The 115343-nt window shown below is 37.3% G+C and carries 98 protein-coding genes and 2 pseudogenes (2 of these 100 cut by a window edge); 76 read left to right on the plus strand and 24 right to left on the minus strand.

Annotation, left to right across the window (positions count from 1 at the left end; genetic code table 11):
- Positions 1-482: the 5' end (the start) of a CitMHS family transporter gene (locus ACZSMY_RS18620; protein WP_042528698.1), read on the minus strand. The gene continues 889 nt to the left of window position 1, outside the view; only the first 482 of its 1371 coding nucleotides appear in the window; its start codon is at positions 480-482; its stop codon lies beyond the left edge, outside the window.
- A 121-nt stretch (positions 483-603) separates the two neighbouring features.
- Positions 604-1089, minus strand: coding sequence for a DUF1189 family protein (locus ACZSMY_RS18625; protein WP_193063757.1), 486 nt, complete (start codon positions 1087-1089; stop codon positions 604-606).
- 539 nt (positions 1090-1628) lie between these two features.
- Here ACZSMY_RS18625 and ACZSMY_RS18630 point away from each other — a divergent pair.
- The 5 genes from ACZSMY_RS18630 to ACZSMY_RS18650 all read left to right on the plus strand — a co-directional run bounded on the left by ACZSMY_RS18630 (position 1629) and on the right by ACZSMY_RS18650 (position 8669).
- Complete coding sequence (locus ACZSMY_RS18630; RefSeq protein ID WP_465148134.1) at positions 1629-2561, plus strand: YybS family protein; 933 nt, start codon at positions 1629-1631, stop codon at positions 2559-2561.
- 126 nt (positions 2562-2687) lie between these two features.
- The gene (locus ACZSMY_RS18635; RefSeq protein WP_042528705.1) at positions 2688-4673 is read left to right on the plus strand and encodes a DHH family phosphoesterase; all 1986 of its coding nucleotides are present in this window, start codon (positions 2688-2690) and stop codon (positions 4671-4673) included.
- Entirely contained in the window at positions 4670-5116 is a 447-nt protein-coding gene (gene rplI / locus ACZSMY_RS18640) for a 50S ribosomal protein L9 (protein WP_042528708.1), read from the plus strand. Before ACZSMY_RS18635 ends, rplI begins: the two co-directional genes overlap by 4 nt.
- Positions 5117-5215: 99 nt before the next feature.
- Positions 5216-6580, plus strand: a complete 1365-nt coding sequence (gene dnaB, locus ACZSMY_RS18645) for a replicative DNA helicase (protein WP_042528710.1) — start codon at positions 5216-5218, stop codon at positions 6578-6580.
- A gap of 472 nt (positions 6581-7052) precedes the next feature.
- The gene (locus tag ACZSMY_RS18650) at positions 7053-8669 is read left to right on the plus strand and encodes a glutathione ABC transporter substrate-binding protein (protein WP_465148135.1); all 1617 of its coding nucleotides are present in this window, start codon (positions 7053-7055) and stop codon (positions 8667-8669) included.
- 100 nt (positions 8670-8769) lie between these two features.
- Here ACZSMY_RS18650 and ACZSMY_RS18655 read toward each other — a convergent pair whose 3' ends face one another.
- From ACZSMY_RS18655 to ACZSMY_RS18670, 4 genes are read right to left on the minus strand one after another with little or no spacing between them, the layout of a single operon-like run.
- The gene (locus tag ACZSMY_RS18655) at positions 8770-9792 is read right to left on the minus strand and encodes an ABC transporter ATP-binding protein (protein ID WP_042528714.1); all 1023 of its coding nucleotides are present in this window, start codon (positions 9790-9792) and stop codon (positions 8770-8772) included.
- A complete protein-coding gene (locus tag ACZSMY_RS18660) occupies positions 9767-10813 on the minus strand; it encodes an ABC transporter ATP-binding protein (protein ID WP_042528716.1) in 1047 nt (348 codons plus the stop codon). The genes ACZSMY_RS18655 and ACZSMY_RS18660 overlap by 26 nt, the downstream gene beginning before the upstream one ends.
- 39 nt (positions 10814-10852) lie before the next feature.
- Complete coding sequence (locus ACZSMY_RS18665; protein ID WP_332093979.1) at positions 10853-11809, minus strand: ABC transporter permease; 957 nt, start codon at positions 11807-11809, stop codon at positions 10853-10855.
- A gap of 16 nt (positions 11810-11825) precedes the next feature.
- Positions 11826-12731 (minus strand): ABC transporter permease, encoded by a 906-nt coding sequence (locus tag ACZSMY_RS18670; protein ID WP_042528720.1) that lies wholly within the window; start codon positions 12729-12731, stop codon positions 11826-11828.
- A gap of 359 nt (positions 12732-13090) precedes the next feature.
- Here ACZSMY_RS18670 and ACZSMY_RS18675 point away from each other — a divergent pair, with 359 nt between their 5' ends.
- The 11 genes from ACZSMY_RS18675 (at position 13091) to ACZSMY_RS18725 (ending at position 26185) form a co-directional block, all read left to right on the plus strand.
- Positions 13091-13618, plus strand: coding sequence for a DUF2812 domain-containing protein (locus tag ACZSMY_RS18675; RefSeq protein WP_042528723.1), 528 nt, complete (start codon positions 13091-13093; stop codon positions 13616-13618).
- Positions 13619-13992: 374 nt separating this feature from the next.
- The gene (locus ACZSMY_RS18680; RefSeq protein ID WP_332093981.1) at positions 13993-15192 is read left to right on the plus strand and encodes a quaternary amine ABC transporter ATP-binding protein; all 1200 of its coding nucleotides are present in this window, start codon (positions 13993-13995) and stop codon (positions 15190-15192) included.
- On the plus strand, positions 15185-16030 hold the full coding sequence (locus ACZSMY_RS18685) for an ABC transporter permease (protein ID WP_368901822.1): 846 nt from the start codon (positions 15185-15187) through the stop codon (positions 16028-16030). Before ACZSMY_RS18680 ends, ACZSMY_RS18685 begins: the two co-directional genes overlap by 8 nt.
- Before the next feature lie 102 nt (positions 16031-16132).
- Positions 16133-17029 (plus strand): glycine betaine ABC transporter substrate-binding protein, encoded by an 897-nt coding sequence (locus tag ACZSMY_RS18690; protein ID WP_465148136.1) that lies wholly within the window; start codon positions 16133-16135, stop codon positions 17027-17029.
- 333 nt (positions 17030-17362) lie between these two features.
- Positions 17363-18652 (plus strand): adenylosuccinate synthase, encoded by a 1290-nt coding sequence (locus tag ACZSMY_RS18695; RefSeq protein ID WP_465148137.1) that lies wholly within the window; start codon positions 17363-17365, stop codon positions 18650-18652.
- 431 nt (positions 18653-19083) lie between these two features.
- Complete coding sequence (gene yycF / locus ACZSMY_RS18700) at positions 19084-19788, plus strand: response regulator YycF (RefSeq protein ID WP_465148138.1); 705 nt, start codon at positions 19084-19086, stop codon at positions 19786-19788.
- A gap of 6 nt (positions 19789-19794) precedes the next feature.
- Positions 19795-21621, plus strand: a complete 1827-nt coding sequence (gene walK, locus ACZSMY_RS18705) for a cell wall metabolism sensor histidine kinase WalK (RefSeq protein WP_256705430.1) — start codon at positions 19795-19797, stop codon at positions 21619-21621.
- Positions 21618-22922, plus strand: coding sequence for a YycH family regulatory protein (locus ACZSMY_RS18710; RefSeq protein WP_042528737.1), 1305 nt, complete (start codon positions 21618-21620; stop codon positions 22920-22922). Before walK ends, ACZSMY_RS18710 begins: the two co-directional genes overlap by 4 nt.
- Positions 22923-22924: 2 nt before the next feature.
- Positions 22925-23872, plus strand: coding sequence for a two-component system regulatory protein YycI (locus ACZSMY_RS18715; protein WP_256705429.1), 948 nt, complete (start codon positions 22925-22927; stop codon positions 23870-23872).
- Positions 23869-24672 carry an MBL fold metallo-hydrolase gene (locus ACZSMY_RS18720; protein ID WP_042528741.1) on the plus strand — a complete coding sequence of 268 codons (804 nt, stop codon included), beginning with the start codon at positions 23869-23871 and terminating at the stop codon, positions 24670-24672. The genes ACZSMY_RS18715 and ACZSMY_RS18720 overlap by 4 nt, the downstream gene beginning before the upstream one ends.
- 295 nt (positions 24673-24967) lie before the next feature.
- Positions 24968-26185 (plus strand): S1C family serine protease, encoded by a 1218-nt coding sequence (locus tag ACZSMY_RS18725; protein WP_042528743.1) that lies wholly within the window; start codon positions 24968-24970, stop codon positions 26183-26185.
- Between the two features lie 257 nt (positions 26186-26442).
- Here the strand turns inward: ACZSMY_RS18725 and ACZSMY_RS18730 are convergent, their stop codons facing one another.
- The gene (locus ACZSMY_RS18730) at positions 26443-26814 is read right to left on the minus strand and encodes a DoxX family protein (protein WP_042528745.1); all 372 of its coding nucleotides are present in this window, start codon (positions 26812-26814) and stop codon (positions 26443-26445) included.
- A gap of 155 nt (positions 26815-26969) precedes the next feature.
- On the opposite strand from ACZSMY_RS18730, the gene ACZSMY_RS18735 reads away from it, so the two are divergent.
- Positions 26970-28685 carry an ABC transporter ATP-binding protein gene (locus ACZSMY_RS18735; protein ID WP_465148139.1) on the plus strand — a complete coding sequence of 572 codons (1716 nt, stop codon included), beginning with the start codon at positions 26970-26972 and terminating at the stop codon, positions 28683-28685.
- Positions 28686-28822: 137 nt separating this feature from the next.
- Positions 28823-29143: a DUF3889 domain-containing protein gene (locus tag ACZSMY_RS18740; protein ID WP_042528749.1), complete on the plus strand. Its 321-nt coding sequence runs from the start codon at positions 28823-28825 to the stop codon at positions 29141-29143.
- Positions 29144-29165: 22 nt separating this feature from the next.
- Here the strand turns inward: ACZSMY_RS18740 and ACZSMY_RS18745 are convergent, their stop codons facing one another.
- Positions 29166-29708, minus strand: a complete 543-nt coding sequence (locus tag ACZSMY_RS18745) for a GNAT family N-acetyltransferase (RefSeq protein ID WP_042528751.1) — start codon at positions 29706-29708, stop codon at positions 29166-29168.
- A gap of 167 nt (positions 29709-29875) precedes the next feature.
- Between ACZSMY_RS18745 and ACZSMY_RS18750 the strand changes: the two genes are divergently transcribed.
- The 4 genes from ACZSMY_RS18750 to ACZSMY_RS18765 all read left to right on the plus strand — a co-directional run bounded on the left by ACZSMY_RS18750 (position 29876) and on the right by ACZSMY_RS18765 (position 34628).
- On the plus strand, positions 29876-31048 hold the full coding sequence (locus tag ACZSMY_RS18750; RefSeq protein ID WP_465148140.1) for a TraB/GumN family protein: 1173 nt from the start codon (positions 29876-29878) through the stop codon (positions 31046-31048).
- Positions 31049-31178: 130 nt separating this feature from the next.
- On the plus strand, positions 31179-32399 hold the full coding sequence (locus ACZSMY_RS18755) for a hemolysin family protein (RefSeq protein WP_042528755.1): 1221 nt from the start codon (positions 31179-31181) through the stop codon (positions 32397-32399).
- 173 nt (positions 32400-32572) lie between these two features.
- Positions 32573-33493, plus strand: a complete 921-nt coding sequence (gene hprK, locus ACZSMY_RS18760) for an HPr(Ser) kinase/phosphatase (protein ID WP_042528756.1) — start codon at positions 32573-32575, stop codon at positions 33491-33493.
- A gap of 187 nt (positions 33494-33680) precedes the next feature.
- Positions 33681-34628 (plus strand): ATP-grasp domain-containing protein, encoded by a 948-nt coding sequence (locus ACZSMY_RS18765; RefSeq protein WP_465148141.1) that lies wholly within the window; start codon positions 33681-33683, stop codon positions 34626-34628.
- A 101-nt stretch (positions 34629-34729) separates the two neighbouring features.
- Here the strand turns inward: ACZSMY_RS18765 and ACZSMY_RS18770 are convergent, their stop codons facing one another.
- Positions 34730-36451 (minus strand): pyruvate oxidase, encoded by a 1722-nt coding sequence (locus ACZSMY_RS18770; protein WP_465148142.1) that lies wholly within the window; start codon positions 36449-36451, stop codon positions 34730-34732.
- Positions 36452-36701: 250 nt separating this feature from the next.
- Here ACZSMY_RS18770 and ACZSMY_RS18775 point away from each other — a divergent pair, with 250 nt between their 5' ends.
- The 9 genes from ACZSMY_RS18775 (at position 36702) to ACZSMY_RS18815 (ending at position 46292) form a co-directional block, all read left to right on the plus strand.
- Complete coding sequence (locus ACZSMY_RS18775; RefSeq protein WP_465148143.1) at positions 36702-37478, plus strand: Cof-type HAD-IIB family hydrolase; 777 nt, start codon at positions 36702-36704, stop codon at positions 37476-37478.
- Between the two features lie 233 nt (positions 37479-37711).
- A complete protein-coding gene (locus ACZSMY_RS18780; protein ID WP_465148144.1) occupies positions 37712-39667 on the plus strand; it encodes a BglG family transcription antiterminator in 1956 nt (651 codons plus the stop codon).
- Between the two features lie 30 nt (positions 39668-39697).
- The gene (locus ACZSMY_RS18785) at positions 39698-39967 is read left to right on the plus strand and encodes a PTS sugar transporter subunit IIB (RefSeq protein WP_042528766.1); all 270 of its coding nucleotides are present in this window, start codon (positions 39698-39700) and stop codon (positions 39965-39967) included.
- Between the two features lie 9 nt (positions 39968-39976).
- Positions 39977-41335 carry a PTS ascorbate transporter subunit IIC gene (locus ACZSMY_RS18790; RefSeq protein WP_465148209.1) on the plus strand — a complete coding sequence of 453 codons (1359 nt, stop codon included), beginning with the start codon at positions 39977-39979 and terminating at the stop codon, positions 41333-41335.
- A 23-nt stretch (positions 41336-41358) separates the two neighbouring features.
- Positions 41359-41994 carry a D-sedoheptulose-7-phosphate isomerase gene (locus tag ACZSMY_RS18795; RefSeq protein WP_465148145.1) on the plus strand — a complete coding sequence of 212 codons (636 nt, stop codon included), beginning with the start codon at positions 41359-41361 and terminating at the stop codon, positions 41992-41994.
- Between the two features lie 207 nt (positions 41995-42201).
- Positions 42202-42681 carry a 23S rRNA (pseudouridine(1915)-N(3))-methyltransferase RlmH gene (gene rlmH, locus ACZSMY_RS18800; protein ID WP_465148146.1) on the plus strand — a complete coding sequence of 160 codons (480 nt, stop codon included), beginning with the start codon at positions 42202-42204 and terminating at the stop codon, positions 42679-42681.
- A gap of 270 nt (positions 42682-42951) precedes the next feature.
- Positions 42952-43845, plus strand: a complete 894-nt coding sequence (locus ACZSMY_RS18805; RefSeq protein ID WP_465148147.1) for an AbiTii domain-containing protein — start codon at positions 42952-42954, stop codon at positions 43843-43845.
- A gap of 150 nt (positions 43846-43995) precedes the next feature.
- A complete protein-coding gene (locus ACZSMY_RS18810) occupies positions 43996-45303 on the plus strand; it encodes a hypothetical protein (RefSeq protein ID WP_465148148.1) in 1308 nt (435 codons plus the stop codon).
- A gap of 479 nt (positions 45304-45782) precedes the next feature.
- Complete coding sequence (locus tag ACZSMY_RS18815) at positions 45783-46292, plus strand: Pycsar system effector family protein (protein ID WP_465148149.1); 510 nt, start codon at positions 45783-45785, stop codon at positions 46290-46292.
- A 28-nt stretch (positions 46293-46320) separates the two neighbouring features.
- On the opposite strand, the gene ACZSMY_RS18820 is transcribed toward ACZSMY_RS18815, so the two are convergent.
- Positions 46321-47628, minus strand: a complete 1308-nt coding sequence (locus ACZSMY_RS18820) for a nucleotide-binding domain-containing protein (RefSeq protein ID WP_465148150.1) — start codon at positions 47626-47628, stop codon at positions 46321-46323.
- Positions 47629-47969: 341 nt separating this feature from the next.
- Between ACZSMY_RS18820 and ACZSMY_RS18825 the strand changes: the two genes are divergently transcribed.
- From ACZSMY_RS18825 to ACZSMY_RS18835, 3 genes are all read left to right on the plus strand, one after another.
- Positions 47970-48305 (plus strand): hypothetical protein, encoded by a 336-nt coding sequence (locus tag ACZSMY_RS18825; protein ID WP_465148151.1) that lies wholly within the window; start codon positions 47970-47972, stop codon positions 48303-48305.
- A 218-nt stretch (positions 48306-48523) separates the two neighbouring features.
- On the plus strand, positions 48524-49099 hold the full coding sequence (locus ACZSMY_RS18830; RefSeq protein WP_465148152.1) for a tyrosine-type recombinase/integrase: 576 nt from the start codon (positions 48524-48526) through the stop codon (positions 49097-49099).
- A gap of 29 nt (positions 49100-49128) precedes the next feature.
- Positions 49129-49485 (plus strand): GIY-YIG nuclease family protein, encoded by a 357-nt coding sequence (locus ACZSMY_RS18835; protein WP_465148153.1) that lies wholly within the window; start codon positions 49129-49131, stop codon positions 49483-49485.
- 42 nt (positions 49486-49527) lie between these two features.
- On the opposite strand, the gene ACZSMY_RS18840 is transcribed toward ACZSMY_RS18835, so the two are convergent.
- Positions 49528-49749, minus strand: a complete 222-nt coding sequence (locus ACZSMY_RS18840; RefSeq protein WP_465148154.1) for a helix-turn-helix domain-containing protein — start codon at positions 49747-49749, stop codon at positions 49528-49530.
- A 113-nt stretch (positions 49750-49862) separates the two neighbouring features.
- Here ACZSMY_RS18840 and ACZSMY_RS18845 point away from each other — a divergent pair, with 113 nt between their 5' ends.
- The 4 genes from ACZSMY_RS18845 (at position 49863) to ACZSMY_RS18860 (ending at position 55995) form a co-directional block, all read left to right on the plus strand.
- On the plus strand, positions 49863-50462 hold the full coding sequence (locus ACZSMY_RS18845) for a hypothetical protein (protein WP_465148155.1): 600 nt from the start codon (positions 49863-49865) through the stop codon (positions 50460-50462).
- Between the two features lie 362 nt (positions 50463-50824).
- Entirely contained in the window at positions 50825-51631 is an 807-nt protein-coding gene (locus tag ACZSMY_RS18850) for a replication initiation factor family protein (RefSeq protein WP_465148156.1), read from the plus strand.
- Between the two features lie 240 nt (positions 51632-51871).
- A complete protein-coding gene (locus tag ACZSMY_RS18855) occupies positions 51872-53413 on the plus strand; it encodes a recombinase family protein (protein ID WP_465148157.1) in 1542 nt (513 codons plus the stop codon).
- A 293-nt stretch (positions 53414-53706) separates the two neighbouring features.
- Entirely contained in the window at positions 53707-55995 is a 2289-nt protein-coding gene (locus tag ACZSMY_RS18860; RefSeq protein ID WP_465148158.1) for an nSTAND3 domain-containing NTPase, read from the plus strand.
- Between the two features lie 284 nt (positions 55996-56279).
- Here ACZSMY_RS18860 and ACZSMY_RS18865 read toward each other — a convergent pair whose 3' ends face one another.
- The gene (locus tag ACZSMY_RS18865; protein ID WP_368901813.1) at positions 56280-57470 is read right to left on the minus strand and encodes a coenzyme F420-0:L-glutamate ligase; all 1191 of its coding nucleotides are present in this window, start codon (positions 57468-57470) and stop codon (positions 56280-56282) included.
- A gap of 169 nt (positions 57471-57639) precedes the next feature.
- Here ACZSMY_RS18865 and ACZSMY_RS18870 point away from each other — a divergent pair, with 169 nt between their 5' ends.
- Positions 57640-58542 (plus strand): LysR family transcriptional regulator, encoded by a 903-nt coding sequence (locus tag ACZSMY_RS18870; RefSeq protein WP_465148159.1) that lies wholly within the window; start codon positions 57640-57642, stop codon positions 58540-58542.
- Positions 58543-58648: 106 nt separating this feature from the next.
- A complete protein-coding gene (locus ACZSMY_RS18875; protein WP_042528776.1) occupies positions 58649-59176 on the plus strand; it encodes an STM3941 family protein in 528 nt (175 codons plus the stop codon).
- Between the two features lie 125 nt (positions 59177-59301).
- Here the strand turns inward: ACZSMY_RS18875 and ACZSMY_RS18880 are convergent, their stop codons facing one another.
- Both ACZSMY_RS18880 and ACZSMY_RS18885 read right to left on the minus strand, forming a co-directional pair.
- Positions 59302-60534, minus strand: coding sequence for a dicarboxylate/amino acid:cation symporter (locus ACZSMY_RS18880; protein WP_256705416.1), 1233 nt, complete (start codon positions 60532-60534; stop codon positions 59302-59304).
- Entirely contained in the window at positions 60512-61381 is an 870-nt protein-coding gene (locus ACZSMY_RS18885) for a prephenate dehydratase (RefSeq protein WP_465148160.1), read from the minus strand. The genes ACZSMY_RS18880 and ACZSMY_RS18885 overlap by 23 nt, the downstream gene beginning before the upstream one ends.
- Positions 61382-61842: 461 nt before the next feature.
- Between ACZSMY_RS18885 and ACZSMY_RS18890 the strand changes: the two genes are divergently transcribed.
- The 6 genes from ACZSMY_RS18890 to ACZSMY_RS18915 all read left to right on the plus strand — a co-directional run bounded on the left by ACZSMY_RS18890 (position 61843) and on the right by ACZSMY_RS18915 (position 68112).
- Positions 61843-61974, plus strand: a complete 132-nt coding sequence (locus tag ACZSMY_RS18890; RefSeq protein ID WP_465148161.1) for a hypothetical protein — start codon at positions 61843-61845, stop codon at positions 61972-61974.
- Positions 61975-62186: 212 nt separating this feature from the next.
- Positions 62187-63071 carry a putative RNA methyltransferase gene (locus ACZSMY_RS18895; RefSeq protein WP_465148210.1) on the plus strand — a complete coding sequence of 295 codons (885 nt, stop codon included), beginning with the start codon at positions 62187-62189 and terminating at the stop codon, positions 63069-63071.
- Positions 63072-63402: 331 nt separating this feature from the next.
- Complete coding sequence (locus ACZSMY_RS18900) at positions 63403-64422, plus strand: LacI family DNA-binding transcriptional regulator (protein WP_289585471.1); 1020 nt, start codon at positions 63403-63405, stop codon at positions 64420-64422.
- 320 nt (positions 64423-64742) lie between these two features.
- Complete coding sequence (locus tag ACZSMY_RS18905) at positions 64743-65978, plus strand: MFS transporter (protein ID WP_465148162.1); 1236 nt, start codon at positions 64743-64745, stop codon at positions 65976-65978.
- 12 nt (positions 65979-65990) lie between these two features.
- Complete coding sequence (locus ACZSMY_RS18910; protein WP_465148163.1) at positions 65991-67178, plus strand: MFS transporter; 1188 nt, start codon at positions 65991-65993, stop codon at positions 67176-67178.
- Between the two features lie 31 nt (positions 67179-67209).
- The gene (locus tag ACZSMY_RS18915; RefSeq protein WP_465148211.1) at positions 67210-68112 is read left to right on the plus strand and encodes a quinate/shikimate dehydrogenase; all 903 of its coding nucleotides are present in this window, start codon (positions 67210-67212) and stop codon (positions 68110-68112) included.
- A gap of 198 nt (positions 68113-68310) precedes the next feature.
- Here ACZSMY_RS18915 and ACZSMY_RS18920 read toward each other — a convergent pair.
- Positions 68311-68745 (minus strand): annotated as a pseudogene (locus ACZSMY_RS18920) (family 1 glycosylhydrolase); the annotation flags it as partial.
- A gap of 661 nt (positions 68746-69406) precedes the next feature.
- On the opposite strand from ACZSMY_RS18920, the gene ACZSMY_RS18925 reads away from it, so the two are divergent.
- The 4 genes and pseudogenes from ACZSMY_RS18925 to ACZSMY_RS18940 all read left to right on the plus strand — a co-directional run bounded on the left by ACZSMY_RS18925 (position 69407) and on the right by ACZSMY_RS18940 (position 76406).
- Positions 69407-70882 carry a hypothetical protein gene (locus ACZSMY_RS18925; RefSeq protein ID WP_465148164.1) on the plus strand — a complete coding sequence of 492 codons (1476 nt, stop codon included), beginning with the start codon at positions 69407-69409 and terminating at the stop codon, positions 70880-70882.
- Positions 70883-71629: 747 nt separating this feature from the next.
- Positions 71630-73399, plus strand: a complete 1770-nt coding sequence (locus ACZSMY_RS18930) for a DUF262 domain-containing protein (RefSeq protein ID WP_455725755.1) — start codon at positions 71630-71632, stop codon at positions 73397-73399.
- Between the two features lie 199 nt (positions 73400-73598).
- Positions 73599-74358 (plus strand): annotated as a pseudogene (locus ACZSMY_RS18935) (IS5/IS1182 family transposase); the annotation flags it as partial.
- Between the two features lie 104 nt (positions 74359-74462).
- Complete coding sequence (locus ACZSMY_RS18940; protein ID WP_465148165.1) at positions 74463-76406, plus strand: DNA/RNA helicase domain-containing protein; 1944 nt, start codon at positions 74463-74465, stop codon at positions 76404-76406.
- A gap of 177 nt (positions 76407-76583) precedes the next feature.
- Here the strand turns inward: ACZSMY_RS18940 and ACZSMY_RS18945 are convergent, their stop codons facing one another.
- On the minus strand, positions 76584-79481 hold the full coding sequence (locus ACZSMY_RS18945; RefSeq protein WP_465148166.1) for a DEAD/DEAH box helicase: 2898 nt from the start codon (positions 79479-79481) through the stop codon (positions 76584-76586).
- A 28-nt stretch (positions 79482-79509) separates the two neighbouring features.
- Positions 79510-79902, minus strand: a complete 393-nt coding sequence (locus ACZSMY_RS18950) for a (deoxy)nucleoside triphosphate pyrophosphohydrolase (protein ID WP_465148167.1) — start codon at positions 79900-79902, stop codon at positions 79510-79512.
- Between the two features lie 332 nt (positions 79903-80234).
- On the opposite strand from ACZSMY_RS18950, the gene ACZSMY_RS18955 reads away from it, so the two are divergent.
- Genes ACZSMY_RS18955 through ACZSMY_RS18975 form a run of 5 tightly spaced genes read left to right on the plus strand, consistent with a single transcriptional unit; the run spans position 80235 to position 86702 of the window.
- Positions 80235-82163 carry a BglG family transcription antiterminator gene (locus ACZSMY_RS18955; RefSeq protein ID WP_289584541.1) on the plus strand — a complete coding sequence of 643 codons (1929 nt, stop codon included), beginning with the start codon at positions 80235-80237 and terminating at the stop codon, positions 82161-82163.
- Positions 82163-82609: a PTS sugar transporter subunit IIA gene (locus ACZSMY_RS18960; protein ID WP_289584539.1), complete on the plus strand. Its 447-nt coding sequence runs from the start codon at positions 82163-82165 to the stop codon at positions 82607-82609. Before ACZSMY_RS18955 ends, ACZSMY_RS18960 begins: the two co-directional genes overlap by 1 nt.
- Before the next feature lie 15 nt (positions 82610-82624).
- Entirely contained in the window at positions 82625-82945 is a 321-nt protein-coding gene (locus ACZSMY_RS18965; protein ID WP_212929519.1) for a PTS fructose transporter subunit IIB, read from the plus strand.
- Between the two features lie 17 nt (positions 82946-82962).
- Positions 82963-84078 (plus strand): PTS fructose transporter subunit IIC, encoded by a 1116-nt coding sequence (locus ACZSMY_RS18970; RefSeq protein WP_042528815.1) that lies wholly within the window; start codon positions 82963-82965, stop codon positions 84076-84078.
- Positions 84078-86702 (plus strand): glycoside hydrolase family 38 N-terminal domain-containing protein, encoded by a 2625-nt coding sequence (locus ACZSMY_RS18975; RefSeq protein WP_465148168.1) that lies wholly within the window; start codon positions 84078-84080, stop codon positions 86700-86702. Before ACZSMY_RS18970 ends, ACZSMY_RS18975 begins: the two co-directional genes overlap by 1 nt.
- Positions 86703-86994: 292 nt before the next feature.
- Here the strand turns inward: ACZSMY_RS18975 and ACZSMY_RS18980 are convergent, their stop codons facing one another.
- Complete coding sequence (locus ACZSMY_RS18980; protein WP_465148169.1) at positions 86995-87438, minus strand: helix-turn-helix domain-containing protein; 444 nt, start codon at positions 87436-87438, stop codon at positions 86995-86997.
- A 740-nt stretch (positions 87439-88178) separates the two neighbouring features.
- Between ACZSMY_RS18980 and ACZSMY_RS18985 the strand changes: the two genes are divergently transcribed.
- The 18 genes from ACZSMY_RS18985 (at position 88179) to dagF (ending at position 104978) form a co-directional block, all read left to right on the plus strand.
- The gene (locus ACZSMY_RS18985) at positions 88179-89873 is read left to right on the plus strand and encodes a methyl-accepting chemotaxis protein (RefSeq protein ID WP_465148170.1); all 1695 of its coding nucleotides are present in this window, start codon (positions 88179-88181) and stop codon (positions 89871-89873) included.
- A 262-nt stretch (positions 89874-90135) separates the two neighbouring features.
- A complete protein-coding gene (locus ACZSMY_RS18990; protein WP_212929523.1) occupies positions 90136-91017 on the plus strand; it encodes a LysR family transcriptional regulator in 882 nt (293 codons plus the stop codon).
- Between the two features lie 106 nt (positions 91018-91123).
- On the plus strand, positions 91124-91492 hold the full coding sequence (locus ACZSMY_RS18995) for a CidA/LrgA family protein (protein WP_042528825.1): 369 nt from the start codon (positions 91124-91126) through the stop codon (positions 91490-91492).
- 5 nt (positions 91493-91497) lie between these two features.
- A complete protein-coding gene (locus ACZSMY_RS19000) occupies positions 91498-92163 on the plus strand; it encodes an LrgB family protein (RefSeq protein WP_306432784.1) in 666 nt (221 codons plus the stop codon).
- 93 nt (positions 92164-92256) lie between these two features.
- The gene (locus ACZSMY_RS19005; RefSeq protein WP_042528829.1) at positions 92257-92631 is read left to right on the plus strand and encodes a DUF956 family protein; all 375 of its coding nucleotides are present in this window, start codon (positions 92257-92259) and stop codon (positions 92629-92631) included.
- A gap of 452 nt (positions 92632-93083) precedes the next feature.
- Complete coding sequence (locus ACZSMY_RS19010; protein WP_042528831.1) at positions 93084-94058, plus strand: mannose/fructose/sorbose PTS transporter subunit IIA; 975 nt, start codon at positions 93084-93086, stop codon at positions 94056-94058.
- A 36-nt stretch (positions 94059-94094) separates the two neighbouring features.
- A complete protein-coding gene (locus tag ACZSMY_RS19015) occupies positions 94095-94895 on the plus strand; it encodes a PTS mannose/fructose/sorbose transporter subunit IIC (RefSeq protein ID WP_042528833.1) in 801 nt (266 codons plus the stop codon).
- A gap of 18 nt (positions 94896-94913) precedes the next feature.
- A complete protein-coding gene (locus ACZSMY_RS19020) occupies positions 94914-95828 on the plus strand; it encodes a PTS system mannose/fructose/sorbose family transporter subunit IID (protein WP_042528835.1) in 915 nt (304 codons plus the stop codon).
- Positions 95829-95995: 167 nt separating this feature from the next.
- Positions 95996-97012, plus strand: coding sequence for an oxidoreductase (locus tag ACZSMY_RS19025; protein WP_465148171.1), 1017 nt, complete (start codon positions 95996-95998; stop codon positions 97010-97012).
- Between the two features lie 501 nt (positions 97013-97513).
- Complete coding sequence (locus ACZSMY_RS19030; RefSeq protein ID WP_465148172.1) at positions 97514-99370, plus strand: BglG family transcription antiterminator; 1857 nt, start codon at positions 97514-97516, stop codon at positions 99368-99370.
- On the plus strand, positions 99348-100472 hold the full coding sequence (locus ACZSMY_RS19035) for an amidohydrolase/deacetylase family metallohydrolase (RefSeq protein ID WP_465148173.1): 1125 nt from the start codon (positions 99348-99350) through the stop codon (positions 100470-100472). The genes ACZSMY_RS19030 and ACZSMY_RS19035 overlap by 23 nt, the downstream gene beginning before the upstream one ends.
- 4 nt (positions 100473-100476) lie before the next feature.
- A complete protein-coding gene (locus ACZSMY_RS19040; RefSeq protein ID WP_052484846.1) occupies positions 100477-100815 on the plus strand; it encodes a PRD domain-containing protein in 339 nt (112 codons plus the stop codon).
- 12 nt (positions 100816-100827) lie between these two features.
- Complete coding sequence (locus ACZSMY_RS19045; protein ID WP_042528842.1) at positions 100828-101184, plus strand: SFCGS family glycine-rich protein; 357 nt, start codon at positions 100828-100830, stop codon at positions 101182-101184.
- A gap of 5 nt (positions 101185-101189) precedes the next feature.
- Entirely contained in the window at positions 101190-101543 is a 354-nt protein-coding gene (locus tag ACZSMY_RS19050) for a DUF4312 family protein (protein ID WP_052484847.1), read from the plus strand.
- Positions 101515-102294 (plus strand): DUF4311 domain-containing protein, encoded by a 780-nt coding sequence (locus tag ACZSMY_RS19055; protein ID WP_212929293.1) that lies wholly within the window; start codon positions 101515-101517, stop codon positions 102292-102294. The genes ACZSMY_RS19050 and ACZSMY_RS19055 overlap by 29 nt, the downstream gene beginning before the upstream one ends.
- Before the next feature lie 15 nt (positions 102295-102309).
- Positions 102310-102969, plus strand: a complete 660-nt coding sequence (locus ACZSMY_RS19060) for a DUF4310 family protein (RefSeq protein ID WP_084612803.1) — start codon at positions 102310-102312, stop codon at positions 102967-102969.
- A gap of 147 nt (positions 102970-103116) precedes the next feature.
- The gene (locus tag ACZSMY_RS19065) at positions 103117-104226 is read left to right on the plus strand and encodes a DgaE family pyridoxal phosphate-dependent ammonia lyase (RefSeq protein WP_042528844.1); all 1110 of its coding nucleotides are present in this window, start codon (positions 103117-103119) and stop codon (positions 104224-104226) included.
- Positions 104223-104978, plus strand: coding sequence for a 2-dehydro-3-deoxy-phosphogluconate aldolase (gene dagF, locus ACZSMY_RS19070; RefSeq protein WP_332094002.1), 756 nt, complete (start codon positions 104223-104225; stop codon positions 104976-104978). The genes ACZSMY_RS19065 and dagF overlap by 4 nt, the downstream gene beginning before the upstream one ends.
- 366 nt (positions 104979-105344) lie before the next feature.
- Here dagF and ACZSMY_RS19075 read toward each other — a convergent pair whose 3' ends face one another.
- Genes ACZSMY_RS19075 through ACZSMY_RS19095 form a run of 5 tightly spaced genes read right to left on the minus strand, consistent with a single transcriptional unit; the run spans position 105345 to position 110343 of the window.
- On the minus strand, positions 105345-106400 hold the full coding sequence (locus ACZSMY_RS19075) for a YkvI family membrane protein (protein ID WP_465148174.1): 1056 nt from the start codon (positions 106398-106400) through the stop codon (positions 105345-105347).
- Positions 106401-106413: 13 nt separating this feature from the next.
- On the minus strand, positions 106414-107520 hold the full coding sequence (menC, locus tag ACZSMY_RS19080; protein ID WP_465148175.1) for an o-succinylbenzoate synthase: 1107 nt from the start codon (positions 107518-107520) through the stop codon (positions 106414-106416).
- A 2-nt stretch (positions 107521-107522) separates the two neighbouring features.
- Positions 107523-108335, minus strand: a complete 813-nt coding sequence (locus tag ACZSMY_RS19085) for a GNAT family N-acetyltransferase (protein ID WP_465148176.1) — start codon at positions 108333-108335, stop codon at positions 107523-107525.
- Entirely contained in the window at positions 108332-109483 is a 1152-nt protein-coding gene (locus ACZSMY_RS19090; protein WP_465148177.1) for an amidohydrolase, read from the minus strand. Before ACZSMY_RS19090 ends, ACZSMY_RS19085 begins: the two co-directional genes overlap by 4 nt.
- Entirely contained in the window at positions 109474-110343 is an 870-nt protein-coding gene (locus ACZSMY_RS19095) for a MurR/RpiR family transcriptional regulator (protein ID WP_455725743.1), read from the minus strand. The genes ACZSMY_RS19090 and ACZSMY_RS19095 overlap by 10 nt, the downstream gene beginning before the upstream one ends.
- Positions 110344-110737: 394 nt before the next feature.
- Here ACZSMY_RS19095 and ACZSMY_RS19100 point away from each other — a divergent pair, with 394 nt between their 5' ends.
- On the plus strand, positions 110738-111946 hold the full coding sequence (locus tag ACZSMY_RS19100; RefSeq protein WP_465148178.1) for a hypothetical protein: 1209 nt from the start codon (positions 110738-110740) through the stop codon (positions 111944-111946).
- 483 nt (positions 111947-112429) lie between these two features.
- On the opposite strand, the gene ACZSMY_RS19105 is transcribed toward ACZSMY_RS19100, so the two are convergent.
- On the minus strand, positions 112430-113305 hold the full coding sequence (locus ACZSMY_RS19105) for a LysR family transcriptional regulator (protein ID WP_465148179.1): 876 nt from the start codon (positions 113303-113305) through the stop codon (positions 112430-112432).
- 300 nt (positions 113306-113605) lie between these two features.
- Here ACZSMY_RS19105 and ACZSMY_RS19110 point away from each other — a divergent pair, with 300 nt between their 5' ends.
- Positions 113606-115000, plus strand: a complete 1395-nt coding sequence (locus ACZSMY_RS19110) for a Na+/H+ antiporter NhaC family protein (protein ID WP_465148180.1) — start codon at positions 113606-113608, stop codon at positions 114998-115000.
- Positions 114984-115343 carry the start of an aminotransferase class V-fold PLP-dependent enzyme gene (locus ACZSMY_RS19115; protein ID WP_465148181.1) on the plus strand. It continues 933 nt past the right edge of the window, so 360 of the gene's 1293 nt are visible here — the first part of the coding sequence; the start codon lies at positions 114984-114986; the stop codon falls past the right edge of the window. Before ACZSMY_RS19110 ends, ACZSMY_RS19115 begins: the two co-directional genes overlap by 17 nt.

Consider the following 115343-nt stretch of genomic DNA (forward strand, 5'->3'; position numbering starts at 1 on the left):
GGAATCATATTGATAACACTTGCACTTAAAGCAACTAATAATAATAATAAATAACGGCTCATATGTAGTTCTTTATATAAAGGAAGCAACGCTGGAATACAGAGAAGGAAGGTAGATGCTCCTGCCCCGTCAAGTTGTGCAATCATTCCGATAACCGCGGTTGCCATGGCTACGATGATTACGTTCCCCTTTGTCATTAAAATCATAAAGCGTATGAAAGGATTAAATAAACCACTATCCTGCATAATACCAAAATAGATAATGGCAAAAATAAACATGATTACAACGCCCATTACTTGATCAGAACCAGCTGCTAAAAATCCAGATAGTTCCTCAAAATTAAATCCGGCTATAAATGCTCCTATGATTGGAATGATCGTCATTCCGACAATAGGGCTGATTTTATTTGAGATAAGCAAACCTACAATTGAAAAGATAATAAGCAGTCCAACAATTGTAAGCCAAACAGAAATATCTTCCATAATAAACCCCTTTTCTTTGCAAACGCTTTACAAATTACTAAAAAAATGCATAATAACACTATAAAACGTTTACAGATTAATTTCAACAATTTATTTGTTTAAATATGTAGAAAAATGTCATTTAACGGAACCTTTTCTGTGGGTATAAAAATACCATCCGCACCAGCAAAACTACTGGATAAATAAAAAAGATGAATAAAAACCAATCTGGAATGGACCAAATAAACGAGAATAAGGTAAAAATCAGCATCGGAATCGTCAGTGAACAAGCAGTCAACTTCCAAAGTGTGCCGTAATAGAGCTTCCGGTTGGCCAGCCGGACAATCCCTCTGCCGAGATAAGCGATAAATGAAATGACGCCCAGCAGCAGAATAGATAGAATTAAGTAATAAAACATAAAGAAATAAATAAGCTGAAAGATAATATTCATTTCTCCTCCTAAACCGCTCCAGCTTGTTAAACGGGAAATTAGTTCAGGCAGGGATGTCACCATAAATAAAATGAAAAGGTAAATCATAATTTGATCCATCCCGATTCGGTTAATCTGAAACATAGCTTTTTTTTGTGGAAGAAAAAGACTTTCTTTGAGTATTTTTGTGAATTTCATTATTATCATCCTTTATATTGAAGTAGAAAAAGTCTTCTCCTCTAAAAATTATGAGCAAATAAAGAGCTTCATATTGGATTAAGAGAAAATATATAACGTTCAGAAACCAATGGAAAAGATATGATTTAATCTACTTTTAGTTGGCAACACTATTATTATATAGGAGTTAGCTTTTAGTTGGCTAAGAATACAGCGTTATTCGACAAATTTCCCGGGAAATAATATGAAAATTCATTTTCAGTGTAACTTACCCTCATTTAATTGCATACATAGAGCGGTGATACTCCCTGAGCATAGTGAACACCACCGTTACGCCCTCTTTTGAACAAGGTACTATACAAGCCTTTCTGCTAAATTCATGTTATCATAATAGAATATGTGTTGAATTATCATATTGCCATTTAAACCCATAAAAATGGATGTGATTAAACAGGAAAGGATACAGCTAATTGGATTAATTTTGATGTATTTTTTATAGAGGAGAAGAATTTAAAACATCCTCTACTATTATTTAATTTTGTTAGAACGAGGTGCAGTATATGAACCAATCGAGAAAAGTTACCGAAGGAGCATTAATGATTGCCATTGTTATGGTTTTGTTGGTGGCTTCTATCTTACCGATACTTAGTTTAATCAGCATGTTTGTACTGCCTGTTCCTTTTATATTCTATGTGAAACGGCATGGGGTGAAGGCAGGTCTTATAATGACAGTGGCTGTTGCGATTATATCTACATTGCTGATGTCTATGATGATACTGCCAGGTGTGCTTATTGCTGCAGCAGGCGGTATTTTTATCGGCTATGCCATGTATAAAAGGAATACAGCATATGAAACACTGGCCCAAGGAACATTCGGCTTTATTGTTGGGATGCTTTTGGCTTTTGTTTTTATTCAAATACTGTTGGATGTTAATATTGTATCTGAATACGAAAACATTGTGGAAGACTCTGTCAGTATGAGTGCATCCATGATAGAAAGTGTCAATCCTTCGCTGAACGAAGAAGATATCACCGCATTGCAAGAGACACAAATTAGCCTACTGAAGCAATTAATTCCTACCTTTATGGTTGTATTTGCTCTAGCTACGGCATTTATTACGCAATGGATCAGTTATAAGTTATTAAATCGGATAGAGAAAGAGAAATTTTCTTTTCCGCCATTCCGTGAATTACAATTTCCGGGTGCAATTATTTGGATTTATCTGTTAGCATTAATTTTATCTGTTATCGGTTTTGAAGAAGGAAGCACCATGGAATTTGGAGCGCAGAATTTATTGATGATTGTCGGGATTGCTTTGATGCTGCAAGGATTTTCATTTATTTTTTACTTTGCACATATCAAACGTATAGCCAAAGCAGTTCCTATTTTGATTGTTATTGCAACGATTCTTTTTCCAGGAATTCTTCTTTATTTCATCCGAATCTTAGGTATAATTGATATAGGTTTCCGGTTAAGAGGGCGGTTAAAATAAAAAAGAAGCAGGCTTATAGAGCAACCCGAGATTCCCGCACCGAAAGCCATAAAATAATTGTTCGGTCTAAGAATAAGTACAGGAAAAAAACAGAAAGACTGTTGGACTTTGAAGGAGCTGAATGCCGTGCCAGATTTACAGAATAGACCAACATTAAGCAAGCATGTATGGATTATTTATATCTTTACATTTCTATTGCTTTTATATGTTTGGTACTATCAATGGATAGTTGGCTTAATAATGACAGTTGTCTACGCTGCTTCATTTTACTATAGTATTCGAACGGAAAGAGTGCTTCTGGATGAAGCGGAAGAATATATATCGACGATTTCTCATCGAGTGAAAAAAGTTGGTTCGGAAGCTTTATTAGAGATGCCGTTTGGAATTGTTCTATACAATGATAACTTTCAAATAGAGTGGTCGAACCCATTCATGAATCAGTTTAAAGCAAGCAAGGATACCATTATCGGTGAATCTCTTAATCAGTTATCGGAAGACCTAATCCCGATGATTATAGAGAACCGAGATGAAATATGGGTGGAAATTGGAGATTACACCTTTCTATGTGTGATAAAAAAGGAAGAGAAACTGCTCTATTTCCTTGATCGTACAGAGCATCAAAAACTGAAGGACCGTTACTATAATGAACAAACCGTACTTGCTATTATCTTCTTAGACAATTATGAAGAAATCACTCAAAATATGGATGATACAGCTAAGAGTCAATTGAACTCACAGGTGACGGCTGTTTTGAATAACTGGTCCAGTCATTATGGACTCTACTTGAAACGAACATCACAGGAACGATTTTTAGCTGTTGGGAATCTGGAAATTCTCGAAGAGCTGGAAAAAGTTAAATTCTCTATTTTAGATGAAGTCCGGGAAATGAAAGGATCTGAAAGCAACCCAGTCACATTGAGCATCGGGGTCGGTGCTGGAAACATGACGCTGCCGGAGATTGGTGAAGTAGCCCAGTCCAGCTTAGATTTAGCCTTAGGCCGGGGCGGCGATCAGGTGGCTATTAAGGATGAGAATGGAAAAGTACGTTTTTACGGCGGAAAGACCAATCCGATGGAAAAACGTACCCGTGTACGGGCACGAGTGATATCCCATGCGTTAAAAGAGTTGGTTCGTGCCAGTGATAATGTTATTATTATGGGACATAAATCACCTGATATGGATGCCATTGGTGCAGCTATCGGTGTATTAAATATTGCTAAAACAAATGATGTACCCGGTTATATTGTGTTTGATGAGAATGATGTGGAGACTGGTGTTTCCCGCTTGATAGACCGTATTCGTGAGGATGGAGAGCTTTGGGATCAATTCATCTCACCGGAAGAAGCAGAGGATCTCATGATTGATCAGCAGAGTTTATTGATCATTGTGGATACCCACAAACCGAGCATGGTTGCAGTAGAAAGTTTATTGAACTATACCGATTATAAAATTGTTATCGACCATCATCGCCGGGCAGAGGAATTTGTTGATAATCCTACGCTTGTCTACATGGAGCCTTATGCATCCTCCACAGCAGAGCTTGTGACGGAGCTCCTGGAGTATCAGCCCAAAGGAGTGAAGCTGAAAGTACTGGAAGCTACAGCACTTTTAGCTGGGATTATCGTTGATACGAAAAGTTTTACGCTGCGTACCGGCTCAAGAACATTTGATGCGGCTTCGTATTTAAGGTCACAAGGCGCTGACACAGTATTAGTCCAGCATTTACTCAAAGATGACTTAGAGGTATTTATCGAACGCAGCAATATTATTGAAAGAACACAAATTTATAATGACTATATTGCGATTGCGACAGCGCCGAGCGGAAGAGCATATAACCCTGTGCTGATTGCGCAAGCAGCGGATACCTTACTATCTATGGTAGGTATCACGGCTTCCTTTGTTATTTCGGAAAGAGCAGACGGCAGAATCGGAGTCAGTGCACGGTCGCTGGGGGATGTCAATGTACAGGTCATCATGGAACAAATGAATGGCGGCGGACATTTAACCAATGCAGCAACGCAAATAGAAGACAAAACCATTGAGGAAGTCAAAGAAATGCTTGTTGAGATTATTGATGAGCTGGAGTATAAAAAAGGGAGAGATTCAGAATGAAAGTTATTTTCTTAAAAGATGTTAAAGGGAAAGCAAAAAAAGGCGAAGTGAAAAATGTTCCTGACGGCTATGCCCGTAACTTCCTGTTCAAAAATAAACTGGCAGAAGAAGCTACTTCCGGGAATCTGAAAGCACTTGATGCGAAAAAGAAAAAACAAGATCAATTAGAAATAGAAGAAAAAGAAAATGCCATTCAATTAAAAGACAAACTTGCTGATTTAACGGTTGAGCTGGAAGCAAAATCTGGAGAAAATGGACGCTTATTCGGTTCCATAACCAGTAAACAGATTTCAGAAGGATTAAATAAACAGCATGGCTATAAAATCGATAAGCGCAAGCTAGAATTAGATGAGCCAATCCGTGCGTTGGGTTACACAAATGTTCCCGTTAAATTACATCCGGAAGTATCTGGCTCTGTAAAGGTTCATGTAAAAGAAAAATAAATAGGATGACATTCGGAAATAAACAGAGGAAAAAGAAATTGGCAGAAAAATTGTGTGCCGATTTCTTTTTTCACTTAACTAGAATACGGAGGAGAGGTAATGAGTGCGTCTTTGAATGATCGTACACCACCGCATAATTTAGAAGCAGAGCAATCTGTTTTAGGCGCTGTTTTTTTGGAGCCGACCGCCTTTGTACAGGCTTCGGAAATTTTGATACCAGAAGATTTCTACCGTGCGAGCCATCAGCTTATTTTTACAGCGATGATGACCTTGTCTGAGCGCGGGGAACCGATTGATGTTGTAACAGTTACCACGTTTTTAAATGACCGGAAACAGCTGGAGGAAGCAGGCGGTGTCTCCTACTTAACAGAACTGGCAGAAAGTGTGCCGACTGCAGCTAACGTAGAGTATTACAGCAGAATTGTAGAAGAAAAATCAACCCTGCGCAGCTTGATTCGAAAAGCAACAGACATTGTGACGGCCTCTTTTGAAAAAGAAGATGAGGTTGAAGATGTTTTAAATGATGCAGAAAAAAGTATCCTGGAGGTTTCTGGACGAAAAAATTCAGGAGCTTTCAAAAATATAAAAGATGTCTTGATTGATGTATATGATAATATTGAACAGCTTCACCAGCAAAAAGGTGATGTAACAGGCGTTCCAACGGGTTTCTTGGACTTAGACCGCATTACATCAGGCTTTCAGCGGAACGATTTGATTATTATTGCGGCGCGTCCTTCCGTAGGGAAAACAGCCTTTGCATTAAACGTAGCGCAAAACGTTGCCGTAAAAACAGATGAAAATGTAGCTATTTTCAGTCTCGAGATGGGCGCGGATCAGCTCGTTCAGCGTATGCTTTGTGCGGAAGGAAATATTGACGCGCAGCGTTTAAGAAACGGACAGCTGCAAGCAGATGACTGGAGTAAGCTGACGATGTCGATGGGGTCCCTGTCGAATGCAGGAATTTATATTGATGATACGCCAGGCGTACGTGTCAATGAAATTCGTTCCAAGTGCCGGCGCCTGAAGCAGGAGCATGGGCTTGGGATGATTCTGATTGATTATCTGCAGCTTATCCAGGGAAGCGGCAGCTCGAAGGAAAACCGTCAGCAGGAGGTTTCCGAGATTTCCCGTGCGCTAAAAGCATTGGCCAGGGAGCTGGAAGTGCCATTGATTGCATTATCTCAGCTCTCCCGTGGTGTGGAGTCCAGGCAGGACAAGCGCCCAATGATGTCGGATATCCGTGAATCAGGAAGTATTGAGCAGGATGCGGATATTGTAGGTTTCTTATATCGTGATGATTATTATGATAAAGAGACAGAGAAAGAGAATATTATTGAGATTATTATTGCGAAGCAGCGTAATGGTCCAACAGGAACCGTAGAGCTAGCCTTTGTAAAAGAATATAATAAATTCGTGGACTTAGATCATCGTTATGGAGAGGGAGATATTCCGCCGGCGATGTAGATAATAGAGGTACTTTTGATTTTTCATATGAGAAAGTCTATTTCTGTGTCACTTAGATGAGACTGTTGAACGTATAATGGTCCAATAATGAATACTAGTGTGGGAAGAGGTGTCTTGTAAGATAGGCATCTCTTTTTTGTTTTATGAAAGGAAAATAGTAGTGCTTTCAGATGAATCGACAAAATAAGACAATGGAACTAGATTATTTTACAAGAAGTTAACAAATTAAAAAGAGTATAATGAGTGATTCTATGTTCTATGTAAAGCTATAAAAGACTGATATAGAGGGGAACAGACAGGTATTTCTTTTCTGCTGGTAAATAGAGTGTAAGTGCTGGGATACAAATAGATTACAGTTATATTAAGATATTTCAAAATTTTAGTAAATTAATACTATTATTGAATTTATCTGGGAGATAGATTAGAATAGAGTAGTAAGACAAATATATTCTAATTTGAGGGGAGTACGAATATGAAATTGTCAAAAAAGTCTTTATTATTGCTAATTTTCGGTCTTTTACTTAGCGTTGTTTTGGTAGCGTGTGCAAGCGAACCAGATGAAGGCGGTAACAGCGATTCGGATGGAGATGGAGAAGGCACTTCCGAAGAAGCTGCTGAGGGCGGCGAGCTTGTTATTGCCAGCCAATCAGATGCCGTTTCACTTGATCCGGCAGGTTCAAATGATGTACCGTCCAGTAACGTACAGGCAAATATTTTTGAAACACTGGTAACATTAGATGCAGATATGGAATTACAGCCTGGTCTTGCTACAGAGTGGGAGCAGGTAGAAGATAATGTATGGGAATTTACTTTAAGAGATGATGTAACTTTCCATGATGGATCGGAGTTTAATGCGGAAGTAGTAAAAGCAAATATTGAACGAATTTTAGATCCGGATGTGGCTTCTCCGCGTTTATTCCTTTATGAAATGGTAGAGGAAGTAGAAGTAGTAGATGATTATACAGTACGTTTTGTAACAGAATATCCATTTGCGCCATTCCCGGCACATATTGCACATAATGGCGGAGGAATGGTTTCTCAAGAAGTAATTGAGGCAGACTATGAAGCGATGGAAGATGGAGAAGATCCAGGAAGCTATATTAGCCAAAATCCAATTGGTACAGGCTTTTTTAAATTTGATTCATGGGATACGGGATCTCAAATTCGTTTAGTGAAAAACGAAGACTATTGGGGAGAGCCGGCTCACCTTGATTCCGTTGTATTTAAGGTTGTAAGTGAAGCGAATACGCGTGTAGCTGAGCTTGAAACTGGAGCATCGCACATTATTGATCCTCTAGGTCCAAGTAACATGGCTCAAGTAGAAAATTCTGAAGGAATTCATGTAGCACCGCAAGAAAGTGTCAGCGTATCTTATATTGGATTTAACGTAGAAAAAGAACCATTTGATGATCCAGATGTACGTAAAGCAATCAATATGGCAATTGATAAAAGCCAAATTATTGATGGTATCTATGAAGGTGCTGGAATTCCGGCAGTAGGTCCATTAGCACCTCCAGTATTTGGTTATGACGAGGATGCTCCTGGTTTAGAGTATGATTTAGAAGAAGCGAAACAATTATTAGCAGATGCAGGCTATGAAGATGGATTCTCAACAACGATCTGGACAAATGATACACAAGAACGTGTTGATGCTGCTACCAATGTTCAAGCTCAATTACAAGAATTGAATATTGATGCAGAAGTAGAGGTTCTTGAATGGGGTACGTATTTAGAAAGAACAGCTCAAGGAGACCATGATATGTTTGTTCTTGGCTGGTCTACTGTAACTGGGGACGCAGATTATGGATTATATCCTTTGTTCCATTCTGATAATATCGGAGATCCTGGTAACCGTTCTTTCCTTCAAGATGAGGAATTAGATGAAATGCTTGAAGCTGCACGCCGCGAAGGAGACGAAGAAGCTCGTTTGCAGCTTTACAGTGATATTCAGGCAGAGCTTACAGAGCTTGCACCAATGCTTTATCTTCACCATCAAGAACTCTTACTTGGTGTAAGTGATGATGTAGAAGGCTTAACACAGTTGCCAACACAAATTCTTCAATTACATGATGTATCTTTAAATCAATAATGAAATGAATAAACAGCTGCTTTTCTGATAGAGATAAGCAGCTGTTTTTTGTACATAAAAAAAGTCACATGATTCATATCATGTGACTTTTACGATATAATTACGCATTAACCGTCGGCTGATGTTCACCAGAACGGATAGCTTCCATATGGTGACAAGCTGCACGATGTCCGTCTTTCATACCTTCTGTGTTACGCAGTTCAGGCACCTTTGTACGGCAGATGTCCGTGGCAAAAGGACAGCGTGTGTGGAAGCGGCAGCCTTCAGGAGGATCAATCGGAGAAGGCACATCTCCTTTTAGCGTAATACGTTCTTTTTTGGCTTCCAAATCCGTACTAGGGATAGCAGAAAGAAGTGCTTTCGTGTACGGATGCATGTTATTGGTAAATAATGATTTTTTATCAGCTATTTCAACAACTTTTCCTAAATACATTACTATAATACGGTCAGAAATGTGACGTACAACACCTAAATCATGTGAAATGAAAAGATAAGTCAGTTTAAATTCACGCTGCAGCTTTTTCAGCAGATTGATAACCTGTGCCTGAATAGACACATCAAGTGCTGACACAGCCTCATCAGCAATAATTAATTTCGGATCAACAGACAGTGCTCGGGCAATCCCGATACGCTGTCGCTGCCCGCCGCTGAACTCGTGTGGATGCCGGTCAATCTGGTGGGCGCCAAGGCCTACTGTCTCCATCAACTCCTTCACACGATCATTTCTTTCATGTTTAGGAACCGCATTTTGAATTTCCATTGCTTCGGTTAAAATTTGCCGGACAGTGTGGCGGGGATTAATCGATGCATATGGATCCTGAAAAATAATCTGCATATCTTTACGAAATTTATTCATTTCTTTTTTATTTAGCTCAAGAATATTTGTACCATCAAATTCTACTTTTCCATCAGTAGGTTCATCTAATCGGAGAACAGCTCGTCCGGTTGTCGATTTTCCACAGCCAGATTCTCCTACGATACTTAGTGTTTCTCCTTCATACACTTCAAAGGAGATATCGTCTACTGCCTTTACGTGATTGACGGTGCGGCCAAAAAACCCGCCTTTAATCGGAAAATATTGTTTTAAGTCATCTACTTTAAGAAGTACTTTTTGATTGTTCATGAACGTTCACCTCCGGATCTCCGTCCCATTCATCAGAATAAATCCAGCAACGAATTTGATTACCCTCTTCATCCGTTTCTAAGTCAGGTAATTTATTTCGGCATAAATCGGTAGCAAATGGACATCTTGGCGCAAAACGGCAGCCCTGCGGCATATCAGCTGGACTTGGAACAGATCCTCTAATCACTGCTAAATCGCCATCTACGTCTTGGTCGTGTTGTGGAACAGATTGCATCAAACCAACGGTATATGGGTGTTTTGGTTCTGTAAATAAGGTCTTTTTATCGGTGAATTCGACCACTTTCCCGCAATACATAACGGCAACATAATCACAAGTTTCTGCCACAACGCCGAGGTCATGGGTAATTAATAAAATACCCATGTCCAATTTTTCTTGCAATTCTTTCATTAAATCTAAAATCTGTGCTTGAATTGTTACATCCAATGCGGTTGTTGGTTCATCAGCAATCAATAGATCTGGGTTACAGGCAAGCGCGATTGCGATCATCACACGCTGGCGCATCCCTCCAGATAACTCAAATGGATACTGATTGATACGTTTTTCTGGGGAAGGAATTCCTACCAGCTTTAACATCTCAATGGATTTCTTTTTTGCTTCCTTTTTGCCAAGACCTTCGTGAATGCGGAATGATTCACTGATCTGCTGGCCGACCGTAAAGGTAGGGTTCAAGGAAGTCATTGGTTCCTGGAAAATCATTGATATTTCATTGCCTCGAATTTTGCGCATCTGTGCTTCGCTCTTATCTAAGAGGTTTTCTCCTTTGAAGAGAATTTCTCCACCTTTAATCTTACCTGGTTCTTCGATAAGACGGAGAATAGATAAGGAAGTAATACTTTTTCCGGAACCAGACTCTCCAACGACACCAAGTACTTTTCCTTTTGGAATATTAAAGGAAACACCATCTACAGCCTTTACTTCTAAATCTTTTGTGAAGAAAGAAGTCTGTAAATTTTTAATTTCTAGTATATTATCATATGAAGGGTTTGGTGCACCTGTCATAGTAAGCAGCTCCTTTCGAAATCTTGTAATGCAAGAATACTAATCTAAATCAATCCGTTTGTTCAAGAATCTGTAAGCAACATCGACAATTAAGTTTACAAGAATGAAGAGAAGAGATGCGACTAAAACGGTTCCTTGAACAACCGGGAAATCACGGGCTTGGATAGAATCGATAATCAATTTTCCCATTCCATTAACGGCGAATACAGACTCTGTTAATACGGCTCCGCCAAGAAGTCCGCCAAATTGTAATCCAACTACGGTAACAATAGGGATTAATGCATTCTTTAATGCATGTCTATAAATAACGATTTGCTCTTTTACCCCTTTGGCACGGGCGGTTCGAATATAATCTGAGCCGATAACATCCAGCATGCTGGAACGTGTCATACGTGCAATAATGGCAGCACTTCCTGTACCTAATGTGATTACAGGTAAGACAATTTGGCTGAAGCTTCCCCAGCCGGAAGGACTGAACCATGCTGTGTTATTAAAGAAAGGTACCCAGGATGGCAAATCAAACCCAATTGCAAACCACTGAATTAACATTAAACCAAGCCAAAAGTTAGGCATCGATAAACCAAATAAAGCGACAATCATAATAGTAGTATCGATGGCTGTATATTTACGTGTAGCAGAAATAATACCTGCAATTAATCCTAAAAAAACAGCTAAGATGGTACTATAGATGGCAAGCTCAACGGTTACCCAGAATCGGGCCCCAATTTCGGCTGAAACATCTCTACCGCTTCGCATAGAGGTTCCTAAGTCGCCTTGGACTGCACTGGTTACATAATTAAGATACTGCGTGGGTAAAGGGTCATTTAAACCTAATCGTTCTCTGATATTTTCAATTTGTTCCTGTGGCGCACCTTCTCCAGCGATTACTTGTGCTGGATCACCTGGAACTAAATGCATCATGCTAAATACTAATATAGATACACCAATTAGGACGGGTATCGTTTGTAAAATACGTCGAATGATAAATTGAATCAAAATCGTTCACCTCTTTCTATTCTCTCGTTTTTGGATCAAATGCGTCACGTAATCCATCTCCAAGCATGTTAAATGCCAATACAGCTACGACAATAGCAAGCCCAGGAAATAACGCTACATGGGGTGCATTATATAAGTAATTTCGTCCATCACTTAACATGGCTCCCCATTCTGGTGTAGGAGGCTGTGCGCCCAGTCCTAAGAAGGAAAGCCCCGCAGCTGACAGAATCGCTGTAGCAATACTTAACGTAGCCTGAACGATAATTGGAGAGGTGATATTAGGTAAAATATGTTTAAAAATAATTCTGGAATCACTGGCGCCCAGCGCTCTCATCGCATCAATATACTCCAGCTTTTTCACAGATAAAGTAGATCCACGAACAATTCTGGCAAATATCGGTACAGAGGAAACAGCAACCGCGATAACAACATTAACCATGCTTCCTCCTAAAACCGTAACGATCGTTAATGCTAATAGAATACTAGGGAATGCTAATAAAATATCCATGAAACGCATGATAATACTATCTATCCGTTTGCCGTAATAGCCTGCGATAATACCGAGAAATACGCCGGCAGTTGCTCCCAGTAAGATAGAGAAAAAACCTATCATCAGTGTTAATCCGGTGCCTTGGATTACCCTGCTGAATATATCTCTCCCAAAGTTATCTGTCCCAAACCAATGATCAGATGAAGGGGTAGCTAATTTATTGGTTACATCTTGATCGTATAGAGGGTCGTAGGGGGTTAAGTATGGGCCGATAAGAGCGATAATGATAAGTAAAATAATTAAAATTCCGCCGACAACAGCCGACTTATTTTTCTTCAGTTTATTAAAGACGCTTTTCCAGCTTTTAAGACGGGGATTAGGCTGCTTGACAGCTATCTCCGGCTTTTCAATATGTTCGTTTGAACGACTCATCGGTTTATTTCATCCTTTCTCTCGTGTTATAGGTCAGTCTCGATTATATCATGAAAAGACTTAGAGAAATATAAGTCATTTGAAAATCCTTAGAAAATGCATGGTTTTGGAAACTATCAAAAAACGGGAAGCGTTGGTATAAAAGGGTTTACACAATTGGATAAAAAAGGAAACTATTTAAATTCGTAAAAATAGATTTAATATGAAAATTGTCATTAGTTAAAAAATGAAAGCGTTATCTTTTTTGTTAATAAAATCATTTTTCTGTCATATTTTATGATTACTAGGAAGAATCGCGGGAAATCTTGTATAATGATACTAATTTAAATTTAGATGTCATTATACAGAGGTGAAAAATCATGAAAAAGAAATTAATTTGGAACCCTGCTAGATTTTTCTTTCATTATATAGGAACAGAAAAATTAGAAGCTCTTGCAAAGGAAGGATGGGTAGTAGAAAGGTTACGATTAGGCGGTCTGCTTTTTCAATTAACAGAAGATAAACCGAAAGAAGTACAATATCATCTGGAGTTTCAGCCTATTCAAAAGGTGGAGGAAGATACGCCGCCATTAGAAGAAGGTTGGGAGCTTGTCGATACAGTAGATTATACTCAAGTTTATCAAGGCTCATCGGAAGCGCTGCCGAAAGAAACGTCGTATGAACTGCTGCTGGGACAGTTGCGCCAAGAAGGGTATTCCCTCGGAAAATATACAATTATCTCAATTTTGTTTTTAGTGTCTTTCTTTATTTTACATATGAGAGCGGACTGGGCTTTGGTACAAATGATTCTGCTTGGCGGAATAATGATGCTGTCCATCACGGCTATTTTGATGCTGACTTTATATATTGTAAATAAGTTCCGACAGCATAATTTAAAAAATATGTAATATTGTAGTTTCAATTGTAACAAAATGGTAATTTTTCAGAAATAAATGTTGCCAATTGTAAAATAAGTGAAGCATTTAAAAGTATACAGAAGGAAAAGGCAGAAAACGTCGATTTATATGGAATAGAAGCAATATATTGCTTAAAACTATTAGAATACCGTAATATAAGCGGTTTGAGGTTTAACAGGAACTTAACTATAATTAGTATTGTTGCCTTGAAACAGGTAAATACATCTATGTGGATGCCGTAAAATAAATGAGTCAATAGATTGGTTCATTTATTTTTAATTTCAGCATAAATGGTTCGGGAGTACCAAAGGTTGTTTTAATTTTTAGATGTACTACAAATCGAAATAAAATAGAGAGGTGATTATATGGCAGTAGTAGAAGCAAAAAACCTGTCTAAAATCTTTGGTAAAAATATCGGCCAATCTATCAAAATGTTAGATCAAGGTATGTCCAAAGAAGAGATACTGAAAAAGACAGGTAATACTGTCGGGGTAAATCGTGCCAGTTTTTCAGTTGAAGAAGGCGAAATATTCGTAATAATGGGGCTTTCCGGAAGCGGTAAGTCAACCCTGGTTCGATTAATAAATCGATTAATAGAACCGAGCGAAGGATCTATTCTAATTGATGGAAAAGAACTAGCAACATTAGATAAAAAAGCGTTAAGACAAGTACGTCGTGAAAAATTAGGAATGGTATTCCAGCAATTCGCACTTTTCCCGCATCGTACTATTTTACAGAACGCAGCGTTTGGATTAGAGGTACAAGGTGTTGATAAATCCGAACGGGAGAAAAAAGCAGGAGAATCCTTAAAGCTTGTTGGATTAGGCGATTATATGCATCAGAAGCCTGGCCAGTTATCAGGCGGTATGCAGCAGCGTGTAGGGCTGGCTCGTGCGCTAGCGAATGACCCAAAAGTATTATTAATGGATGAAGCTTTTTCTGCGCTTGATCCGCTTATCCGTAAAGAAATGCAGGATGAGCTGATTGATTTGCAATCCTCCATGAAGAAAACCATTGTCTTTATTACACATGACCTGGATGAAGCGCTTCGTTTAGGGGATCGTATTGCGTTAATGAAGGATGGAGCTATCGTTCAAATTGGAACTCCAGAAGAAATTCTGATGAATCCTGCGAATGATTACGTTGAGAAATTCGTAGAGGATGTGGACCGCTCGAAGATACTTACAGCAAGCCATATTATGAAGCGGCCGGAAACAATCAACATAGCGAAGCACGGTCCGCGCGCAGCATTAGAAAGAATGCGCAGGGAAGGTATTTCCAGCATTCTCGTAGTGGATGAAAACCGCCGTTTACAGGGCTATGTGACAGCAGATGACGCTTCTGAGGCACGTAAAAAAGAAATAACAGATATTAAAGAAATTTTACAAACAGATATTTTAAGAGTAACCCCAGACACACCAATGCAAGATATTTTCTCCATGATCTATGATACGCCGGTTCCCATTGCAGTTGTAGAAGATAACGGGCGGTTAAATGGAATTATTGTTCGCGGTGCTGTATTAGCCGCGCTTGCAAATGATGGTGAGGTGAACTTAAATGCTTGATTTTATTGATCAAATACCTTTATCCGAATGGACAGAGACTGCGACAGATTGGATTCAAGATACCTTTGCCTTTCTTTTTGAACCAATCAAAGATCATCTTGGTAATTTTATGGATTTTGTATCTTCAGATGTTCTAGCAGGTATTCCGCCAATTATATTTATCTTGATTGTTGCTGTAATTGCGTTCTTTGTTTCTGGTAAAAAACTTGGATTAGCTGTATTTTCTATCGTGGGTCTATGGTTTGTTTATAACCAGGGGTTATGGGACGCGCTGATGTCTACAGTAACATTGGTTATTTTAGCAAGTTTACTATCTGTCATTGTGGGTGTTCCTGTAGGAATATTAATGGCAAAAAGTAAAATTGCTAATACGGTTTTCACACCAATTCTGGACTTTATGCAAACCATGCCGGCATTCGTATATTTAATCCCGGCAGTAGCATTCTTCGGAATTGGGATGGTTCCTGGTGTATTCGCATCACTAATTTTCGCGACACCGCCGACGGTCCGTTTTACAAACTTAGGGATTCGTCAGGTTTCTAAGGATTTAATTGAAGCATCTGATGCATTCGGTACGACCGGATCACAGAAACTATTTAAGGTAGAATTGCCTATGGCTAAAGGAACCATCATGGCTGGAATTAACCAAACAGTTATGCTTGCGCTTTCTATGGTTGTTATTGCGTCAATGATTGGTGCGCCGGGACTTGGAAGTCAAGTGCTTTCTTCTCTTCAACGTGCATCTGTCGGTACCGGGTTTGTAGCTGGTGTCGGAATTGTTATTCTGGCGATTATTATTGACCGTATTACACAAAATATGAATAAAGCTAAAGACTAAATTTGTATGACAATCTTTTTATAAATGAGAGAAGATTTCATCTCATTTATAAAAAGTGTCAATATAGAAAGAATAAATTTTAAGAAAAGGGGCGTATTAATTATGTCAAAATGGAATCTTAAACGTGCCGGGCTTATTGGTTCATTAGCACTTGGACTAGTTGTTGCCGGCTGTGGAAGTGATGACAGCAATGGCGGAGATGATGATTCTGCAGAAGGTGGAGTAGAGGGTGACATAGATTTAGCCTATGTAGAATGGGATACGGAAGTAGCATCCACACATGTTGTAGCTAAAGTATTAGAGGATGTAGGCTATGATGTTACAACGACACCGCTTGATAATGCGGTTATGTGGGAAGCTGTTGCAACTGGTGAAGCAGATGGAATGGTAGCTGCATGGTTACCTGGAACACATGCGGAACAATTCGAAGCTTATGGCGATCAAGTAGAACAGCTTGGACCTAACTTAGAAGGAGCAGCAATTGGTCTTGTTGTACCTGAATACATGGATGTAGATTCGATTGAAGATCTTACAGATGAAGCTGGTCAAACAATTACTGGTATTGAACCAGGTGCAGGTGTTGTAAACGCTGCAGAAAATGCTGTAGAAGAATATGATAATCTGGAAGATTGGACTGTACAGACTTCGTCCAGCGGTGCAATGGCAACAGAATTAGGTAATGCAATTGATAATGAAGATGATATTGTTGTAACTGGCTGGTCTCCGCACTGGAAATTCCAAGCTTATGATTTAAAATATCTTGACGATCCAGATGGCGTATTCGGTGAAGCAGAAACGATTGAAACCATGGTTCGTGAAGGACTAGAAGAAGATGCTCCAGAAGCATTCCAAGTACTAGATAATTTCCATTGGGATACAGCTGATATGGAAGAGGTTATGTTAGATATTAATGAAGGAGCTTCTCCAGAAGATGCAGCAGCTGACTGGGTAGAAGCTAATCAGGATAAAGTAGATGAGTGGACAGAAGGTATTGAATAATTCATTTTGTCTATTCAGAAAGGCGGCTCCAAATTATGTTTGGGGCTGCTTTTTCTATGTTTATAGGTGAAAACCGAACTTTACTTTGCCTTTTACATTATTAAGTTCGTTTTTCTTTAACAAAAACGATAAAAAAGACGAATGAAGCGAATGATAAAGTCAAAATGAAGAAGTAATGTTCGTGTTTTACATTGACGTGTTTTTTTAAAACTGATAAAATACTAAAAGGTAAGTAAAAAGCAAATGATGATAAGGAATTGTGCTGTTATGATGAATAAAAAATTCATGCAGGGCAAGAATCTTCATATATAAAATCAATTTTGGAGGTGCACGATGTCCTCAGTAGTAGTTGTAGGTACGCAATGGGGAGATGAAGGGAAAGGTAAAATTACTGATTTCTTATCTCAAAATGCAGAAGTAGTTGCTCGTTATCAAGGCGGAAATAACGCTGGTCATACGATAAAATTTGATGATGTAACATACAAGTTACATTTGATTCCATCTGGGATTTTCTTTAGCGAGAAGACATGTGTTCTTGGAAACGGAATGGTTATCGATCCTAAAGCATTTGTAGAGGAAGTTGCTTATTTACATGAGCGCAATGTTTCTACAGAAAATCTTCGTATCAGTAATCGTGCGCATGTGATTCTTCCTTATCACTTGAAGCTGGATATTCTTCAAGAGGAAGAAAAAGGCGAAAATAAAATCGGTACGACGAAAAAAGGAATCGGCCCTGCTTATATGGATAAAGCAGCACGTGTCGGTATCCGCATTGCTGATTTAATGGACAAAGAAGTATTCCACGGGAAATTAGTGCAGAACTTAAAAGAAAAGAATCGTTTATTCGAAAAAGTATATGAGTCTGACCCCATGCTGGTAGAAGATATTCTCGATGAATATTTTGAATATGGACAGCAAATGGCTCCTTATGTTGTAGATACATCGGTTGTGTTAAACGATGCAATTGATCAAGGAAAACGTGTCCTGTTCGAAGGCGCACAAGGGGTTATGCTTGATATTGACCAAGGTACGTATCCATTTGTAACATCTTCTAACCCGATTGCCGGCGGTGTAACTATCGGTTCTGGTGTAGGGCCTTCCAAAATCAATCATGTCGTAGGTGTGTCAAAAGCATATACAACACGCGTTGGTGATGGTCCTTTCCCAACAGAATTACATGATGAAATAGGAAACCAAATTCGTGAAATTGGCCGTGAGTATGGTACAACAACAGGCCGTCCACGCCGTGTAGGCTGGTTTGATAGCGTCGTTGTCCGTCATGCCCGCCGTGTGAGCGGAATTACAGATTTATCTCTCAACTCAATTGATGTATTAACAGGTATTGAAACATTGAAAATCTGTGTTGCCTATCGCTACAAAGGGGAAGTCATCAAAGAATTCCCGGCAAGCTTAAAAGCATTAGCAGAATGTGAACCGGTATATGAAGAAATGCCAGGCTGGACAGAGGATATTACTGGAGTGAAGACATTGGATGAACTTCCAGCCAATGCGCGCCACTACCTAGAGCGGATTTCTCAGCTGACAGAAATTCCATTATCCATCTTCTCTGTAGGCCCAGATCGTTCGCAGACAAATGTCGTAAGAAGCGTGTACCGTCCATAATAAACTAAGAAATGTATTAAAAAAGAGCTGATGATGAAAATCAGCTCTTTTTTGCATGTGAAGAAACTGTAAAGAATTTAAGGAAAAATCATATCCAAATTCCCCCAATCTCTATCTTTCTGTTCTGCCTACAAGACATAAACGCGAATTTACGTTAAAATAGAAGGAAGCAGTTTGTCTAGAAAATCAGGTTGTATGAAGAATTGCAATTATAGGTTAACTGATTTCATGTTATACTTTCGTTATTTACAATAAAGAGAAAATGAGATTTTAAAATATAAACTGGCGGGAGAAAAAGCCGGGGACATCTAAGAAAAAATATTTTTAGGGGCAGTAAGCCTACCCCTATGAAATTATGGAAGCGCCTCTCACTTATCTGTCTCCCTGTATGGATAATAAAGAATTATAACTAAAAAAAGGATGTGCAAGCAATGAGTCAAAAAATATTAGTTGTCGATGATGAACAGCCAATTGCTGATATATTACAATTTAATTTAGAAAAAGAAGGATACCAGGTAGTGGTAGCGAATGATGGCGATACTGCAATTGAACTTGCAGAAACAGAGCGTCCTAATCTTATTCTATTGGATATTATGCTTCCTGGAAAAGACGGAAATGAAGTATTGCGTGAGGTACGTAAAACACAAAGTGTCCCTGTGATTATGCTGACTGCAAAAGATGCTGAAATCGATAAGGTGCTCGGATTAGAGCTTGGTGCAGACGATTATGTGACCAAACCATTCAGTAATCGTGAATTAATTGCGCGCGTGAAAGCAAATCTGCGTCGTGAAAATGTACCTGCAGAGGAGCCGGCAAAAACAACCAAGGATATTGTGATTGGCGATTTAGTCGTCCATCCCGATGCATATGTTGTTTCCCGCAAAGGCGTAGAGATTGAATTAACTCACCGTGAATTTGAATTATTACATTATTTAGCACGCCATATTGGACAAGTTATGACACGTGAACACTTATTGGAAACCGTATGGGGCTATGATTATTTTGGTGATGTGCGTACGGTTGATGTAACGGTTCGCCGTTTGCGTGAAAAAATTGAAGAAAATCCTAGCAACCCATTATGGATTGTCACAAGAAGAGGTGTCGGCTATTATTTGCGCAGTCCTGAACAGGAGTAAGGCAATATGAATAAAGTTGGTTTTTTTAGATCAATCCAGTTAAAGTTTATTATTATTTATATCCTTCTGTTGATTTTAGCTGTACAGGTTATCGGCTCTTTTTTTACACAACGGCTGGAACAAGATTTAACGGATACGTTTAAGGCATCGATCACGGAGCGTGTGGAGATGTTGAGCTATAATCTGGAACAAGCTTTTGCGAGAGAGCGTTCGGAAGACGAGCCGAGTTTGGAACAGGAAATTCAATCCATCATTGATGATGTGAATACCGAGAATGTAGCGACAACCATTTATGTTTATGATCGTCAGGGCAGGATTCTCGGGACAAACCAGATTGATGAGCAGGGAGAGGTCGGCAAGAAATCTACAGATATCGATGTACAGAATACGATCTTTTTTGAACAATCCCAGCGGAGTACGTATTTTGACCGGCAAACCGACAGCAGAGTGCATGTCCATGTGGAGCCGCTGATTGGAAATGGAGAGGCAGTTGGAGCGGTGCAGTTCACTGCTTCTTTGGAAGAGGTCTATGACCAAATCGAAGGAATCAATAATATCTTCCTGCAGGGTTCTGTTTTGGCGATAAGTATCTCTGCCATCCTCGGGGTACTCGTGGCGCGTACAATTACCAAGCCAATCAAGGAAATGCGTGAGCAAGCACTGATTATGTCGAATGGAGACTTCACACAAAAACTGGACGTCTATGGACGGGATGAAATTGGACAGCTTGCCGAAACCTTTAATGATTTAAATAGCAGGCTGAAGCATTCTTACGCTACAATTGAAGAAGAGCGAAGGAAGCTGAGCTCTGTTCTTTCGTATATGAGTGACGGGGTAATCGCAACCGATCAGACGGGAGCAGTCACATTGATGAATGATGCTGCGGCCAGAATGATTGGCTCCAATCCGGATGATATGATTGGAGATGATCTCATCGATGTGCTTAACCTGGAAGAGAAAATCGTCGATATTAGCAAGCTGTCCGACAGCGGTTCGATGATTATCGATTTCAGTGATGAAGAAACACCGTTTATCATACGTGCAAACTTTTCGACAGTTGTGGATGAGGAAGAAGAAGTGACAGGGTTTATTACTGTTATCAGCGATGTTACGGAGCAGGAGAAAATGGAACAAGAGCGAAGAGACTTTGTATCGAATGTATCTCATGAACTCCGCACGCCGCTGACGACCATGAAAAGCTACTTAGAAGCATTGTCTGACGGTGCTTGGGAAAATAAAGAAATTGCGCCGCGCTTTTTAGAGGTTACACAGAAGGAAACGGACCGGATGATCCGGATGGTAAATGATCTGCTGCAGCTGTCTAAAATGGATTCAGATGAATTGCCGATGCATAAGGAAAGAACAGAATTCATGGGTTATGTACATCAGGTCCTCGATCGTTATGAAATGAATTTGCCGGAAACGATTACGCTGGAGCGCCAGATACCAAAAGGAAAATCGTTTGTATGGATGGACCGGGATAAGGTAACACAGGTATTTGATAATATTATTACCAATGCTTTTAAATACTCGCCAGAAGGTGGAAAAGTGCGTGTGAATCTGGATGTAAGACGTCATATGGTCATTATCAGTATTCAGGATGAAGGAATGGGGATTCCATATGACAAGCTCGATAAAATATTTGATCGTTTCTACCGCGCCGACCGCGCTAGAACAAGAAAATTTGGCGGAACCGGTCTTGGTTTAGCAATTACAAAAGAACTTGTAGAGGCTCATCATGGAAAGATTTGGGCCCAAAGTAAAGAAGGACGCGGTACGACAATCCTATTTACCTTGCCACTCATGGGCTCGAAGCGGGGGAGAGGCAGATGAAATTAGAGACTGCAAAATCATTATTGCTGATTATTTTAATAGGAACGAGTCTGGTTCTCACGTTCGGGATGTGGAATTATCAGGCGGAATACAGGCCATTAAACGATGTCGAATCGATTGATGAAGTGGATCTGGGCGGTGAAGAACAGGAGATAAGTGATCTTGTAAAGCCGAATGATGTGGTTTTTAAAATGAACGGCGAATTCTCCAGCTATAAGGAACCAGAGGATAGTATGCAGTTTTTTGAAGATATCCGGCAATGGGAATTGACGGATATACAAAGGAATGATTTAGAAGAAGACACTGAATCTGGTGCAGAAGTAGAAATTATTTTCCCGACGGAGGTCCCGTTATCTTTGTTCGATACGATCTTAAATGTCGACAGTACATTGACGAATAACACGAATTTCTATGTGGATCGATTTTCTATCGAGCTGCAGGAAGAGGAAGAGGTTTTACACGTTCAATTTGTTTCAGCAGACAGGGAAGAAGTTGTGGAAGGTACGATCTACTCCAGAACGAGCTATGACGAGCTGCTGTCGATATTTGGGGAGCTGACGGAAGATGAGTATGAGGAAAAACAGTTATTGACCGATGCAGCCAGAGATATTTATATTCCAAAGGAAAAGAAAGCATTAACGTCTTATACGTATACCTTCGACTCCATTGAAGCGGTCGATATCAGAAATATTATGTTCAGCAACCCGAATGTAGTCAGTGTATCAGAGACAGCTCCTGGATCGATTATGTATCGGACAGATAATAGACAATTAAATATTGCCGGCTACGGGATGCGGTTTATTGATGTTGCGGAAAGAAATACGGAGCAGGTGGATAACAGCGTTTTACAGCAAAGCTTAAATAATATTAACGCACATCGAGGCTTTACAGGAGATTATCGCTTAGAAGGCTTTACAGAAGATAGTATTGCTTACCGGATGTATCAATTTGAATATCCTGTTGTGAATAATTCATATATGGATTTATCTACCATCTATCAGGAATGGCAAAATGATCAATTAAGCAAATATAATCGTTCTCTGGTATCGCTCAATACCGTGGTCAATACCTCGGAAAAAGAGTTGAGGAGCGGCGAAGAGATTATGAACAGCATTCAGCAAAATGAAAATACAGCAGATATCCAAGATGTTCAGATTGCCTACCGTTTAACGATTGAAACCGATGATAATGGAGATTATGTGCTTTTAGAGCCTAATTGGTATCAGAAAGTAAATAACAGCTGGTCAGTGGTACCAGAGCCAAATACAAACACACAGCAAAACTTAGAAGGAGGAAGTTGAGAATGCAATGGTCACATATTAAAACGCTGTTTATTCTCAGTTTCCTTGTCTTAAATATTTATTTGCTATTTCAATTTATTGATAAGCAGCAGGATATGGATATTCCAGAGCTGGAGGTTAATGATTTGAATCTGGACGAGCAGCTGGATCAAGAAAATATTACTGTTTCTGCAGACACTGATTTTGAAGTTCCTGAGCTGAGCTATATTTCATCCACTCAAAAGGAATTTACCCAAACGGAAATCAGGGAATTAAATGATATAGATGATATCGATGCGGCGAAGAGTGTGGATAATAAGTTATTAACCGTGGAATTTTCTTCACCATTGGAGATTCCGGAAAATTTGGAGCGGAACGAGCTGTCTGATTTGGTCAGCCCGTATGTTTTAGATGCTTCTGAATTCAGTTTTGGCACATGGAATCATGATTTAAATATTATCGTCTTCTATCAAAATAAAGAAGGATACCCGCTTTATTTAAATCAGCATGCAATGCTCACCTTCTATTTGAATGATGACAGAGAGATTACGCATTATACGCAAACGATGGTCGGTGACGCAAGTACACAGGGGAGCACCAGCTTAAATACACCTAAGATTGCCATTGGTACGCTTCTTCATAATCGCTTTTTAAATGCCGAAGAAGAAGTGACAAATGTCACGTACGGGTATTATTCCAGAATTGATGAAGAAGGAGAAGGGACGCAGGTGTTTGCACCCACATACAAAATCACGGTAGCTGAAGAAGATGAGGAAAATGATTATTTTGTCAATGCTGCAGAGTCCTTTACGTATCCGGGAAATTATACGGAATATTTTACAACAAAGATGTTTGAGGAAAATTATTTACAAAAGCTTTATTCCATGTCGGAGGATGATGAGGAAATAGCGGATGACCTAATTTCCATTATAGAGGATAAGATTGAGCCTTATAGGAGTGAGCCAGAATGAGTTTACGTTTTAGTGTGCTTGCCTCAGGCAGCACAGGCAACGCCTTTTATATCGAAACAGAACAACAGCGTTTACTAGTAGACGCCGGATTAAGCGGAAAAAAGATGGACGGGCTGTTTAAGGGAATTGATGTCGATCCGTCACGTCTTGACGGGATTCTGGTAACACATGAGCATAGCGACCACATTAAAGGTCTGGGCATTTTTGCGCGAAAGTATCAGCTGCCCATCTATGCAAATGAAAAAACATGGCAGGCAATGGAGTCTTCTCTCGGAAAGCTGACCATCGACCAAAAATTTCAGTTTGATATGGGATCCGTTCGAAGCTTTGGAGATATCGAGGTCGAATCATTCGGTGTGTCTCATGATGCGGCAGAGCCAATGTTTTACACCTTCCGCAATAATGGACAGAAAGTAGCGCTTGTGACGGATTTAGGATACGTATCCGAACGTATTAAAAAAACGGTCGAGGACGCAGACGCTTATATTTTTGAAGCAAATCATGATGTGGAGATGCTTAGGATGGGACGCTATCCATGGAATGTAAAACGACGCATCTTAGGAGACTCCGGACATATTTCCAATGAGGATTCCGGGCTTGCTTTAACCGATGTTATTTCTAACCGTACGAAGCGGATTTACCTGGCTCACCTGAGTCTGGATAATAATATGAAAGACCTGGCGCGTATGTCTGTCAATCAAGTTCTGACCGAGCGCGGAATCGATGTAGAGCTGCATGACACTGATCCGGAAGCGCCAACGCCATTATATGATGTCGGCGCTGTAACCGAGCGTGTATAAAGAAAATAAAGTAATGATCAAAGATACAGAGGTCTGTAATGGGATAAAAATTTCATTTGTGCATAAACTGAAATTAATTCCCTCTTGCAGACCTCTGTTTTGAATTCTGGAGGCTGAGCTCGGAGCCCATGGAAAGCGTAGTGTATTTCTGTAGCGGTCGCTTACAGCAAATTTATATCTAGTATGTTACCGATAGACTTTGGTGAAGAGCAGAATTAATAAAGAGCAATTTTGTGTTAGTAATAAATGTATTTAGGGAATATGTAGGTAGATGAATCGATAAGGAGAAGGATATATGGAATATAATGACCAACCGAATCAGCCGCAGCCAGGACCGGATAAAAAGAATAAAGGAAAATGGCTTATCCCCTTACTGCTAGGTATTATTATTGGCGGAATCCTCGTGTTGCTTATAAATCCTGATTTTCTTCGTAATGAGAATACAGCGCAAATCAGCCCTGCTGGTGAAGAAGAAAACAATGAGAACGCTGACAGTAACGGGATTTTGGAAGACCAGCCGATGCAGGTAGATGTTTCTACTCAGCTGACAGAGATTATTGAACAAGTAACCCCCGCAGTAGTTGGTATAACCAATATTCAGCAGAATGTTTCTTGGGGAGCCGAAGCGGATGGGATTGAGGCCGGAACAGGATCAGGCGTCATTTATAAGGTAGAAGACGGAGAAACCTATATTGTGACGAACCACCATGTTATTGAAGATGCGGACAGCGTAGAAGTGATTTTGCATGATGAGACACATATGGAAGCAGAAATCATCGGCAGTGATTTATTTACAGATTTAGCAGTACTTAAAATGGATAATGAGAATGAAGATACGCCAATGGAAATCGGAACCTCCGAGAGTTTGAAGGTAGGCGAACCGGCCATTGCTATCGGAAACCCGCTGGGAGCATACTTATCAAGCACTGTTACGCAGGGCGTCATCAGCGGGATGGAGCGCACCATTCCAATGGATTTTAACTTTGACGGGCAGCCCGATTGGCAGGCTGAAGTTATCCAGACAGACGCAGCGATTAACCCGGGAAATAGCGGTGGAGCATTGATAAATTTATACGGGCAATTGATTGGTATTAATTCCATGAAAATTAACGAGGAAGCAGTAGAAGGAATTGGTTTTGCCATTCCAATCGACAGTGCCATTCCTGTGATTCAGGAATTAGAGGAGAATGGAGAAGTCGTCCGTCCATTCTTAGGTGTAGAAATCTATTCGATTGAGGAGCTGCCTCAATATGAATGGAGAAACACATTGCAGCTGCCGGTGGAAGTTGAGGGCGGTGTGTATGTATGGAGCGTAGAAAACTTATCCCCAGCTGATGAAGCAGGTATTCAACAATATGATGTCATCGTCGCATTGGATGGTGTGCCTGTGCATAACACGATTGACCTGCGGAAAATCCTTTACGAAGAGAAAGAGGTTGGAGAAGTCGTAACCATTGATTATTACAGGGACGGCGAGTTAATGCAGACAGAGTTGGAATTAGAAATTCAATAAAAGCTAGAAAAGAATGGATGAAAGGGTATCCATTCTTTTTTAAGTTTTTATCCACAGAAATATAGAATTATGCACAAACAGTGGATAATAAAAGAATGAGATTCTATATTTGGTGTGGAAAATATGTTCCTATACTATATAACTGCGAACATTTGTGCATATGTGGATATAATTGTGGATAAATGCAGTTTGTCCATAAGCTATAAACAGGATTTTTGAATTACACAGATGTTGTCCACAATTTGGGTGTGGGAAAGTTACGTGAAGGCTTCTTTTTCATTTCGCTGAGACCAGAGAAAGATGAGCAGTATAAGTAACGTCAGATCTAATCGCGAAGCAAAAAGAAATGCGAATATCCCGTCCCCTGTCAGAATAGGAAGCTTGGTGAAAAAGAGTGCGCCAAGCATAATAAAAATCAGTGGAATAAGACTTATGTGGATAAATATTCTGCCGATTAATAACATCCCCGCCATCACTTCAAACAGAGCTACAAAGAAATAAACAAAATTGGATAAAGGCACGCCCATTTGTTCAAAACTGCTGACCATCGAAAGGTCCACAAATTTCATCAGCCCGGAAACTAGAAATACAAATCCCACTACATAGCAAATAAGCTTCATTGGTTTCATGTGAAACATCCTCCTTTTTTAAATGGTATGCAGGGGAAAGGACAAACTTTCCCAAGAATCTGGAGAAAAGCATATTGTTTTCATAAGCGATTAACTATATAATTCATTCATATGCGCTTTAGCTTTTTATAAAAAAGAAGAAGAGGAGGATAAGTATGCTGCGTCAATTTTTTTCATACTATAAACCGCATAAGCGGTTATTTATTATAGATTTTTCAGCTGCAGTGATTGTGGCGCTGATGGAATTAGCCTTTCCGGTAGCGGTTCAGTGGTTTATCGATCAATTATTACCTGGCCAAGACTGGAATGCCATTGTTGTTATATCGATTTTACTGCTGATTGTGTATATTATCAGTACGTATTTGCAATATGTGGTTTCCTATTTAGGGCATAAATTGGGAATCAATATCGAAACAGATATGCGCCGTGATTTATTTTATCAGGTTCAGAGACAATCCTTTCATTTCTTTGATAATACGAAAACAGGCCATATCATGAGCCGTATTACGAATGATTTATTTGATCTGGGAGAGCTTGCTCATCACGGCCCGGAGGATTTCTTTATTTCCATCATGACATTTTTAGGTGCTTTCTTTATTATGTTCACCATTAATCCAGTGTTAGCACTGATTGTTCTTATTACCGTACCTATCCTGATATTCCTTATTACATTTGGAAATATTCGTATGAATAAGGCGTGGAGAAAAATGTATGCAAATATTGCAGGAGTCAATGCAAGAATAGAGGATGCTGTTTCTGGTGTACGTGTCGTACAATCCTTTACAAATGAAGAATTCGAAAAGCAGCGTTTTCAGGAGAATAATGAAAAGTTTCGCCTTGTAAAGGTTGGAGCATATAAAGTAATGGGTATCGTCCATTCGAATATTTTTCTGCTGATGCGTTTAATGACACTGCTTGTACTTGTTGTAGGAGCCTGGTTCACTTATACAGATCGCCTCAGCTATGGAGAATTAGTCAGCTTTATCTTGTTCGTGAATGTATTAACGACACCAATCAATAAAATTACAGCACTCTTAGAGCTATATCCCAAAGGAATGGCCGGCTTTAAACGTTTCTCAGATATGATGGCAATTAATCCAGATGTCGAGGACAAGCCGGATGCCGAAGCAGTCAGTGAATTAAAAGGGGATATCCGTTTTGATCAAGTCAGCTTCAGCTATGATAAAACGAAAAAACCGGTATTGAACGATATTAGCTTTGATATTCATCGTGGAGAGACGGTTGCTTTTGTCGGACCGTCTGGAGCTGGAAAAACAACGATTTCCGCATTGATTCCAAGATTTTATGATGTGACAGATGGAGCAATCACGATTGATGGAATGGATATCCGTGACATGACGAAGGAATCTCTCCGTAGTAAAATCGGTGTCGTGCAGCAGGATGTATTTCTTTTTACCGGAACCCTGCGGGAGAATATTGCGTATGGAAACCTGGAAGCAACTGATGAAGAAATCGAACTTGCAGCTAAACGTGCACATATGGAGGATTTTATTAAGGAGCTTCCAGATGGCTATGAGACACAGGTTGGAGAAAGAGGCTTAAAGCTGTCAGGAGGACAAAAGCAGCGGATTGCAATAGCGCGGATGTTCTTGAAAAATCCGCCAATTCTTATTTTGGACGAAGCAACCTCGGCGCTGGATACAGAGACAGAAATGATTATTCAAAAAGCATTGAACGAGCTGGCCGCCAACCGGACGACAATTGTGATCGCCCATCGTCTTGCTACGATTAAAGAAGCAGACCGTATTATGGTGGTAACGAAAAATGGGATTGAAGAAGAAGGAACGCACGAAGAACTCCTGCAGAAAAAAGGTATCTTTGCTCATCTGCACGGTGTTCAAATGAAATAGCAGAACAGGCTGTGCCAAGCGCAGCCTGTTTTTTTAGCGTATTGTCTTCATTTCCCGGGAAATAAAGACATCTGTCTTCTGATTAGCATAAAAACATAAAAAATAACACAAGCTAAGACTAATTAGGAGGTGGCCTGATGAATCGAATATATCGCGCCCTTATCTTCGCCGGCATTATTATCATTCCATTGTTGATTGGAACATGGGTGAATGCAGAAGAGCCGGAATATGCCGAATGGGGTCAGATTGCCATGAAAGAAGTGAAAGCCAAGTACCCTCAAGAAAAAATTGTAGATTATTTGCATGTAGGCAGACAAACAGAATCTGAAAATACAGTCGAAACCTTTAAGCTATGGTTAGTGGGAAAAGAAAAGGAATTTGGTGTTATTATTGATATTTATTTTAAAACCGATACAAAAGAAATTGTCGAAATAAAAATGAGGGAAACAAAGAACTAGCACAATGAGCTGTGATTCTCCGTTAATGCGTCCATTCTCGTGCTAGCAGTCCGTAAACAACTAAATCTTCATAATGATCGTATAGCCATTCTCCCTGCCTGATCATACCTTCTTTTTGAAAACGGAGCCGTTCTGGAATGGCTCTGCTTTTTTTATTGTGGGTTGCAGCACGAATTTCAACCCGGTTTAACCGCAGTGTATAAAAGGCATAATCAATCATCACCTGAACTGCTGTGGTCATGACGCCCTTCCCTTGATAAGCCGGATCTAACCAGTAGCCAATCGATGTGCTGCCATTTTGCCAATCAATAAAATTATAATTGACACAGCCAATCAGCCTATCCCGATCAAAGATACCGATATTCAGCGACTGTCTGTGCCGGGCTCCTTGCAGGCATAAATCAATAAAGGCTAAACAATCGGCCGGTTTTTGTGTCGTTTCAATCCAGGGAAGCCACTCACGCAGCTCTTCTCTGGAGCTTTCTACCGTCCTGAACAGCGCATTTGCATCATTCATCTGCAGCTGGCGCAAGGTTAGACGGTCATCTATTTGATAGTGAAACATAGGTTAACCCCCATATTCATACTTCCTTTATTATCATCTTCCTATATCATACGTTATTTGTGCGTAGATGTTTAATTAATTGGTGAAAATGTATTACAATAGGATATACAAGTTTAAAAAAAGGAATTCCGTGTTGAATAACATAATGGAAGGAAGAAGGATGGTACATGAGTGAGGAGAACATCACAAGGCTCCATTTGAATGGAAAAGAATATATACTAATCGGAACAGCCCATGTTTCTAAAAATAGTGCCGAACAGGTCAAGGAAGTCATTGAAAGGGAACAGCCTGATGCGGTATGTATTGAGCTGGATGCCCAGCGTTTTCAATCGGTGAAGGATAATAATAAATGGAAAAACACCGATATCTTTCAAGTCATCCGCGATAAAAAAGCAGTCATGCTATTAATGAACCTGGCAGTTTCTTCCTTTCAGAAGCGGATGGCTAAGCAGTTTGGTATTCGTCCGGGAGAAGAGATGATACAAGGAATTGAATCTGCGGAAGAAACAGGAGCCGAGCTTGTTTTAGCCGATCGGGATATTCAAATTACTTTTGCCCGAATTTGGGGGAATATGGGCTTTAAAGGAAAATCAATGCTGCTCATGCAAGTGTTTGGAAGTATCTTCAGCAGAGAGGAAATTTCCGAAGAAGAATTAGAAAAAATGAAGCAGCAGGATACGATTAATGCCATGCTTCAAGAGTTTACCGCTTATTTTCCAGACCTGAAGAAACCATTGATTGATGAACGGGATCAATATTTATCTCAAAAGATTAAAGAGGCTCCCGGCGATAAGGTTGTCGCGATACTTGGGGCAGCACATGTGCCAGGCATAACCAAAGAAATTGAAAAAGAACAGGATTTGGAACAACTAAACACACGTCCGCCGAAATCAAAGTGGCCGAAAGTGGTTGGATGGGCGATACCTATTTTCATTATTGGCATCATTGCCTACACATTCATGACAAATCCAGCGGCAGGCTGGCAGCAAACGATAAGCTGGGCGCTCTGGAACGGCTCTCTCTCAGCTATTGGCGCCCTTGTTGCCTTCGCCCATCCATTAGCTGCCCTGACTGCATTCGTCGCAGCGCCATTTACTTCGCTGAATCCATTACTTGCAGCAGGCTGGTTTGCAGGGTTTGCTCAGGCTTATATTAAGCGGCCGAATGTAGGCGATTTTGATTCACTTGCAGATGATGTGCATTCTGTAAAAGGTTTTTGGAATAATAAAGTAACACGTATCTTGTTAGTAATCGTATTTGCCAATATAGGAAGTTCTTTAGGAACATTGATTGGCGGCGCGGATGTGGTTCGTGTGTTTATCCAGAATTTATTAAATTAAAGGTTTTAAAATTATTTCAGCGTGTATATGTTCAACAAAGATAGTTTTCAAATGAAAGAGAGCTATCTTTTCTGCTCTACATAGTGATGCAGCATATCTAACGAAAATGTCATTTAGGAGGAATTTACTCGTGATCATTGCGATCATTTTTTTATTATTTGTTTCTCTATTCTTCTCAGGAAGTGAAACAGCTTTAACAGCAACAAATAAGGTGAGACTGCAGGCAAAAGCAAATGATGGTGATATAAAATCAGAAAAACTGCTTCAGCTTGTCTCTACCCCAAGTGAATTTATTACAGCAATTTTAATCGGAAATAACGTGGCGAATATTCTGTTGCCTACACTGGTTACCATGATGGCGATAGATTATGGTTTAAATGTAGGAATTGCGTCAGCTGTACTGACCATTACGATTATTGTATTTTCGGAAGTGATACCAAAATCCGTAGCAGCCAGCTTCCCGGACCGGATTGCTGCTTTGATCTTCCCGGTTATTCGGGCTGTGGTATGGATTTTAAAACCAATCACCTTTTTATTAAATGGATTAACAGGCACGATTACCCGGGCACTTTCTAAAGGAGAAGTGCAGATGGAGTCTGTTTCCAAAGAAGAGCTGCGGGCAATAGTGGATATTGCTGATTCAGAAGGAGCTTTTCAAAAGGAAGAGTCTTCACGAATACGTGGTGTATTTGATTTTTATCATTTGAATGTAAAGGATGTTCTAAAAACACCGCGCGTTGAAATTGTCGGGTTAGATCATGAAGCAAGTTACCAAGAGGTGAAAGAATTGGCGCTGTCCAGTCCATTTACAAGGTATCCTATTTATGGAGAAGATGTGGATGATATTATCGGCATTTTTCACTCTAAGTATTTAATTGCGTGGAGCGATGAAAAAGAAAAAACACTTGCAGATTATAGTGATATGGATCCGCTGCGTGTGTATGAATTTAATAATATCGAATGGGTATTCCATAAAATGCTGGAGGAAAAGAAGCATATGGCTATCGTATTGGATGAGTATGGCGGCACAGAAGGAATTGTCACACAGGAAGATATTATTGAAGTGATGATTGGACAAGAGATAGAAGATGAGATGGATGTGGAAGAGGATGCGCTGATAGAAAAGCAGACAGAAACCGAAATTATCTGTGATGGAAAAATCACGCTTCACCAGCTGAATAATACCTTTGATACAGATATTCCAGAGGAAGATGATGTGCTTGCAGCTTATATTCTCAGAAACTTTACTACCTTTCCTGTAGAAGGAGATACGCTGGAAAAGGAAAATTTAACATTTCACATATTAGAAATAGACGGCCGATATATTAAGCGGGTTCAAATTATTAAATAGAAATAATGAAAAGGCGCTATATTTTGCACATTTCTCCAGTTCCTTTTTCAAATAGTTACAGGTTAATGTGACAAATTAGTGAAATAGCGATTTCTCATACATGATTCTGTCTCTTTGCGACATAATTCGTTATAATGTAGGGAAAAGGACAGGACGGAGAGGAGCGTGGTGCTTTGAAATCTATCAGTGTAAAGCAATTAGTGCAAGAATTTAAATTGGAAGTACTGGCTGGAGGCGATGAGTTAGATCGCACCATCAAGAAAGCCAGGACCCATCGCCCTGGCTTAGAATTCATTGGTTACTTTGACTTTTTCCCAATGGAACGTGTGCAGATTTTAGGGAAAAAAGAAATTAACTTTTTGAAGCAGCAGAATATTGAAGAACGTAAGGAACGGATAGACCATGTGGTAAGCTATCATCCGCCATGCTTTATTGTTACGTCGAATCAAGAGGGACTTACGTACTTAACAAAATTCTGTCAGGAAGAAAATATTCCGCTTCTGCGTACAGCAGATACAGCCGTTGATTTTATCGCTAAGGTAGATAATTATTTAACCCGCAAGCTTGCAACAGAAATTGCAGTTCATGGGGTCTGCCTGAATGTCTCCGGAATTGGCGTGTTAATTCGCGGAGAATCTGGTGTAGGGAAAAGTGAGCTGGCACATACCTTGATTGGACGTGGGCATCGGCTTGTTTCGGATGACATTGTTATCTTGAAAAAAGTGAGCCATAAAACGATTCTCGGTACACATAATGACATCAATCGCGAATTCCTCGCTCTCCGCAGTGTCGGACTTTTAAATGTTGTTCGGATGTATGGCAGAAAGGCATTCCAGGATGAATCACGTATTTCCTTGGATATTGAGCTGACAAAGTGGGAGAAGGATGCACTCAATAATGATTTGGAGCCGAAAACCGATTATGAAGAGTATATGGGCGTCCAGGTTCCAAGAATTGAGATTCAGCTCCAGCCAGGACGGGATGTAGCTGGATTAGTAGAAGCGGCTGCGAATAATTGGTACCTGCAGCAGCAGGGATATAAGGCTTCTACGGAATTTATGGAGCGTGTCCAGTGGGAAGAAGGAGACGATTGATGGTTTCCTTTTACATATAAAGAGGGGAGAATCTTGGGTTCTTCCTTCTTTTTTTGTTAAAATCAACAGTGTTTAGAATTTCTTTTTATAAAGAATGGAAGTTATGTCATGGCTGGAAATAGTGCATGGATGCTAAATAGAAGCTAAGCCATATGAAATAAAATTTTTTAATGAAGGGGTGTTATCATTGTCGAAAATATATATTTTACATGAAAACGATGATTGGACAGTACACTTAACCAATCGTCTGGAAGAATTAAATTTGCCTTATGAAACCTGGCATTTAGATAAGGGGATGGTTGATTTAACCGCAGAACCGCCTGAAGGGGTATTTTATAATCGGATGAGTGCCTCCTCACACACACGAGATCACCGCTTTGCACCCGAATTAGCTGGAGGCATTCTATCCTGGTTAGAGATGCATAATCGAACGGTCTTTAATGGTTCACAGGCGCTTCAGCTGGAAATTAGCAAGATTAACCAATATACCGCACTTGAAAAAAACGGCATAAAAACACCAAAGACAATTGGAGCAGTTGGACGTGACCAAATAATAGAAGCTGCAAAAAAAATAGGTGAATCTTCTTTCATTACAAAGCATAACAGAGCAGGGAAAGGGCTGGGAGTTCAGCTTTTCCATTCCATCGATGCCCTTGAAGCGTATGTAAATAGCCCGGAATTTGAAGAACCCGTTGATGGTATTACATTGATTCAGCAATACATCCAGTCGCCTGAGCCTTTTATAACACGAGCAGAATTTGTCGGCGGGAAATTGATTTACGCAGTGAAGGTAGATACTTCAGAAGGCTTTGAGTTGTGCCCTGCAGATGCGTGCCGGATTGGCGATGCATTTTGTCCGGTTGGGGAGGAAGAAGAAAGTCCGCCGATGTTTGAGATTATGGAAGAAGGAATGGACACGGAGCAAATTGCACGTTATGAGAATTTCTTGAAAAATAGCGGGATTGATGTAGCTGGTATTGAATTTATTCGTGATATCAATGGAGAGATTTACACGTATGATGTAAATACGAATACAAACTACAATTCAGAAGCGGAAGAAAAAGTTAATAAATATGGGATGTTGGAATTAGCTCGATTTTTAGGGAATGCTTTAGAAAAAAAACGTTTATCATAGGATAATAGATGGATAAAATGAAGAACTCCTCGAAAGTTTAAGAGAAATCCATAAAAAAAGAAGGAGTGCTTCGAAAAGAAACACTCCTTCTAAACGTCAGCTTACATCCGCTTTAACCCCTTGCGAATCGGCGGAAGCTCCAGCTTTCCTTTTTCAAATAATTTTTTAATGGTCTGCTTGGTGTAGCTGGTCACCTGATCATAAGAAAGCTTGCCTGGAATTGGCGGCTCATCCTCAATACAGACATCGATAATCGCGGGCTGATTAAACGACGCTGCAGCCTGCAGAGAAGGTCCAAGGTCTTCAAACTTTTCTACACGATACCCTTTACCGCCGCAGTTATCCGCAAATTGAGCAAAGTTAAAGCTTTCTAAGCCAGTTTTATAATCCAGGTGTCCGCCAGCCTCCTGCTCGTACTTAATCATGCCGATACGTTCATTATTAAAGATAACAACAATCATTGGCAGGTTATATTTCACAGCAGTTAAAAAATCCTGCATGTTCATGGAAAAACCGCCATCGCCGGCAAGGCTGATTACCTGCCGCTCAGGGAAAGCTATTTTACTTGCAATCGCTCCAGGAAGACTGCAACCCATCGTGCCTAGCCAGCTGGAAATCAAGAAATCCTGCGTTGTTTTCATCCGGAAATGCCGTGTCGCCCATACAGTCACATTGCCGACATCAACTGACAGGATAGCATCATCCGCTGCGATTTTCTGCACTTCATGAATGACCTGCTGCGGCTTAATTGGTGTAGAGGTTTGCTCTTCATCGTTCTTCATTTCCTCCCACCAGCTGGTCATTTTCTCCTGATATTTTTCTAAGAAATCACGTTTCTCGGAGCGAGGCAGCTGTTCATTGAACCACCCGAGCACCTTTTTCGCATCCCCGGCAACGCCAATATCCACGGGATACCTTTTGCCGATTTGTAAAGGATTCCTATCAATTTGGATGCAGGTAACATCCTCTGGCAGAAACTCGGTATAAGGGTAAGAGGTTCCAAGCAGGATTAAGAGGTCTGTCTCCTCCATTGCTTCATAAGCCGGCTTGGTGCCAATCATTCCAAGGTTACCAAGGAAATTTGGATGCTCATCCTCCATCACTCCTTTAGCAGGTAAGGAAATAACAACGGGTGCAGCAATCGTATCTGAAAATGCCGCCAGCTCTTCCTTCGCTTTCTTCACACCTGTTCCTGCTAAAATAATAGGTTTTTTCGCTTTTTCAATTGCAGCTGCAGCCTCCTGCATCGCAGTTACATCTGGAGTAAGTGCTGGTGACTCATACATCACTGCATTTTTTTGCACCTTATTTTTAATTTTTTCAGTTGGAATATCATCCGGCAAGGTTAACACAGCAACTCCTTTTTCCGCATACGCTGTGCGAATAGCCTGATTGACCATGGATGGGAGCTGTTCTTCTGAGGTAACCTCTTTATTATAAACCGCAACATCATCAAAAATGCGTTCCATATTGACTTCTTGAAAGCTATCTGTCCCAATTTGATCTGTGGGAACCTGCCCGGCAAGAACAAGGACAGGAGCGCTATCCTCCTTCGCATCATACAATCCATTTAATAAGTGAATCGCACCCGGCCCCGCAATGGATAAACAAACGCCAAGCTTTCCAGTTAATTTTGCGTAAGAAGCAGCAGCTAATGCGCCGGCCTCTTCATGACGAACCTGCACAAATTTTATTTTATCCTCTGCTTTTCGCAGTTCTTCCATTAAATTGTTGATGGAGTCCCCAGGCATTCCATAAATATGGTTTACACCCCAGTCCTCCAGTAAATCCACAAGTACTTTTCCTGCACGATCATCAAACATGCGGCATGTCTCCTTTTCGTGAGTATTTTATCTTATCTATCCATCGAATAGCTGATAAACAGCTTCATGTTCCTCTTTTTTTTTGCCTACTTTGTCTATTCCACAATACGGGGAACATGAAACCAGGAGGAATAGGAAAAAATGGAAATGAAAATAATTCAGAAAATGACAGAAAGCCTAGCTTTTCATCTCATTATCTTTTAGAATAGGGATACATTAACTCCAGCAAGATATGTGAGGGGGATAAAAAATGATGAAAAGACCCGTTGTATTTTTTGATTTAGACGGAACATTATTGACAAGTGATAATAAAGTAGCAAAAAGCAGTATTGAGGCAATTGAAAAACTAATTGAAAATGATGGAATACCTGTGCTTGCAACAGGCAGACCTCCATTTGAAACAAAGAAATTACGAGCAGAGACAGGAATCGGATCAGCTGTGTTGATGAATGGACAATTCATTGTACATGAAGGAGAAGTCGTTTCCCGGAACCGAATCAACCCGGTCCAATTAAAAAAATTGGGAGACTATGCAACACAAAGAGGGGTCACCCTTTCTTTCCACACTGCCGAGCAAATTTTTACAACGAACAATCAATGTGAGCTGTTAAAGAAGGACTGCCTGGAATGTGACAGAGAGATTCCGGAAGTGGATGATGATATTTATATGAACAAGCCGGTCTATCAGGTAGAAATATACCTGGAAGATGGGGAAGAAGAATATCAGGAAAAATTCCCAGAGCTTCACTTTGTCCGCAACTCTCCCTATAACTGTGATGTCTTCCCAAAAGACGTCTCCAAAGCAACAGGTATTAAGAAATTCTTAGAAGTCACCGGACTTTCTAAAGAGAATACATATGCTTTCGGCGATGGATTAAACGACCTGGAGATGTTTGGGTTTGTGAAAACATCGGTGGCGATGGAGAACTCTGTGGAGGAGATTAAGGAAGCAGCGACGTATATTACGAAGTCAGCGGATGATGATGGAATTGCTGATGGGTTGAAGATGTGCGGGTTGATTGAGTAAAAAAGTAATAGAGAAGGAAGCAATAAATCGGACTTTTTCTGCATTTTTAAAAGGATGCGGGAGAGTTCGATTTTTTATTCTGCTTATAAGAAAACTAGTGCATTTACTCGTCTTTTATGAGTAAATGCACTAGTTTTTAAGAATGTGTGTAAAACGCTTCCAAACTAAAGAAAATTTTTGAACTTTTTATTAGCATTGTTTTGTTAAATAATAAAACTATAAGGAGGATAAATATGCTGAACGAAAGGAGTAAATTAATCTTAAATCTACTGCTGGAGAAGAGAAAGGTTAACTTAGAGGAAACAGCAAAGCTGCTCGGAGTTACAGAAAGAACGATCCGAAATGATTTAGCAAAAATCGATGGGTTTTTAACCGAAAATAATTTAACAAATTTAAAAAAAGAAACCACGATAAACTATTCGATTGAAAACGAACAGTCGACAACTATTCATCGTGTTCTGAATAAGATACATGCTGATTCGGAAAAACAAATTGATTACTGGGAAGAGCCTATATATAGACTGGGATTTTTATATAACAAATTGTTTTGGAGCGAGCAGAGAATCACGATAGAAAGCTTGGAAAAAGAATTATTTGTAAGCAGAAGCACGATAAACAATGACTTGAAAAAACTCAAAAAGATGGCCAAGGAAATGAGCATAGATATCCTCTTTGAAAAAAATAAAGGGCTTTACTTATTGGGTAAAGAGGAGAAGCTCCGAATCTTATATTTTCATTTCATCGACTTGTTTGAGCAATATAACTATGATCTGGAAATATCTAATGATGATGAAGCGGCTATCCTGACCTATTGGATCAGGAAAGTGGAAGAAGAGCTGATGATTGAAATTTCTTACAGCAGTTTTCAAAGACTTATCCCAATTATGAAAACGGTTACCGGCAGGATTCAACAAGGGAAAAAAGTAACGATCAACTCGAAGAATTTAAATCCTAAATCCAGTTATGAAATGGATATTATTGATAATAACTGTGTCATCTTAGAAAAATATTTTAATATAATCATTCCACCTTCTGAGGTAGTGTTTATTTTCAAGCAAATTTACCGCAGTAACTTAATAAAAAATGAAGTAGTTTATCAAGGATATCAAGTAAATTTGGATATTATTGTAAATTCCTGCATCAAGGAAATAAGCAAGCTTCTAAAAATCGATCTTACGTTGGATAAAGAGCTGTTTAAACATCTTGCTCTGCATTTTCAGACAACAATAACAAAGGATGATTATGATATTGCTCATTTGATTACAAAAGAAACCTTTAAAGACATAAAGGCGGTTCATGAGCATATTTATACCGTTGTAAAACGTGTCATGCAGGATATTGGAAGAAGAGAGCATATTCCATTTAATAATGAAATGGAATGGCTCTTTATCACATTGCATATAGTTTCCTCCATTGAAAAAATCAAAGACAGAATTGCAGAGGAATTAAATGTCATATTGATTTGTCATATGGGAATCGGGACTTCGCAATTTTTAAAATATCAGCTCAATCATTACTTTAAATTTAAACCGAGAATCGTTACTAAAAAAATTCTATCAGAAGAAGCGAATAAAGCGGATATGATTATCTCCACGATTCATTTGCAGGATTTCAACATTCCATACATACAGGTAACGCCGTATGTAACAGAGGTTGATATAAAAAATATACAGCGTCTTGAAAAACAGATTATAGAGGAAAAGATAACATTCCAGGAAGAGGGAGTATGGAAAGGAAGAAGTGAACCTATGTTAAAAGACCTTCTGACAGAAGAAACAATTGAAACAAAGGTGTCTGTAAATGATTGGGAAGAAGCAATCATTTACAGCGGGAAAATTTTAGAAAAAACAGGTGTCATAACCAATGAATATACGCAGGCAATGGTCGAGGCTGTAAAGAATTTCGGCCCGTATATTGTGATTGCACCAAGGATTGCTTTGGCACACGCCAGTTCAAAGGACGGTGTCCATCAAATCGGTATGAGTCTGATTACCTTAGACGAGGGGGTAGAATTCGGCAATAAAGATAATGACCCGGTGAGGATTGTCATATGTCTGGCAGCCATTGATCATCACACCCATTTAAAAGCGTTGTCGGAATTAGTAGAGGAACTGAATAACGAAGAATTTGTAAATATGCTGCTTCATTCAGATAAAGAAGAAATTGTAAAAGTCATTAATCAAAAATAAATTTTATAAAAAATAAGGGAGTGCATCAATATGAAAATATTAACAGTTTGCGGTATGGGATCAGGATCATCATTAATTTTAAAAATGAATGTGGAAGAGGTTCTTTCTGGTTTAGGAAAAGATGCAGAGGTAGAAGCATGCGATATCGGCTCTGTGGCAGGACATCAAGTAGATTTACTTATATCTACGAAGGAATTTGGAGATCAGCTGGAGGAATTTACAGCAGACAAAATTTTAGTTAGTAATGTAGTCGATAAAAGCGATATCGAGCAGCAATTAAAGGATTATCTCGCCAAATAGGAGGAGACCATCATGAATTTTGTATACAGTTTTTTTAATCAACCAGCAATTATCATTGGGCTGATTGCTTTTATTGGCTTAGTTGCTTTACGAAAGCCCATTGATAAAATTTTATCCGGTACCTTTAAGACCGTAGTCGGCTTTGTGATTTTATCACAGGGTGGAGGCATTATTTCAAGTGCATTGGAAAAGCTGTCCCCAGCTTTTGAGAGCGCCTTTCAAGTGCAGGGAGTAATTCCCTCCAATGAAGCTGTTATCGGATTGGCAGAGACTTTATTCGGTGCTGAAATGGCATTGATTATGGCATTCGGATTTATTTGTAACATCTTAATCGCCCGCTTTACCAAGTTTAAATACATCTTTTTAACAGGTCACCATGTTTTATTCATGTCAGCATTGTTAGCGGCTGTTTTAAGTACAATCGGTTTCAGAGGAACCGAACTGGTCATAACCGGATCGTTAATCCTTGGAGCTGTGATGACACTGTCACCGGCGGTTGTACAGCCTTTCTATAGAAAAGCGACAGGTAACGATAACATAGCTATGGGTCATTTTAATGCAATTAGTTATTCCCTTTCTCCATTAATTAGTAAAGCAGTTGGGAACAAACAGCGTTCCACGGAGGATATAAAAGTTCCAAAGCAATTAAGCTTCTTCCGTGATAATACGATTACAACCGCAATCGTCATGATTATTTTATATGTAGTAACCTATTTATTTGCGGAAAGGTCTGTCGCAATGGAATTATCTGGCGGAGATAATATTGTCATGTACGCGGTGATGCAGGCAATGATTTTTACAGCAGGATTTGTAGTGGTTCTGCATGGTGTACGTATGATGCTTGCAGAAATTGTCCCTGCATTTAAAGGGATTTCTGAAAAAATTGTACCAGATGCTACACCTGCACTCGATGTACCAGTGCTGTTTCCGTACGCTCCAAATGCAGTATTAATTGGATTTATGTCTTCCGTTGTCGGTGGATTAATTGTCTTTCTTATTTTACCGTTTACACCATTGCCGGTAATTATCCCTGGTTTAATCAATTTATTCTTTGTAGGTGCAGGTGTTGGTGTGTTATCAAATGCAGTCGGAGGAATCCGGGGTACGATTGTCGGAGGCGTTTTTAACGGCGCGTTAATTACCTTCTTGCCAGCATTAATGCTCCCATTGTTAGGAGAGCTCGGATTTGCAAACTCCACTTTCGGAGACGCAGATTTTGCAGTAACGGGAATCCTTCTCGGACAATTAGGTGTGCTGTTTAGTAAAGCAGGAATCTATGGAATCCTATTTATTCTGGCACTTATTTTTATCGTTGGTTCAATCATCAAGGCAAGAAATAATAAAATGCCGGAAGCGGAAGCTAAATAGTTTAAGAGAGAGGAGCTTATCCAATGGCTATTCAAGAGCATGTTCAATTATTAGTAGAAAGATATCCAGTATTAGAAGTGAATCAGAGCCAAATTGAAGAAACCTATTATTTATTCATGAAGACGATTCAATCTGGCGGAACCATCTATATGTGTGGAAACGGCGGGAGCTATTCCGACGGTCAGCACATTGTAGGCGAACTGTTAAAATCCTTTGATAAGAAAAGAGAATTAAATAGCCGGATTACCGAAAAATTAGTTTCGGAGTATGCAGAAGAAGGTCGGTACTTAGCAGATAATTTAGAAGTGGGAATCGATTCTATGGTGCTGGGGAGCCAGGACGCATTTGCATATGCCTTCAGTAATGATGTAGATGCCAATTTAGTCTTTGCACAGGACCTCCTGACACGCGGTACAGAAAAGGATACTCTGTTATGCCTATCAAGCTCAGGTAACTCTAAAAATGTAAAGTATGCTGCGATGATAGGAAAAATGATCGGAATGAATGTTATTCTGTTAAGCGGCCAGCAGCAAGGAACAATTGGGGAGTATACGAATTGTAATATCCTTGTTCCAGAGACGGAAACGTATAAGATTCAGGAATTACATTTGCCGATTTATCATTGTTTGTGTCTTGCTGTAGAGGATAGTTTGTTTTAGTCTTTGTCAGTTGAGGTGTGTATTTTTATAGGAAAATAGAATAAGAGATTGTGATTTTAATAGAAGAGATGCCTGTATATTTATTAAGTATATTAGGGATCTCTTTTGATTTGTGGTTGGGGAAATAAGTGTTCAGGTGATGGGGATATGGTAAAATAGAAGGACATTCTAACGAAAAAAATCAATTTAACATAAAGGAAGATTTCAATGAATATAACCCTTGTCACTGTTGGAAAGCTAAAGGAAAAATACTTGAAGCAGGGTATCGATGAATATAAAAAGCGGTTAGGTGCTTATGCCAAAGTGAATATTGTCGAAGTAGCGGATGAAAAAGCGCCGGAAACGATGAGTGAAGCAGAAATGGAAGAAGTGAAGCGTAAAGAAGGCGAGCGTATTCTTGCACAGGTTCATCCGGATGCTTTTGTGATTACGCTGGAGATTGATGGGAAGATGCTAAGTTCGGAGCAGCTGGCGAAAAAGCTGGATGAGCTGGCGACTTATGGGAAGAGCAAGGTTGTGTTTGTGATTGGCGGTTCGCTTGGGATTAGTGAGGATGTGCGGAGGCGGAGTGATTTAGGGCTGTCGTTTTCTAAGATGACGTTTCCTCACCAGTTGATGCGGTTGGTGCTGTTGGAGCAGGTTTATCGGAGTTTTCGGATTATGAGGGGAGAACCGTATCACAAGTGATGGTAAACAAGAAAGTAGAATTAACGGTACAGATAGATAAGCTAAATGATTGAGTTTAGAAGCAAGAGGTTTGATTTGCTTGCTTCTAAAGATTTAACTCTAAGTGGAGAAATAAAAATGCTTAATGTGTTGAAAATATAAAAAACAAACTAGTTATTTAATAATTTATTGGATAAGTGTTTATAAAAAAGGTAAAATTAAAGTGCTAGGAGATTACCTTCTATATCCAATGAAGGGCGTTATGTTTATAGATAAACTGGTGGTGAACATATGAATTTAGAAGAGCTAATCAGTCAAGCTGAAAATACAAAAAATGTTGAATTAAGTGTAGTACTCAGAAAGGCACTTAGAATTGCCAAAAAACTGAATTTAGAAGAGTTTGCGACTTGGATAAACCAAGAACTTAAAGGATATGAGTCAATTCATTCAGTTCCCGATTACAGAAGATTAAATGGTAGGTTAGTTGTAAAAGATCCATTTTACCATACTCAATTTTTTGAACCTGAATTGGAAGTTCCCGAGGAAGTATATCTGAATCATCCAATTGCAAATCCCATTACTTATCTGGAAAATTTAAATTTAAAAGGGAATATCTATGTATATGCCAGTTTCCACCCTGATAAAGAAGGTATACTAAAGAGAAATATTAATTCAAATTATGAGTATGCTATCCGTATTCAATCAAATCAAATGTTAAATATTCTAGAATTAATTAGGGATATTGTTTTAAATTGGCTATACGAACTTGATGAACAAGAGATTGAAATCAACTCCAAATCCAATGAAAATTTAGAAAATGCTAATCAATTAACCAATCAATATATTGTTAATATACAGGGAGATATGGTAGGTTCTCAGATTATGAATGGTTCCCCTGGCTCTAATCAGCAGCTGTCCGATAACGAAATTAAAAATTACCGAGAAGTATTGGAAGAAATTCATCGAGGCATTGATAAAACAAATCTCCCGGAAAAAGATGCGAGAAAGGTCAAAACGCTGATTGAAGAAATGAAAGACGAGCTAAGTAAGACTAGTCCAGATAGGACTGTTCTGGGGAAGGCAAAGGCTAGTATTAAGAGGATTCTAGAAGGTGCAACTGCTGACATAGTTGCTAAAGGTGCTCTGTCAATGCTATCTGAGATAGACATCTCATCTATTATGTAGAATGCCCTTCCATTAATATTGAACGCATAAATAGAGTCTATTAATTAGTGAAAGCAAATTAGAACAACTAGAGAATATGATATCAGATGAACATATTGGCATACCAGGCCAAAAGACTTTTAAAAGATAGAGATAAGGAAGTGAACTCCCTTGAAAACTAGATTTGAAAAATGGTTTGAGGACTATGAATTTCCAGGTGATGCTAAAACTCTATTTAAAGAATCAGTATTATGTTATAAGATTTCTGCTTATAGAGCCTCCTTTATAATGTCATATTTAGGTATTCAAGCAGTATTACGGCATAGATTGCTTAACTCCCATAATAAGCCAAATAATATACAAGAAAATATGTGGAATAAGAAATTAGAAGAACTAAAAGACGATAATACTTGGGATAACACGGTTTATGATTTAGTAAATAGAACAAAACCAGATAACCCATTTTTAATTACAGATGATATAAGAGTACAGTATTCATATTGGAGAACTATAAGAAACGATTGTGCTCATGCAAAAAGTAATATTGTAAGCCATCCACATGTGGAATCTCTATGGTTATTTATTGAATCCAATTTAAACAAGTTTATTGTAAATGGTGGAAGTGATGGTTTATTTGAAAAGATAAAGATGCACTATGATGCTAAGTATACTCCTCCAAATACTGACGTATTACCAATTGTAAAAGAGATAACTCATACAATGTCTAAAGTAGAGATACCCCTATTTTTAAAAAAAGTAAATGATTTCTTTGAAAATACACTAGTTGATTTTGGAGACTTTGATGAAGAAAGTGAAACTTACGAATTTTGGAATTACATAGCGAACTCAGAAGAGCCTATTTTAAGGGAAGCATTTATAATCTTTATTAAAAGTGATTGGGATACTTTCAGAAAGTATATTGTAGCATTCTCAGAGAAATTATATGAGATTTCAAGTGACGAAATTTATATCAGGGAATTTTGGACAACAGAAATTTGGAAGCTCTTTAAATGGGGAGACATTGCTGGGTGGGAGGTATTAAAAATATTATTAGATAATAAAATCATACCTTCTAATGAATTAGATGAATTTATAAATATTCTATTTAAAAAAGTAAAGAAAAATCCACCAGATTTTATGATAGAATTTTTAAAGAGTACTGATTATTTTAAAATGCTTAAGAAGGATTTATTTGAAAAAAGGAGTATGTCAACACCACCAAACGGTATAGAATTTGCAAATAAAAAGTGGGAGAGTATCCATTTCTACCTTAAATATATAGAGTTAGATAAGGTAGCTGTTTCTGAATTAAATTCTGTATACTTAGCATCCTCTTATGGGAAATTCAATAGGGAAATAACAAAGCTTTTTCAAACTGATAAAACATTTAGAGAGCAGTATAAAAAGGTATTAATTGATGAAAAACTAAAACTTCCAAGTATTTTAGAAGAGCTCGATGATGCTACCCAGAAAGACTAAACTCGCAGTGTAAGATGAAGTTGAAATATAAAGATTTTAGGAAGAGTAGCTGTAAATGGACAGGTACCTTTTATTTAAGATGAATAGTTAATATTGAGATTTATAATCTTCAAGTTAGGATAAACACAGTGGAGTCCTCGTTTAGATAGCCAGATCACAGATGATGGTAAACAAGAAAAGCGAGTTTACAGTACATATGAATAATCTAAAGCATTTAATAGATAGGAATGAGCAGATGTTAGGAAAAAATTAAATACTTACTAATTACCACATTTGGAAGTCCTAAACATCTTGAATTAATTCAATTAGACATGCAGTAAATGTTGGACATAAGTTAGAAAAAATTGCTTTTTAGGAATGGATTCTGATTGTGCAGAAATAGGTAAGCAATTTTTCATACATCTATCATCTTCGTTAATGCCAGAGAGTTTAAAGAAACCTAATCTTAATTATGAATTTTGGTTTGGAGTGAAGTATTAATGAGTTCAATGGATACAAATAAACAAAAAGAACAATTATATGATTACCATAAACATAATTTAGTATATATTAGTGATTATATTAAGTTTACGGACGGAAAAGCTGGAGTGACATTGGGTGCCACTTTAGTTATGATTGGATTCTTTGGCCAAAAAGCAAAAGAGAATGGTTTTGATTGTCTATCCTTTTGGGATTATAGCTTACTGATTGGGCTTATACCGTTAATTGTATCTTGTTATTTTTTTATTTGGAAAGTTTTATGGCCACGATATACAACAAACACTGATCATTATATGTCTTGGAGTGGAATAGGGGCATTTAAGGATAGCGAGGCATACCTAAATCACCTTGAAGGTGTTTCAGACGATAAATTCCATGAAGATATGGTAAAACAAAATTACAGTCTTGCTGAGGTTTGTTTAAAAAAATATAAGAATTTAAAATATGGTTTTATAGCATTAACTTTTGGTGCTATTATTGAAACTTTAAGTTGGTTTTTTGGTAGTTAAAAGGACAAACCAGATGGTTTATCCTTTTTTATTTAGGAAGAAATTCACTTTCCTCGACTATCCCCAACTCTTTCATTTCAATCTTATCATCGTTAACATAAACACCAAACATATCTTTACCTGTTAATTTTCCTTGTGAATCAAAGATAGAACACTCCATGTAGTGGTGTCCATTATATGCAGTAGATTGCTCGCATATATATTTATCTTTGTAATCATCCATATAATAGGTTAAATCATTTTCAGATTCACTCGCTTCCTTCCCTCTGTTTATTACCCTCCATACAATACTACTAGGTTTTAACTGAGTTAATGTTCTTTTCAACTCTAATTTAAAAGCAATACTTGCCCCTTTTTTAATTGATCTTGTATTACTTTTTAGTGGGGCTATATTCTCTAGATCTTCTGAAACTTCGCAGATAATTTCAAAATCATCTGGTGACTTAAATCTTGTTACCTGTTCTTTTGGTAAAAATGAGAATTCACTTAAATATTTTTCCCAATGAAAGACCCTCATTTGATAATATGCTTTTAGATGACTGTCGTATAGAATATACTTATCCTCTTGTTTTACACCATCCTTTACAAATGTCTTGATTTTAAGAAATTCGCCCGGCAAATCCATATACGAAAAAACATTTTCACCTATCATTATACTATTTCTAGGCGCCTGCCCTTGAAGCTTCGCTGCTAAGTCTGTATGGATACTAGTGGAAGTTACTTCTGTAGTTTGGTCTAATCCATATTTGGACCACAATACTTGATGATCATCGCCAATATCAATACCTATTCGAATTCGCAAAGGTTCTAGGTCATTTTGAATAAAAAATTCACTCAAAGTATATTTGTTATATGACTGCATAACGGATGCAGCATTTAAGGCATTGATGATTGCATCTGATTTTTTCATATCTTTATGCCCAAAAAATGCAAAGACTGCATCACCTTGTAATCTATGGATATGCCCATCAAAAACTTGAAAAATTTCAATTGCGGAATTAAGTATTGCATTTTTGTATAAACGTACAGTTGATAGTGGAAACTTAATACCTAACTTGGTTGAACCTGATATATCTAAAAATAAAGAACATATATACTGATTTCTATAATCATCATCTTCTAAATCTTCAAAGTCAGGATGCACCCCAATAGAGTTTGAAAAAGGAGCATCATTTTTACCAAATAAATTTCTTAATTGTTCCTTAGCAGGTAAGACGACGTCAAAATTTTTAGCATTCGCCATCTTTTTAAATACTTCATACTGTGACTTTTCAAGAATTACTTGCGGAATTTTTTGTGCGAACAACTGGTCAAATATAGGTTTTAATCTTTCCATTTTTACCTCCCTGTAAAAAATCATTTAATACCATAAGTATAACATTTTTGATTCTTCTATAATCTATAAAATAGTTGAATTTAGCTACCTTTAAAGTATTAAGGAGAACCATATTACAAGTGATGGTAAACAAGATAAGTGAGTTTATAGTACATATGGATAATTTTAAACATTTAATAGATAAGCAAGAACTGATATTAGGAAAGAATTAATAAATAACTAGTAAAAATTCATAGTCCATGATGGCTTAACCATTATTAGTTTTTAAAATTTACTTCCTTAATTAAAAATAGATGGAGTTTTCATATATATATAATGTATTGAAAAAGGGAGGAAATAAAATGAATGATGTTTTAAAGGCCAGTAAGCTATACTTTGACCCATTTATCTATCAACAGTTGCTCGAGAATGCTTGGATTACGCAAAAAGAAAAGGAGATTCTATTTCCATGGAATTTTCCTTATAAACAAACTCTGCTTTTTCCAGAAATAAAAGAGCAAATTAGAGAAGTTGCAATTAAAAATCAGAGGTTTTCAGATTCGGTTGTAGAGGAAGAAATATCTGATCGACTAGAGGCAATATGGGAATATATAGGTATCACAGATAAAGATAGGCAAGCATGGCTCGATGAGATAAAAGAAGAGTTTAATTTACCCGATGATTATAAGTTTAGATAAATAAGGTTTGTAAAGCCATGGAAAACTTAGTTATTACAAAGCAGGAGATTTGATTCTCTTGCTTTTTTGTGTGCTCTTAAATATTACTATGTAATAAAACATATATTTTCGTACATATAAAATCTTGTCTTTACAAGGTTCTGGGTGAGGTATTAAATTTAATGTACGAAAACATGTTAAAAAATTATGTTTTCATACATTGTGGGGAGAGCAAAGAAATGGCAAAAGTGAAGAAGAAACGACAGAAAACGACATACAATGTCGAGCCTTTACGGACACCTGAAGAATTAAAGGAATTTAAAGACGCTTTATTATATGTTTGCACTAGAAGAGACTGGTTCATGTTTGTACTTGGTATCAATACAGGGTTACGAGTTAGTGACCTTGTGAAGCTAAAGGTAGGTCAGGTTAGATGTAGAACAACTACACAGATTATTGAAGAAAAAAATGGTAAGATTCGTAAGCTGTTTTTAGGCTCAATACAAAATGAAATTATTCAGTATTGTGAGGGTAAAGCTGACGAAGATTATTTATTCCCAAGTAAGAAAGGTGGTAACCCTATAAGCACCACGCAAGCGTACAGAGTGCTAGATAAGGTTGCCGACTGGCTAGAGCGTGACGATATTGGAACGCATACCATGCGTAAAACGTTTGGTTATCATTACTATAAGAAAACTAAAGATATTGCAACGCTTATGGAAATCTTTAATCATTCATCAGCACGTATTACCAAAAAGTATATAGGGATAAATGATGAGGAAATAGAAAATAGCCTAGCAGGCTTTAAACTATAAGGGGTATCAAGTTTTAGAGGAGACAGAAAATGAAAAGTATTAATTTCCCAGCTTTATTTGATGATTTTATCATAGCACCTAATTTAGACGCTTCTAACATTACAGAAGGGTTTAGGGGTAATGATAATAGAAAAGGGGTTTATACGGTATTTAATAGCCATTTTGAACCTCTTTATATTGGTTCGTCTAAAGATTTAAGGCGTCGATTATGGGAACATAGGTCAAAAAATATGTTGAAGGAGCATTTAAGCGATATTTTATTTATTGGTATCAAATATGTTGAAAGTGGTGACCCATCACCTACGGAACGCAAGTATATCAGAGAACTTAAACCATTAATAAATAAATATCGATACGGTGGGTCGTTAAGGGTAAATGAATATTAAGTGGATGTATCGGGATAACATAAAGGAATTAGTTTTAATTATCTAATCATTAGTATCAATAAAGTCAATTATTTCTCTTATATCATCTATATCTAAAGCATCGGCTATCTTCTCAATATGTTGAAAGTTGATGTTTTTTCTTTTTGCATTTGACAGTTCACTTAATGCAGCGTGACGTATATCGGTGAGTCTCGATAGTTCTCTTAATGATATATTATTGTATTCTAAAATATTATGGATTTTTACTACTACTCTTTTTCCCATAGGACCCCTCTTTAAATAAGCCGTTGACTAATAGCAAAAAACTATCATATAATAATTTTTATTGTGGTACGTTATAGCGTACCATTAAAGAGAAAAAGGGGGAGTAAAGGGTTATGGGAACTAAAAAATCTAAAAAGAAGATATCAGCAAAGCTGGGATGTCTCCTTATTTTTTTAATTCTTTTTTGTATTGGGCTTTGGGGTTATATTATCGTTACACTTGTTTCGGATAAGGGTAGCCAAGAAGGTAATTCACAAAACGAAGAAGTAAAAGAAGCCTCTGGAGAGGATATGCAATCACAAGTTGAAGCAATTATTTTAGATATCCTTGGGGATAAAACTAATTATGGAGAACAAACAATTTCAGATTTACAAGTTAATGACCACAAAGGGACAAGTGATGAGCAAGATAAAATTATTATTGCTACGATACGTGGCAATGAAAATTTAACAACAGATCTTACGAGAAAAGGAATGTTAGTAGATTCTGTAGAATTATTTAAGGAATTATTTGTATTAGAAAAATCACAAGAAGTGACTTTAATATGGCAATATCCATTAACTGATACTAACGGAAATACAAGCAACGATACAATTTTAAAGATTTCATTTGATAGAGATAGTGCTTCAAATATAAACTGGGATTCATTTGATAAAGAAAATCTAAAGAACGTTGCAAATGAATATTGGGAGCATGCTGCTATGCAAAAGTAAATAAATATTATTAAGAGGACCGAGCGAATTTAACAGCTTGGTCTTTTTATATGTAAATTTTTTTTTCAAGGACTTAAAAAAAATAACCAATAAACTATATATTCTTATGTACAGGATGAGACGTACGAGATTGGTTGCTATGAAATTTAATGGTAAGTCACCACATTTGCCCTTTGATTTAACCAAATGTAAGAGAGCGAAAGTATATCGTGGTAATAACAGATAATTATTTATGAAATAATTTAACTATCCGAGAGATTAAACATCCTCTTGTAATTAAATAGTTAATCTGTCAACCAATCACCACTTTAAATCTTAAAAACACTGTACTGTTACAAAATAAATTTGAGGAGAGGGTTGGAATGATGACAAAGGTTATGTTAGACAAAATTAAGCTAGAGTATGTAGGTGTACCTTTTACTTACAATAATTTATTAGAGGATGAGGGAGAAATTCGCGATATAAAAGGTAGAGAAGGTTTTCATTATCATCAATGTTTAATGGTTACAAAAACAAATGGGGCATGTATTAAGCTATATTATCAACCTAAAAATGAAGTATGGAAACCAGTAGGAAAACTTCATATAGAAGTCCATCCAAGATATTTAGCGGTATTTTCAACTTTATTAAATAGACTAAGAGAAATTAGTAAGGGAACCTACTTCATCGCTACAGATGTAGCATTTGATATCCCTGTACCATTAAATCATATATTTGTAACATCTAATACAGGAAGAAAAATGAATTTATTTAATGGAACAAGGTACTTTGGCGGGAAAGGTCAGAGAAGAAAAAATGGATATTGTCGAATTTATGATAAAAAACAAGAAATGTTAAAAAGAAATGTAATCAAAGGGGAATTAACTAGAATAGAGATAGTTTATAAGCCCGATGAAAAAGTTGAACTGAGAGAACTCACTCAGCATCCACCATGCTTTAATAAGTATTACTCTGGATGGGTTATTAACACAAACATTAAGGTTTCACCAGTCTACAAAGCTATGCTTATTTGTTTACAGAAAGGCGACATGACTTTAAATGAGTTTTCAGGACATTATAGAAGGGTTTTAAAACAACAGTTGCACAACCAAGAATTTATAGACTTTGACCAACTAATTCAAAATAAATGGGTTGAACAAGTGTCACAGATAAATAAATTTTTATTGTAATAGTTTTGACTTAGATCTTATACTAATCGCTATTCGTAAACTAAGAATTTACTGGATTTATAAACTATAGGGGTGAATAAAATGGGTGAAAATGATAGATTGATTTGCACAAAACAAAATGAATCGGAACTTAAAAAAGCAGAAGCTATTAAAGCACTGGCATATTTAATAAAAAAATATGCTGGTGAGCTATCAAAATAAAAAAGGAATAGTGATTTTTAATCTTATAGGGGGATAATGATGGCAGAAAGAGCAGCAATTTATACAAGGGTATCAACAAAAGAGCAAAAGAAAGGACAGTCATTGGAAGCGCAGGAAAGTGCGTTACGAGATTTTGCTGAAAAAAAGGGATATGAAATTTTTGATGTATATAGTGATGGAGGTTATTCAGGAAAGAATTTTGATAGACCAGAAATTCAAAGATTATTTAGTGATATAGCTAATGATAGGGTAGATGTAATTTTAGTTTGGAAAGTTGACCGTCTTTCACGAAATAATGCAGATGTTATATCACTTATAGATATAGATTTAACACCAAGAAATAAAAAATTAATAGTAACTTCTGTTGATAAGGATTCATCAACGTCAGAGGGGCATATGTTTATTTCTTTACTTAGTACATTTGCACGATATGAAAGAGAAACTATTATAGATCGTGTGAATGTAGGTATGCAAAAAAGAGCTGAAAAAGGTTATTGGAACGGTGGCTCAATTTTAGGTTATGATTCAGTAGATAAGAAATTAATTATTAATGAGCAAGAGAGTGAAATTGTGCAGGAGATTTTTAAATTTAGGGCTGAAGGGAAAGGGTATAAATTTATAGCTCATACTTTAAATAATAGAGGATTAAAGACTAAAAAAGGCAAAAGTTTCAGTATTCCAGGAATTAAACTTATTGTTAATAACCCTATATATACTGGTAAAATGGTATGGAAGAAGCATCAGGAATGGAATACAAAGAGAAGAGCAGGGAAAGTACAGCCTATAGTCGTTGACGGTATTCATAGAGCTATTATAGACCAAGAATTATGGACAAAGGTACAGGAAATAAATGAGTTACAAAAGAAATCATTTACATCTAATAGAAACTTTAACGGTAACTTTTTTCTAACAGGTTTATTAAAATGTCCTAAATGCGGTGCCGGAATGGTAATGAGCAAATCTAAGAAGAAAAATAGTGATGATTACTATCTTTATTATATGTGTCAAGCTTATCATAGCAAGGGAAAATCAGTATGCGGTGCAAATTTAATGAAAAAGGAAGAAATTGAAAAAAAGGTGTTAAATCAAATATCGTTTTTAATGGATAATGGGGGTATCTTAGCAGAGCTGCTAAAAGAACTTAATAGCGATAACGAAAGAGAAAATGATATAATTAAAATAAATTTGAACAGTTTTAATAAACAGCTAAAAAAGGCAACGGATAAGAGAACAAAGCTCGATAATGACTACTTTGAAGGAATTTTAGAAAGCCGTAATTATAATCGTCTAATGCGTGATGTACAAAAGGAAATTGAACAGCTAGAAAGGAATATTAGAAAAGCAGAAAGCGAAATTAGTGGGAATAAGCCTTTAATTGGTACAGAGCAAATAATTAATGCACTGAGGAACTTTAATGACTTTTTTATGAAAGTAAGCGATGAGGAAAAAAAGTTACTTGTAAGGTCATTAATAAAAGAAATACACGTGAAGGAGAACCGGAAGGACATTGAAGAAATAACCTTCTGGTTTTCTTCTGCTATAAGTTTACCATCTAGTAAAGGAAGCAGAGCCTTATCATAAATAAACTTACTTTAGAGCGCTATAACGTTTGATATATAAGGGATTATTGTATGTGGCATATCGATTTTTTAATTTCGTAAAATCAAACTAGCACATTTTTGAGAACTAAATCGTATTTATGCGAGTTTAATAGAAAGAGGGAAAGGAAAGCCAATAATTACTAAAATTTTTATGTTGACGAAAGGATTAAAGATATTATCAAGTATGCTAATATTGATCGCTGAAAAGTTAGTTAATCTTAAAAATTCTTCGGATGGTTAAGATAAAATCAATTTAAGAAATGGGGGAGGAGCATGTTTGACTATTCCAGACTAGATGCTTTAGACTTTGAAAAATTATGTGGTGATATGATGGGAAGACTGCTTGGCAAAGAGCTTAGGTACTTTCCATCAGGTAAAGATGAGGGGATAGACTTAGTAGATGATGTAATGGAAAAAAATATCTTAATTCAAGTTAAACACTATGAAAAAAGTTCTTTTTCTACTTTTAAGAATGCGTTAAAAAAAGAGGTGGAAAAAGTTGAAAAACTCCAACCAAAACAATACTATATATTCACTTCTCAGTCACTTAGCCCAGGTAACATTATAGAAGTCTATACCATGTTTCAGGAGTACATGGAAAGTGAAAAGAATATAGTAACTAAAGAAAACATTAGTATGTTTTTAAAATCAGAGGAAAATATTGATATTTTACGAAGTCAATTTAAATTATGGATTACTGCTGATATTGTACTTAAAGATTTTTTAAATCAGAATGTGTTCATTGATAGCGAAGTTTTGCTGGCAGACATAGATGATGAAATTAAATATTTCATTCAAACTGAAATTTTTAATAAATGTATCGAAACCTTAGAAAAAGATAGAAAAATATTGCTGTACGGAGACCCTGGAGTCGGTAAAACATTAAACTCTAAAATGCTATTGTTGAATTTTGTGAAAATGGGATATCGTGTACGTTATTCTAGTAATGGAGAAATTGCAGAACTAAAGAATTCATTTACATCAAATCAAGATATAAAAGAAATTATTTTTTTGGATGATTGTTTAGGGCAACATTATTTTAATTTAAAAGAGGGAAATGACAAAGACTTACTAAGTTTGATTAAGCATGTCGATCTTTACAAAAATAAAATATTAATTTTAAATTCACGTGTTACGATTTTAAATGAAGCTTTAAATACATTTGACGAGCTAAATAGATATTTCGGATTAGAAAAAATATCACTTAAAAAGATAAATATGAACGAAGTTAGTAAGGTAGAAAAAGCGAAAATTTTTTATACAATGCTAACGAGAAACAAAGTTTCAAATGATTATTACAATAGCGTTAGAAAAAATAGGAATTATTTGAGAATAGTAGAACACAAAAATTTTAATCCGCGAGTTATTGAGTATGTTACTTTAAAAAACAAATTAAAAATGGTTTCAAGTGACAAATACTATGAATTTATACTAAAGAATTTAAATAACCCTAAAGATATATGGAAAAATGAATTCGAGCATAGAATTAAGGATGTTGATCGTATGTTTATGTTTACATTATATTCCTTAACCGATACATATATTTCAAAGGATATATTAGAAAGGTGTTTTGACTTTCTCATTCAAAAAGATTCTCAAATAGATATCACCTTACATAACTTTGAAAGTACGCTTATACGTTTAAATCATTCAATGGTTAAAATAGTAGATACCTTTGGGGTTGAAAAAATAGGGGTTTTAAATCCATCCATAAATGATTATATGAACACCGCAGTTTTTACAAATAAATTGTTATTGAAGAACTTAAGGGATAACTCTATTTATTTAAATCAATTAGAACGACTATACTCCCCTAGAGAGTTTGAGAATATATTAAAAAAGTTAGTTCTAGACGATAAGCTATTCGAATATAGCACGATTCAACAAGGTCAATTATTTGAAATTAGATTGCATACAATAGCGGAAGATAAAATTATAGATGAAAAGTATACATGGGATATAAACATGCTACCTACATTAAATGAATTCACCCGATTGGGACGCTATAGCAAAAATAAAATTGATGTAGTTAAAAAATTTATTCAGGATCCCGAACTTCGAGATTTCTATGAAATGAAAAATATATTATCTGATTTGGAAAATGTGGTACAAATATTCGAAGGATTAAACTTCGAGGAGACTGTATTCTTAATAAATCCTATAGCAGAGTTTTTAGAAGAGAATCAAGCGAATAATGAAGATATTTCTAATTATCTTAATGAAAAACTTTTAAATGAACTTGAATCATATATAGATGAGTTAGATTATGGAGACCTAGTTGACGAAAGGTGTAATCCAGATTATCAAGACGAAGTGTATGACGGAGATTATGTATATATGATTAAAGAAATTGATCAAAAAATCAAGAGTATGGTAGAAGATATTGATGATAAAACTCTAAAATTAAAGGTTGTGAATTATTTTAGTTCACTTGAAAGCACCATAAAATCTTATATTGATGATACGTTTGAAGAAATGGTTGAAGAAAGTAGTAATCTACAAGAAGAATTGTTACCAAACTCGAGAATCGATGTTGATGATATCCTCAATCGTTCTATCTAAGAATCAGTCGCAAGGTGCATGATACTCATTTCTGTGGGAAGTTTTTTAATAGATGATTAAGAGGTAATTTTGTTATTTGAGGGTGATAAAGACCTCTTTACTAAATCGTTAAGAACATTGAGTCATGCCTTACGTGAGAAACGATTGTCAGTGGATAATTCTTTTGGAAGCATATTTAAATGAAAAAATAGCTGTAAACCTCATATAGACTTATTGCGGCCATACCATAAAAACAGGACAAAGGAGTTACTCTCCCTTGTCCTATAAGTTTTCCCTACCAACACTTATTTCGTATAATTATCAAAATACCCCTGAATAAAAACAATCGGCGTCCCTTTATCCCCACTGCCTGAAGTTAAATCAGACAACGACCCGATAAGGTCCGTCAGTCTCCGTGGGGTAGTTCCTTGTGCTTCCATTGCTCCAACCAAGTCATCCTGTTTCTCATTAATGTGTTTAGAGATTGCCTCTTTTAGCTCTTCCCCTTTTAAGTCAGCAAACTGGTTGTCAGCCAAGTACTTTAATTTAATTTCATTTGGTGTTCCTTCTAATCCAGTTGTGTAAGCAGGGGAAACAACCGGATCTGCCAGTTCCCATATCTTTCCTACAGGATCTTTGAATGCGCCATCGCCATAAATCATGACCTCAACCGTTTTACCTGTCTTTTCTTTCAGGATTTCTTGAATGGTGTCCACGACAGGCTGGCAATTGTGCGGGAATAATTTTACGCTATCTTCTGTTGCTTTATTTGAGCCTAGCAAGCCGTAAGCTTCGTTAAAGCCGCTTCCGTCAATGGATTCAGAAAGAATATTATCAAGGCTGTAAATTTTTTCGCCGCCGTTCGCCTTTAAAATTCGCTTCGTTCTTTCCCGTGAATGAATATCACAGCAAAGTACGCTCTTTGTGTGTTCCAAAATCGTCTTTGGATCATTTGAAAAGATGACTTCGCACTCGATTCCATATTCTTCAACCAGGGATTTGTAATAATCGATATAATCTACGCCTGTGAAGGTATGTTTATTGTAGCCAAAATGCTCCCGAAACTGCTTTTCAGTTAGAACATCTGTCCAAGGGTTTATCCCTTTTTCATCAAGTGTATCTAAATCCACTAAATGGTTGCCTACTTCATCGGAAGGATAGCTCAGCATTAACACGATTTTCTTCGCGCCTTTTGCGATTCCGCTGAGGCAAGTAGAAAAACGGTTACGGCTAAGGATCGGGAAGATCACACCGATGGTATCCTCTCCAAATTTAGTTTGAACATCGTTGGCAATATGGTCAATCGTAGCGTAGTTGCCTTGTGCACGTGCCACAACGGATTCCGTAACGGTGACAACATCTTTATTCTGAATAGTAAAGCCTTCAACCTCTGCTGCTTTTAATACACTATCCGCAACAATCTCCTCAATGTTATCTCCCGTATTGATGATGGGACAACGCAGTCCTCTGGCGATAGTTCCTACAACTCTTTCCACAATCATTCGCTCCTTCTTGGTAATGTTGCTATATTCTATAAAATATTCACTTGTTGAAAAGTATTTTACTAATACACTAACAATCTAAACAGTCTCCTCTTGTAATATACGGCTTTTCATGATATAAGTAAAGTCAATATATCTAATACGGGGTATAAGGGTGAGTTATATGACAGGCAAATTGGATTTATATTATCTTTTTTATACGGTTGGTAAAAATAAAAGCTTTTCGAAAGCGGCTAAAGAGCTGTATATGTCCCAGCCGGCAATAAGCCAATCCATGGCACAATTAGAGAAGGAATTAGATACAAGGCTGTTTAATCGGCTGTCTAAAGGTGTAACGCTAACGGATGAAGGAAATTTATTGTTTGAATATGTCAGTTCAGCACTTCAATTTATACAAGCTGGGGAAGAAAAGCTTTTAGAATTTAAAAATTTAATCATTGGAGAACTTAAAATAGGGGTCAGCGATACCATTTCACGATTTTTTCTGCTTCCCTATCTAGAAACATTTCATAATCGGTATCCAAATCTCAAATTCAAAATAGTCAATGGGACCACATGGGAAATCATAGCTGCTTTAAAAGCAGGAGAAGTGAACATCGCTATCTGTAATCTCCCCGTTGACGATAAGTTCTTAGAAGTGAAGCCTTTATTGGAGATTCAGGATACCTTCGTATATGGAGAAAAATATCGGGGAGTATTATCTAAACCAATTGAACCGGAAGAATTGGTTCATTTTCCGCTTATTTTATTGGACAATTCCAATTCCCGGAGATATGTCGAAGAATTTTTTCTTACAAAAGGAATTAAAATCCAGCCGGAATTTGAGCTGGGTTCCCATGAACTGCTGTTAGAATTTGCTAAGATTAATCTTGGCGTTGCTTGCGTCACAAAAGAATTCTCTGAACAGTTTATGAGAGAAGGCCTGCTTGATGAAGTGATTTTAACGGAACCTATACCTAAAAGAAGTATTGGCATATGTTATTTAAAAAATGTTCCTTTAAATCGAGCTGCAGAAAGGTTTGTGGACATTATGGAAGAAAATAAGAGGAATTTCAAATGGCAATAGGTGTACCATTCGTTTGGGTAATATGAGAAGATGTACGCAGCACAAAATAAGATGATTTTAATATTTGAGAATCTATTAAACAACCGTAACCATAGGAGGTAAGTAAATGAATGATCATTTTATAGTAATGGCGAAAAAGGGCAGGATGGTCATGCTGACTATTTTTTCGCTCGTGTTTGTTGCGCTGGGCATAATCATTTTATTAGTCCCGTTTAATGAACCAATGTTACCCATGGTGATAGGGATTCTTGCCATTTTAGTATTCGGGCTTTGTTTCCTGTATTATGTTAAAGCACTTGCCAAAAGGGAACCAGCCGTCATGATTACAAAAGAGGGAATCATCGATAATTCCAGTTACATTCGAGCAGGTCTCGTCAAATGGGAGGAAATTGAAGCAATTGATTTTTTAAACTTTTCAGGTCAGGTATTTCTTGGTATTTTTACATATGATCCTGAATTGATTATTAACCGGTCAAGCGGAATAAAGAAAGTATTTAACCGATTAAACAAAGGGCTGTTGCCATCTCAAGTGAACATTCCTTTTAAGAATTTGGATTGTTCTGCGGAGGAGCTGTTGAATGCTATTGGCGAACGTTGGGATACAGCGTTGAAGGAAGAAAGCAAAAAAGAATGAAGCCAAAAAGCTGTCAGCAGAAATGATTGGAAAATACATGAAAAAAGAGGAATGTTACATCTAAACACGATGTGACATTCCTCTTCTGTCTTTTAGGCTGATTCAGCCCCAGCTCTCTACATTTGTTACGATTTCCGAGCTTTTAATTTTACATTCCGTTTCTCCTCCGATTTATCAATCAGGACTGCTGCAGTGGCATCGCCGGTGATATTCATGGTCGTATAAGCCATATCGAGTAACCGATAGATGGCTGCGATAGGACCCATCAATTCGATCGGCAGGTTAAGAAGTGTCAGGAACGATGCCCCGAGTACAATTCCGCCGCCTGGAATACCGGGGGCTGCCATATTTAAAATTGTTGCAATCATAACGAGATAAATAATTTGACCGACACCGAGAGGGATATCATAAAAGTCAGATACAAAGACAGCGAGCAGGCTAAATGATACTGCTCCGCCGGCCATATTAATGGTCGTCCCCAATGGTACAACAAAGTTCGTAATGGATTCGGAAACTTTAAAATCATTTCTGGTTACCCGCATGGTTGTCGGCATCGTTACAGCAGAGCTTGTAGTGGATAGCGATACCAGCCACACTTTATAAATGCCCTTAATAAAATCAATCGGATTGAATTTAGTATATAACCAGACTGGAATTAACATCACCAGGATAAATACGACAATACATGCGAAATATGCTGTGAAAATATATAATCCAAGTGCAGAGAAAATGCCGGCACCATATTCAGCAATGGCGTAGGCCATCAGAAAAATAATTCCAATCGGTGTGAGCTCCATGATGAAATCAAGAATTTTAAAGATGACTTTGGACAAGCTGTTGATAAACGTTTTGACTGGATCCGCCTCTTTCCCAACGATAACAATGGCTACCGAGAAAATAACGGTGAATAAAATAGTCGCAAAAATATCACCCTCAGAAATTGCCTGAAATAGATTGCTTGGTACGATATTCATAAAGAAATCTGCGACACTTGGTTCGGTAATTTCCCCGTCATATCCGACGCCGGCATCCATATTAATCCGCTGACCAGGACGAATCAGGTAGGAAATGACTAAGCTGATGGCTGCGGTGGTAATAAACATGGCAACAAAGACAACAATACTTTTAAAGCCAATTCGGCCGAGATCACTGGAACTGCCAATATTAATAATCCCAGTGGAGACGGCTACAAAAATAATGGGAATAATCATCATCTGAATTAAATTTAAGTAAATATCGCCGATAAATTTTGCTTGAATCGAGAATTCGGGTAAAAGGATACCGAATAGGATTCCGAGCCCGAACCCAATCGCAATTCGGGTGAATAAGTGTTTTTTAGCGGTTAACAAGTTTTTCATGCTGTAAGGCTCCTTTGTATGCTGGGATTTTACCTTTACGGTAATTACCTAAAATATTTATATAGGTGCAGCTATCTTCTAACTCCTTTAATGCCATATGGAGTTCCTTATGACTGGCACCGTTATCGATATCGATAAAGAATCCATATGCGAACGGTTCCGATTGAACGGGACGGGGCATCAAGTAGAGTACATCAATCGCATGCTTTTTAAAAATGTGTAACATATCGCTTAGTAAGCTGGTGCTGTGATTGGCTTCGACATACATTGATGTTTTATCCTGTATTTGATTCACTAGCTCCTTTTTCTTTTTAAAAAATAAGAAACGCGTCGTATTGAATGGATTGTCATTAATATTTTCCTGCATCACAGTCATGCCGTACAATGCTGCAGCATGGCTGCCTGCGATGCTGGCGATGGTATGATCCGCTGCATGCTTCACCATTTCCACCGCACCAGCTGTATCCATATAGTCAATGACCTCGATATGCGGGTACTGGCTTAAATAGGTATCGCATTGTTTAAGTGCTTCCGGATGTGAATACACTTTTGTGATTTCCGAAAGCTCTATGGGATGCTTTGTAATGAGTGCATGATCAATTTTTACATAGATTTCATCCGTAGCGGTGACATCTACATACTTCAATAAATCAATCGTTCTAGTAATCGGACCGCTTGTTGCGTTTTCTACTGGCAGCGCAATATAGTCAACCTCCTCATGGAGCAATGCATCCACTAATAATGGAAAGGTAGGATACCCCTTCGTCTGATAATTATTTCCTTCACTAAACTTTTGGCATGCAATCGTACTGTAGCTGCCTTCCACGCCTTGATAACCAATTAACAATCTATTCACTCCTCTATTGATAATAAAAAAGACCATTTATGCTTCTGCCGCTGGAATAGGAGAAACGTAAATGGTCTAAAAAATATAAAAAACCAGCCACTTCGATTTCTCCTGTGACTGGTTAAACATGTTTACATGCTAATCAGCCATCTTAGATATAGGTCGTCTATATCCGTGATGGCATATAGACGCTATCTAAAATAGCTAAAAAAGAAACGATTTAATTGTTGGGATGGATGCTTTAACATAATAACCACTCGAATCTTTTAATTGTTAAATAGATTCTAACGATTTGTTGGTGTGTTGTCAATACGAACAGTCAGGAATTTTGGCTAAAGGATAGGGAGTCATTGCATAGGCGTTCTGCAAAGAGCAAAAAAACCAATGATATTTCTCTGCAGCTAGGGTTATAATCTAATTATAGTAACTTAATCTAAAGGATGCATGAGAATGTAAGTAAATTGTATATCGAAAACAAGGAATGGGATATGCTGCTCCTCGATCTGATGCTGCCGGGAGTGGCAGGGGAACAAATCCTTACAAAGGAAGGTCAAGCCGTTGAACGAAGCAAGGCTTGTTTGCTCTTGTTATAAAAACTTGATAAACTATTAATGGCATGATTGCCAGTTTTTATTCAGAGGAGAGCCTTTCCATGATTATTCAATTCATTCGTTATAGATAGTAAAAGGTATAGACTGCATGCAAACCCAGTTTATTTTTTTAAAAATAAAACCAGGGTTTATTTGTCTATGCCTTTTTCATTTATCTATAAAAACGAATGAATGAGGTGTCTGCTTTGTCTAAAATGACAAAAAAAGTAAAAAGCGCAACATATGTAAGCGAATTGGAATCCATTTTCAAGTGTCCTATTTGTGAAGCATCGATGAACGTATTTGAATTAAAAAGTTTCATTTGCTCCAACAATCATACGTTTGATTTCACGAAACAAGGATATATTAACTTAACGACACACCCGATGAAAACGAAGTACAGCAAAGAGCTTTTTGAGGCACGAAGGAAGCTTATTGCAGAGGATAAATTCTTTGAGCCGCTTATTCAAGCAATTGCCGAAATGATAGGAAGGCAAGCTGATAAAGATAAAGAACCATTATTCATACTTGATACTGGATGCGGTGAAGGTTCCCATCTAGCTAATGTATGCGACAAGGTTAGTTCGGAGTTTGAAAATACAGTAACAGGAGTAGGAATTGATATTTCTAAAGAAGGTGTATTAGCAGCCGCCAAGAACTACGCTAATCAGATTTGGACGGTAGCAGATCTTGCCAATACGCCGTTTAAGGATAGACAGTTTGATGTGCTTCTTAATATCTTATCACCCTCCAATTATGCAGAATTTAATAGACTATTGAGAGCGGATGGTTTAGTGATTAAAGTTGTTCCACGAAGCGGCTATCTAAAAGAAATAAGAGAGGTTTTATTTGATAAACCCGTAAAGCAGGATTACTCCAATACAGAGACGGTTGATCGTTTTAACGAAAACTTTCGCATCATGGATAGTTTCAGGGTGTATTATACCAGGAAACTTAACAATCCATCTATTCAATCGTTGATGCAAATGACTCCTTTAACGTGGTCAGCCAAGGAGGAACGAATAAAATTATTTGCAGAAAGAGAAATAGCTGAAATCACCGTGGATTTAGAAATAATAATTGGCAGGAAAACAAATTAAATCACATAATATATTGGTTGCGTCAGCTAAATAGACGAGAGATTTTTGGTCTCTCGTCTAATTTTTATATTTTAGTCTGAGCATTTCTAATCTCTGTACAAAAAGGGAAAACCAGAGCCGGGTAACAGATCCGATATACATCGCAAAAATAGGTTATTTTAAATGACGAAACGCCATTTGAATAAAAAAATGTTATATTAGATATATAAACTTTCCAGAAAAAATAATAAAATCGAACCTTACATATGTGTTTAAACTCGTGTATGAAAGAGGACCTTTTGAAAGTAAAGGTCGCGTTTATTGGTTGATTAGATGGAAGAGGTGATGAACGTTGAAAAAACCTAAAAAGAATGTGCGTGTTACGTTACAAGAGGTGGCAGATCATGCTGGCGTATCGACGACGACCGCTTCTTTAGTCGTTAGAAATAACCCAAGAATATCAGAAGCTACCCGAAATAAAGTATTAGCATCTATGGAAGAATTGGGATACGTTTATGACAGAGTAGCTGCCAATATGCGTTCTCAGAATTCCAATATCATTGGGGTCATCGTTACGGATATTGCAAATAAATTTATTTCAGAATTTTTGATAGGTGTACAAAATACACTGGAGGGCTTCGGTTATACAGTATTGCTTGGTACAACCTTTGATTCCGTGGAAAAACAACAAAAATTAATATCGACGATGGTAGAGCATCGAGTAGATGGGCTGATTCTTAACCCCGCCTCGAGAAGTGTTGGTAAAACAGCAAAACAGTTAAATGATTTGAAAATTCCTTTAGTGCTTGCTAATCGGGAATTAACCGATGTGCATGCAGATTATGTAGGGATTGATTATCCAGAAGGAACGTATAAAGCAATAAGTCATTTAATCAGCAAAGGACATGAAAAAATAGCCTTTTTAGGCGGGGTGAAAAATTCTTCCACATGGACAGAAAGAATGGAAGGCTACCGGATGGCGCATGAAAATGCTAACCTGACGCTTGATGAATCCCTTGTCATTGACAGTGAACCAACCGATAAAGGTGGCGAAGAAGCAGCTTTAAAGATGCTGGATTTACCGGAGATCCCTACTGCTATTTTTTGTTTTAGTGATTTAATAGCTTTTGGCGTGATGAAGGTGTTAACTCAAAAAGGGATCGTGATTGGACGTGACATCGATATTGTAGGATTTGATAATATTCCCGAAGCAGAAATATATCATCCGCCATTAACGACGGTTTCTTCCTATCCTAAATCTATTGGGAATCAGGCGGCAAAGCTTCTACATAGTAAAGTAAAACGTGAGAGTGAGGAAATGCATCGCGTGATACTTAAGCCGCAGCTCGTTATCAGAGAAACATCTAAATAATCGATAAATAAAGAGAGGACTTTCCTGTTCGTATAGGAAGGTTCTCTCTATTTTTGAGAAGGAAAATAGAGAGTATTTGAAGTGAAGAAAGTGAAAGACGTCACAATGTTGACACAAAAAAACTGCAGGAGTATAGTGGGTTTCGTTGTTTAAGTATATCGTTATACCAAAAAACACCTAAATTTATTCTTTTATTAGGTTTGTTTTATTTTACTTTTTAGTATATCGATATACTAATGAGTTTAAAAACTATCGTACCAACTATATAGGAGGGTGAGAGGAACTTTCTATAAGAGAGCACATTGCAAAGGAGAAACGTCATGAAGCATCCATACTTAAATATGGGAGTAGGGATTTATCTAAGTTATTTGCTTTTAGGAATGGTCAATATCGTATTGGCATCAAATATGAGCTTTTTATCGGAACGTTTGGATGTTTTCCGGACAGACATCAGTTTGCTGATCTCTGTTGTCGGGATTGGCCACTTGCTTAGTATCAATATTGCAGGTAAGCTGTCGGATCGCTACGGAAGAAAGCCATTACTCATATCGGCTGCCATACTTTATGCTGTATTCCTTATAGGGGTGCCGACAACCACTCATTTCGCATTGGCTATGTTTTTCGCTTTGTTTGCAGGCGTAAGTAATTCATTATTGGACGCTGCTTCCTATCCAGCGCTTAATGAAGGGTTTAAAGAAGCAGCGGGCACAGCAACGGTTTTGATTAAAGCATTTATGTCCATAGGAGCTGCACTTCTTCCTGTATTCATCGCATTTTTGATATCCCAAGACATGTTTTTCGGATATGCATTCTTCCTGCCGGCGATCGTATTTATTGGCCTGGGATTTTACTTCATTCCCGTCCGGTTTCCGACTGTTAACGGGGAGAAGCGTAAGGAAGAAATGGACAAGGAGAACGTCGAAAAGCAAGCTTCCAACCCGCATAGCTGGAAGGAAGGCACAGCTATCGTATTGATTGGATTTTTTTCCGTTTCCATGACCATTGTCATTCAGACTTGGCTGCCTACGTTTGGCCAAGAAATGATTGAGCTGAATGAAAATAATGCAGTAAGGTTGCTCAGCTTTTACAGTGTTGGCGGGCTTATTTCTGTTTTACTGCTTGCTTGGTTATTGAAAAGAATTATCAAACCGATCACCGCAATGATGTTCGCGCCGAGTGTTGCTGCCATCTTTGTTTTTGCGCTGCTGTTTGCTCATGACTCCTCGCTCGTACCGTTCATTGCGTTCTTTCTGGGGTTATCTACCTCTGGGATTTACCAGCTGGCCATGACGGTGATGATTCAAATGTTTCCAAATAACAAAGGAGTCAGTGTTTCCTATGTTAGTGCTGCTGCGAGTGTGGCCTTCATGGTTATCCCTTATATCACGGGATTGCTGACAAAGCATATCGGGATATCCTCGGTATTCTATCTAGAATTAGTCATAACCATTGTGAGTACAGCTTTAGCAGTCTATCTATCCAGAAAGATCAAGCTGTTCTCGAAAAGTTACCAAAGAGATATAAATAATAAATTTAAATATCTGCAAAAATTTTAGAGGTGAGAAAAAATGAAAAATCCATACATTAAAACGTCGTTTGGAATGTACTTGAATTACTTCATGCTAGGAATGATCAATATTATCATTGCTTCCAACATGGGTAACTTATCAGCAAACTACGATCAACCAGTCGAACGCATCAGTTTGCTGGTATCTGCCATTGGTATTGGGAAGCTGGTTGCATTATTCTTTGCCGGCCGGCTCTCCGATAAGTTAGGGCGAAAGCCGATTATTATTACCGGGAGCTTTTTATACCTGCTGTTCTTAATCGGTATACCATTGCTGTCAAGCTACCCGGTGGCTTTCGCCTTAGCAATAACCGCAGGGATTGCGAATTCCTTATTAGACTCAGGAACCTATCCGGCTCTAATCGAATCATTTCCAAAGCAATCAAGTTCAGCTACGGTCCTGGTTAAAGCAATGGTATCCATTGGCGCGACCTTATTACCAGTTATCCTGGCGTTTCTAGCATCTCATGATCTTTCATGGGGCTGGTCATTCTACTTATTAGCAGTCTTATTCTTAATAAGTGGTATGTATTTAATCTTTATGCCATTCCCGGCAGTCAATACGAATGACAAAAATGAGAAAACAAGCGAAGCCCAAGATAATCGTTTTAAAGAGAAACCAAAGTTTTGGGGAGAAGGACTGGCAATCATCCTTATCGGGTTTACGTCTACGGCCTTGTTTGTCGTTTGGCAGACATGGCTTCCGGAGCTGGGTACAGGTTTCATGGACTTAAGTGAAAATGTCGCTGTACAGCTTTTAAGTTATTTCAGTATAGGTGCATTGGTATCTGTTCTCCTGTTAGCTGTCGTATTGGACAAATTTATTAAGCCGATAACGATCATGATCATCTACCCGGCAGTTGCTTTTGTATCCATGCTAATGCTTTTCTTTGTTCATTCTTATCCAGTTGTTATCATATCTACATTTATCCTTGGACTATCAACTTCTGGTATTTTCCAATTGGCAATCAGTGTGATGACAGACTTCTTTGTAGAGAACAAAGGAACAACCACATCTTACGTAAATATAGCAGGAAGCGTCGCTTTCATACTCGTCCCAATCATCACAAGCTCTTTGGTTGGAGGAATTGGTATTTCCATGACATTAGTATTTGACATGGTCATCGCGGTATTAAGTATTTTACTTGCTGTATTTGTACTTTATCGAGGCAGGAAAGTACTCAATTAATAAAATAAAATTTAAAGGAGATAGAAACATGATGAATAATGATAAAAACCTTGCAAAAATTAACGGTAAAACAAAACTTGTAGGATTGCTGGCTACCCCAATCGGGCACAGCATTTCGCCTGAAATGCATAATTTGGGATACACCATTGGCGGTTTGAATTATGCATACTTAGGCTTTGAAGTAGGGACAGAAAACCTTAAAACAGCGGTAGAAGGCATGAAAGCAATCGAAGCAGCAGGATTCAATGTATCCATGCCAAATAAAATGGAGGTCATCCAGTATCTAGATGAAGTGGATGACAGTGCGAAATATGCACATGCCAGCAATACCGTCGTAAACAGAGACGGCAAGCTGATCGGGTATAATACAGATGGGTTAGGATATGTGAAAAACCTGGAAGAACATGGTGTGAAATTGGAAGGTCAAAAAGTCACCCTGGTCGGTTCCGGAGGTGTTGCAACACCAATAGCTATTCAATTAGTACAATCCGGTATCAAAGAAATTAGTATCTTTGCCAGAGACGACAAGTTCTTCCCGCAAGCAGAAGAAAATGTATCCTATATCAACAACGAGATGGCTCATTTCGGAGTTAAAGCAAACATTTTTCCTTTAGAAGATAAAGAAACTTTCCGTAAAGAAATAGCCGAAAGTGCTGTTCTGGCAAATGCTACAAGCTTAGGGATGAAACCACTGGATGAAATGAGTATTCTGGATGACCTTACAGATGTACTGCGTGAGGATTTAGTTGTAACGGATGTGGTCTATAACCCGCAAAAAACAAAATTGTTAGCACAAGCTGAAGAGGCTGGAGCTACAGCAATTAATGGCCTTGGAATGGTTTTATGGCAAGGCGCTTTGGCTTATAAACTATTTACTGGGGAAGATATGGCGATTGAGGAAGTTAAAAAACAATTGTTTGATGAAATCTTATAATTGTAAGAGGGTTACTGGAAATAATGAAAAAGCTGTCGAGGGGATCGGCAGCTTTTTGTTTAAGATTAAACTGTTCCTATTCCTGAAGTTTTGAATTCACCTCATCAAGCGGGTGGATATAAACACTTTCTATTAACAACTATGGCGGGATTTTTGTATATGAATTCTATACCTTTTTCATTTATCTATAAAACGAATGAATGAGTCAAGCATTTCAAACAAGTGAACAGGAACATCAAAGTGTGCAAGTGTAGCGACAGGTTACATGCCATGCTTTTTCAACTCAGCGAATAAAGTATCGTAAAAGCGCAACGATTCCTCATTCGGAGTTTCCTCTGCTCCTGTTGAAAAAATACGTACCCAGGATATAGAAAAACGTAAAGCTTTAAAGCCCATCTTAGCAAACAAGGCTGCATCTGATTTATAGTGATTGTAGAAATTAATTGTTTCATGTGATGGATGTTCCCCTTCTAATGGCTCAAAAGAAGATACGTAACCTTTTATGATCAGACCGTGCTTTTCTCAAGTCGGTATTAAATCAACGATTGTTAATCCCTTGCCGTCTTCAAGATAAGCTCCCTCTACCTGGTTAGCGGTCATTGCTCGACTGACATAAACTCTACTTCCATTCATTTAAAATTAAATAACAACAAAGGATAATATCTAAAAAAACTGAAAAAATAAGTTACGTTAAAAGTGCTTTATCTCGTCAGGTTATGCCCACTAAAGGTAACATTCCTTTATGTTATATGCGTTTATTTTTGTGCAATTTTAAAATATCAGTTAACTATTGGTGGTCAACGGAAAGGAAGAGAAGATTGAGAGGAGAGATAATAGATATATATTTTAAAGAGAATTGAGAATGAGTTTAGGTATAATAGATAACTTTTTCTGTTAAATATGGTAGTATAGAAGGGAATTATAATGAGAAATATTTTTCTTAAATAAAAGTTAATGCTTTTTTATTTAATACTTGTGCCTTTTATTTGTTTGGGACACAGACAGGGTAGCTAGTTTACTTATGGAACCTGACTTTTGGTATTTTATTCATGTTGGTAAAGGTTTAAAGAATAGTGACTTTATCTTTCTAAATAAAAAAAGTGTCTATTATTATATAAAGGTTACAATATATAATCTTGACTTTAGGGAGTGGGGTTATGAATATAAACAATAAAGAGATAGTTGTAATTGATGTTAAATATAGTAAAAAAGCTTTTATATAAAAACAAATAATTTAATTACTTTACTCTTGTAAATTGCATGAAATGTATTTACGATAACGGGAGGGATTGATTTGAAAGTTAGTGAATATTTTGGAATAAATAGAACACAAAATGAATTAGATTTTGTTGATATAGATTTTGAAAACGATGTGCCACTCTTTTTAGATCCTTATTTCTTATCTATCAGGGAGGATAGATGGTCACAATTGGCAAATGCGACTTTAGAAAATTTTTTTCAGCATATTCTTACTCTGTTTAGAGCGGGGGAAATAGAGGCTGCTCGAAATAACTTTAGATTCACAGAACCTTATGAAACTTGCCTTGGCTTGTCAAAAGTCGGGGTGAAAGGTAAAAGTTTAGGGGAAGAGGATGCTACAAAACTTTTTCAATATATTTTAGAAAGTAGAGCACTGGAAGATGGTTTGATTTCTAATGTTAATGAAATCAAAATTTTTGTGGATAATATTTCTCATGATAAAATATCAGATCTATGTACAAATGTGATTCGTAGACATTTAATTGAGTATACAAAACAACAATGTGATTTATACGGCATCTCTTTGCAAACTGAAATTGCAACAAAAGAATATTGGGATCCAGATAGAATAGCTTGGATTTCAAGTTATGAAGAAATGTTGGTAGTAGAAGCAAAGCCAATTTTGCTAGTCCCTAAGTCGATAGTTTGTAGAAAAAGAGGCTTTTACTATGATTCAGAACAATATGCCCGTCATTTCGTATTGAATTTTTTAGTGAATGAAGAATTAAGATTGAATACTAGCTTAGTTAAAAGAAAAAAATTAAAAAGTGGAGAAACTAAGGTAACGATATCCAAAAAAGATGTTGCTGATAAGTATAATGCATATAGCAAAGAATACTTAAGACGGTTTACAAGAGAACACCCAAGCTATTTTGAAAAATTTAAATTACAAGCTAAGAGTGAGTTATCATCGTTAACAAATGAAGAAATATTAGAAGATCACAGTAATGAACTTTACTTTGATATTATTGATAGATTAATCAATGAATTCTCTGAAATTAAGCTTGGAGCAAGTGAGGCTAATAAGTTTCATGATCATATTATTGCATGTATGAACTTTTTGTTTTATCCTAATCTAACTAACCCTGTAAAAGAGCAAGAAATTCATCAAGGGCGGAAAAGAATTGATCTTGCATACAATAATGCTTCACAAGAAGGATTTTTTTATAATTTACAAACAGTTAAAGATATACCTTCAGCATTTTTATGTGTCGAATGCAAAAACTATACAAAGGATGTTACTAACCCTGAGTTAGATCAGCTTAATGGACGGTTTTCTGCTAATAGAGGAAAAGTTGGTTTTATGGTTTTTCGTAGTTGTCAGAAAGAATCTGTTCTTATACAAAGATGTACAGATTATTATAATGATAATAAAAATCTGATTCTACCAATGCAAGATAAAGATTTTATTGATATTCTATCTAAGTTAAAAGAAAACACGTTTGATAGAAGTAATCAACCGCAGGAAATATTTTTACAAAAACTAACACAAAGAATCATTATGAATTAAGAAAATTCATAAAAATGAAGAGAGGATTAGGTAAATAAAATGAGAATGTAGTTGATAATTTTGATATCGTGATAAAAGAATATTATATGGTGAAAAGAAAATACTAACGTAATTTTCTTTGACAATCATAAATAGATAGACTATTAAACCATATATAGTTGTGCTGGGAAAGTATTGAAGACATCCCTATACACATTAGAGTTTAGATTTTTAAAAGGGCTTTACGGGAATTTTTGTAAACTTGAATAATTTCTACTTTAAACAATTAAAAAGTATGGATAAAAAAGATATATTTAGAGTAGAATATGAGTTTTAGTCAATAATTAATATACTTTTTTATGAGTTTGAGATGACTTCATTCTTAGCAATGACTACTCGTCAATATTTATGTCCAAGCTTACCAGTTTTATCAGGTAGATGTTTTAGGGGCAGTAATTGAATATACGTCGAGATCAATGAAACTTTTACTAAGAAGCCTTTACCAGTATTATTTGCATATAAAACTGAGGTTAATCAATTAGATAATATTAACAGACTAGAAGAAAAGACATTTGATATTGTATTCTATGCGGATGGGTAACTCTCGTTCTAAAATCTATTAATGAGATGGAAAATTAATAATCCGTTATTCGGAAAGAAATTACATAGATGTTAATATTCCCACTTGGCATTTTAAACAAGTTTTAATAAAAATTCCTTTATTATAAGGTGTGCTAAATTTAAAGTTAATTAAAAAGGAGAATAACGATGGATTTTGATGCAAGAAGTAACAGTATAAAAGGGCTATTAACGGCTACAAGACTCTATCGAATCCCAAGATTTCAAAGGGATTTTTCGTGGGAACAAAATAATTATGATGAATTCTTGAACGATATGTTATTCCAAATAAATTTTACAGATTCAAAATTTAAGGCCTCTCAATATTATTTAGGAAATATGCTGTTTTTAGGGGAGAAAGATGAGGATTTTGTGGAAGTTATTGATGGTCAGCAAAGGTTAACGACAATAACAATTTTATTAGCAGCATTAAGAAATACTTTATTTTCTATATCTACTGAAAAAGATGATTCAGCTCATGCTTATGCTGAAACTATTCAAAATGAATATTTAATTAAGAAGATAGATGGAGAAAATAAAAGAAAATTACATACAATGTCTAGTTATCCCTACTTTACTCAAACTATTCAAGATTATAAAACTAAAAATGGTGATGTTGAACCTCAAACTGAAGAAGAAGAATTATTAAAAAAAACATTCACCTTTTTTTGTAACATACTTAAAAAAGATAAATACCTAAAGAAAATAAATACTTTACATAAGATAAAAATTGAAGAAAAAGATTATATAGAAGCACTGAAGATATTGAGAGATCAAGTATTAAAATCTGAAGTTATTGAAGTATTTGTGTCAGATAGAGAACAAGCCAATAAAATATTTGAAAATATTAATTCAAAGGGGAAACCTCTCTCTCAGGTAGATCTTATTAAAAACTCTATTTTTAGTAGGATTGAAATTACTGAAGGCGGCGTTGATGAAATGTCAAACAGTTGGACAGAATTCCATAAAAAGATTAGTGGTGTTGACACAGATTTCAATGAGTTCTTTTTACATTATTGGAAAGCTTTTCATCCCAAAGACAGTGCAAATGGGCGTAATCTTTATAATAAATTCATCAAAAAATATGGTGTATATACAACAAAAGAAGAAATTCAAACACTAATTACAGATATCAAAAAATCATTAGATATCTACGTAGAACTTATAAAACCTGATGCTAATAATTATCGTCGACAGGAAAAAAAAGCTGAAGAAGAGTTTCTTACATCTATAACTCTTTTTAAAGGAGTCCAGGTTCGTGTAGCACTTCTTTCATTATATAAAACTAAAATCCAATTGAGCCAGAAAGAGAAAATAAAATTCTTGAAATTTTTGAGTGATTTTCATTTCGCTGCTTTTGGGACTAGCTTGAAAATTCGGTCTAATAAAACTAGCCAACCATATAGAAAATTTTCTACATCTATGGCTAAGGCTAAAGACAAAAAAGACGTTCTCGAAGCTATTCAAAAGTTAAAGAGTTCTCTATTAGAATTACTAACTAAGGAAGCTTTTATAGAAGCATTTAAAGATTTAAGGTTTGATAAAAAAGAAGCTAGGTTAGGTTTCTCTTCTTTTCCTGCTCAGTATGCTATTAAGCAAATATCTAACCAATTAGAAGGAAGATTATTTAACGATAGTGATTATTCAATTGAACACATAATAGATGAAAGTATAGATGAAACAAATGTTAATATTGGTAACTTAATAGTTTTAGAAAATAAATATAATCAAGAGGTTAATAGTTTAAAGCAAAAAAATCATGGGGAAATAGAATATACACAAAAGTTACATATTTATAATCAAAGTAAATATAAAATGATGCAAGATTTTATTAAAGAATATAATGCGTTTTCAACTGAAGATATTGATAAAAGAGCCATACAGTTAGCAGAAATTTTCTGGTCCTTCTTCAATAAATAATATGTCCTGTTTAATTAAGGAACCTTCTTCAGTAAATGGGTTTAAAAGAATGTTAAATATAAAAAAAGGATATTATTTAGTGAAGTTAAGATTTTGACTGTGAAAACAGAATCATTAGTTATATCCGCTAGTTAAAATTGAACACTTTTTCATTTTTTCTAAATGAGTGAATTTCACAAAGACTAGAGGTGTACTTCTTATAACCATTATACGACAATCAAGTCTATTTGGCATTCAAGAATTACATGATATGAAACCTACCCAAAAGTATGAAGCGATTATTTCAGCGATTGATCTGGATTTTATTTATCATGCGATTAATTAGAAATCTCGGCTAGGAGCGCCTGGTGAGCTAAATTATGCGGGATTATTTCTTTTTTTATTTGCTATATCGAGCGTATCCCAACGATTAAAGACCTAATCAAGTGTCTAAACTATGACTTTATCTTTAAAGTGAACTGCGAATTTCTTGTTTCTGATTCTACGCCGTCAGAAGCTGCGTATTCTCGTTGATGAAGTCATCGTCATCGATGTCACCCATTTTGAAGCACGAGACAAGGGCCTGTTCACAAAGAAGAAAAGTTGGAAGACGCACGAAAAAGCGCGGTTTTAAATCTAAGGAAGAGCGTGACCGGTAGCTTTAAGAACATGCAGAAAAGGAAGTGAGCCTGCCATTGTATGAAAAGAAAATTGTAACACAGTTAGAGGGTCCGTTAGACGTATTACGTATTGCATGCAGAGGTACCAATGAACCCAAAATGAGGTGTGAAAAAGAATGCAGGTAAAACGAATTCTGGTATGGCTCCAAAAGCTACTTTGCAGTTGGTACATCTAGCCAATATATTCTGCAGACTTTGTTTTCTTCTGGCAACCTGAATGATGGGAAAGGCACCATTGCCTTATTAAAGGGAATGGATCAACGTCCCCCTCTTACCATCGTTCATTATGAAACGCTAGATCCATGTTTATTTTTACTTCTCCCTTACAAATATTTGATATTTTGATAAAATAGAATTGCATATTGTTTTAAGAAAAATTTTAATTAATAGATTGAGGGATCTCTATGTTAGTATACGAAGCCACAAAATCCGAATTTTTAGAGGATGTTTTTAACGATGAGTTAACTACTAATATTATTAACAACTTCCAAGAAAAAATAGGATCTGTAAATAAAAGTGAAGTTCGGTCATGGGATAATTCAATGCAATATATGTATAGAGTGTTAGGAGACAGTGAGATACCTAAAAATGCTGGTGTTGCAATTGAGTATAGAATCCCGTATTCATCAAAAAGAGTTGATTTTTTAATAACTGGAAAGAGAGATAATAAAGAGTCTGTAGTCATAGTTGAATTGAAACAATGGGATAAGGTTGAAAAAGTTGAAGGTAAAGAAGCAATTGTTAAGACTAATTTTAGCAATGGTCTTGTGGAGACTACGCATCCTTCCTATCAAGCTTGGTCCTACGCATCATTAATTAAAGATTATAATGCAACTGTACAGCAAGACGCCATAGATATGTATCCTTGTGCATACTTGCATAATTATATAGTAAACAAAGATTCTGATCCTTTAACAGATAACGTATATCAATACTATTTAGATCAGGCACCTGTTTATGCAAAGGGAGATGCGAAAAGACTAAGAGAGTTTATAAAGAAATACATAAAGTACGGAGATAATAAAGAGACCTTATATAAGATAGAAAAAGGAAGGATACGGCCATCCAAATCATTACAAGACGCATTAAATTCAATGCTGCAGGGAAATGAAGAATTTATTATGATTGATGAACAGAAGGTTGTATTTGAAGAAGCTTTAAGACTTGCTAGTGAAGCGAAACGAACAAATACTAAACAAGTACTTATTGTAGAAGGTGGACCGGGAACTGGAAAATCAGTTTTAGCAGTTAATCTATTAGTTGAATTAACTAAAAAGAGTCTGGTAGCACAATATGTAACAAAAAACTCAGCCCCTAGAAATATCTATGCTACAAAGCTTAAACAAGATTTTAAAAAGACGCAAATCGATAATTTATTTAAAGGATCTGGTAGTTACGTTGATACACCCAATAATGAATTTGATGTCTTGATAGTAGACGAGGCACACCGCCTAAATGAAAAATCAGGAATGTTTCAGAACTTGGGTGAAAATCAAGTAAAAGAATTAATTCATGCTAGTAATATGACAATATTTTTTATAGATGAACATCAAAGAGTAACTTTAAAAGATATAGGCAGTATGGATCTAATCAAGAAATATACAAACGAGCACAATGGAGTAATTCATAAATTAAAGCTGGAGTCCCAATTCAGGTGTAATGGATCTGACGGTTATTTAGCATGGATTGATAATGTGCTACAAATTAGAGAAACAGCTAATTCGAATTTTATAGGTAAGGACTATGATTTTCGTGTATTTGATGATCCTAACAAATTAGTAGAGAGTATTAGAAATTTAAATAAGGATAATAATAAAGCGCGAATGCTGGCTGGTTACTGTTGGGAATGGCCCAAGGAATCAAGAACTAAGTCGGATATTCCAGATATAGTCATTCCAGAAAAAAACTTTGGTATTAGCTGGAACTTAGATAATACATTAACATGGGCTATTGATGATAGTTCTGTAAATGAAGCTGGCTGCATCCACACTTCACAGGGATTAGAATTTGATTATGTAGCTGTAATTATTGGGGACGATCTCTTATTTAGAGATGGAAAAGTCTGTACGGATTATACCAAGCGTGCTAAATCAGATCGTTCTCTATTTGGTATTAAAAAAATGATAAAAGAAAAACCTAAAGAAGCAGAAAAACTAGCTGACACGATTATAAGAAATACGTACAGGACATTGTTGACTCGAGGTCAAAAAGGTTGTTTTGTTTACTGTACGGATACTGCATTGGCAAACTACTTAAAGGGTAGGATTGAAAAGGTTATTGATTATGACTCTGAAGGATTTTTTAATTCAAATTCGTTTGTAGCTGAAGATAAAGGAACTTATAAATGATAGCAGTACGGGGATTACAGACATAACAATCTAACTATACCAGCTTTGAGTTACTGACCTAATCTAAAAAAGTGATAAAAAGGATTTCCGTATCAATCTTGGTCATTCGCACCATACGGAAATCCTTTTTATAGATTTAAGCTACCAATCACTTATCTTTCTAACCAAATAATCCTTTCACTCATCCCCCGAAGTAATATACCGATACAAATCATAATCCACAGGTTCATTCAAAATCATATTCATATGAACAACAGGAATTTCTTTATTATTTTTATCTAGCATATTATCCTGCTCTACAGTTTGTTGATTAGGCAGTGCCTGTCCAAGGTAATAGAAGTCGCTTCCTTCATCATCATCCTTCTTGATAAAGAGATGAATATCTATCCCTTTCGTTTCAGCATGAATGATTTTTTGAACCTCTTCTGATTTCAAGGTTCTGTTACTTCGAGTATACCATTTGAAAACATTTGGACTGATTAATTCATCTCCATAATCCACACTAGATTCTACTTCATTGTCTTTATGGTAGGTAACAAAAATCGGGCAAGTTTGATGCTTTGGTTTGTATCCATACATTGTAGAGCTTTCATCTTTATTCCAATTTAAAAGCTTACATGCGTCTTTTCTCGTATATTTTTCTTTTAAAGTAAATAAGCTGTTTGATTTATATTTTTTACTTCGTTCCATTCCAGTTATGACCATATCGTATACTAGTTTTTTATAGTATTCATTTGACTCTAAATTTTGGTGTACTTCTTTATTAAAAGTATACTCGTTATCTACTGAAAGAGTGATAATTGGTTTTTCTCCATACTTTTTTAGGTCTGCTTGTGTAAAGAAGGATAAGTTCATTACATTTTCTACAGATTCAAGGATGCTTTCATTGACCAGGCAATTGTTATCCTCTAATATGCTTATATATTCTTGCTTATTCACTTTTCCTTGCTGTAAAAGTAGCTGTAATAATAAAAGTTCATGTTGTCTCTTACCATCTAACAACTCTTTAGAAAGCATGGTTAATACACGTTGATCATAATCACTAAGAGCAGGAACTTTTTCTTTCATTTTTACAAGAAAAGCATAATAAGTATTATATTTTCCAATAATAACTGTTGGATCGATGGAATGATTATGAATAAAATCTTCTAGGTAAGGGATACGTCCTAATCGATTTTTCAGCTCAATATAAGCATCTCTTAATACTTTTTGAGTTGTTAAGTTGCTGGAACTAATGGATTTAAAGATTTGTTTTCTTGCAATTTCTTCAAAATTAATACTGGATACGCCTTTGATATAGTTTGTTTCCGCAGTACGCCGGCGAATATTATCCTTGTTTTGTGATTTGTCACCAGATAGGGCAACTGGGATAAGATAATTATTTTTATAATTTCCTATAAAATCAATAATTGTCACAAATTCTTTAGATGGATGTTTCCGTAGTCCTCTGCCTAGCTGTTGTATGAAAATAATACTTGATTGTGTTTGTCTTAGCATTACAACCTGATTGATGCTAGGTATATCAATACCCTCGTTAAAAATATCAACTGTAATTATGTAATCAAGGGCCCCGTTTTCTAAACGCTCTACTTGATGTAGCCGGAAATCTTGAGAATCTGCCCCTGTTAAAGGCACTGTACGAAATCCTCTGTTATTCAGAACCTCAGATAGCTCCTTTGCTTCCTCTTTTCTACTACAAAATATTAAACCCTTTACGCAATCACCGGAATAGCTATAGTAATCGATTTTTTCAAGAATATGATTAACACGCTCTTCTGTAACTAAATTAGATACAATGGTCGTATCGTCTACTAATTTTCCATCATATTCTATGTCTGTTACGCCAAAATAATGAAAGGGACAAAGCATATCTTCTTCTAAGGCTTCTTGAAGACGGATCTCATAAGCGATATTGTAGTTGAACAGCTCATAGATATTGAAATCATCGGTTCTTTCGGGAGTTGCTGTCATACCTAAAAGAAACCTTGGTTTAAAATAATCAATCACACGCTGATAAGAGCTAGCGCCAGCTTTATGTACTTCATCGATAAGAATATAATCAAATAATTCCGGATCAAATGTATTTAATGTCTCTTGTTTCGATATAGTTTGGATTGTCGTAAAGAGATACTTTGCATCTGTTTCTTTACTTGATCCAGATAATATCCCAAAATCATTATCTAACCCTCCTAAGATACGTTGAAAGTCAGATTTAGCCTTACGTAGGATTTGTTCGCGATGAACAATAAATAACATCCGCTTTGGAGCAACGTTACGGACATCAAATGCGGAAAGATATGTTTTTCCTGTTCCTGTTGCCGAAATTACTAAACCTTTATCATGTCCCTCTTGTCTTAGTGCTTCTATTTGTTCTAGAGCATTCTGCTGCATTTTATTGGGCGTAATTGTTAAAGCTTCTTCTAAGGGGTTTGTTTCATAAATTTCCGGTAGTTCTATGACCTTAGTTGCTGCTTGTAAATCAACTGGTTGATAGCTTTGTTCATAGGCCATAATCCATTCCTCAGTCAATATAACAGCATCCGCCCAGATATCTTCAAATTGTTTTTTGAAATGTCGAATGACTGATCCGTTTTCATGAGAAGTTAAATGTACATTCCACTCATAATTTTCTTTTAAAGCTTGTGCAGTTAAATTAGAGCTCCCTACAATTAATGAATAGTAGCTATTATGATCAAATATATATCCTTTTGAATGAAAACCCTTTAAATTGGTTAATCTAACCTCTACATTTGTAATTTTTAATAACTCTTTAAAGGCGTTGGGATGATTAAATTGTAAAAAGGTTGATGTTAATATTCGGCCTTTTATCCCTTTTCTTTTTAAGTCATATAAGTGGGATTTAAGAGTAGCTAACCCGCTTTCGGTAATAAAAGCTACAGAAAATATAAACGACTCACATTTATCTAACTCTTCAAGTAGTGGAGATAAGACAGTTTCATTACGCTGTATGTTATTTACTAATAATCTTGGTTTATAGCTATCTCTTTTTTCGCTATTTTGATTAATAAAGCCTTTATATAAAGAATCCTTTAAGTCTTGGAGAAAATGATCCATATTTTCCTTCCTTCCCTTGAAATTTGCTTTACATGTTTTCTAGCTTTTCAATAGTTGGAATATCTGCTGGAGCCCAATCTAATGATGAAAGTTCATACTTAAAAAGCCATTTAATACTATGATGTTCTGTTAAAAGGGGGCTTCCCTTTTGTAAGGTACAATAAAAAGTTGTTAAATGAACGATTCCAAAGTCATACTCATATACGGTATGATCGATTTTTTCTCCAACTGCAATATCACATTCCATTTCCTCCTGAATTTCACGCTTTAGCGCTTGCTGAGGTGTTTCGCCAGATTCTATTTTCCCACCTGGAAACTCCCATTTATAGGACAGATTTTTTGATTCGCCACGTTGCGCACATAAAATTTTATCGTCTTTTATAATTACTGCGCCAACAACATGTATATTTTTTTTATTCACTTTATTCACTCCTAGTTGTCGTCTATTATGTATTATTATACCAGATTGGTTATTATGGGTGAAACAAGCATTATTAAGACTAGAATGGTGACGATTGATAGCAATTCCTTTAGAATTCGTCTGTTTATCCGTATTCAGAATCTCTATGGATAAGATAGCCAGTAGAAAAAAATGATCTATCGATTCAATTCGTAAAAGGGCACTATATATTAAATAAAAAACATTACATATCACCCACAACCCACCTTTTACATGAATCATTCATGTAAAAGAAAGGGTTTTCACAAATTGGCTTTACTAATAGGATATAAGTATAGAGGGAGCGAATCACAATGGATTTGAGTATAAGGGAGCAAGAAATAATAAAATATTTGCTTGTAGAAGAAAAAACGACAGTGACTCAAATTGCAAGGTATATGGGATTATCTAATAAAACCATTACCCAATCTTTAAATAACATTGAATCTTTATTCAAAGGAAGTGACGTTGAACTTATTCGTAAGGCGAATGTTGGTGTGTTTTTAAGAGGGGATAGAGAGAAAATTTATTCAATGATTAATCAGAAAGCTAACGTAAATAGGCTTCAAACGCGTGAGGAGAGAATTCAATTTCTTTGTTTCAACATTTTACAAAAAACGGATTACTTTACACTTCAAGACTTAATGGATATTACATTCGTTAGTAAATCGACCATGGAAAAAGATTTACAAGAAGTAACGAACGTATTCCAGTTGTTTAATGTCACTATTGACCGTATCCCAGGCAGGGGTTCTTTTCTAAATTTAATGGAGCAGGAAAGAAGAAAGCTGGCCTTGGATTTAATTCTTTATTTTTGGGGTCAGAACTGGCATATCGTAAAGCGTGAGGAATATTTAATTCATTTGTTAGAGAGCATCCCTGATTTTGTAAGCGATTTTTTTAATAAAGATAGTTTGATTCAGTTAAATAAGGTTTTACAAGAATTTGTAGAGAGTACCAATTTTGTATTTAGCGATTTTGGATATCAATCGTTATTATTGCATTTACTCATTGCAATTGAGCGGATAAAAGAAGGTAAGAATCTCAAAGAGCCTGTACAAGAAGAATTATCAGAGGAATTTCAGGAAGAAGCCAGACTATTAATTCAGCTGATAGAAGCTAGCTTTCAAGTTACTTTATCACAGAATGAACTGTATTATATCCGAATGCACTTGGAGTCCAATAATAACCGATTAAAGAAGAAAGATGCTGTGTTCTATCAGCCGGAAACAAGAATAGAGGATACGGTGCTGACTGTTATTCGTGATTTCCTTCCATCCTATGATCAAAAGCTTCTGGATGGAATAGTAAGTCATCTGAAAATGGCTGTTAATCGATTATTGTTTCATTTGCCAATCAAACATCCGTTTTTAGATGATGTGAAGAAGTATTTTCCTATTTCCTTTGAAGAAGCAATTTATATTAAAGACAGACTCGAAAAAGCCTTTCAGATTTCAGTTCCTGACGATGAAGTTGCTTTTTTAGCGGTGCATATTCAGGCATATAAAGAACGGATAGAAGAGTTATCTGAAGACAAGTTAAAGGTGTTGATTGTGTGTAACAGTGGAAAAGGAACGTCACAGCTATTGGCGGCAAGAATGAGGAAAAATTTCTCTCAATTAGAGGTTTTCAGGATTTTATCTGTACAACAGCTATTTCACACGGAAGTAATAGAAGACTTGATTTTAAGTACGGTGAACCTAGAAATTGAAAATAGAAAGGTATTAGTAATTTCACCATTGCTAGACATTCATGATCAAGCAAGGATCCAAGAGGAAATTCATGAAAAACAGAAATCAAATGATAAGCAAGAGGAAGCATTCGCAAAGTTAATATCGTCAAATACACTGTTTTTAGATAAGGATTTAAGCTCGGTGGATGATGTTCTCACCTATCTCGTTGATGAATTAGCTCAAAGGGATATCGTACAACCAGAGATAATAGAATCAGTGAAAAACAGAGAAAATTTATCTTTCACATCGTTTGGAAGGTTTGCAACACCTCATGGGGACCCTAAATATGTGAACCAATCGAAAATAGCCTTTTTACGTTTAGCTAATCCAATCAATTGGGGCACAACACAAGTGAAATTTGTATTTTTTATTTGTATCAAGGATGAATCACCTCAGCAGCTGGAGCAAATATATGATGCTTTATTAGAAATTATTGATCATCCCGTTCAACAGAAATTGACTAAGGGCGATTATCAACAAGTATGGACATATTTGAAAGGAAGAAAATGATGGATGTAGCGACAATTTTAAATGTACAGCAAGTAGAAATAGATATGGAAGCTCAAACACAGGAGGAAGTAATTAGAAAGTTAAGTGAGAAAATTAATGAAAAACAAGTTTTAACAAATAAAGATGCATACATCGGTTCCGTTTTAGAAAGAGAATCACAATCGACTACAGGGGTCGGAGGGGGCATTGCTATTCCTCACGGTAAATCAAAGGGAGTGTTGGAAGCAGCTATTGCTGTGGGAAAATTAAAAACTCCGGTAGAATGGAAATCTTTAGATGATCAACCTGTTTCTGTTGTTATTATGTTCGCTATTCCGGAGAAAGACAAGAAGGATACACATTTAAAATTACTATCGCAGATCTCAATGAAATTAATGGACGATGATGTGGTAGAGAAATTAAAAAAGGAAACGGATAAACAAAAAATCGTAAATATATTAAGTTAATTGGAGGAATTGATTATGAAGAGAAAAATTATTGCAGTAACAGCGTGCGCTACAGGTGTTGCACATACATATATGGCAGCAAAAGCGTTAAAAAAAGCAGCAAAATCTATGGGGCATTTACTAAAAGTAGAAACCCAAGGAGCAACAGGGATTGAAAATGAACTGACCGAAAAGGATGTCAATATTGGTGAAGTAGTCATTTTTGCAGTAGATACAAAAGTAAGAGATAAAGAACGTTTTGATCACCAGAGAATTTTACATGTACCTGTGGCAGCACCAATCAAAGATGCTGAGAAAGTCATTAGTGATGCTCTTGCACTAGTGGACAATCAGTAAAGAAAGAGGGGATAGAGATGAGAAATGTTGCAAGAGACATAAAAAATCATGTATTGACCGGGATATCATATATGATACCTTTAGTTATTGCAGGAGCAGTTATTATGGCTATTTCACGTGTTGGAGGTTCTATGTTTGGAATCCAAGACATCTGGGATGAATCTTATGCTGAAAGCGGAAATGTTATCATCCGCCTTTTACATGATATTGATGGGTTTGGTGGTATTGCATTAGATTTAATGTTTCCAGTTATCGCTGCTTTTATAGCATATTCTATATCCGATAAATTAGGTATTGCAGCAGGGTTAGTTGGTGGGATGCTGGTAAAGGATATTGAGGCAGGTTTTCTGGGAGCTTTAGCAGCTGGTTTGATCGCTGGATATGTATGTTTATGGATTAAAAATAATGTGCGGCTACCGAAATCTATGTCTTCGATTGTTCCTGTCTTTTTAGTTCCGGTTTTCGGCACCTTGATAACATTATTAGCTATTCAATATATTATCGGTGTTCCTTTTGCCTCCTTAAATACGGGGTTAGAGAACTGGCTAAATGGTTTGAGCGGCGGGAATCAAATTATTATGGCGGCAATTGTTGGAGCAATGGTAGGTTTTGACCTTGGCGGGCCGGTAAATAAAGCAGCTGTTACGACGGCAATGGCATTATTAACAAGTGGTATTTATGGTCCGAATACGGCTGCACAGGTTGCCATTATTATTCCGCCAATTGGATTGGGTCTGGCAACCTTTATAGCAAAGCGAAAATATAATAGAGAGTTAAGAGAAGCCGGTAAATCTTCTGTTGTCATGGGGCTTGTCGGTGTGAGTGAAGGAGCTATTCCCTTTGCAGTGGAGAGCCCTATAAAGGTCATATCGTGCACGGTAATTGGCTCTGCTATTGGCTCATCCATGGCTATTGGTCTGGGAGCAGTTAACCAAGCTCCAATTAGCGGGTTCTATGGTTGGTTTACGGTAGATAAATGGCCAGTCTATATTTTATCAATTGCTGTAGGTTCTCTGTTTGTAGCGATTGCTACGGTACTATTGCGTAAAGAACCGGAATTAGCTGAAGCAAATCAATTAGAGGATGAGGATGATTTTGATGAAGAAGAATGGGAAAAAGAGTGGGAAAGCTAATGACAAATGTACACATTGTTAATCATACACATTGGGATAGAGAATGGTATTTTACGTCGATGGATGCTTTAGTTTTGAGCGATCAATTATTTTCAGATGCTATTGATGAATTATTAAGTAATCCGCAGGCCAGCTTTGTTTTGGATGGTCAGCTTTCTATACTTGATGAATACGTTGAATTATATCCAGAAAGATTAACAGATATTAAACGATTGATTGCGCAAAAACAATTATTCATTGGTCCATGGTATACACAGACAGATGCTTTTTTTACTTCTGGTGAATCAATATTACGCAATGCAATGATTGGTGTTTTTGAAAGTAAGAAGTATGGAGACTATATGCCAATTGGCTATTTACCGGATACTTTTGGGTTTAATGCACAAATTCCGGTCATCTTGAAGGAAGCTGGTTTAGATAATGTGGTTTTATGGAGAGGTGTTCATTTAGGTAAGCACGTTCAATCACCTTATTTTAAATGGCGTGGATTAGGTGATCATCAAGAAATTTATGCTTTGAATCTGCCTCAGGGTTATGGAACAGGAATGCTTCTTGAACCCACCACTGAGTACGTAGCCGGACGTTTAGATCCTGCAGTTGATTTTATCAAAAAGTTTACTGACACAGAAGATATACTAATTCCCTCAGGTAATGACCAGCTTGCGATTATTACAAATTTTAATGGGAAGGTGAAAAGCATCAACCAATTAGGAAGGTATCATTATCAAGTCAGCAGTTATCAGGATTTTTTGGAAAAGATAAAACAAAAAGACTTAGAAACGTATGTTGGAGAATTCCGTTCTCCTGTGCTGGCACGAGTTCATAAAACAATTGGCAGTGTTCGAATGGATATCAAGCAATCAATCTATCAATTAGAACAGAAGCTAATAAAAAGAATAGAGCCAATATTGGTAATTGCCAATCAATTAGGTATTCGTTTCAGTAATCGCTTATTATTAAAAGCATGGAAAAAGCTGCTCGAATCACAAGCGCATGATAGCTTGGCCGGCTGTGTTTCTGATTCTGTTGCTGAAGATATTCGGCACCGATTAAAGGAAGCCAATGAAATTAGCGATAGTATGGAAAACACAATTATGAAACAAATGGCAGAAGCTTTAAAACTAAAAAATGAAGACATTCTTCTATTGAATACGGAGCCTCATAAGTTCCGGGGTTATAAAACCATTCAAGTACTAACAAAAAGGAAAGATATTCATTTTTATGATAGAGATTTTACTATTGAGAAAGTAGATTATGTAGACAGCAGAGAGAATATACTTGAAGAGACACCAGCGGGTAATCGATATATTACTGAACCTGGATATTATATTCTGACTATACGCTTAGCGTGTGAACTACCAGGTTTAGGATACCGTGTGTTATCTTTTGGTTATTCTGAGTATTCGGCACAAGAATTGGTAAGAACAGAAATAAAAGAAATAGCTAATTCACATATGACGCTCTCCTTTGAAGAAAATGAGTTGGTGTTGGAGAGGAATGAAGCTATAATCACGGATTTTATCTCTATTTATGATGAGGGCAATGCCGGCGATACGTATGATTATTCTCCAATTTATGGAGACGAGTCTATTAGACTTGATTACAAAAATGCAGAGGTACACAAAGCAGATGGTATGCAGCAAATGAAGGTCTTTGGAGAAATACAGCTGCCTCATAATATGGAGGATAGATTAGCTGGAGCAAAAACCGTCAAATTCCCGTTTCTTATCACTTTCACACTTGCTGAAGATGATTGTATCCGAGGAAACTTGAATTTTATAAATACGGTATTGAATCATAGAATGAGATTAAAGATAAATGCAGGTAGCCGGATTCGTAAAGCAACTGCTGCGTTACCATTTGGCTATATACGTAGAACAAATCAAAGCCAAAAAGGTTGGGAAAATACCTATTCTGAAAAACCTGTAAATGTAGAGCCATTTGATGGCATCGTTTCCGTTGAAACCGTAAATAATACCATTACGTTTCATACAAAGGATACAAAAGAATATGAATACAGAGAAAATGATTTATATATTACTTTATTTGCAACCACAGATAGCTTAGGTAAGCCAGATTTAGCTTATCGACCTGGCAGAGCTTCAGGGGATACTACAAAAAGAGGGCATATAATGATGGAAACCCCATCAGCCCAACTATTAAATAAGAATATGCAATATAATTTTGCAATTAATATAGGGAATGAAGCCTTCTCGGAAGAGGCTGTTACTGAATGGAGGCGTTATGAAGAATCTCCGTCGGTTTATTATCAATTACAGGACTTTAATTACTTTATTAATCGAATTGATAATAAAATTCAACCAAAGAGGCAAGAGCTTACATTGACGGAGACTAGATTTAGTCTGCTGGAAATAGATAATCAGTATTTTGTAAGCAGCTGTTATAATTCTTACTATTACCCTGAGAAGTTTATAATCCGATTGGAAAATCCGACTTATCAATCTGTGGCAATAAACGAATTGATGGATAAATTTAAAGATAGCAATATATCGAACGTAACGCCAATAAATGCAATGGAAGAGACTGTCGATGCTTCTGAGGAAATAAAACCGTATTCAGTCGTTTCATTTTTAGTAGAATTAAAAGAAAAGAAAAAACGATAATTAGTGAACACTCATGTTTCCAGCTCAGGCAGATTAGCTTGTTCTCCCTGTCTGGGCTGGAGATTTTTATATGAATATTATGCGATGAGTAATGCTTATCCTGAAAATAGCGTTTAGGTTCCATATTTTAACTATCCTTACCGCGCCATATAGCAAACTGTGCTTTACAATCATCCTTTTGTTTACTTGATAGTTTTCGCCAAAGATCAAATTCAAAAATATGATGCATATAGATGCTGTGAACTCCTCCACTTGAAAGCAACGCGTCCATCATCCTTTTTTTAATATCTAATTAAGTTAAATAACAAAAAAACGCTAAGCAGTAACCAGCTTCCTCTAAATTGCGGATATTACAACGTCCTTTTGTATGTGGATCGAATAGTTTACTTTCCTTCGTGGCCCGACTGATGGCTTCGTGATTAATTTCGTTTTCTTTTCCGTTGTATTCTATTGAGTAATAGTCAATTCGTTGATAACCTTCTAAATCCCCTCTATATACTAAAAGATTGTCATAATCCGTTCCTAATATTTTTGAAAGTATTATTAAATCAACTTTGTCAGGCAGAGACTTTCCACAATAATAATTAGAAATTGTTTTTTCATCTCTTTTTAATAATTTTGCTAATTCTGATTGTGATAAGCCTGCTTTCTGAGCTAAGAATTTTATTCTGTGTCCAGTTGCATTTGCCTCAATTTCATCTAAATATGTCGAGTCTTCGATTTCATAACTAGTCAAATTAATTTGTCTCCTTAAAAATAGTTATCAATAGTATAGCTATTTTTAATTAGTTTAGGAAGTGGAAAAATTCTTTCGGGTGCTCGTATTAACTTTATTTCATAAGTGTGGCATCATCCTTTTACAATGCTAAGGTAAGCTATTGTATGTTATTTCATAGAAAATAGGGAATAGGAAAAGAAGTATTATCATTTATTTTAGATGCTATAATGGAGATGGTATATAGGGATAATGAATTTGTATTCTATCAATTATACGAAATTAGAACCTATATATATTCTTAACTTAGGAAAGTACCTAAGTTTCATGCCAGAACTATCTGGGACGAGATGAATAACAGACGCATTTAACTCCACGAATTTTATAGATTAAAATAATGGTTTTTATTATAAGAATTTTGCTTTAAACCAAATTATTGTGAGCATCATGAGAAAACGGTTTAGTATTTATATCTGTATATTTATTCCAAAATATATCAACTTCTCCCTTTAAAAATCCCCTGAAAAGCCGATATAAAAAAAGGCACTATGACCTCTCTCGGTTAACGTACAACCATAGCCTCCACGCTATAAACGTATACAAACCACACATCTTCGCACGAGACAAATCATTAAGTTCGGACTCAGCAATTTTAAAAATAAAATTGCCCTTACCCAATCAGAAAATAGATAGAATCTCCAGTGTACAGCTTGAAGATAATCGCGTAGTGTTCCATTTTTTATATAAAGAAGGAGAGAACAATGGAAAAGATATTTAATTTCAAAAGCATCAAAAGCAAAGTAATAGCTGCATTTTCGGTGGTTATTTTATTAGTGATTATATTAGGTATATATAATTACACAGCTATTAAACAGGTCAATCAGGATACAACCAATATAATTGAAAACGATCTTCAGCAATTAATTGCAAACAAGGGCATGGAAACAACGATGGCTAACCGGATATCAACAGCCCGTGGTTACATATTAAGCGGAGACAGTACGATGAAGGACCGCTTTGAAGAATATACGGAACAAGGAACCGAATTTGAAGAATTAGCAAGAAGTGTCGGTGTTACGGCAGAATTTGATGATTTGATTAACGAAACCGTCGAGTGGCGAACAGCAATTGCTGAAGATGTGTTTGCGGTATATGAAAGCGGCGATCAAGATACAGCCATAGAGAATCTTAATGAATTAACCCCAATCGTCCGTGAAATCATGATTGGATATGAGGAACTGGCAGCGAATTCGGAAGAAGAGATAAATCAGCACGGGGAAGGGATTATTGATAATGGAGAGCAAACATTAACCATTGTTATTATTGCTTCGATTTTGATTGTTATTCTCAGCATTGCATCAGCAATTATTACGGCAGGAGTCATTACAAAGCCGATTAAAACCGTAATGGAGCGAATGAAGCTTATTGCAGGTGGAGATTTAAGTCAGGAAGACCTACAAACCGATTCCAGAGATGAAGTTGGACAGCTGGTTAACGCCGCCAACGAAATGGCAACCAACACACGTGACTTACTCACACAAATAAATGCTGTGTCCGAAACAGTTACCAATCAAAGTGAGGAATTAACGCAGGCGGCAAATGAAGTGAAATCTGGTTCGGATCAGGTGGCCATCACGATGCAGGAATTGGCAGCAGGTTCCGAAACACAGGCGAATAGTGCTAGTGACTTAGCGTCAATCATGGGTACCTTTTCTGCTAAAGTACAAGAAGTCAATGTTAATGGCGAACGCGTTCAGGAGTATTCAAATGAAGTGCTGGGAATGACACATAAAGGCAGCGAGGCAATGGCAGCTACCACAGATCAAATGTCTAAAATTGACCGGATTGTTCAAGGAACTGTTGCGAAGGTAGAAGGGCTGGATGAACAGTCCCAACAAATATCAAAACTTGTTTCCATGATCAAAGATATTGCAGATCAGACGAATCTCCTTGCATTAAATGCAGCAATCGAAGCAGCAAGAGCAGGTGAGCATGGAAAAGGCTTTGCTGTTGTGGCTGATGAGGTTAAGAAGCTAGCGGAACAAGTGGCTGTTTCAGTTACAGATATTACAAATATCGTAATGAATATTCAGAGTGAAACAAGTGCTGTCGTCGAATCCTTAAAAGGTGGTTATACAGAAGTAGAGATGGGAACCAACCAAATCACGACGACTGGAAAAACCTTTAATGAAATCAACGAATCCATATCAAAAATGGCAGAAAATATTAATCTGGTATCTGGTAATTTAGCTGATATTACTGCGAATACCCAAGAAATGAATGACTCAATTGGAGAAATAGCGTCTATTTCTGAAGAAGCAGCTGCAGGAGTTGAGCAGACATCTGCTTCTACGCAGCAAACAAGCGGTGCAATGGATGAGGTAGCGGGAAGTTCCGAGCAATTATCCCAGCTTGCTGAGGAATTAAATGGATTGGTAAGGCGATTTAAGCTTTAAGTGATTGATTTGTCAGTATATCATTCACCCGAATAAGAAAATAAAGATTTGTAGAGAAGTGCTTATAAAGCTGATAAGCAGCTTCTCATTAAAGGAATTACGGGGGAGTTAAGAGAGGCTTCCCGTGATTCCTTTTTATATTGTGATCTAGCGTCTTATAAAATTTCCCAAGTCAGTTAGTTATTAACCTGGTTCTGTATAATAGTATGGATTCCTTAAAAAATGATATATTAATTATAGCTAAAACAAAGAGGTGAACCCCGTGGAACTAAAACAACTACTCTACTTCAAAGAAATAGCAAACCAAAAAAGCATCACAAAAGCAGCCGAACAAATCCATATCTCTCAGCCAGCCCTAAGCAAGTCCATCAAATCCTTAGAAGAAGAACTAGGAACCCCGCTAATCATCCGGACAAACAAAACAATGGACTTAACCGATGCAGGGAAAACGGTATTGGAATACGCACAAAAAATAACGAACTTAGTAGATGAAATGAAATTAACAGTAAGTGATTTAACGAATTTATCGGTAGGAGAGCTGAATATCGGTCTTCCACCATTTATCGGAAGCCTGTTTTTCCCGGAAGTGATGAAAAATTTTCATCGCAGCTATCCGAATATCAAATTAGATATCACGGAGTATGGCGGTGCCAGGGTTGTTAAAAGTGTGGAGGAAGGAGAGTTTGAGCTTGGTGTGGCAGTGCTTCCTTTAGATGAGCGTATTTTTAATGTTTATCCGATTGTGAAAGAGAAAATGAAGCTGATTGTTCAAAAGGATCATCCGCTGGCTTCCTATTCGAAAGTGAATGTAAAGGATTTAAGGGATGAAGAATTTATTTTTTATCATGAGGATTTTGCTTTAAACCAAATTATCCGGAATCATTTCTTTACGATAGCGGGCTTTGAACCGAAAATCTTATTTAAGAGCATGCAATGGGATTTGATGTCAGAGCTGGTGGCCGCTGATTTAGGAGTAACGATCTTACCGGAGTCGATCTGTAATCGTCTGTTTACGAAGGATATTCAAATTATTGACCTCGAACCGACGATTATGTGGAAGCTTGCGGTTATCACGAAGAAAGGGAAGTATATTTCCAATGCAGGAAGGAAGTTTATTGATTTTATTCTAACGGATTCATTATAACTTTGATTCATGAAAATGATAATTAATATGTATTTTACGAATGGATTGGAGGGGCGTAATATAGATAGCAGATGTTTTATATTACGTATAGAAGAAGGGAAAGCCTGTGAAAGTCTTAAAGGTTATTTTACAAATTTGTTTTTTACATGTCTTTCTGCTCTTAGGAGCAGTGTTAAAATATTTCATTCCATTGCCTATTCCAGCGTCAATGTTTGGCTTATTTCTTTTGTTCGCAGCATTGTGCTGTGGTGTTATCAAGCTAGAGTGGGTCGATCAAGGTGCGAAGTGGTTAATGGCAGAGCTGCTGCTGTTCTTTATTCCTTCTGCTGTGGGAATCATCAATTATGAAGAGATTTTCAGCATACAAGGGTTAGAGATTGTTGGCTTGATTGTCCTTAGTACGATAATTGTTATGGGTCTGACTGCTTGGACGGCAGAAAAAGTTTCTGCTGCGAAAAAGGGGGAATCGCATTGATTATTGTGCTGTTTACGGTAATAACGTATTTGGTTTATGTTGTTTCTAAAATGCTTTATAAAAAAATGAACTTTGCTCTTTTTCATCCGCTATTGTTAGCGCCAATCCTATTAATCGCGATTATTTCTATCATGCATGTGTCCGCCAATGATTATATGCAGGGTTCCAAATTCTTATCACATATGCTTGCACCGGCGACAGTGGCCTTTGCGGTGCCGATTTATAAGAACCTGCCGATTATAAAAAAATATATGAAAACCATTGTTATCAGTATTACCACGGGAACACTGATGGCAATGATTTCTACATTTTTGTTATCTAAATTAATACATCTCAGCGATGATTTTATTGTGTCGATTCTTCCCCGGTCAATCACTACGCCGATTGCCATGGAGGTATCGAAAGAGATTGGCGGCTTGCCGACATTGACGACGGTTTTTGTGATCATCACAGGGATCGTGGGAGGAATCGTAGGTCCGAATGTGCTGAAATGGCTGTCTATCAAAACACCAATCGCCAAAGGGTTAGCCTTAGGGATGGGAGCGCATGGTGTCGGTACGAATAAAGCCTTGGAATATGGAAAACAGGAATCTGTCTTTTCCTCCTTAGCAATGATTTTTGCAGCTCTCTTTACACTCGTTTGGGGTTCTTTGATAACGTCCTTTATTTAAAGCTTGAAAGATGGCTCGTCATCCAAACTATTTTTACTTCCCCCTCCAAACCATGTATAATAATTCGTATAAAGAGATGAGGGGGAAGATGAAATGGTCCAATCAATCAATACAAAAGTAGATTTAGTTATTGATGGAACCTCACATGTATTAGTTTCAGAGTATGGTAAGATTATGATTGGCGATAAAGGATTTGAATTCTATAATAAACGGGATGCCCGTAAGTATATTCAAATTCCTTGGGAGGAAATAGATTACGTGATTGCTTCCGTCATGTTCAAAGGGAAATGGATCCCGCGTTATGCCATTCAAACGAAGAAGAATGGAACATTTTCATTCTCATCGAAAGAGCCTAAAAAGGTGTTTCGGGCAATTCGTGAATATGTTGACCCTGATCGTATGGTTCGATCCTTAGGTGCTTTTGAAGTCATTAAACGCAATTTCAAGCGTAAGAAATCAAAAAGTTAATCGTTTTGAGTCCGGCGTGGATAGAGGTCTCTCGTTTTCCGGGGGGATATCGGGACAGGTTAACGAAGAAACAGTTACAGAAATGGCACAAGAAAAAATCCCTCTTGAAAGGGGAAAAACAGGGTGCTATAATAAGGAAAGAAGCTCATTAAAGTAATTGGAAAGCTTTTTATTTAGATAGATGGTTAAAACGCTTTCGAACATAATATAAATTAAATAAACACTTGCAATTATATTTTACGTGTTACTGATTCGATCAGGCATGAGTGAAAGGTAGTTATTAAAGCGAAGAGGAAGGACATCTCTGTCTTTTTATCTTCATTTAACCTGCTTTTTTCTCATGTCTTTTTTCATTGGTGCTGAAAGCGTTTTACAAAGCTTGCAAACATACTGCTTTAAGAGCTTGCCATATCTATTGAAGCCTTAACAAACATAAAAAGGAGGTTAAAAAGATGGTAGGAATTATCATTGCCAGCCATGGTGAATTTGCGACAGGTATCTTGCAGTCTGGAGCGATGATCTTTGGAGAGCAAGAGAATGTCAAGGCTGTTACGTTGATGCCGAGTGAAGGTCCGGATGACGTAAGAGCAAAAATGGAAGAGGCCATTGCTTCTTTCGACAATCAGGATGAAGTATTATTCTTAGTCGATCTTTGGGGTGGAACCCCCTTTAATCAGGCAAGCAGCTTGATGGAGGGGCATGAAGATACATGGGCTATCGTTGCTGGGTTGAACTTAGCAATGGTAATCGAATCGTATGCATCGCGCTTTTCTATGAACACAGCGCATGAAATAGCGGCTCATATTATTGATACGGCGAAGGATGCAGTGAAAGTAAAGCCGGAGGAATTAGAGCCGGAAGAATCTGCTGAATCTGCTTCTGCGTCTTCTGGAGCCAGTGCAGGAGCTCCCGGGTCATTTGACTACGTGTTAGCACGGATTGACTCCCGCCTATTGCACGGACAGGTGGCAACATCGTGGACAAGAAGTACATCGCCCACGCGTATCATCGTTGTATCAGACACGGTAGCAAAGGATGAATTACGTAAAAAATTGATTCAACAGGCTGCTCCGTCAGGTATCAAGGCACATACGGTTCCTATTCAGAAAATGGTGGAGCTCGCAAAGGATGATCAGCATTTTGGCGGACAGCGCGCATTGCTTCTATTCGAGAATCCTCAGGATGTATTGAGAGCTATTGAAGGCGGCGTTCCGCTGGATACGATCAATGTCGGATCGATGTCCCATTCTACTGGAAAAGTGCAGCCAAATAAGGTACTTGCCTTTGACCAGAATGATATCGATACGTTCAAAAAGTTGAAGGAATTAGGCGTGGATTTTGATGTGCGTAAGGTTCCAGCTGATTCATATGGGAATATGGATGAGATTTTGAGAAGAGCGCAAGCAGAATTAGACAGACAGAAATAATCCTAAATCATTAGAGGAAAAGGAGGATTAATCATCATGGATTTAACTATTATTCAAATAATATTAATTATTATTATTGCATTTATAGCTGGTATTGAAGGAATCCTGGATGAATTCCAGTTTCATCAGCCCATTGTAGCTTGTACGTTAATCGGTCTGGTTAGCGGAGAGTTAACCGCATGTCTTATTTTAGGCGGCTCGCTGCAGTTTATTGCTTTAGGCTGGGCAAATATTGGAGCTGCTGTTGCACCGGATACAGCTTTGGCCTCTGTTGCATCAGCAATTATTCTTGTTTTAAGCGGACAGGGAACAGCGGGGGTAAACTCAGCTATGGCGATTGCTATTCCTTTAGCAGTTGCAGGTCTGTTATTAACTATCATCGTTCGGACGCTTGCTACAGGGATTGTCCATTTAATGGATGCAGCGGCCAAGGACGGCAACATTCGAAAAATTGAAATGTGGCATGTGGTTGCTATCTGCATGCAGGGTTTACGTATTGCTATTCCGGCTGCATTGATTGTAGCTATTGGTGCAACACCGGTTAGAGAGATGCTTCAATCGATGCCTGACTGGTTAACAGAAGGCCTGGCAGTCGGCGGCGGAATGGTAGTAGCGGTTGGTTATGCCATGGTTATTAACATGATGGCTACCAAAGAAGTATGGCCATTCTTTGCCATTGGTTTCGTACTGGCGACGATTCCGGATATTACGCTTGTAGGCTTTGGCGGTATTGGTGTAGCACTTGCACTTATTTATATAGCACTTACGAAACAAGGCGGCTCCGGTGGCGGTGGAAACACTGGTGATCCTTTAGGCGATATTATTGATGACTATTAAAAAAAGGAGGACATGAAGATGGCACAAGAAGAAATCAAATTATCAAAAAGAGATCGTATTGCTATTTGGTGGCGCTCCACATTCCTTCAAGGTTCTTGGAACTACGAACGGATGCAAAATGGCGGCTGGGCATTTTCCATGATACCCGCAATCAAAAGATTATATCAGACAAAAGAAGATCGTGCGGCTGCACTGCAGCGACACTTAGAGTTCTTTAATACACACCCTTATGTTGCTTCTCCGATTATTGGTGTAACGTTGGCACTTGAAGAAGAACGTGCAAACGGTGCTCCGGTGGACAATAAGGCAATTCAAGGGGTTAAGGTCGGAATGATGGGGCCGTTAGCAGGTATCGGGGATCCTATTTTCTGGTTTACCCTCAGACCAATTCTTGGTTCATTGGCGGCTTCACTTGCAGTGACTGGTAATATCCTTGGACCAATCATTTTCTTCGTAGCATGGAACTTGATTCGGATGGGATTCCTATGGTACTCACAGGAACTTGGTTACAAAGCAGGGGAAAAAATTACGGATGACTTATCTGGCGGATTGCTCCAGGATATTACCAAGGGTGCATCAATACTCGGTATGTTTATTCTCGGGGCATTGGTAAACCGATGGGTGGATGTCTCCTTTACCCCGACCGTCGCAGAAGTTCAGCTCGATGAAGGTGCTTATATTGAATGGGATAGCTTGCCTGGAGGAGCGGAAGGAATTCAGTCCGCATTGTTACAACAGGAAGAGGGCAGGTCATTGACCCAAACAGATGTCACGACGCTGCAGGATAACTTAGACAGTTTGATTCCTGGTCTTGCCGGGCTGCTGCTGACACTCCTTTGTATGTGGCTGCTCCGGAAGAAAGTGTCACCAATCACGATGATTCTTGGATTGTTCGTAGTTGGTGTTGTATTCCATGCCATCAACCTGATGTAATAAATCTTTTTCAGATGATTTTTGACGATTAGATGTATAAATAAAAAGGTGCCTCCTGGTATGATAAAACTATCAAATGAAGGAGGTGCTTTTTTATTCCATGCCAGAATCCAGAAGAAGACGTTAACGATATATAAATAAAGACAAATCTATTTTAGGAGGCCGCTATGCTTACTATTGGTTATATTGGAAACGGGAAAAGCACGAACAGGTATCATTTGCCGTTCGTAATGCAAAGAGAACATATCAAAGTGAAAACCATTTACCGGAGGACCCCTGCGAACGATAGCTGGGATAAACATGCAGGAGTGCATTACACTTCAGATTTAGAGGAATTGTTACGTGATGAGGACATTCAGCTTATTGTGATTTGTACAAAACATGACAGCCATTATGAATATGCAAAACAAGTATTAGAGCATAATAAGCACTGTTTAGTCGAAAAGCCTTTTATGGAAACCTCAGAGCAGGCAAAAGAAATTTTTGCATTGGCAAAGGAAAAAGGATTGATTGTCCAGGCCTATCAAAACAGACGATTTGATAGTGATTTTTTAACTGTTCAAAAAGTGATAGAAGAAGGAAAGCTTGGGGACTTGCTGGAAGTGGAGATGCATTATGACTATTATCGTCCCGAGGTACCGGAGTCTGCCGATTCATTTGACCCTAATGCATCATTTCTGTATGGACATGGCTGCCATACCCTGGATCAGGTCATCAGTTATTTTGGCAAACCCGATAATATCCATTATGATGTGAAGCAATTATTAGGACAGGGAAGAATGAACGATTATTTCGATTTAGATTTATATTATGGTGGATTAAAAGTATCGGTGAAATCCAGCTATTTCAGATTGAAAGAAAGACCAAGCTTTGTGGTGCATGGTAAAAAAGGATGCTTTATCAAAGAAACAAAAGATCGTCAGGAAGAGCATTTAAAGTTATTCTATATGCCGGATAACGAGGACTTTGGCATCGATACACTGCGTCATTATGGCGTACTGACCTATGTAGATGAAGAAGGAACGGTACATGAGGAAACAGTGAAATCGGTAGATGGCGATTATGGGCGTGTATATGACGATTTATATGAAGCGGTTATCAATGGGCAAGATAAAACGATTACGGATGAGCAGACGCTGCTGCAGATGGAGATGTTGGAGACGGGGATTCAACATTTAAGATAGCAGATGCTTTTGTATAAATGCATAGAACTTGGATGAACAAGCTGTCTTGTTTATCCAAGTTTTTTTGGTGTGGAGAGCAAATAGCAGTATTTTGTCTACATTAACCCCCAATAATAATTGTTCTCCCTTTTGACTTTTGATTTACTCCATTAGTATTATCCTCTCTTCTGAATCATGTCTAAAAGGTATCTTTGCTTTGTGAATAATTTGTATCAAATTCCACTACATCACTTATATACTACACTATTTTTATAAAATAATAATGATGATCCTCTTATCTATATTAGTACGACAAACATGGCAATCAAGGAAGTAAATATTCCTTCAGAACGGATTGGAGGTAAGTATTTGAACGAAGGGCAGGAAAAAATGTTGAACCTTTTGGGTTAATAGGTTTTATATAGTTATAATTTTTTGCACTGCTACAGGGAACCAAGTTTGTCTGTATGGCACAGATTTATAAATCTATAATGAAAGCAGGGATGGAAAAGGGTGATAAGCATGTTAACAAATAGACAAAAAGAAATTGCATCTATGTTGTTGAATTGTGAAAAGCCGCTACTTTATCGAGAATTAGCTGATAAATGTTCTGTATCACTTAGAACCATTAAATCAGATATGAAGGAAGTAAAGTATTGGTTTAAAAAGCACCAAGTAGATTTACAGTCACAACCGGTTAAAGGCCTTTGGATTACCAATTTAAATGAAAAAGAGAAAATGAAAATCTATCACAAACTCTTATTAGAGACAGTAGATGAAGAAATTTGGGGCGAAGAGGGACGCATACGCCGTATTGTCCTATTGCTAAGTTTACATCCCAGCAAGTATATTACGGCGGAATTCTTAGCTGATCAGTTACTTGTAAGCAAGCAAACGATTTATAAGGATATGAAAAAAGTTGAAAAACACTTGGCTGAAAATAATATAACGTTAAAGATGCTTCCTAGAAAAGGATACACGATTGCAGGAGAAGAAGTTGATATACGACAGCACGCGGAATATTTACTAACATACAAAATTGTCATTGAGGAATCGTATAGACCAGAAATATATTTGAAATTTAAAGAAGAACTCACTTCCTTTTCACCAGATATGAAAAAGGTGGTTCTACTAATAGATGAAATACTGATGAAATCTATTAAACAATCATTGGTTGAATACCATCCTGCTTCTGTTAAGATTTTCACCCTATTTACAAGGTTAGTGATTTCGGTTTGTCGAGTAACGAAAGAAAACGCTATTCAATTAGGAAGAAATAATGATGAGATAGATATGTCCATGTCAACATTCGCAATGTTCGTCTATGCTGTTGCAAATGATGTTTTTGAACATTTCAGCCTAGAGATAACTAATGATGAATTCATTTACATTTATAGAAATGCCTTATTAAATAATCACAACGAAGACCTGATCGAAATGACGAATAATATTATTCATTATGTGAGCAGAAGGCTTTCCATTCCTTTTTATAACGATAGTACGTTACAAACAAACCTATTGTCCCATTTCTCTAATAAATTTACTGAAGAAAATGCCATTTTATTAGAGAATAACCCGTTTATGGAAGATCTTAAAACAAAGCATGATTATCTTTATCATCCTGTTAAAACAGCGTGTGAAAAATATATCGAATCACATAATTTTACGTCTGAAATGATTAGTTCATTTGTTACATTGCATTTTCTTGTATCAATGGAAACAACTTTTGAAAACAAGAAACCTTTAAAAGCACTCTATGTTTGTGCAAGCGGCAGAGGAGTGGCACGTGTTATAAAAAATCGTGTGGAAAAAGAAGTGCCGCGGATTAGAATTATTCAATATTGTGGCTTAGATGATTTAGAAGAGATTATGGAAAAGGATACGTTTGACATCATCATTAGTGTATTTCCAATTGAAACCGCTATACCAACGATATGGGTAGACCCGGTACCAAGCGAAAGTAATATTAAAGAGTTAAAGAACAAAGTAAGTGAATTAACTGGTGATAATCAAGTAATTGCACAGCAGATAATCAACAAAGGTGAAAGCAATATCGATGATCCAGAAGAATACTCCAGAGCAGTTATATTGGAAGCAATGGAACTATATTTGGGAATTAAGCAAGCTTTTAAAGGCAGAATCAAGCATAAAATGGAGGATGCTTTTCTAATGCATGTTTTCCTCATGGTTCATCGTATTAAATTCAGAATGGAATATGATCACCTTGTAAATACATCTTTTATAGAAACAGAAGATTATCGGAAAGTAGATGAAGTTTTTAAAAAACAAGGTCTGCAGGCCAATGCAGATGAGAAAAAAGCGATCCTATTCTATATTGAAAAGGAGGAAGCAAGCTGTGGGAAAGGTTACCATTATTAAAAATGGAATTGTATTTAACGCTGTTAATAAAGCGTTTACTAAAAAAGATGTCTATGTGAAAGATGATGAAATAATAGCTGAAGAAGATATTGAGGAAACAGATTTGCTGACAGAATGGGATGCAAAGGGAAGCTATGTTGCCCCGGGGTTTATAGATATGCATGTACACGTATTTGAAAATTTTGCTCAAATTGGGATAAATGCTGACAAAATCGGTATTAATCAGGGGGTTACAACAGTTGTTGATGCAGGAAGTACAGGGTATAAAGATTATGCTCAATTTAAGGATAAAATTATCAATCAACATACGACAGAAATATTGTCGTTATTAAATGTATCCGCCACGGGCTTAGTAGAGGGATTGGATGAATTGTCTGCTCCTGAAAAATTAATGAGTGAACGTGCATGGGAAACGATAAAAGCTTCAGAACCGGCTATTGTTGGGTTGAAAGCCAGAATGAGTCAATCGGTTGTCGGGAATCAGGGTATTCGCCCTTTGGAACATGCCCGCAAATTAGCTGATCAGACGGATACGCCCATCATGGTGCATATTGGCTCACCTCCTCCGCCATTAAATGAAATTCTGCCTTTATTAAAAAATGGTGATATTGTAACGCATGCTTTTCATGGCAAAAAAGGCGGGATTCTTGATGAAGATGGAGCTTTAATACCTGAAGCACATGAGGCGCTAGAGCGGGGAGTTAAATTTGACGTTGGTCATGGAACATCAAGCTTTTCATATCAAACAATTAAACGATTTAAAGAGAATTATAGTTATCCATTTACGATCAGTACAGATGTTTATGAAAAGAATTTTGAACAGCCAGTTGGCAGTTTAATGGATACCATATCGAAATTATTAGCAGTAGGATATGACTTAGAAGATTTAATCGAATCCGTTACAATTCTTCCGGCTAGAACGCTGTCTTTAATGAATTATGGATCATTGGAACCTGGAAAGAAAGCAGATATTACAATGTTTCATATTGAGAAAAAGGATAGAGAACTAATCGATTCACATGGTGAAGTGATGAAAGTAAATCAACGTTTAATTCCACAAACAACATGGAAAAACGGAAAGATTGTATATCAAAGGGGTTAAGAATGTGGAAAAAAAAGATCTAACTAACTATTTCATGAATAGTCAAGATCCAGATGTTTGTGAAAGTATTTACAATGATGCAGTGAACTATATAGATAGTAATGGATATGAAATAAAAGATGATCAAAGAGAAGCCTTATTAAATCACATATCTGAAATGGTGAAAAGAAATCAAAGAAAAGAAATAATGCAAGTAGAAGATAAAAAGTTATTTGAAGAAGTTTCGCAAGAGTCCATCAAACAAGCTAGAGAATTAGTAAAACAATTAGAACATATTTCAGATGATGAAACGTATTTATTATCGATTCATTTTGAAGTAGTTAAATATAATCAATCAAAATAAGGAGTGAGTTAAATGGTAAAAGTAGTTATTGCAGATAGACTTGGAAAAGGGCAAAACGTGGGAAAAGGTGTAGAAATTGCTGGAGGAGAAGCTATTGTAGTCCCGGGAATTGGAGCGGACATGAAGCTCGGCGATGAAATGAATAAAGTAGATGCGGATTTGGGAATTTCATTTTGCGGCAGTGGTGGAGCAGGAGCAATTACAGCACAAACGAAATATGGATATAAAGCAAGACATGGCATGCGTTCTATTGAAGAAGGAGTAACTGCCATTCGTGAAGGCTATAAAGTATTAGGGTTCGGGTTCATGGATGTAGAAGACCTGGGCAAACGTATCGTGGAAGAATACAAGAAAATACAAGGGGAATGAATCACATGATTGAAAACCAACATGTAACAATAACCGTTTCTGGCAAGGGAAGTACACAAGATGAGGCAGTTAGTCGTGCTTTAAGTAAAATTCAGAAACAGATATTTTCTGAGATTAATCAGCTTGTTATTCGTGCGGAACCAGAAAACATAGAAGAAGTGGAGGCAACTATGGAAGAATATACAGAACGTTTTTTCTTCTTTTTTATGCCGCGTAAAAAATTGAGTTGTCATGTGACGTTAAAAGTAGATGTAAACTTAAAAACAATCGATTCTGCCAAATTTAATTGGCAGAAAAAAGGTAGTCACCATCCATTAAGGAGGGGTATACGTGGGCGGAATCGTAGTTATTCTAATTAAATCATTAATTATTGGAGCGATTGTCGGTTTTGGCGTAGGTGCTGGTGCAGCAAGGATGTTCCATGCACCGAAGTCTCAATCAATGGGAGCATTCAGAACGATTGGCGAGATGAATGCCTGTGCAGGTGACCGTGCATCCCATTTTTCATTTGGACTGGGCTTCTTCTTTAACGCTTGGGCATCAGCTGTTGGAGCTGGCGCGCTTACGCAGGATGTAGATCATAGAATTATTCCCAATTGGTCTGTCGCCGTGCTTTTAAGAAAAGGAAAAACAATAGAAGAAACCATGCATAACCCTTTCAAAATGAGTATAGCGGGGGCGATCGTGGGAGCAATCGTTGTTGCTTTTTTAAGTACTACAACAGCATCTATTCCGGAGGGACTTAGAAATGTTGCGCTGGAAGTATTGGCTCCAGCGGCGGATTGGCTTATTAATATGGCTATGCCGGTCATATTTTGGTTAGCTGCATTAGATGCCGGAAAACGTTCTGGTTTTTGGGGGACGATATTTGGCGGACTAGCTCATATTATTATGGGTAATGCTGTTCCTGGTGTTGTACTAGGTATATTGGTAGGTAAGGGTGTGGATGATTCTGGATGGAATAACATCACAAAAATATTAATGACAGCTATTATTGTGCTGTTCATCTTAAGCGCCTTCTTTAGGGGAATTGATATAGAGCTGATTGAAAGTCTCAACCTTACTGTGCCAAATTGGTTACAAGGACTTCATAATTTAATAAACCCTTAGTGAGGAGGAAATAAAATGACTGATGGTCAACTAAGTGATGCGATGTATAAAAAGAGTTTTTGGTTTGCAGATTGGTCGTTCCCAATTTTTGTAGCACTTCTGTCATCTGGTATTTTTGCAGGTACGCATATGTATTACGTTTATAAAGTAGGTGCTTTTAATGAAGTAGCCATTGTAGCTTTGTTAGAAGCAGGTATGCAAGGATCTGGCTATGGTGCAGCGGCAGCATTTGGAGCTAGCTTTTTATTTGCACGTATACTTGAAGGCGGTTTAGTAGGAGTACTTGATATAGGTGGTTCGATACTAACTGGTGTAGGTATCGGAATACCAGCACTGCTTTTAGGTGCAGGAATTGTTTTACCACTAGAAAACTTTTTTGTCTCTTTAATAACGGGCTTATTAATAGGCGTGGTAATAGGCTATGTTGTTATTGGCATTAAAAAGTTTACGGTCGGAAAGGCAAATTCTACATTTGGCAGTGATGTGATGATGGGTGCAGGTAACTCGTCTGGCAGATTTTTAGGACCGTTAATTATTATTTCTGCTGCAACAGCATCCATCCCTGTAGGCTTAGGTTCTTTACTTGGAGGAGCATTCTTTTATTTATGGAATAAACCCGTTGCGGGCGGAGCAATCTTAGGTGCCATGGCAATCGGAGCATTTTTCCCAATTTAAAATGAATAGCAGCAAAGTATTCCAGTAGATGTTCTATGTTATTGCAACCCCAATCAGTGGGGGTGAAAAGAAAACCCTCACTGATTGAAGTTTCACTTTATAGAAACCATGTTAGATATGTAATCATAACTGAAAGGTTGATTAATTATGGATAATTCACTACATGACAGATATGGATTAAAACGTGTCATAAATGCAAGTGGCAGAATGAGTATTCTTGGCGTCTCTGCACCATCTGATACAGTGATGGATGCAATGAAAACAGGCGGACAAAATTATGTGGAAATTACTGATTTAGTGGATAAGTCAGGCGAATATATTGCGGATATGCTGGATTCAGAATCTGCTCTTATTGTAAATTCAGCATCAAGTGGAATTGTTTTATCTGTCGCTGGATTGGTCACCAAAGGAAATAGAAGGTTGAGTGAAAAGATACATCAAGAAAAAATCATGAAAAATGAGATTATCATGTTGAAAGGGCAAAATGTTCATTACGGTGCTCCAATTGAATCAATGATCTATCTTGGTGGAGGCGAGCTAGTGGAGGCAGGATATGCAAATGAAGGAAAACAAGAACATATCTCCGATGCTGTAAACGAAAATACAGCGGCTATTTTGTATGTAAAATCTCATCATGCCGTACAAAAGAATATGATTTCTGTTGAAGAAGCTGCAGAGGTTGCAAAAGAAAAGAATATCCCATTTATTGTTGACGCAGCAGCAGAAGAAGATTTGGGAAAATATGTGAAAATTGCTGATCTGGCAATTTACAGCGGATCGAAAGCTATTGAAGGGCCAACATCGGGTATTGTGGCAGGGAAAAAAGATTATGTAGAGTGGGTCAAAACACAGCTTCATTATATTGGAAGAAGTATGAAGGTAGGAAAGGAATCTACATTTGGCTTACTGCAGGCATTGGATGAGTATTTTGTAAAAAAAGATAATAGTGAAGCTGAAAAGGCGAGTTTAGAAGTACTGCAATCATTAAATACAATGGAAGGTGTCACTGCAACGATCGTACAGGACGAAGCGGGACGCTCTATCTTCAGAGCACGTATCACCATTGATGAAGCTGTTACAGCTATATCAGCTAAGGAAGTAACGAATCAACTAAAACATGGCGAAATTGCTATTTATACTCGTGATTATGGTGTGAGACAAGGATTCTTTGATATTGATCCACGACCGTTACAAGAAAATGATAGTCAAGTTATTTATAGTCGAATCGTTGACATTCTAGGAGGAAAAGAAGTATGAAGAAGATAGATAAATTTTTTTATAAGGACCGTGTTGCTTTAAACGTTCTGGCGAATAGTATTGAAAATGCAAAGGAAGTATATGAAGCAGGAGAGGGAAAGGTACTAATCGGCGTACTATCGAAGAATTATGATACGGTGGAAGAAGCAGTAGGCGCAATGGGAAAATATGATGAAGCAATCCATGGGGCTGTATCCATTGGTTTGGGTGCAGGTGATAACAGACAGGCTGCAGTGGTTGAAAATATTGTGAAATCATATGAAGGGAGTCATATTAACCAAGTGTTTCCATCTGTCGGTGCAACCAGAGCGAATCTAGGAGAGAAAGAGAGCTGGATCAATGCTTTGGTATCTCCATCAGGAAAAGTTGGTTATGTAACTATTTCAACTGGCCCGTTAAGTTCCAATGTCGGAGAACAAGCTGTTGTTCCAATAGAATCAGCTATAGCGTTAATGAAAGATATGGGAGGACATGCATTAAAATTTTTCCCTATGAAAGGTCTCGCTCACCAAGAAGAGTTCCGTGCTGTTGCTAAAGCTTGTGCAGAAGCCGACTTTGCTTTAGAACCAACTGGCGGCATTGACTTAAATAACTTTGAAGAGATTTTGACCATTGCTCTTGAAGCCGGAGTACCAAAAGTCATCCCTCATGTTTATTCTTCTATTATTGATAAAGAAACGGGTAAAACCAATATAGAAGATGTAAAAAAACTATTAGATGTTACGAAACAGCTAGTAAATAATTATGCATAATGAACTGGCTCGTATCTCGATTAGCTACGAATAGAGCTAAAATATTCACCAATTTGTTAGTTACTAAGTAAACATAATTGAAAAAATATATACTATAGCCTGGTGTCCTTTAATGGTTCCAGGCTATTTTTCATCTCTCTTGGTAATATTTCTTGAAAGCCAACCAGTATCTTTTGTTTATTCTAAAGGATTTCTTGTTCAAGCATTTAAAAGAGATTTATTTTAAGACGGGAGAAAAAAGGTGACGCAGTAAGAGTTAATAAAATCCTACAGCTAAAACAAAAAAGCCGTCTATAAAGATAGACGGCTAAATAAAAAAAATCAAAAGTAAAAATAGCACATGCTCCTGTATACATACTTTTAGTTTTAAGAAACACGGGTAACCCCTCTTCGAAACCAAGCAATAATTGCTGCAATAATCAAAGCAAAACCTAAATACCCCATCGTAGAATATACTTTGCCGACAAGCGTTGTAAAACCGACTAAGCTAGCTGCAAAACCAAGTAACCCAATAATCACAACGGCAGGCTTATAGGCTCTGCTATCAGGTGCGATAAATCGTACCGTAAAGGAGTAGAACATACCAACTGCTGTATTATACATCATGCCAAGCAGTGCAATAGCCATCAGAATACCAATAAATGGATGGATTTGTTCTGCTAAGGCAAGTGTTGGCATGTCCATTCCTGCCACAACATCTACTTTCATGAACATCCCGATATGAATAAGAATAATCAATCCGCCAAGCATGATTCCTCCCAAAATACCTCCCCAGCCTGCAACTTTTCGGTTTTTCACGCCTCCGCTCATGACAATCAGTAATGCTGCTCCTGCTGCCAGATTATAAGATACATAGAGGAAGGCGCTTAACAACCAGTTAGGTGCGGCAGAAGCTTGTTCCTTGGCGATTGCATCTGCTTCAGCCAGAGATAAATCCGTGGTGAAAATGGAATAGACCAAGATGATAAAGATAATCGCAATCAAGTAAGGTGTAATTGCTGCAATGATTCCGATAATCTTTTGTGTATTTAATAGCAATGTCAATATAGTTAAAGTTACCATAATAATGCTGCCTGCAATGGTATTGATGCCAAACATCTGCTCAAAAGTAGAGCCGGAGCCTGCAAACATAACAACGGCTACTCCGAAAAGGAAGAAGGTAATTAAAATATCCAATATCGCCCCGATATAACGTCCGCCGATATGGTAAATTACCCCTTTATGGGAAGCTGCCTGCAAGTCTGTTCCCAGCTGGGCAAAGGTGAATCCTAGAAAGATAAAGAGGAGGGTGGCGACAATCCCGCCAACTGTACCCCATATACCAAAGCTGGTGAAGTATTGCATGACTTTTTGTCCTGAAGCGAACCCGGCTCCAACAATAAGACCAACAAAAGCACTTCCTATTTGAAAACTCTTTTTCATCTGATTATCTCCCTTATTTATAATCTTTCTTAACCACGGTATAGGCTTCTACAGCTTTCCGATCTACTTCATAACCGATTCCAGCTTTTGTCGGGACGGTGATATATCCATTTTCTGCAACAACCTCCGGAGCAATGATATCTTTTTCCCAGTAGCGGCTGGAACCAGCGGTATCCCCCGGTAAAATAAAGTTTGGCAGTGTTGTTAAAGCGATATTGTGAGAACGGCCAATTCCTGATTCCAGCATACCGCCGCACCAGACTGGAATATCATTTGCTGCGCAATAGTCATGGATTTTCTTCGCTTCGGTTAAGCCGCCGACACGGCCGATTTTGATATTAATAATTTTTGTACTTCCCAGTTCAACTGCTTTTCGTGCATCTTCCAGTGAGTGGATGCTTTCGTCTAAGCAAATCGGTGTTTGGAGTTCCTTTTGTAATTTTGCATGATCGATAATATCGTCAGATGCCAAGGGCTGTTCAATCATGGTCAGGTCAAAGGCATCTAACTGTTTTAATAGTTCGGTATCCTCTAAACGGTAGGCGGAGTTAGCATCTGCCATAATTGCTGTGTCCGGGAATTTCTCGCGTAATGTACGGATCACATCGATGTCCCAGCCAGGCTTGATTTTTACTTTCATGCGTTTATAGCCTTCTTTGATATAGCCGTCTACTAAAGCGATAAGATCCTCAATGGATTTTTGGATGCCGATACTGATGCCGACTTCAATCTTTTCTTTTCTGCCACCCAGCGCTTCAGCAAGGGATTGGTTGGTTTGTTGTGAGTAAATATCCCAGATAGCTCCTTCGAGGGTAGACTTTGCCATGTTGTTTTTTCGGATAGCAGCAAAGATTTCATTAACTTCATCCGGGTGCTTTAATTCTTTATTTAGGATAAGCGGGATTAAAAAATCCTCCAGCATATGCCAGTTGGTCTGCAGGGTTTCTTCGTTATACCATGGGGCATGGAATGCGACGGATTCTCCCCAGCCGACGGTTCCATCCGCATCCTTTGCTTCCAGTAATAAAAAATCTCGATTTTTAAATGTGCCAAAGCTGGTGGTGAAAGGAGCTTTTAGTTTCATTTGTAAATGACGAACAGTGACTTCTGTGATTTTCATCGTTATTTTCCTCCAAGATCTAAAATATCTTTTTTTACAAAAATGTATTCCCCATAATTTTCATAGGGTTCTAACCGTATAGCTGCGTAACCTGCTTCAAAGAGATTTTGGAACAGCTCTCGTGTCTTTAGTCTCCAGTCCATGGCGAGCTCTTGACTTGCTGCTTTCAGTCCTTGAAAATCCTTTGGCACACGAACGGAATAGGAATATTCCGTCAATTCAAGCGGTTCCTTCTCTTTCGTGAAAACGGGCAAACCTTCCTGATTAAAGGGTAACGTGTTCAGAGCCGTTGCATTTTCTGTATTTACGGATTGCTGCTCCACCACGTGTGGACTTTTCAAATGCCAATGGATTTCAAAGCGGTCTGAAGGGAGTCCTTTATTAAAACCATCCTGCATATTGCCGTAACAATTCTCAATATAGGTGTTACACATGCCGTTTAGTTTTGTTAGATTAAGATAGGCATTACGTGTCTCCAAAGGATCATATGTCCATTTCATCATGTCATAGCCTTTACGGATAGCAATCTCCCGCTGTTTTTGTTTCAGCATTTTTCCAATGCCTTGAGAACGGTATGCTTGATCCATACCAAGCATATGAGAGCATAGATAGCTTTTGCCGTTATCGAAGCCTGCAAACCCATAGCTGAAGCCGACTAATTGATCGTCAGCATAAGCACCGACCATGATGCCGCCATTTTTGACTGCTGTAAGCGTCTGATGGGTGGGAATGGTAGCCATTCCCCAAATCCTTCCCTCCAGCTCCTGCATTTGTTCCATCTCGGCCATTGTTTTTAGTTCTTTACATTGAATCATTTTGTATCGCTTCTTTCTGTTTGTTGTAGTGCTAGGACAAGCGCCTGTGTGATAATTTCTGCTCCGATTGGCAGGTGCTTTTGATTGAATGTCATTTCTGGATGGTGGAGCCCCGGTGTGACGCCGCATCCGAGACCAAGCATCGTTGTCTGCAGCTCAGGCTTGGAATACGTATAAAAATGAAAATCCTCTCCGCCTGGTGTCACCACGTCCGGCGCACAATTTTCTTCTCCAGCTACATTGATAATAGCTTGCTCCAAAATGGATTTTGCTGTATCACTTACTTGAGCTGCGACGATATGGGCATCTACATTGTAATCAATGGAAACATCGTATAGTGTACTTACCGCGCCTGCTGCTTTTTCAAATCCGGCTGTCAGAGCCTCCATGGTTTCGTTGGTTTGAGCACGGGCATCGATGCTAAAGGAAGCATTTCCTGGAATAATATTTGTTGAAGCACCGCCTCCCTGTATTTGAGTCATTTTAATGGAGGCTGATTCAGCAGGGCTAATCCAAATACGCTTGAGTCCATCAATCAGCGCACCTGCTGCTTCAATCGCATTGGCTCCCTGTTCTGGTCTTGCACCGTGCGCTTCAACGCCATGAATTTCTCCTGTGAAAAGCTTCGCTGCTCCATGATATAGTGCTGGAGCGTAGGTGCCGTCCTCTAATTCAATCAGTGGCCGGACATGTGCTCCAAATAGAAATTGGAGCGGATCCACAACACCTTGATCCACAAAAGCTTTTGCACCCTGTGCTTTTTCTTCTGCCGGCTGAAAAAGGATACGAACCGCTCCGGATAATGTTGGCTCCAGCTCTTTTAATAAAAGAACGACACCGAGCGCTACAGTCATATGTCCATCATGGCCGCAGGAATGGTTCGCCTGGAATACTCCATTAACCTTTTGCCATAATGCATCTATATCCGTTCTGAATCCAACTGTGGGAGTTCCTTTTCCAATGTCTACATATAATCCGGTCATATCAGGAAACGTTTGCGGATCCAACCCCTCGCTGCGCAGAAAATCCACAAGATATGCTGTGGTTTCTACTTCATTCCAGCTTATTTCAGGGTGCTTATGCAAATGTTCAAAAATCTGCTGTAAACGTTCGGCTAATTGTTGTTTTATCAATTTTCTCAACTCCATTTATCAGAAATAAAAGTATGATTAAAGTCATCATAATTGACGCGCTGCTTCTCATAATAATCCGGGTCAAATGTCATCATTCCAGTTACTACTAAGTTAAGGAAGGAAATAAGTGATGGCATCAGATCAATGGTTGATTTCTCTGTTTGCTCCAATACAAAAGCATAGGAGCAATGTTTTTGAATCGGCGCCAGCTTAGAATCGGTTATGGCAAGCACTGTTATTCCGCGTTTATGAAGCGTCTCCGCAATATGAATGGGTTCTTTAAAGTAACGGTGTAAGGAGATTGTGATGACGACATCATCTTCATCTATTTCCTGCATTGTCCGGATAAGCTCTGGCGTTTCTGTATGAATAATGGATACATTTGGCCGTAAAATATTTAAGGTGAAATGGAGCCAATGAGCCGGGAATTGTGATGCGCCAGCCCCGATAATATAGATATTTTTTGCTTCATGTAATTGTTGTGTTGCTTTATAAAATAATTCTTTATCTATTTGTTCAGCAATTCTGTCAATTTGAGTGATATCTTTTTGCATCGCCTTCTCAATGAGATGCTGATCATTAAACAGCTTCTTTTTTGCTGAAAAATAATTCCCAAGTGTGCTGACTGTATTTTGATTAAAAACAAATAAGGTAATCTTTTTCTGCAGTTCGGCATAGCCTTCGAGTCCAAGCGCATAGCAGAAGCGGATAACAGTTGTTTCACTTGTTTCAGCTTTCTTTCCAACTTCAGCTGCAGAATGTGTCCCGACAAAGGTTGGGTTATTTAACACGAAGTTTGCTACCTTCTGTTGTTTCTTTGATAAAGCATTAAAATGAGCCTCGATTAACTCTTTAATTGGCTGGATATCTTCCAAAAAGAAGTCCCTCCTTCATTTTGAATAAAAAAGAAGTTTAAACTTTTTAAAACCATATCATAAATAAGAAAGGATAACAAGTAATTTTCAGAAAAAATAATATAGAAACATTATTATGACAGTATAGTTGCTTGGCAATGAAGCTGGAGAAAAAAGTGCAATACTTATCTGATAGAAAGAGAAACTGTTTTTTCGTGATTTTTAATACGTCGTTCATACTTTTAAAAAGTTGCATTTACTAAGAAATAATTCATACGTATTAACATTGTAGATAAAATCATAGAAGCGTCCTAATCATCTTGTTTGATAAGTGGAGGGTTTAAACATTTCATTTTTCGGCTAAAAGTACATAGATATGCAAAAACAACAAAAAATAAATCGAGGTGAATCTAATTTGAGTGAAACAACAAGATATATCGGTCTAATAACTGCACCAGGTTATCCAAATGAAATAGGGGCAAGACTGCGAGAGGAATTACCGTCTTTATTGGAGTATTATGTAAAAGAAGAAATCGATTGGAAAATTGATTATATAGAAGATCCCTTGATTGGCGGTGGCGCCGAATCAAAGGAAATACTGGAAGCTACCAAGAAGAAGAAAGAAGAAAAGGAATGGGATTATGCTATTTGTTTAACTGACATTCCTTTGTTTATAGAAAAGCGCATGATTGTTGCAGAAGCAAATGAAGATGAAAATATTGCATTGATCAGCATGCCCAGCTTCGGTTCTACTTTAATGATCAGACGTTTGCGGGAATCTATCATGCAGCTGGTCAACGAAATGTATTATGGGAGCTCAGATGAGGCAAGAGAGCGTTCTGCAGAGCGGATTGAATCAAAGCGCAGCAAGCACAAGGACGTAGATATAGATGACTCTAAAAACCTGATGACGAATAAATTTTTTGGTTGGCTATCCCCAATCAAGCGTGAAGCACCGGATGATAGGGAAGAAGATTATATGGATGTTCGTTTTACAGTAGGGTGTGGAGGCAGTATTTCTATCCGCTTAATGGGTGGAATGGTGCGCGCAAATCGTCCATGGAATATGTTTCCCGCATTTTTGAAAATCCTGACTATTGCTTTTGCCACGGGTTCTTATGCGTTGGTTTTTCCGACATTGTGGCTGTTAAGTGAGCATTATACGATTTTAAGGATGTGTCTGCTTACTATATTTTCTGTCATAGCAATGACGCTATGGATTATTTTGATTCACCGATTATGGGAGAGGAAGCGGGATCAGAGTAATGATTATACACGGAGGCTTTATAACGCAATAACATTTTTAACTTTATTGATTACCGTTTGTATTTATTATGTCATGCTGTTCTGTTTATTCCTTGTCGGCGTATTTGTTTTTATTCCAATGGGAATGCTGGAGGAGCAGCTTACGAGTGACCCTGGCTTAATTAATTATTTCTATATTGCATGGATTGCTGCCAGTGTATCCACGGTAATCGGTGCGCTTGGTACAGCGTTAGAGGATGAGGATGTTGTGCTGAATGCGACGTATGGCTATCGTCAGCGACAGCGTCATGAACAGCTGAAGAAGAAAAAAGAGAATGAAGAGGATGAAGATAAAGAGAAGGAATCACTGACGAAATGATATAAAAAGAGAGGAGACTTTTAATAGAAAAGATAGTTCCGACATTTTACAATGAAGCGAGATAATTATATTATCGTTTTTTAAGTGAAAACAGATAGGTGTTGTAATTGTTTTCATGTTTTTAAATAATAGATTAGACTTGAACTGAATTATAGCTCTTACTAGCAGGCAAAATGAAGTACATTAGTTTATATTTCATTTTGTCTCATCACAGTTTATAAGGTATAAGTTTTTTCTCTGAATCATTTAAGTTTATTACAAAAAGAGAGCCTTTAGAAATAAATTTAAAACTGTGTGATTTTGATTATAATTCATTGATGAGCCCTTCTTGGTATAATACAGGGTGTCATTGCAATGACACCCTGCATACCAAGAGGGCTCTTTTTTGTTCAATCCTCAAATTTCTTTGGAATAAACAAATTAATTGGTATTTTCTGAATAACGTCCTACAAATAAGTAAAAATCTAGTCCTTCTTTACCTAATTAGTCGAAGTGACTTTCCATCATATCTTGGAATTGCAAAACAGTTTGTTTTATCTCCTCCCGCGGAGAGGTATTTACAATGAGATAACCTTTTCTTTCAGGAGGTGGGATTTCGAAATGGCTAATAATGGCTTGCTTTTTCTTTTTAAGCTGCTTTGCGATAGAAGCGGAAACAATAGTCCAGGAACCGTCTTTTTGAAATAAATCCAAGAGCAAAGGAATCGTATTGACATAAAAACGGGGAGATATGATTCTATTCATCTTGTTTTCGTACCAGTTAAGATATGGTGGCCCCCAATTTACAAACAATTCGTATTTAGCGGGGAGTTCATCTATATTTTTTATTGTTTCCGGAAATTGAAGATCCTGCGTTGAAACCAATACCAGTGGCTCACTGATGACATGAATAGTTTCTATATCGCTAAATGATAGTTCCTGTAAAACAAAAGCCATATCTATATTCCGTTTTTGCACGAGTCCGTAGGCAACGTCTGTATCCAAGGTTTGAATTTTCAGATCTATGGAAGGGTTTTTTTCAGCAAACTTCGTAAATAAAGGTGTAAGCAGATGTGTAGTCAAGCTGGTTATGCTGCCAATTTTCAGCTGAAGAGATTCCTCTTTATCTTTTAAAACCTGTAAATCCTGCCACAGTTTCTGCCACTGTTCAGCATAGGAGATGAAATAAGCCCCCCTTTGTGTTAGTTCCATTTCTTTTTGCCCTTTCCGGCGGATGATTAAAGGAAAACCCAATTCTTCTTCCAAAGACTTCAATCTAGCTCCAACGGTCGTAGGAGCTAGAAATAAAACCTCTGCGGCTTTGGAGATGCTTTTTGTTTCCACAATGGCTAGAAAAGTCTCAATATCATTTTGATCCATGCTTACCTCCATATGTGTACTTAGCTAAAATAGCAAATTTTCAATTATTATATCACGACAATTCCTTCTTTCCAAAGATTTATTTTTTATGTAGGGTAGATGTAAGAACTGAAAGGAGTTCATATTGTTTAATAGGAAAGCGTTTTCTTGTGAATCTTATTTAATTAAAAATGATGTAAGCCGTTCATATTGACAACTTAAAAATGAACGATTTACAGATAGTTACTGACGTGGTCAGGCAATTTTTGGCGCCAAATCAAAAGCTAACCATGGATACACAAATTTATGAGGAGGAAAATAATGGGAATAAGAAAAATGAGGTTTCATTTTGGCACATTTGGTGCATGGCTGCCTATTGTCATTCTTATTGGGTATATGGTAATTATGGTGCTCACGGGCAATGTATCTATTATTGTTTTTAGTGTAGGGGCTTTCTTCGCGCTAGCTGCATCATTTATTTTCACAAAAGATAAGAAGTTGTTTCAAGAAGCTGTACTGGGAAGTTTTAAAAAAGACACACTAGGCGTAATTATTTTGGCTTTTCTGCTGGCAGGTGTTCTATCGCAGCTTTTGATTCAGAGTGGTTTGATTAATGGCTTGCTGTGGTTGGCAAACCAAGTTGATTTAAATGCAGGGTTGATTCCACTAATGGCATTTTTAACATGTGGATTGATATCCACATCCTGTGGTACTACTGGTGGCACAGTAACTGCGGTTACCCCGATTATGCTGCCATTGGCAGTCGGGCTTGGCTGTGACCCTGGTTTAGTAATGGGGGCAATTATTAGCGGTAGTATTTTGGGTGATAATCTTGCCCCCATTTCTGACACGACGATTGCATCGGCTTTAACCCAGGAAGCTGAAATAAAGGATGTGGTAAAGACAAGATTGCCATATTCCATGATAGGCGGAACAATTGCAAGTATTTTGTTTGTCATTGTTGGTTTCAATACAACTGATACTTCTGTAGCCGCATCAGCGGGAGTGGATAGTGCCTATGCGCCGACACTCATTTTACTCTTAATTCTGGTTGCTCTGATTGCATTGATGTTAAAAGGATGGGATTTGATTTCCACTTTAATTGTCTCTATTCTGCTTGGTATAGTAATTAATCTAAGTTTAGGATTTGTTAGTTTTGCTTCAATGTTTTCAGCTGAAGGACCAATTGCAGAAGGCCTATCTGGGATGATGGGCATTACCTTGTTTGTTATTTTACTGTTTACTGTCTTAGAAGTTATGGAACGAAGCGGTGTCTTTGAAGAACTTGTGAAAAAATTGATGCATGCAAGCAAAACTCCGAAAGGAGCAGAATTGAGGATTGCTGGTATAACCATTTCCGGAAACCTGGCATTGAGCGGAAGTGCACCAAATATTGTTTTCGTTGGACCATTCGTTCGTAAATTAGCAAAAAATTATAATCTGCACCGGACTAGGGGAGCCAATATCATGGATGGATTAAGTACAGGAATATCCGGTATGTTGCCTTATAATCCTTCTTTTCTGGTTGCGATGGGGTTGGCTATCTCCAGTGGTGCGGTTGGAGAAGGGTTTGGGTTTATGGATGTTATTCCTTATACATTTCATTGTATGGCGCTCATCCTTTTATTTTTATTAAGCATTATTACCGGCATTGGAAGAAAATTTGAAAATCAAAAAGAGATAGAGGAAGTGAATAAAGTTGAGTTACTTAAATGAGGGAATCTATTTTGATGAGAAATTACAAAAGGAAATAAAAGAAAAATTTTACTACGTAGATGAAGATCCTGAAAAAGGTAAAAGACTATTTTTTGAAAATTCGGGTGGATCGCTCAGATTAAAAGAAAGTGTACAGGCAAGAGAAAAATTGGAAGCTTATCCTGACTGCCCTGAAAGGAACCACTACAGAGCAAAATTTTTGAAAGACTTCCAAGCACAAGGGACGAAAGATATCATGGAAGTCATCTTTGGTGCTAAAAGCGGGGCATTGATTACAGAATTGACAGCTTCTCAAACCATGTTTCAGATGGTAGAGACGGTACTTGAAAATGCAGAGGGATCG

Source organism: Oceanobacillus sp. B139/18, assembly GCF_055524595.1.

What these genes read in the sequence shown, in the direction of transcription:
- ACZSMY_RS18625 (WP_193063757.1), bottom strand. Translation starts at nt 1,089, where the DNA reads ATGAAATTCACAAAAATACTCAAAGAAAGTCTTTTTCTTCCACAAAAA.
- ACZSMY_RS18630 (WP_465148134.1), top strand. Translation starts at nt 1,629, where the DNA reads ATGAACCAATCGAGAAAAGTTACCGAAGGAGCATTAATGATTGCCATT.
- rplI (WP_042528708.1), top strand. Translation starts at nt 4,670, where the DNA reads ATGAAAGTTATTTTCTTAAAAGATGTTAAAGGGAAAGCAAAAAAAGGC.
- dnaB (WP_042528710.1), top strand. Translation starts at nt 5,216, where the DNA reads ATGAGTGCGTCTTTGAATGATCGTACACCACCGCATAATTTAGAAGCA.
- ACZSMY_RS18650 (WP_465148135.1), top strand. Translation starts at nt 7,053, where the DNA reads ATGAAATTGTCAAAAAAGTCTTTATTATTGCTAATTTTCGGTCTTTTA.
- ACZSMY_RS18655 (WP_042528714.1), bottom strand. Translation starts at nt 9,792, where the DNA reads ATGAACAATCAAAAAGTACTTCTTAAAGTAGATGACTTAAAACAATAT.
- ACZSMY_RS18660 (WP_042528716.1), bottom strand. Translation starts at nt 10,813, where the DNA reads ATGACAGGTGCACCAAACCCTTCATATGATAATATACTAGAAATTAAA.
- ACZSMY_RS18670 (WP_042528720.1), bottom strand. Translation starts at nt 12,731, where the DNA reads ATGAGTCGTTCAAACGAACATATTGAAAAGCCGGAGATAGCTGTCAAG.
- ACZSMY_RS18675 (WP_042528723.1), top strand. Translation starts at nt 13,091, where the DNA reads ATGAAAAAGAAATTAATTTGGAACCCTGCTAGATTTTTCTTTCATTAT.
- ACZSMY_RS18680 (WP_332093981.1), top strand. Translation starts at nt 13,993, where the DNA reads ATGGCAGTAGTAGAAGCAAAAAACCTGTCTAAAATCTTTGGTAAAAAT.
- ACZSMY_RS18685 (WP_368901822.1), top strand. Translation starts at nt 15,185, where the DNA reads ATGCTTGATTTTATTGATCAAATACCTTTATCCGAATGGACAGAGACT.
- ACZSMY_RS18690 (WP_465148136.1), top strand. Translation starts at nt 16,133, where the DNA reads ATGTCAAAATGGAATCTTAAACGTGCCGGGCTTATTGGTTCATTAGCA.
- ACZSMY_RS18695 (WP_465148137.1), top strand. Translation starts at nt 17,363, where the DNA reads ATGTCCTCAGTAGTAGTTGTAGGTACGCAATGGGGAGATGAAGGGAAA.
- yycF (WP_465148138.1), top strand. Translation starts at nt 19,084, where the DNA reads ATGAGTCAAAAAATATTAGTTGTCGATGATGAACAGCCAATTGCTGAT.
- walK (WP_256705430.1), top strand. Translation starts at nt 19,795, where the DNA reads ATGAATAAAGTTGGTTTTTTTAGATCAATCCAGTTAAAGTTTATTATT.
- ACZSMY_RS18710 (WP_042528737.1), top strand. Translation starts at nt 21,618, where the DNA reads ATGAAATTAGAGACTGCAAAATCATTATTGCTGATTATTTTAATAGGA.
- ACZSMY_RS18715 (WP_256705429.1), top strand. Translation starts at nt 22,925, where the DNA reads ATGCAATGGTCACATATTAAAACGCTGTTTATTCTCAGTTTCCTTGTC.
- ACZSMY_RS18720 (WP_042528741.1), top strand. Translation starts at nt 23,869, where the DNA reads ATGAGTTTACGTTTTAGTGTGCTTGCCTCAGGCAGCACAGGCAACGCC.
- ACZSMY_RS18725 (WP_042528743.1), top strand. Translation starts at nt 24,968, where the DNA reads ATGGAATATAATGACCAACCGAATCAGCCGCAGCCAGGACCGGATAAA.
- ACZSMY_RS18730 (WP_042528745.1), bottom strand. Translation starts at nt 26,814, where the DNA reads ATGAAACCAATGAAGCTTATTTGCTATGTAGTGGGATTTGTATTTCTA.
- ACZSMY_RS18735 (WP_465148139.1), top strand. Translation starts at nt 26,970, where the DNA reads ATGCTGCGTCAATTTTTTTCATACTATAAACCGCATAAGCGGTTATTT.
- ACZSMY_RS18740 (WP_042528749.1), top strand. Translation starts at nt 28,823, where the DNA reads ATGAATCGAATATATCGCGCCCTTATCTTCGCCGGCATTATTATCATT.
- ACZSMY_RS18745 (WP_042528751.1), bottom strand. Translation starts at nt 29,708, where the DNA reads ATGTTTCACTATCAAATAGATGACCGTCTAACCTTGCGCCAGCTGCAG.
- ACZSMY_RS18750 (WP_465148140.1), top strand. Translation starts at nt 29,876, where the DNA reads ATGAGTGAGGAGAACATCACAAGGCTCCATTTGAATGGAAAAGAATAT.
- ACZSMY_RS18770 (WP_465148142.1), bottom strand. Translation starts at nt 36,451, where the DNA reads ATGTTTGATGATCGTGCAGGAAAAGTACTTGTGGATTTACTGGAGGAC.
- ACZSMY_RS18775 (WP_465148143.1), top strand. Translation starts at nt 36,702, where the DNA reads ATGATGAAAAGACCCGTTGTATTTTTTGATTTAGACGGAACATTATTG.
- ACZSMY_RS18780 (WP_465148144.1), top strand. Translation starts at nt 37,712, where the DNA reads ATGCTGAACGAAAGGAGTAAATTAATCTTAAATCTACTGCTGGAGAAG.
- ACZSMY_RS18785 (WP_042528766.1), top strand. Translation starts at nt 39,698, where the DNA reads ATGAAAATATTAACAGTTTGCGGTATGGGATCAGGATCATCATTAATT.
- ACZSMY_RS18795 (WP_465148145.1), top strand. Translation starts at nt 41,359, where the DNA reads ATGGCTATTCAAGAGCATGTTCAATTATTAGTAGAAAGATATCCAGTA.
- rlmH (WP_465148146.1), top strand. Translation starts at nt 42,202, where the DNA reads ATGAATATAACCCTTGTCACTGTTGGAAAGCTAAAGGAAAAATACTTG.
- ACZSMY_RS18805 (WP_465148147.1), top strand. Translation starts at nt 42,952, where the DNA reads ATGAATTTAGAAGAGCTAATCAGTCAAGCTGAAAATACAAAAAATGTT.
- ACZSMY_RS18815 (WP_465148149.1), top strand. Translation starts at nt 45,783, where the DNA reads ATGAGTTCAATGGATACAAATAAACAAAAAGAACAATTATATGATTAC.
- ACZSMY_RS18820 (WP_465148150.1), bottom strand. Translation starts at nt 47,628, where the DNA reads ATGGAAAGATTAAAACCTATATTTGACCAGTTGTTCGCACAAAAAATT.
- ACZSMY_RS18825 (WP_465148151.1), top strand. Translation starts at nt 47,970, where the DNA reads ATGAATGATGTTTTAAAGGCCAGTAAGCTATACTTTGACCCATTTATC.
- ACZSMY_RS18830 (WP_465148152.1), top strand. Translation starts at nt 48,524, where the DNA reads ATGGCAAAAGTGAAGAAGAAACGACAGAAAACGACATACAATGTCGAG.
- ACZSMY_RS18835 (WP_465148153.1), top strand. Translation starts at nt 49,129, where the DNA reads ATGAAAAGTATTAATTTCCCAGCTTTATTTGATGATTTTATCATAGCA.
- ACZSMY_RS18840 (WP_465148154.1), bottom strand. Translation starts at nt 49,749, where the DNA reads ATGGGAAAAAGAGTAGTAGTAAAAATCCATAATATTTTAGAATACAAT.
- ACZSMY_RS18845 (WP_465148155.1), top strand. Translation starts at nt 49,863, where the DNA reads ATGGGAACTAAAAAATCTAAAAAGAAGATATCAGCAAAGCTGGGATGT.
- ACZSMY_RS18850 (WP_465148156.1), top strand. Translation starts at nt 50,825, where the DNA reads ATGATGACAAAGGTTATGTTAGACAAAATTAAGCTAGAGTATGTAGGT.
- ACZSMY_RS18855 (WP_465148157.1), top strand. Translation starts at nt 51,872, where the DNA reads ATGGCAGAAAGAGCAGCAATTTATACAAGGGTATCAACAAAAGAGCAA.
- ACZSMY_RS18860 (WP_465148158.1), top strand. Translation starts at nt 53,707, where the DNA reads ATGTTTGACTATTCCAGACTAGATGCTTTAGACTTTGAAAAATTATGT.
- ACZSMY_RS18870 (WP_465148159.1), top strand. Translation starts at nt 57,640, where the DNA reads ATGACAGGCAAATTGGATTTATATTATCTTTTTTATACGGTTGGTAAA.
- ACZSMY_RS18875 (WP_042528776.1), top strand. Translation starts at nt 58,649, where the DNA reads ATGAATGATCATTTTATAGTAATGGCGAAAAAGGGCAGGATGGTCATG.
- ACZSMY_RS18880 (WP_256705416.1), bottom strand. Translation starts at nt 60,534, where the DNA reads ATGAAAAACTTGTTAACCGCTAAAAAACACTTATTCACCCGAATTGCG.
- ACZSMY_RS18895 (WP_465148210.1), top strand. Translation starts at nt 62,187, where the DNA reads ATGACAAAAAAAGTAAAAAGCGCAACATATGTAAGCGAATTGGAATCC.
- ACZSMY_RS18905 (WP_465148162.1), top strand. Translation starts at nt 64,743, where the DNA reads ATGAAGCATCCATACTTAAATATGGGAGTAGGGATTTATCTAAGTTAT.
- ACZSMY_RS18910 (WP_465148163.1), top strand. Translation starts at nt 65,991, where the DNA reads ATGAAAAATCCATACATTAAAACGTCGTTTGGAATGTACTTGAATTAC.
- ACZSMY_RS18915 (WP_465148211.1), top strand. Translation starts at nt 67,210, where the DNA reads ATGAATAATGATAAAAACCTTGCAAAAATTAACGGTAAAACAAAACTT.
- ACZSMY_RS18930 (WP_455725755.1), top strand. Translation starts at nt 71,630, where the DNA reads ATGGATTTTGATGCAAGAAGTAACAGTATAAAAGGGCTATTAACGGCT.
- ACZSMY_RS18940 (WP_465148165.1), top strand. Translation starts at nt 74,463, where the DNA reads ATGTTAGTATACGAAGCCACAAAATCCGAATTTTTAGAGGATGTTTTT.
- ACZSMY_RS18945 (WP_465148166.1), bottom strand. Translation starts at nt 79,481, where the DNA reads ATGGATCATTTTCTCCAAGACTTAAAGGATTCTTTATATAAAGGCTTT.
- ACZSMY_RS18955 (WP_289584541.1), top strand. Translation starts at nt 80,235, where the DNA reads ATGGATTTGAGTATAAGGGAGCAAGAAATAATAAAATATTTGCTTGTA.
- ACZSMY_RS18960 (WP_289584539.1), top strand. Translation starts at nt 82,163, where the DNA reads ATGGATGTAGCGACAATTTTAAATGTACAGCAAGTAGAAATAGATATG.
- ACZSMY_RS18965 (WP_212929519.1), top strand. Translation starts at nt 82,625, where the DNA reads ATGAAGAGAAAAATTATTGCAGTAACAGCGTGCGCTACAGGTGTTGCA.
- ACZSMY_RS18970 (WP_042528815.1), top strand. Translation starts at nt 82,963, where the DNA reads ATGAGAAATGTTGCAAGAGACATAAAAAATCATGTATTGACCGGGATA.
- ACZSMY_RS18975 (WP_465148168.1), top strand. Translation starts at nt 84,078, where the DNA reads ATGACAAATGTACACATTGTTAATCATACACATTGGGATAGAGAATGG.
- ACZSMY_RS18985 (WP_465148170.1), top strand. Translation starts at nt 88,179, where the DNA reads ATGGAAAAGATATTTAATTTCAAAAGCATCAAAAGCAAAGTAATAGCT.
- ACZSMY_RS19005 (WP_042528829.1), top strand. Translation starts at nt 92,257, where the DNA reads ATGGTCCAATCAATCAATACAAAAGTAGATTTAGTTATTGATGGAACC.
- ACZSMY_RS19010 (WP_042528831.1), top strand. Translation starts at nt 93,084, where the DNA reads ATGGTAGGAATTATCATTGCCAGCCATGGTGAATTTGCGACAGGTATC.
- ACZSMY_RS19015 (WP_042528833.1), top strand. Translation starts at nt 94,095, where the DNA reads ATGGATTTAACTATTATTCAAATAATATTAATTATTATTATTGCATTT.
- ACZSMY_RS19020 (WP_042528835.1), top strand. Translation starts at nt 94,914, where the DNA reads ATGGCACAAGAAGAAATCAAATTATCAAAAAGAGATCGTATTGCTATT.
- ACZSMY_RS19025 (WP_465148171.1), top strand. Translation starts at nt 95,996, where the DNA reads ATGCTTACTATTGGTTATATTGGAAACGGGAAAAGCACGAACAGGTAT.
- ACZSMY_RS19030 (WP_465148172.1), top strand. Translation starts at nt 97,514, where the DNA reads ATGTTAACAAATAGACAAAAAGAAATTGCATCTATGTTGTTGAATTGT.
- ACZSMY_RS19045 (WP_042528842.1), top strand. Translation starts at nt 100,828, where the DNA reads ATGGTAAAAGTAGTTATTGCAGATAGACTTGGAAAAGGGCAAAACGTG.
- ACZSMY_RS19050 (WP_052484847.1), top strand. Translation starts at nt 101,190, where the DNA reads ATGATTGAAAACCAACATGTAACAATAACCGTTTCTGGCAAGGGAAGT.
- ACZSMY_RS19060 (WP_084612803.1), top strand. Translation starts at nt 102,310, where the DNA reads ATGACTGATGGTCAACTAAGTGATGCGATGTATAAAAAGAGTTTTTGG.
- ACZSMY_RS19065 (WP_042528844.1), top strand. Translation starts at nt 103,117, where the DNA reads ATGGATAATTCACTACATGACAGATATGGATTAAAACGTGTCATAAAT.
- dagF (WP_332094002.1), top strand. Translation starts at nt 104,223, where the DNA reads ATGAAGAAGATAGATAAATTTTTTTATAAGGACCGTGTTGCTTTAAAC.
- ACZSMY_RS19075 (WP_465148174.1), bottom strand. Translation starts at nt 106,400, where the DNA reads ATGAAAAAGAGTTTTCAAATAGGAAGTGCTTTTGTTGGTCTTATTGTT.
- menC (WP_465148175.1), bottom strand. Translation starts at nt 107,520, where the DNA reads ATGAAAATCACAGAAGTCACTGTTCGTCATTTACAAATGAAACTAAAA.
- ACZSMY_RS19085 (WP_465148176.1), bottom strand. Translation starts at nt 108,335, where the DNA reads ATGATTCAATGTAAAGAACTAAAAACAATGGCCGAGATGGAACAAATG.
- ACZSMY_RS19090 (WP_465148177.1), bottom strand. Translation starts at nt 109,483, where the DNA reads ATGGAGTTGAGAAAATTGATAAAACAACAATTAGCCGAACGTTTACAG.
- ACZSMY_RS19105 (WP_465148179.1), bottom strand. Translation starts at nt 113,305, where the DNA reads ATGGATCAAAATGATATTGAGACTTTTCTAGCCATTGTGGAAACAAAA.
- ACZSMY_RS19110 (WP_465148180.1), top strand. Translation starts at nt 113,606, where the DNA reads ATGGGAATAAGAAAAATGAGGTTTCATTTTGGCACATTTGGTGCATGG.